Annotated in this window: 109 protein-coding genes, 1 tRNA gene and 1 pseudogene (1 of these 111 cut by a window edge); 73 read left to right on the top strand and 38 right to left on the bottom strand. The window is 61.6% G+C overall.

Annotated features, from left to right (window positions below; genetic code table 11):
* A protein-coding gene (locus AC3IR3_RS12420; protein ID WP_489192503.1) for a 2OG-Fe(II) oxygenase family protein crosses the window boundary here: on the bottom strand, nt 1–63 show its 5' end (the start). The gene continues 657 nt to the left of window position 1, outside the view; 63 of the gene's 720 nt are visible here — the first part of the coding sequence; it begins with the start codon at nt 61–63; its stop codon lies beyond the left edge, outside the window.
* 193 nt (nt 64–256) lie between these two features.
* Between AC3IR3_RS12420 and carA the strand changes: the two genes are divergently transcribed.
* The 5 genes from carA (at nt 257) to AC3IR3_RS12395 (ending at nt 7,927) form a co-directional block, all read left to right on the top strand.
* The gene (gene carA, locus AC3IR3_RS12415; RefSeq protein ID WP_489192501.1) at nt 257–1,399 is read left to right on the top strand and encodes a glutamine-hydrolyzing carbamoyl-phosphate synthase small subunit; all 1,143 of its coding nucleotides are present in this window, start codon (nt 257–259) and stop codon (nt 1,397–1,399) included.
* 69 nt (nt 1,400–1,468) lie between these two features.
* A complete protein-coding gene (gene carB, locus AC3IR3_RS12410) occupies nt 1,469–4,696 on the top strand; it encodes a carbamoyl-phosphate synthase large subunit (protein WP_489192499.1) in 3,228 nt (1,075 codons plus the stop codon).
* Entirely contained in the window at nt 4,693–5,169 is a 477-nt protein-coding gene (gene greA, locus AC3IR3_RS12405) for a transcription elongation factor GreA (RefSeq protein ID WP_132147577.1), read from the top strand. The genes carB and greA overlap by 4 nt, the downstream gene beginning before the upstream one ends.
* Before the next feature lie 389 nt (nt 5,170–5,558).
* Entirely contained in the window at nt 5,559–6,176 is a 618-nt protein-coding gene (locus AC3IR3_RS12400) for a 2OG-Fe(II) oxygenase (protein WP_489192498.1), read from the top strand.
* A 107-nt stretch (nt 6,177–6,283) separates the two neighbouring features.
* Complete coding sequence (locus AC3IR3_RS12395; protein ID WP_489192497.1) at nt 6,284–7,927, top strand: OFA family MFS transporter; 1,644 nt, start codon at nt 6,284–6,286, stop codon at nt 7,925–7,927.
* A 100-nt stretch (nt 7,928–8,027) separates the two neighbouring features.
* Here AC3IR3_RS12395 and ykgO read toward each other — a convergent pair whose 3' ends face one another.
* From ykgO to AC3IR3_RS12375, 4 genes are all read right to left on the bottom strand, one after another.
* Nucleotides 8,028–8,153 (bottom strand): type B 50S ribosomal protein L36, encoded by a 126-nt coding sequence (gene ykgO / locus AC3IR3_RS12390; RefSeq protein ID WP_029213509.1) that lies wholly within the window; start codon nt 8,151–8,153, stop codon nt 8,028–8,030.
* 57 nt (nt 8,154–8,210) lie between these two features.
* A complete protein-coding gene (locus tag AC3IR3_RS12385; RefSeq protein ID WP_489192495.1) occupies nt 8,211–9,125 on the bottom strand; it encodes a LysR family transcriptional regulator in 915 nt (304 codons plus the stop codon).
* A 429-nt stretch (nt 9,126–9,554) separates the two neighbouring features.
* Nucleotides 9,555–10,196: a 3-oxoacid CoA-transferase subunit B gene (locus tag AC3IR3_RS12380; RefSeq protein WP_489192493.1), complete on the bottom strand. Its 642-nt coding sequence runs from the start codon at nt 10,194–10,196 to the stop codon at nt 9,555–9,557.
* Nucleotides 10,197–10,215: 19 nt separating this feature from the next.
* Nucleotides 10,216–10,941: a CoA transferase subunit A gene (locus tag AC3IR3_RS12375; RefSeq protein WP_489196927.1), complete on the bottom strand. Its 726-nt coding sequence runs from the start codon at nt 10,939–10,941 to the stop codon at nt 10,216–10,218.
* Between the two features lie 202 nt (nt 10,942–11,143).
* Here AC3IR3_RS12375 and gndA point away from each other — a divergent pair, with 202 nt between their 5' ends.
* On the top strand, nt 11,144–12,562 hold the full coding sequence (gndA, locus tag AC3IR3_RS12370) for an NADP-dependent phosphogluconate dehydrogenase (RefSeq protein ID WP_489192491.1): 1,419 nt from the start codon (nt 11,144–11,146) through the stop codon (nt 12,560–12,562).
* 122 nt (nt 12,563–12,684) lie between these two features.
* Complete coding sequence (gspD, locus tag AC3IR3_RS12365) at nt 12,685–15,015, top strand: type II secretion system secretin GspD (protein WP_489192489.1); 2,331 nt, start codon at nt 12,685–12,687, stop codon at nt 15,013–15,015.
* Between the two features lie 229 nt (nt 15,016–15,244).
* Here the strand turns inward: gspD and aat are convergent, their stop codons facing one another.
* The 3 genes from aat to trxB are packed head-to-tail and all read right to left on the bottom strand — an operon-like array spanning nt 15,245 to nt 18,083.
* A complete protein-coding gene (gene aat / locus AC3IR3_RS12360) occupies nt 15,245–15,946 on the bottom strand; it encodes a leucyl/phenylalanyl-tRNA--protein transferase (RefSeq protein WP_489192487.1) in 702 nt (233 codons plus the stop codon).
* Nucleotides 15,943–17,076, bottom strand: coding sequence for a GNAT family N-acetyltransferase (locus AC3IR3_RS12355; protein WP_489192485.1), 1,134 nt, complete (start codon nt 17,074–17,076; stop codon nt 15,943–15,945). The genes aat and AC3IR3_RS12355 overlap by 4 nt, the downstream gene beginning before the upstream one ends.
* Nucleotides 17,077–17,123: 47 nt before the next feature.
* Nucleotides 17,124–18,083: a thioredoxin-disulfide reductase gene (gene trxB, locus AC3IR3_RS12350; protein ID WP_489192483.1), complete on the bottom strand. Its 960-nt coding sequence runs from the start codon at nt 18,081–18,083 to the stop codon at nt 17,124–17,126.
* Between the two features lie 206 nt (nt 18,084–18,289).
* Here trxB and ald point away from each other — a divergent pair, with 206 nt between their 5' ends.
* The 13 genes from ald to AC3IR3_RS12285 all read left to right on the top strand — a co-directional run bounded on the left by ald (nt 18,290) and on the right by AC3IR3_RS12285 (nt 32,276).
* Nucleotides 18,290–19,354 (top strand): alanine dehydrogenase, encoded by a 1,065-nt coding sequence (gene ald / locus AC3IR3_RS12345; protein ID WP_132144716.1) that lies wholly within the window; start codon nt 18,290–18,292, stop codon nt 19,352–19,354.
* Between the two features lie 32 nt (nt 19,355–19,386).
* Nucleotides 19,387–21,714: a DNA translocase FtsK gene (locus tag AC3IR3_RS12340; RefSeq protein ID WP_489192481.1), complete on the top strand. Its 2,328-nt coding sequence runs from the start codon at nt 19,387–19,389 to the stop codon at nt 21,712–21,714.
* Nucleotides 21,715–21,720: 6 nt separating this feature from the next.
* Nucleotides 21,721–22,149, top strand: a complete 429-nt coding sequence (locus AC3IR3_RS12335; RefSeq protein WP_132144720.1) for a hypothetical protein — start codon at nt 21,721–21,723, stop codon at nt 22,147–22,149.
* 29 nt (nt 22,150–22,178) lie between these two features.
* Nucleotides 22,179–22,829 (top strand): outer membrane lipoprotein periplasmic chaperone LolA, encoded by a 651-nt coding sequence (lolA, locus tag AC3IR3_RS12330; RefSeq protein ID WP_489192480.1) that lies wholly within the window; start codon nt 22,179–22,181, stop codon nt 22,827–22,829.
* A 76-nt stretch (nt 22,830–22,905) separates the two neighbouring features.
* Nucleotides 22,906–25,656: a DUF2339 domain-containing protein gene (locus AC3IR3_RS12325; RefSeq protein WP_489192479.1), complete on the top strand. Its 2,751-nt coding sequence runs from the start codon at nt 22,906–22,908 to the stop codon at nt 25,654–25,656.
* Entirely contained in the window at nt 25,646–27,010 is a 1,365-nt protein-coding gene (locus AC3IR3_RS12320; RefSeq protein WP_489192478.1) for a DUF3999 family protein, read from the top strand. The genes AC3IR3_RS12325 and AC3IR3_RS12320 overlap by 11 nt, the downstream gene beginning before the upstream one ends.
* 225 nt (nt 27,011–27,235) lie before the next feature.
* Nucleotides 27,236–28,573, top strand: coding sequence for a replication-associated recombination protein A (locus AC3IR3_RS12315; protein ID WP_489192477.1), 1,338 nt, complete (start codon nt 27,236–27,238; stop codon nt 28,571–28,573).
* Nucleotides 28,574–28,772: 199 nt separating this feature from the next.
* Complete coding sequence (locus AC3IR3_RS12310; RefSeq protein ID WP_489192476.1) at nt 28,773–29,345, top strand: hypothetical protein; 573 nt, start codon at nt 28,773–28,775, stop codon at nt 29,343–29,345.
* Between the two features lie 54 nt (nt 29,346–29,399).
* Entirely contained in the window at nt 29,400–29,816 is a 417-nt protein-coding gene (locus tag AC3IR3_RS12305) for an SRPBCC family protein (RefSeq protein WP_489192475.1), read from the top strand.
* Nucleotides 29,817–29,891: 75 nt separating this feature from the next.
* Complete coding sequence (gene serS, locus AC3IR3_RS12300) at nt 29,892–31,172, top strand: serine--tRNA ligase (protein ID WP_489192474.1); 1,281 nt, start codon at nt 29,892–29,894, stop codon at nt 31,170–31,172.
* Nucleotides 31,173–31,218: 46 nt separating this feature from the next.
* A tRNA-Ser gene (locus AC3IR3_RS12295) sits at nt 31,219–31,308 on the top strand.
* A 137-nt stretch (nt 31,309–31,445) separates the two neighbouring features.
* Nucleotides 31,446–31,790 (top strand): hypothetical protein, encoded by a 345-nt coding sequence (locus AC3IR3_RS12290; protein ID WP_489192473.1) that lies wholly within the window; start codon nt 31,446–31,448, stop codon nt 31,788–31,790.
* Nucleotides 31,791–31,910: 120 nt separating this feature from the next.
* Nucleotides 31,911–32,276, top strand: a complete 366-nt coding sequence (locus AC3IR3_RS12285; RefSeq protein WP_489192471.1) for a hypothetical protein — start codon at nt 31,911–31,913, stop codon at nt 32,274–32,276.
* A gap of 559 nt (nt 32,277–32,835) precedes the next feature.
* On the opposite strand, the gene AC3IR3_RS12280 is transcribed toward AC3IR3_RS12285, so the two are convergent.
* The gene (locus AC3IR3_RS12280) at nt 32,836–33,114 is read right to left on the bottom strand and encodes an integrase core domain-containing protein (RefSeq protein ID WP_489192469.1); all 279 of its coding nucleotides are present in this window, start codon (nt 33,112–33,114) and stop codon (nt 32,836–32,838) included.
* A gap of 113 nt (nt 33,115–33,227) precedes the next feature.
* Between AC3IR3_RS12280 and AC3IR3_RS12275 the strand changes: the two are divergent.
* From AC3IR3_RS12275 to AC3IR3_RS12260, 4 genes and pseudogenes are all read left to right on the top strand, one after another.
* A pseudogene (locus tag AC3IR3_RS12275) lies at nt 33,228–33,556 on the top strand (transposase); the annotation flags it as partial.
* 242 nt (nt 33,557–33,798) lie between these two features.
* Nucleotides 33,799–34,095: a helix-turn-helix domain-containing protein gene (locus AC3IR3_RS12270; protein WP_489192467.1), complete on the top strand. Its 297-nt coding sequence runs from the start codon at nt 33,799–33,801 to the stop codon at nt 34,093–34,095.
* A 585-nt stretch (nt 34,096–34,680) separates the two neighbouring features.
* A complete protein-coding gene (locus AC3IR3_RS12265; protein WP_489192465.1) occupies nt 34,681–35,118 on the top strand; it encodes a hypothetical protein in 438 nt (145 codons plus the stop codon).
* Between the two features lie 76 nt (nt 35,119–35,194).
* On the top strand, nt 35,195–35,866 hold the full coding sequence (locus AC3IR3_RS12260; RefSeq protein ID WP_489192464.1) for a S1 family peptidase: 672 nt from the start codon (nt 35,195–35,197) through the stop codon (nt 35,864–35,866).
* 62 nt (nt 35,867–35,928) lie between these two features.
* Here AC3IR3_RS12260 and AC3IR3_RS12255 read toward each other — a convergent pair whose 3' ends face one another.
* A complete protein-coding gene (locus AC3IR3_RS12255; RefSeq protein ID WP_489192463.1) occupies nt 35,929–36,555 on the bottom strand; it encodes a hypothetical protein in 627 nt (208 codons plus the stop codon).
* A gap of 25 nt (nt 36,556–36,580) precedes the next feature.
* Complete coding sequence (locus AC3IR3_RS12250) at nt 36,581–37,078, bottom strand: DUF4238 domain-containing protein (RefSeq protein WP_489192461.1); 498 nt, start codon at nt 37,076–37,078, stop codon at nt 36,581–36,583.
* Nucleotides 37,079–37,133: 55 nt separating this feature from the next.
* Here AC3IR3_RS12250 and AC3IR3_RS12245 point away from each other — a divergent pair, with 55 nt between their 5' ends.
* From AC3IR3_RS12245 to AC3IR3_RS12225, 5 genes are all read left to right on the top strand, one after another.
* Entirely contained in the window at nt 37,134–38,735 is a 1,602-nt protein-coding gene (locus AC3IR3_RS12245; RefSeq protein ID WP_489192460.1) for an RHS repeat-associated core domain-containing protein, read from the top strand.
* The gene (locus tag AC3IR3_RS12240) at nt 38,732–39,118 is read left to right on the top strand and encodes a hypothetical protein (RefSeq protein ID WP_489192458.1); all 387 of its coding nucleotides are present in this window, start codon (nt 38,732–38,734) and stop codon (nt 39,116–39,118) included. The genes AC3IR3_RS12245 and AC3IR3_RS12240 overlap by 4 nt, the downstream gene beginning before the upstream one ends.
* Nucleotides 39,119–39,231: 113 nt before the next feature.
* Nucleotides 39,232–39,495 carry a hypothetical protein gene (locus AC3IR3_RS12235; RefSeq protein ID WP_489192456.1) on the top strand — a complete coding sequence of 88 codons (264 nt, stop codon included), beginning with the start codon at nt 39,232–39,234 and terminating at the stop codon, nt 39,493–39,495.
* A 69-nt stretch (nt 39,496–39,564) separates the two neighbouring features.
* The gene (locus AC3IR3_RS12230) at nt 39,565–39,900 is read left to right on the top strand and encodes a hypothetical protein (protein ID WP_489192455.1); all 336 of its coding nucleotides are present in this window, start codon (nt 39,565–39,567) and stop codon (nt 39,898–39,900) included.
* Nucleotides 39,897–40,226 carry a hypothetical protein gene (locus AC3IR3_RS12225; RefSeq protein ID WP_489192453.1) on the top strand — a complete coding sequence of 110 codons (330 nt, stop codon included), beginning with the start codon at nt 39,897–39,899 and terminating at the stop codon, nt 40,224–40,226. The genes AC3IR3_RS12230 and AC3IR3_RS12225 overlap by 4 nt, the downstream gene beginning before the upstream one ends.
* A 105-nt stretch (nt 40,227–40,331) precedes the next feature.
* Here the strand turns inward: AC3IR3_RS12225 and AC3IR3_RS12220 are convergent, their stop codons facing one another.
* Entirely contained in the window at nt 40,332–40,661 is a 330-nt protein-coding gene (locus tag AC3IR3_RS12220; RefSeq protein ID WP_489192451.1) for a hypothetical protein, read from the bottom strand.
* A 203-nt stretch (nt 40,662–40,864) separates the two neighbouring features.
* Here AC3IR3_RS12220 and AC3IR3_RS12215 point away from each other — a divergent pair, with 203 nt between their 5' ends.
* From AC3IR3_RS12215 to AC3IR3_RS12200, 4 genes are all read left to right on the top strand, one after another.
* The gene (locus AC3IR3_RS12215) at nt 40,865–41,356 is read left to right on the top strand and encodes an ankyrin repeat domain-containing protein (RefSeq protein WP_489192449.1); all 492 of its coding nucleotides are present in this window, start codon (nt 40,865–40,867) and stop codon (nt 41,354–41,356) included.
* Nucleotides 41,357–41,363: 7 nt separating this feature from the next.
* Complete coding sequence (locus AC3IR3_RS12210) at nt 41,364–41,987, top strand: hypothetical protein (protein WP_489192448.1); 624 nt, start codon at nt 41,364–41,366, stop codon at nt 41,985–41,987.
* 341 nt (nt 41,988–42,328) lie between these two features.
* The gene (locus AC3IR3_RS12205) at nt 42,329–42,640 is read left to right on the top strand and encodes a hypothetical protein (RefSeq protein WP_489192446.1); all 312 of its coding nucleotides are present in this window, start codon (nt 42,329–42,331) and stop codon (nt 42,638–42,640) included.
* Between the two features lie 209 nt (nt 42,641–42,849).
* Nucleotides 42,850–44,157 carry an acetamidase/formamidase family protein gene (locus AC3IR3_RS12200; RefSeq protein WP_489192444.1) on the top strand — a complete coding sequence of 436 codons (1,308 nt, stop codon included), beginning with the start codon at nt 42,850–42,852 and terminating at the stop codon, nt 44,155–44,157.
* Nucleotides 44,158–44,320: 163 nt separating this feature from the next.
* On the opposite strand, the gene AC3IR3_RS12195 is transcribed toward AC3IR3_RS12200, so the two are convergent.
* On the bottom strand, nt 44,321–44,497 hold the full coding sequence (locus AC3IR3_RS12195) for a hypothetical protein (protein ID WP_489192442.1): 177 nt from the start codon (nt 44,495–44,497) through the stop codon (nt 44,321–44,323).
* A gap of 136 nt (nt 44,498–44,633) precedes the next feature.
* Nucleotides 44,634–44,954 (bottom strand): 2-hydroxyacyl-CoA dehydratase, encoded by a 321-nt coding sequence (locus tag AC3IR3_RS12190; RefSeq protein WP_489192441.1) that lies wholly within the window; start codon nt 44,952–44,954, stop codon nt 44,634–44,636.
* Nucleotides 44,955–45,260: 306 nt separating this feature from the next.
* On the opposite strand from AC3IR3_RS12190, the gene AC3IR3_RS12185 reads away from it, so the two are divergent.
* The 7 genes from AC3IR3_RS12185 to AC3IR3_RS12155 all read left to right on the top strand — a co-directional run bounded on the left by AC3IR3_RS12185 (nt 45,261) and on the right by AC3IR3_RS12155 (nt 57,529).
* On the top strand, nt 45,261–45,704 hold the full coding sequence (locus AC3IR3_RS12185) for a DUF2231 domain-containing protein (RefSeq protein WP_489192439.1): 444 nt from the start codon (nt 45,261–45,263) through the stop codon (nt 45,702–45,704).
* Nucleotides 45,697–47,016 (top strand): PQQ-dependent sugar dehydrogenase, encoded by a 1,320-nt coding sequence (locus tag AC3IR3_RS12180; RefSeq protein WP_489192437.1) that lies wholly within the window; start codon nt 45,697–45,699, stop codon nt 47,014–47,016. Before AC3IR3_RS12185 ends, AC3IR3_RS12180 begins: the two co-directional genes overlap by 8 nt.
* A 459-nt stretch (nt 47,017–47,475) precedes the next feature.
* Nucleotides 47,476–51,822: an RHS repeat-associated core domain-containing protein gene (locus AC3IR3_RS12175; RefSeq protein ID WP_489192435.1), complete on the top strand. Its 4,347-nt coding sequence runs from the start codon at nt 47,476–47,478 to the stop codon at nt 51,820–51,822.
* Nucleotides 51,823–52,367: 545 nt separating this feature from the next.
* A complete protein-coding gene (locus AC3IR3_RS12170; RefSeq protein ID WP_489192433.1) occupies nt 52,368–52,631 on the top strand; it encodes a hypothetical protein in 264 nt (87 codons plus the stop codon).
* A 990-nt stretch (nt 52,632–53,621) separates the two neighbouring features.
* On the top strand, nt 53,622–54,248 hold the full coding sequence (locus AC3IR3_RS12165; protein ID WP_489192431.1) for a hypothetical protein: 627 nt from the start codon (nt 53,622–53,624) through the stop codon (nt 54,246–54,248).
* A 1,073-nt stretch (nt 54,249–55,321) separates the two neighbouring features.
* Complete coding sequence (locus tag AC3IR3_RS12160) at nt 55,322–55,651, top strand: hypothetical protein (RefSeq protein ID WP_489192429.1); 330 nt, start codon at nt 55,322–55,324, stop codon at nt 55,649–55,651.
* A 231-nt stretch (nt 55,652–55,882) separates the two neighbouring features.
* Complete coding sequence (locus tag AC3IR3_RS12155) at nt 55,883–57,529, top strand: ankyrin repeat domain-containing protein (RefSeq protein ID WP_489192427.1); 1,647 nt, start codon at nt 55,883–55,885, stop codon at nt 57,527–57,529.
* A 121-nt stretch (nt 57,530–57,650) separates the two neighbouring features.
* Here AC3IR3_RS12155 and AC3IR3_RS12150 read toward each other — a convergent pair whose 3' ends face one another.
* Together AC3IR3_RS12150 and AC3IR3_RS12145 are read right to left on the bottom strand one after the other, a co-directional pair.
* On the bottom strand, nt 57,651–58,409 hold the full coding sequence (locus AC3IR3_RS12150) for an SDR family oxidoreductase (protein WP_489192425.1): 759 nt from the start codon (nt 58,407–58,409) through the stop codon (nt 57,651–57,653).
* Nucleotides 58,410–58,431: 22 nt separating this feature from the next.
* Entirely contained in the window at nt 58,432–58,833 is a 402-nt protein-coding gene (locus tag AC3IR3_RS12145; protein ID WP_489192424.1) for a nuclear transport factor 2 family protein, read from the bottom strand.
* Nucleotides 58,834–59,020: 187 nt separating this feature from the next.
* Between AC3IR3_RS12145 and AC3IR3_RS12140 the strand changes: the two genes are divergently transcribed.
* Nucleotides 59,021–59,617 (top strand): TetR/AcrR family transcriptional regulator, encoded by a 597-nt coding sequence (locus tag AC3IR3_RS12140; protein WP_489192423.1) that lies wholly within the window; start codon nt 59,021–59,023, stop codon nt 59,615–59,617.
* A gap of 95 nt (nt 59,618–59,712) precedes the next feature.
* Entirely contained in the window at nt 59,713–60,141 is a 429-nt protein-coding gene (locus tag AC3IR3_RS12135; protein ID WP_489192421.1) for a tautomerase family protein, read from the top strand.
* A gap of 46 nt (nt 60,142–60,187) precedes the next feature.
* Here the strand turns inward: AC3IR3_RS12135 and AC3IR3_RS12130 are convergent, their stop codons facing one another.
* Nucleotides 60,188–60,373: a 4-oxalocrotonate tautomerase gene (locus AC3IR3_RS12130; protein ID WP_489192419.1), complete on the bottom strand. Its 186-nt coding sequence runs from the start codon at nt 60,371–60,373 to the stop codon at nt 60,188–60,190.
* Nucleotides 60,374–60,489: 116 nt separating this feature from the next.
* Here AC3IR3_RS12130 and AC3IR3_RS12125 point away from each other — a divergent pair, with 116 nt between their 5' ends.
* From AC3IR3_RS12125 to AC3IR3_RS12105, 5 genes are all read left to right on the top strand, one after another.
* Complete coding sequence (locus tag AC3IR3_RS12125) at nt 60,490–61,398, top strand: LysR substrate-binding domain-containing protein (RefSeq protein WP_489192417.1); 909 nt, start codon at nt 60,490–60,492, stop codon at nt 61,396–61,398.
* Between the two features lie 624 nt (nt 61,399–62,022).
* A complete protein-coding gene (locus AC3IR3_RS12120) occupies nt 62,023–64,641 on the top strand; it encodes a TonB-dependent receptor (RefSeq protein WP_489196925.1) in 2,619 nt (872 codons plus the stop codon).
* Complete coding sequence (locus tag AC3IR3_RS12115; RefSeq protein ID WP_489192415.1) at nt 64,638–67,298, top strand: beta-mannosidase; 2,661 nt, start codon at nt 64,638–64,640, stop codon at nt 67,296–67,298. Before AC3IR3_RS12120 ends, AC3IR3_RS12115 begins: the two co-directional genes overlap by 4 nt.
* Complete coding sequence (locus tag AC3IR3_RS12110) at nt 67,295–68,746, top strand: glycoside hydrolase family 125 protein (RefSeq protein WP_489192413.1); 1,452 nt, start codon at nt 67,295–67,297, stop codon at nt 68,744–68,746. The genes AC3IR3_RS12115 and AC3IR3_RS12110 overlap by 4 nt, the downstream gene beginning before the upstream one ends.
* A 24-nt stretch (nt 68,747–68,770) precedes the next feature.
* Nucleotides 68,771–71,191: a GH92 family glycosyl hydrolase gene (locus AC3IR3_RS12105; RefSeq protein ID WP_489192411.1), complete on the top strand. Its 2,421-nt coding sequence runs from the start codon at nt 68,771–68,773 to the stop codon at nt 71,189–71,191.
* A 158-nt stretch (nt 71,192–71,349) separates the two neighbouring features.
* On the opposite strand, the gene AC3IR3_RS12100 is transcribed toward AC3IR3_RS12105, so the two are convergent.
* Complete coding sequence (locus AC3IR3_RS12100) at nt 71,350–71,943, bottom strand: hypothetical protein (RefSeq protein ID WP_489192410.1); 594 nt, start codon at nt 71,941–71,943, stop codon at nt 71,350–71,352.
* Nucleotides 71,940–72,911 (bottom strand): RHS repeat-associated core domain-containing protein, encoded by a 972-nt coding sequence (locus AC3IR3_RS12095; protein WP_489192409.1) that lies wholly within the window; start codon nt 72,909–72,911, stop codon nt 71,940–71,942. The genes AC3IR3_RS12100 and AC3IR3_RS12095 overlap by 4 nt, the downstream gene beginning before the upstream one ends.
* Before the next feature lie 454 nt (nt 72,912–73,365).
* Here AC3IR3_RS12095 and AC3IR3_RS12090 point away from each other — a divergent pair, with 454 nt between their 5' ends.
* Nucleotides 73,366–73,992, top strand: coding sequence for a hypothetical protein (locus tag AC3IR3_RS12090; RefSeq protein WP_489192407.1), 627 nt, complete (start codon nt 73,366–73,368; stop codon nt 73,990–73,992).
* Nucleotides 73,993–74,142: 150 nt separating this feature from the next.
* Here AC3IR3_RS12090 and AC3IR3_RS12085 read toward each other — a convergent pair whose 3' ends face one another.
* Nucleotides 74,143–74,274: a hypothetical protein gene (locus tag AC3IR3_RS12085; RefSeq protein WP_489192405.1), complete on the bottom strand. Its 132-nt coding sequence runs from the start codon at nt 74,272–74,274 to the stop codon at nt 74,143–74,145.
* A 405-nt stretch (nt 74,275–74,679) separates the two neighbouring features.
* Here AC3IR3_RS12085 and AC3IR3_RS12080 point away from each other — a divergent pair, with 405 nt between their 5' ends.
* The 8 genes from AC3IR3_RS12080 (at nt 74,680) to AC3IR3_RS12045 (ending at nt 80,614) form a co-directional block, all read left to right on the top strand.
* Nucleotides 74,680–76,287: an alpha/beta hydrolase gene (locus tag AC3IR3_RS12080; protein WP_489192403.1), complete on the top strand. Its 1,608-nt coding sequence runs from the start codon at nt 74,680–74,682 to the stop codon at nt 76,285–76,287.
* A 75-nt stretch (nt 76,288–76,362) separates the two neighbouring features.
* The gene (locus AC3IR3_RS12075; RefSeq protein ID WP_489192401.1) at nt 76,363–77,274 is read left to right on the top strand and encodes an SGNH/GDSL hydrolase family protein; all 912 of its coding nucleotides are present in this window, start codon (nt 76,363–76,365) and stop codon (nt 77,272–77,274) included.
* 160 nt (nt 77,275–77,434) lie between these two features.
* Entirely contained in the window at nt 77,435–78,340 is a 906-nt protein-coding gene (locus tag AC3IR3_RS12070; protein WP_489192399.1) for a M4 family metallopeptidase, read from the top strand.
* Between the two features lie 14 nt (nt 78,341–78,354).
* Nucleotides 78,355–78,654 (top strand): protealysin inhibitor emfourin, encoded by a 300-nt coding sequence (locus AC3IR3_RS12065; protein ID WP_489192397.1) that lies wholly within the window; start codon nt 78,355–78,357, stop codon nt 78,652–78,654.
* Between the two features lie 48 nt (nt 78,655–78,702).
* Nucleotides 78,703–78,930, top strand: coding sequence for a hypothetical protein (locus AC3IR3_RS12060; RefSeq protein WP_489192395.1), 228 nt, complete (start codon nt 78,703–78,705; stop codon nt 78,928–78,930).
* Nucleotides 78,931–79,054: 124 nt separating this feature from the next.
* On the top strand, nt 79,055–79,573 hold the full coding sequence (locus tag AC3IR3_RS12055; protein ID WP_489196923.1) for an RNA polymerase sigma factor: 519 nt from the start codon (nt 79,055–79,057) through the stop codon (nt 79,571–79,573).
* Between the two features lie 2 nt (nt 79,574–79,575).
* Nucleotides 79,576–80,232 (top strand): hypothetical protein, encoded by a 657-nt coding sequence (locus tag AC3IR3_RS12050; protein WP_489192394.1) that lies wholly within the window; start codon nt 79,576–79,578, stop codon nt 80,230–80,232.
* 58 nt (nt 80,233–80,290) lie between these two features.
* Entirely contained in the window at nt 80,291–80,614 is a 324-nt protein-coding gene (locus AC3IR3_RS12045) for a hypothetical protein (protein WP_489192392.1), read from the top strand.
* Nucleotides 80,615–80,619: 5 nt separating this feature from the next.
* Here the strand turns inward: AC3IR3_RS12045 and AC3IR3_RS12040 are convergent, their stop codons facing one another.
* On the bottom strand, nt 80,620–80,877 hold the full coding sequence (locus AC3IR3_RS12040) for a DUF3224 domain-containing protein (protein ID WP_489192390.1): 258 nt from the start codon (nt 80,875–80,877) through the stop codon (nt 80,620–80,622).
* 10 nt (nt 80,878–80,887) lie between these two features.
* On the opposite strand from AC3IR3_RS12040, the gene AC3IR3_RS12035 reads away from it, so the two are divergent.
* Complete coding sequence (locus tag AC3IR3_RS12035; RefSeq protein WP_489192388.1) at nt 80,888–81,844, top strand: quinone oxidoreductase family protein; 957 nt, start codon at nt 80,888–80,890, stop codon at nt 81,842–81,844.
* Between the two features lie 68 nt (nt 81,845–81,912).
* Here AC3IR3_RS12035 and AC3IR3_RS12030 read toward each other — a convergent pair whose 3' ends face one another.
* The 4 genes from AC3IR3_RS12030 to AC3IR3_RS12015 all read right to left on the bottom strand — a co-directional run bounded on the left by AC3IR3_RS12030 (nt 81,913) and on the right by AC3IR3_RS12015 (nt 85,449).
* Nucleotides 81,913–83,124: a pilin gene (locus tag AC3IR3_RS12030; RefSeq protein ID WP_489192386.1), complete on the bottom strand. Its 1,212-nt coding sequence runs from the start codon at nt 83,122–83,124 to the stop codon at nt 81,913–81,915.
* Nucleotides 83,125–83,197: 73 nt separating this feature from the next.
* Complete coding sequence (locus tag AC3IR3_RS12025) at nt 83,198–84,328, bottom strand: sterol desaturase family protein (protein WP_489196922.1); 1,131 nt, start codon at nt 84,326–84,328, stop codon at nt 83,198–83,200.
* A 229-nt stretch (nt 84,329–84,557) separates the two neighbouring features.
* Nucleotides 84,558–85,013 carry a GNAT family N-acetyltransferase gene (locus AC3IR3_RS12020; RefSeq protein WP_489192385.1) on the bottom strand — a complete coding sequence of 152 codons (456 nt, stop codon included), beginning with the start codon at nt 85,011–85,013 and terminating at the stop codon, nt 84,558–84,560.
* A 7-nt stretch (nt 85,014–85,020) separates the two neighbouring features.
* Nucleotides 85,021–85,449, bottom strand: a complete 429-nt coding sequence (locus AC3IR3_RS12015; protein ID WP_489192383.1) for a hypothetical protein — start codon at nt 85,447–85,449, stop codon at nt 85,021–85,023.
* Between the two features lie 158 nt (nt 85,450–85,607).
* On the opposite strand from AC3IR3_RS12015, the gene AC3IR3_RS12010 reads away from it, so the two are divergent.
* Nucleotides 85,608–85,850, top strand: a complete 243-nt coding sequence (locus tag AC3IR3_RS12010) for a hypothetical protein (RefSeq protein WP_489192382.1) — start codon at nt 85,608–85,610, stop codon at nt 85,848–85,850.
* Nucleotides 85,851–86,100: 250 nt separating this feature from the next.
* On the top strand, nt 86,101–86,490 hold the full coding sequence (locus AC3IR3_RS12005; RefSeq protein WP_489192380.1) for a VOC family protein: 390 nt from the start codon (nt 86,101–86,103) through the stop codon (nt 86,488–86,490).
* 56 nt (nt 86,491–86,546) lie between these two features.
* Here the strand turns inward: AC3IR3_RS12005 and AC3IR3_RS12000 are convergent, their stop codons facing one another.
* A complete protein-coding gene (locus AC3IR3_RS12000) occupies nt 86,547–87,461 on the bottom strand; it encodes an NAD(P)/FAD-dependent oxidoreductase (RefSeq protein ID WP_489192379.1) in 915 nt (304 codons plus the stop codon).
* On the bottom strand, nt 87,451–87,903 hold the full coding sequence (locus AC3IR3_RS11995; RefSeq protein ID WP_489192376.1) for an Rrf2 family transcriptional regulator: 453 nt from the start codon (nt 87,901–87,903) through the stop codon (nt 87,451–87,453). The genes AC3IR3_RS12000 and AC3IR3_RS11995 overlap by 11 nt, the downstream gene beginning before the upstream one ends.
* Nucleotides 87,904–88,027: 124 nt before the next feature.
* On the opposite strand from AC3IR3_RS11995, the gene AC3IR3_RS11990 reads away from it, so the two are divergent.
* On the top strand, nt 88,028–89,725 hold the full coding sequence (locus AC3IR3_RS11990; protein WP_489192375.1) for an Hsp70 family protein: 1,698 nt from the start codon (nt 88,028–88,030) through the stop codon (nt 89,723–89,725).
* Nucleotides 89,722–91,140: a hypothetical protein gene (locus AC3IR3_RS11985; RefSeq protein WP_489192373.1), complete on the top strand. Its 1,419-nt coding sequence runs from the start codon at nt 89,722–89,724 to the stop codon at nt 91,138–91,140. The genes AC3IR3_RS11990 and AC3IR3_RS11985 overlap by 4 nt, the downstream gene beginning before the upstream one ends.
* 3 nt (nt 91,141–91,143) lie before the next feature.
* Here AC3IR3_RS11985 and AC3IR3_RS11980 read toward each other — a convergent pair whose 3' ends face one another.
* The 7 genes from AC3IR3_RS11980 to AC3IR3_RS11950 all read right to left on the bottom strand — a co-directional run bounded on the left by AC3IR3_RS11980 (nt 91,144) and on the right by AC3IR3_RS11950 (nt 98,554).
* A complete protein-coding gene (locus tag AC3IR3_RS11980) occupies nt 91,144–92,484 on the bottom strand; it encodes a DUF1254 domain-containing protein (RefSeq protein ID WP_489192371.1) in 1,341 nt (446 codons plus the stop codon).
* An 11-nt stretch (nt 92,485–92,495) separates the two neighbouring features.
* Entirely contained in the window at nt 92,496–92,966 is a 471-nt protein-coding gene (locus AC3IR3_RS11975) for a hypothetical protein (RefSeq protein WP_489192370.1), read from the bottom strand.
* Between the two features lie 20 nt (nt 92,967–92,986).
* On the bottom strand, nt 92,987–93,808 hold the full coding sequence (locus AC3IR3_RS11970) for a transporter (RefSeq protein WP_489192369.1): 822 nt from the start codon (nt 93,806–93,808) through the stop codon (nt 92,987–92,989).
* A gap of 1 nt (nt 93,809) precedes the next feature.
* Nucleotides 93,810–94,391 carry a DUF4136 domain-containing protein gene (locus tag AC3IR3_RS11965; protein ID WP_489192367.1) on the bottom strand — a complete coding sequence of 194 codons (582 nt, stop codon included), beginning with the start codon at nt 94,389–94,391 and terminating at the stop codon, nt 93,810–93,812.
* Between the two features lie 173 nt (nt 94,392–94,564).
* Complete coding sequence (locus AC3IR3_RS11960) at nt 94,565–95,254, bottom strand: response regulator (RefSeq protein ID WP_489192366.1); 690 nt, start codon at nt 95,252–95,254, stop codon at nt 94,565–94,567.
* Nucleotides 95,255–95,262: 8 nt separating this feature from the next.
* Nucleotides 95,263–96,210 (bottom strand): SphA family protein, encoded by a 948-nt coding sequence (locus tag AC3IR3_RS11955; RefSeq protein WP_489192365.1) that lies wholly within the window; start codon nt 96,208–96,210, stop codon nt 95,263–95,265.
* Nucleotides 96,211–96,313: 103 nt separating this feature from the next.
* Entirely contained in the window at nt 96,314–98,554 is a 2,241-nt protein-coding gene (locus tag AC3IR3_RS11950) for a patatin-like phospholipase family protein (protein ID WP_489192364.1), read from the bottom strand.
* Nucleotides 98,555–98,937: 383 nt separating this feature from the next.
* Here AC3IR3_RS11950 and AC3IR3_RS11945 point away from each other — a divergent pair, with 383 nt between their 5' ends.
* The 6 genes from AC3IR3_RS11945 to AC3IR3_RS11920 all read left to right on the top strand — a co-directional run bounded on the left by AC3IR3_RS11945 (nt 98,938) and on the right by AC3IR3_RS11920 (nt 103,778).
* Entirely contained in the window at nt 98,938–100,389 is a 1,452-nt protein-coding gene (locus tag AC3IR3_RS11945) for a sensor histidine kinase (protein ID WP_489192362.1), read from the top strand.
* The gene (locus AC3IR3_RS11940) at nt 100,362–101,012 is read left to right on the top strand and encodes a response regulator (protein ID WP_489192360.1); all 651 of its coding nucleotides are present in this window, start codon (nt 100,362–100,364) and stop codon (nt 101,010–101,012) included. The genes AC3IR3_RS11945 and AC3IR3_RS11940 overlap by 28 nt, the downstream gene beginning before the upstream one ends.
* 114 nt (nt 101,013–101,126) lie before the next feature.
* Nucleotides 101,127–101,534 carry a response regulator gene (locus tag AC3IR3_RS11935; RefSeq protein WP_489192358.1) on the top strand — a complete coding sequence of 136 codons (408 nt, stop codon included), beginning with the start codon at nt 101,127–101,129 and terminating at the stop codon, nt 101,532–101,534.
* 119 nt (nt 101,535–101,653) lie between these two features.
* A complete protein-coding gene (locus AC3IR3_RS11930) occupies nt 101,654–102,055 on the top strand; it encodes a DUF1622 domain-containing protein (protein WP_489192357.1) in 402 nt (133 codons plus the stop codon).
* 14 nt (nt 102,056–102,069) lie between these two features.
* On the top strand, nt 102,070–103,059 hold the full coding sequence (locus AC3IR3_RS11925) for a formylglycine-generating enzyme family protein (protein ID WP_489192355.1): 990 nt from the start codon (nt 102,070–102,072) through the stop codon (nt 103,057–103,059).
* Entirely contained in the window at nt 103,056–103,778 is a 723-nt protein-coding gene (locus AC3IR3_RS11920) for a MarC family protein (protein WP_489192353.1), read from the top strand. Before AC3IR3_RS11925 ends, AC3IR3_RS11920 begins: the two co-directional genes overlap by 4 nt.
* A 42-nt stretch (nt 103,779–103,820) precedes the next feature.
* Here the strand turns inward: AC3IR3_RS11920 and AC3IR3_RS11915 are convergent, their stop codons facing one another.
* Entirely contained in the window at nt 103,821–104,396 is a 576-nt protein-coding gene (locus tag AC3IR3_RS11915; protein WP_489192352.1) for a hypothetical protein, read from the bottom strand.
* A gap of 285 nt (nt 104,397–104,681) precedes the next feature.
* On the opposite strand from AC3IR3_RS11915, the gene AC3IR3_RS11910 reads away from it, so the two are divergent.
* Both AC3IR3_RS11910 and AC3IR3_RS11905 read left to right on the top strand, forming a co-directional pair.
* On the top strand, nt 104,682–105,077 hold the full coding sequence (locus AC3IR3_RS11910; protein WP_489192350.1) for a hypothetical protein: 396 nt from the start codon (nt 104,682–104,684) through the stop codon (nt 105,075–105,077).
* Nucleotides 105,074–105,817 carry a hypothetical protein gene (locus AC3IR3_RS11905; protein ID WP_489192348.1) on the top strand — a complete coding sequence of 248 codons (744 nt, stop codon included), beginning with the start codon at nt 105,074–105,076 and terminating at the stop codon, nt 105,815–105,817. Before AC3IR3_RS11910 ends, AC3IR3_RS11905 begins: the two co-directional genes overlap by 4 nt.
* A 49-nt stretch (nt 105,818–105,866) precedes the next feature.
* Here the strand turns inward: AC3IR3_RS11905 and AC3IR3_RS11900 are convergent, their stop codons facing one another.
* Entirely contained in the window at nt 105,867–106,667 is an 801-nt protein-coding gene (locus AC3IR3_RS11900; protein ID WP_489192346.1) for a restriction endonuclease, read from the bottom strand.
* A gap of 153 nt (nt 106,668–106,820) precedes the next feature.
* Between AC3IR3_RS11900 and AC3IR3_RS11895 the strand changes: the two genes are divergently transcribed.
* Nucleotides 106,821–107,357, top strand: coding sequence for a hypothetical protein (locus tag AC3IR3_RS11895; RefSeq protein WP_489192344.1), 537 nt, complete (start codon nt 106,821–106,823; stop codon nt 107,355–107,357).
* A gap of 169 nt (nt 107,358–107,526) precedes the next feature.
* Here AC3IR3_RS11895 and AC3IR3_RS11890 read toward each other — a convergent pair whose 3' ends face one another.
* A complete protein-coding gene (locus tag AC3IR3_RS11890) occupies nt 107,527–108,582 on the bottom strand; it encodes an HDOD domain-containing protein (RefSeq protein WP_489192342.1) in 1,056 nt (351 codons plus the stop codon).
* 92 nt (nt 108,583–108,674) lie between these two features.
* Between AC3IR3_RS11890 and AC3IR3_RS11885 the strand changes: the two genes are divergently transcribed.
* A complete protein-coding gene (locus tag AC3IR3_RS11885; RefSeq protein WP_489196921.1) occupies nt 108,675–109,559 on the top strand; it encodes a pseudouridine synthase in 885 nt (294 codons plus the stop codon).
* 45 nt (nt 109,560–109,604) lie between these two features.
* Nucleotides 109,605–111,002, top strand: coding sequence for an MFS transporter (locus AC3IR3_RS11880; RefSeq protein WP_489192340.1), 1,398 nt, complete (start codon nt 109,605–109,607; stop codon nt 111,000–111,002).
* A 10-nt stretch (nt 111,003–111,012) separates the two neighbouring features.
* Here AC3IR3_RS11880 and AC3IR3_RS11875 read toward each other — a convergent pair whose 3' ends face one another.
* Nucleotides 111,013–111,654, bottom strand: coding sequence for a hypothetical protein (locus AC3IR3_RS11875; protein WP_489192339.1), 642 nt, complete (start codon nt 111,652–111,654; stop codon nt 111,013–111,015).
* A gap of 126 nt (nt 111,655–111,780) precedes the next feature.
* Here AC3IR3_RS11875 and AC3IR3_RS11870 point away from each other — a divergent pair, with 126 nt between their 5' ends.
* Nucleotides 111,781–113,349, top strand: a complete 1,569-nt coding sequence (locus AC3IR3_RS11870; RefSeq protein WP_489192337.1) for a protein adenylyltransferase SelO — start codon at nt 111,781–111,783, stop codon at nt 113,347–113,349.
* The last annotated feature ends 359 nt before the right edge of the window (nt 113,350–113,708 follow it).

The raw sequence follows: 113,708 nt of genomic DNA, 5'->3' as shown, positions 1-113,708 counted from the left end.
GTCCAGGCGGGCGGGATCGAGCAGCATGGGATCGGTATCTTCGGGATATGTCGTTGCGTTCATTGTATCCGTGTTACAGCGTATCGTCCGTGGCACCGCTCACTGTAATAATGGTTGCTGCAACGCAACGGTAACGGTGGACAGAAAGGCCCGCTACACCTATCATTCTGTCCCGCCCACGATCCTTATCCCCAAGGTCCACGAGCCGCTTAACGCTGGCTTGCGGACCTTGCTGCACCTGAAGGCGGCCTTTCTCATGCGTACTCCCGCTCTGCTTGCCCTCGAAGATGGCAGCGTGTTCCACGGCCACGCGGTCGGTGCCCGCGGTGAAACCGTCGGCGAAGTGGTTTTCAACACTTCCATGACCGGTTACCAGGAGATCCTCACGGACCCCTCCTACTCGCGCCAGATCGTTACCCTTACCTATCCGCACATCGGCAACACCGGGACGAACCCGGTCGACGTCGAGTCCGACCGCGTCCATGCGGCGGGCCTGATCGTGCGCGACGTGCCGCGCCTGGCCAGTAACTGGCGCAGCGTCGAGCCGCTACCCGCGTATCTCGAGCGTCAGGGCATCGTCGCCATTGCCGGTATCGACACCCGTCGTCTTACCCGCATCCTTCGCGAGAAGGGCGCGTTGGCCGGCTGCATCGTCGCCGGCGAGAGCATCGATGCCGAGGCCGCGCTGGCGAAGGCTCGCGCCTTCCCGGGCCTGAATGGCATGGACCTCGCGAAAGTCGTCAGCACCACGAAGACCTTCCAGTGGTCCGAAGGTGTGTACGACCTCGACAAGACGGCCTTCTACAACGCGCCCAAGCGCTTTCGCGTGGTGGCCTACGACTTCGGCGTGAAGCAGAACATCCTGCGCCTGCTCGCCAGCCGTGGCTGCGACATCACGGTCGTGCCCGCCCAGACGCCCGCGAAGGACGTCCTCGCCATGAATCCGGACGGCGTGTTCCTCGCCAACGGCCCGGGCGATCCGGCCGCATGCGACTACGCCATCGACGCCACGCGCGACATCCTGGAAACCAGGTTGCCGCTCTTCGGCATCTGCCTCGGTCACCAGATCATGGCGCTGGCGCTTGGCGCGACGACGCTGAAGATGAAATTCGGCCATCACGGCGCGAATCATCCGGTGAAGGATCACGATAGCGGCCGCGTGCTGATCAGCTCGCAGAACCATGGCTTCGCGGTCGACGCGTCGACCCTGCCGACGAATGTGCGCATCACGCACACCTCGTTGTTCGACGGTTCCCTGCAGGGCTTCGCGCTTACCGACCGGCCGGCCTTCTGCTTCCAGGGCCATCCGGAAGCGAGCCCGGGTCCGCAGGACCTCGATTACCTGTTCGACCAGTTCATTGCCTCGATGGAGCAGCACGGCAAGACGAAGGCGTCCTGACGCCGCCTTGCCGCCCGGGTGGCCTCACGGCCACCCGCTGACCCCAACGCCTGCGAAAGCGAGAAACCCATGCCAAAGCGCTCAGATCTAAAAACCATCCTCGTCATCGGCGCCGGTCCGATCGTCATCGGTCAGGCCTGCGAGTTCGATTACTCCGGCGCCCAGGCTTGCAAGGCGCTGCGCGAAGAGGGTTACCGCGTCGTCCTGGTCAATTCGAACCCGGCGACGATCATGACCGACCCGGACACCGCCGACGCGGTGTACATCGAGCCGATCAACTGGCAGACCGTCGAGCGCATCATCGCGAAGGAGCGCCCGGATGCGGTGCTCCCGACGATGGGCGGCCAGACCGGTCTCAACTGCGCACTCGATCTGGCCGACAACGGCGTGCTCGAGAAGTACAACGTCGAACTGATCGGCGCGTCGCGCGATGCCATCCGCATGGCCGAGGACCGCGACCTGTTCCGCAAGGCCATGGCCGAGATAGGCCTGGACTGTCCGAAGGCAGGCGTGGCGCGCTCGATGGAGCAGGCGCTCGAAATCCAGACGACCGTCGGCTATCCGACGATCATCCGTCCCAGCTTCACGCTCGGCGGCTCGGGCGGCGGCATCGCTTACAACAAGGAAGAATTCGTCGAGATCATCGGTCGCGGTCTCGAGCTCTCGCCCGTGCACGAAGTCCTCGTCGAGGAATCGGTGCTGGGCTGGAAGGAATTCGAGATGGAAGTGGTTCGCGACAGCGCGGACAACTGCATCATCGTGTGCTCGATCGAGAACTTCGATCCGATGGGCGTGCACACCGGCGACTCGATCACGGTCGCGCCGGCACAGACGCTTACGGACAAGGAATACCAGCGCCTGCGTAACGCATCCATCGCGGTGCTGCGCAAGATCGGCGTCGACACCGGCGGTTCCAACGTCCAGTTCGGTATCAATGCCGAAGACGGCCGCGTCGTGGTCATCGAGATGAATCCACGCGTGTCGCGCTCGTCGGCGCTGGCCTCGAAGGCCACGGGCTTTCCGATCGCCAAGGTGGCTGCGAAGCTCGCCGTCGGTTACACGCTGGACGAACTGAAGAATGACATTACGGGCGGTCTTACCCCTGCGTCGTTCGAGCCTTCCATCGACTACGTCGTCACCAAGATTCCGCGCTTCGCGTTCGAGAAGTTCCCGGCTGCCGATGCGCGCCTTACCACGCAGATGAAGTCGGTCGGCGAAGTGATGGCCATGGGCCGCACTTTCCACGAATCGCTGCAGAAGGCGCTTCGCGGTCTGGAAATCGGCAAGAACGGCCTCAACCCGACCGGCCTCGATATCGGTAGCGAAGAAGGATTCCAGACGCTCAAGCGCGAACTGCGCGAGCCGCGCCCGGACCGCGTATTCCATGTCGCCGATGCATTCCGTGCAGGCCTGAGCCTGCAGGAAGTCCACGACCTCACGCGCATCGACCCCTGGTTCCTTGCCGCGTTCGAAGACATCGTGATGACCGAGGGCGAAGTCCAGCGCCAGGGCATGGCATCGCTCGACGAGCCGCGCATGCGCGAACTCAAGCGCATGGGCTTCTCCGATGCGCGCCTTGCCGAACTGGCCAGCACCGACGAAGCCGCTGTCCGTCGTCTTCGTCACACGCTCGGCGTGCGTCCCGTCTATAAGCGCGTCGACTCGTGCGCCGCCGAGTTCGCCACCACCACCGCGTACATGTTTTCCACGTACGAGGAAGAGTGCGAAGCCAACCCGACCAACCGCGACAAGATCATCGTGCTTGGCGGCGGTCCGAACCGCATCGGCCAGGGTATCGAGTTCGACTACTGCTGCGTGCACGCGGCGCTCGCCCTGCGCGAGGACGGGTTCGAGACCATCATGGTCAACTGCAACCCGGAAACCGTGTCGACCGATTACGACACCTCCGATCGCCTGTACTTCGAGCCGCTGACGCTGGAAGACGTGCTCGAGATCGTCGACCTCGAGAAGCCGAAGGGCGTCATCGTGCAGTACGGCGGCCAGACGCCGCTGAAGCTTGCGCGTGCGCTCGAAGCCGCCGGCGTGCCGGTCATCGGCACCAGTGCCGACTCGATCGACCTGGCCGAAGATCGCGAACGCTTCCAGCAGCTGATCGAACGCGTGAAGCTGAAGCAGCCGCCGAACCGTACGGCGCGCAATGCCGACGAAGCGCTGACCCTGGCGCGCGAGATCGGTTACCCGCTGGTCGTGCGTCCGAGCTACGTGCTCGGTGGCCGCGCGATGGAAATCGTCTACGACGATGCCGACCTGTCGCGTTACATCCGCGAAGCCGTGCAGGTGTCGAACGATTCCCCGGTGCTGCTCGACCGCTTCCTCGACCATGCGGTCGAAGTCGACGTCGACATCGTCGCCGATGCGGAGGGCAACGTGCTTGTCGGCGGCATCATGGAACATATCGAAGAAGCCGGCGTGCACTCGGGCGATTCGTCCTGCTCGCTGCCGCCGTACTCGCTGTCGCAGGAAGTGCAGGACGAGATGCGCCGCCAGGTCACGTTGCTGGCCCGCGAGCTCAAGGTCATCGGCCTGATGAACACCCAGTTCGCCATTCAGGGCGACGATGTGTTCATCCTCGAAGTGAATCCGCGCGCTTCGCGTACGGTGCCGTTCGTGTGCAAGGCCACGGGTGTCTCGCTCGCCAAGGTCGCCGCGCGTGCCATGGCCGGTCGCACGCTTGCCGACCAGGGCGCGACGAAGGAAGTCATTCCGTCGTACTACTCGGTGAAGGAAGCGATCTTCCCGTTCCTGAAGTTCCAGAACGTCGATCCGATCCTCGGTCCCGAAATGCGCTCAACCGGCGAAGTGATGGGTGTCGGCCGCACGTTCGGTGCCGCGTTCGCTCGCGGTCACGAGGCAGCCGGTATCAAGGCGCCGCCGAAAGGCAAGGTCTTCCTGTCGGTGCGCGACGCGGACAAGGATCGCCTGCTGCCGATCGCCCAGGATGTCGCCAAGCGCGGTTACGCGCTGGTCGCGACCGAAGGCACGGCCGCGTTCCTGAAGCAGAACGGCGTTGCCTGCGAACGCATCAACAAAGTGCTGGAAGGCCGTCCGCACATCGTCGATCTGATCAAGAACGGCGATGTCGTCTATATCGTCAACACGACGGAAGGCAAGCAGGCGATTTCCGATTCGTTCTCCATCCGTCGCGAAGCGCTCCAGCAGCGCGTGACGTATTCCACGACCGTTGCCGGTGCGCGTGCCCTCGTGCATTCGCTGGACTTCCACGCCAATGGCGAAGTCAACAGCCTGCAGGAACTGCACAAGGAGCTTCACTCGTGAGCCGTCCTCCCATGACCAAGAAGGGTTCCGAGCGCCTGCGCACGGAGCTTGAATTCCTGAAGGGCCCGAAGCGTCAGGAGATCATCGCCGCTGTCGCGGAGGCGCGTGCGCACGGTGACCTGAAGGAAAACGCCGAGTACCACGCGGCTCGCGAGATGCACGGTTTCAACGAAGGACGCATCAGCGAACTGGAAGCCGGCCTGTCCAATTCCGAAGTGATCGACACCGAGCGTCTCGGTGCCGGCAAGCGTGTCGTATTCGGTGCGATCGTCGATCTCGAAGACGAAGACTCGGGCGACAAGGTCACCTACCAGATCGTTGGCGACCTCGAAGCCGACATCAAGCAGCGACTGATTGCCGTGTCGTCGCCGATCGCTCGCGCCCTCATCGGCAAGAACGAAGGCGACAGCTTCGAATTCACCGCGCCCAACGGCGTAAAGAATTACGAAATCACGGGTGTTCGTTACACCTGATCCGGTGTTTCGGCGATATTAAAGAGGCCGCGCAAGCGGCCTTTTTTTGTTCTTCACGTACTTCGGGGAGGGCTCGGCTTCGCCATCGCGGTAGTGCTGGGACGCCGCGGGGAGAGCCGTCGGCCACCCCCCTCGACGCTCCGGCTTCACCGTCGCTCGGGAAGGGAGAGCCGCTGTGCGGCTTGTGTCTGATGGCTGCGCCCCGCCGCGCTCGGTTGCGCAAGTCGCGTCGAGGGGGGGGCGACGGCTCTTCCGACTGTTGCGGTCACGTGGAGGAAAGCAGCGCGTCGACGCATGGATAACCGCATCGCTTACCCCCGATAGCGTATGGTGGGCGGCGCGCTGGCGTTGAAGAGTGTCTTCGACGAAGTGGCGGACGGACAATCACAATGCGGCTATCGGCACCATTCGACGATGCGGTTATCGATAGCCTCATCGACAGCCGCTGGTGCACGATCGAGGGATTCCTCGACCAGGCGACGACGCGATCGCTGGCGGCAAGCTGCAGGGGATTCGCCGATGCCGATGGGCTGCAGCTCGCCGGCGTCGCCAGGGAGTCGCGGCACGGACCGAGCCGGGGCGACCATACGCGATGGTTGCGGGATACCGGTCTTTCGACCGGAGAGCGTGCCTATCTACGGAGACTGAATGCGCTGAGGCGTTTTCTTTCGCGGGGCCTCATGGTCCGGATGGCCGATGTCGAAGCTCACTACGCCTTGTACAAGCCCGGGGCAGGGTATTCGCGTCACCTCGACTGTCCGGGCGACGACTTTTCCAGAATCGTCTCGACGGTTTTCTATCTCAACGAGAACTGGCTGGATGCCGATGGCGGCGCACTCCGGCTCTATTTCGACGGCGAGGCACCTCGCGACATCATGCCTGTCGCGGGCACGCTCGTCCTTTTCCTTTCGCGCTACATCGAGCACGAGGTCATGACCGCCACGGTGCCGCGCATGAGTATCGCCTCGTGGATGCGCCACGGGTCGACGCCGAAGCTTCGTAGTTAAGGGTGCGGCGGCTTGTAGCGCCCCTCATTCGACCATCGTCGGGTGGTATGTCTGGCAAACCCACTTAAGATGCGCTAACAACGGCATTCTCATGGGTGGGGGTAAGCATGTCGGTCGTCACTGAGGGCGCCAACGCGGCGCCGGGTTTGCTCGCGCGCGAACGCACTATTGCGGGTCCGAAGTTCAATCGCTGGCTGGTGCCGCCCGCGGCGCTGGCCATCCATCTGTCCATCGGTATGGCCTACGGGTTCTCCGTCTTCTGGTTGCCGATGACGAAGCTGGTGCCCGGAGCCGATGCGGCTGTCTGCGCCAGTCAGGGGTTCATCGACCAGCTGACCACGACGAGCTGCAACTGGACGGTACCGTCGGTCAATCATATCTTCGAAACCTTCATCGCCATGCTCGGACTAGCGGCTGCGATCTGGGGCGGCTGGCTCGAGCACGCCGGTCCGCGCAAGGCGGGTTTCATCGCCGCGTTGTGCTGGGGCGGCGGCCTGGTGCTGGGTGGTATCGGTGTCGCTATCCACCAGTTGTGGCTCGTGTATCTGGGTTGCGGCTTATTGGGCGGCGTAGGGCAGGGGCTGGGTTACATCACGCCGGTATCCTCGCTGATCAAATGGTTTCCCGACCGGCGTGGCCTTGCCACGGGTTTCGCGATCATGGGGTACGGCGGCGGTGCGATGATCGGCGCGCCCATTGCCGTGAAACTCATGGACGTCTTCAAGGTAAACGACGTGCCCGGCGTGGCCACCACGCTGATGTGCATGGGCGCGATTTACTTCGTCGCCATGTCGCTGGGCGCATTCGGATTCCGCGTTCCGCCCGTCGGCTGGAAACCCGCCGGCTGGGCGCCCGCACCGGCGGCCGCGAAGTCCAGTCTCATCTCCGCTCATCACGTGCATCTGAATCGTGCATGGAAAACGCCGCAGTTCTGGCTGTTGTGGGGCGTGTTGTGCATGAACGTCACGGCCGGCATTGGCGTGATCTCCATGGCCAGTCCGATGTTGCAGGACGTATTCGGCGGGCGGCTCGTTGGCGTCACCGACACATCCGCGCTCACCGTGGCGCAGAAAGCCGCGATCGCGGCGGCTGCGGCGGGTCTGGTCGGTCTCATCAGTCTTTTCAACAGCGCGGGTCGTCTGGCCTGGGCATCCGCGTCGGATTATCTGGGTCGCAAGACGACGTACTTCATTTTCTTCGCGCTGGGCGTCGTGCTCTATTGCCTGCTGCCGACTCTTGGGCATCTGGGTATGGCGGCGCTGTTCGTTGCCACCGTCTGCATCATTCTGTCGATGTATGGCGGCGGTTTCGCGACGGTCCCGGCGTATCTGGCGGATATCTTCGGTACGCAAATGGTCGGCGCCATCCATGGTCGCCTGTTGACGGCCTGGTCGGTGGCGGGTGTCGTGGGGCCGGTATTGATCGCAGGTGTGCGCGAGGCGCAACTGGGTGCGGGTGTGGCGAAGAATCTCGTCTACGACCGGACGCTTTATATCCTGGCCGGGCTGCTGCTGGTCGGCTTCATCTGCAATCTGCTGGTTCGCCCGGTCGATCCGAAGAACCACATGACGGACGACGAGCTGCGCCATGAGCGTTCGCTGCAACATGAAGCGCTGGCGACCGAGAGCAGTGTGGCGGATGCGGCGCGTGGATCATTCGGCGGCATCGGCGTACTCGCATGGCTGGCCGTAGGCATCCCGTTCCTGATTGGCGTGTGGATCGCACTGAGCAAGGCGGCGGCGTTGTTCTAGCCGCGGCATTGTTCTGTTCTCTGTGGGAGCAGAGGGCTGCAGTGACCATAAAAAAAGGCCGCATAAGCGGCCTTTTCTTTAAAACCCGTCGCAGCTGCAATTAGCGCTGACGAGCCTTGAAACGGGGATTGCTCTTGCAGATTACGAACACTTTGCCGCGACGGCGCACGACTTTGCAGTCACGGTGACGCGACTTCGCGGACTTCAAAGAGGAAAGCACCTTCACGGCCAGCTCCTAAAACTACGAACGAGGGAAAACCGGAATTCTAGCTTAGCCATCGACTTAGCACAAGCCTAACGACACGCGCGATTCCCGGACCGTGCGTAGAAAGCTTTCCAGCACGGGGGACGTATTGTCCGCGCGACTGGCCACTGCAAGCAAGAGGTTGGCGTCGGGATCGTCCACGGGAACGAAGGCGACGCCCGCCAGATGGACGACCCGCAGCGAGCCGGGCACCAGGGCGAGGCCGAGACCCGCCGCCACCAGAGGCAGCAACGCCGTGACCAACTGGGCTTCCTGGCGGATGTTCGGCCGGAAGCGGGCTTTGCTGGCCAGCAGCATCAGGCGGTCGTAGAGGGTGGCCGCCAGGATGCGTGGCTGTGCGATGAAGCGTTCGCCGGCCAGTTCCGACATGCGCAGCGAGGGACGATTGGCCAGGCGGTGCCCCGCGGGCATGGCGATGACCAGTGGCTCGCGATCGATGATTTCGACGTTCAGCTGCCGCGCATTGCCGACACCCGAGGGCTCGGCCCGCAGTAGTCCCACGTCGATCTGGCCGCTCAGCAGGGCGTCGTACTGGGCCCCGGTATACATCTCGCCCAGCTGGACACTAACGCCGGGGGCCGCTTGTGTGAAACGGAGCAAGGTTTCCGGCAACGCGGGATGGAATGATACGGAGACCGAATAGGCCAGTCGCAAGTGGCCGGTAAATCCGGCGGCGGCCTCGGTTACCAGGGTGCGTGCGGCGTCTGCCCGGGAAAGGATCGCCCTGGCCTCGATCAGGAAAAGCCGGCCCGGTTCGGTCAGTGCCACCCGGCGCTTCGTGCGGTCGAACAGGCGCACCCCCAGGTCGCTTTCCAGCGACTGGATCTGCTGCGAAAGCGGCGGCTGCGAGATGTGTAGCCGCTGGGCCGCCTGAGTAAAGCTCAGGGTGTCGGCCACTTCGACGAAATAACGCAGTTGCCGCAGATCGAACATAGTCGGAAACCGTATAAGTATCGGTCGAAATATATATTGGATCGGGACTTGGATCGAGGATAATATTCTCCTCGGCCTACCACCAACCCCTCCCCCTGGGTCGGTAGGTCCCTCGCCCCGCATCGACGCTAATCCGCAACATCCGGCTATCCTCCCCCCCGAAGCCGATGTTGACGCGTCCTCTGCGGGGCGACTTTCTTTTTGGCGCTCGAGCATCTCGCGCCTCCGATACGGTGGACCTTGATCGCTCTGTTGTAGGAGCCCGCTTGCGGGCGAAAGCCAACGGAGCGGCGATGCTGTGCGTGACATCCGTAGCCCACGGAACGGGCTCGCGGATGTGAGCATCCATCTTCCTTGCCCTGTTGGCTTTCGCCCGCAAGCGGACTCCTACAACAGAGCGGTAGGCGTCACCTAAAAGAAGGCCGCCGGTCAGGCCGCCAACGCTGTCCGGAACGAACACCCCGTCGCGTCCCGAACCTTAGCCTCATCGACGTCGGGCGCGAGCTCGATCAGCGTCAACCCACCGCCGTCCACATCGAACACGCACAGGTCGGTGATGATCCGGTTGACCACGGCCTTGCCGGTCAGCGGCAGGTTGCACTCGGTCAGGATTTTCGGCGAGCCGTCTTTCGCGTTGTGTTCCATCACGACCACCACGCGCTTCACGCCAGCGACCAGATCCATCGCGCCGCCCATGCCCTTGACCATCTTGCCGGGCACCATCCAGTTCGCGATGTCGCCTTCGCAGGTGACCTGCATGGCGCCGAGAATCGAAATGTCGATGTGGCCACCGCGAATCATCGCGAACGAATCGGCGCTGCTGAAGAACGAGGCACCCGGGCGGGCCGTGACGGTCTGCTTGCCGGCATTGATGAGGTCGGCATCCACTTCCTCTTCGGTGGGGAAGGGGCCGATGCCGAGCAGTCCGTTTTCGGACTGCAGCCAGACATCGACGCCGTCCGGCAGGTGATTGGCGACCAGCGTCGGCAAGCCGATGCCAAGGTTGACGTAATCGCCGTCGGAGAGTTCAAGGGCGGCGCGCTGCGCCATCTGTTCACGGGTCCAGGCCATCTCTTTGATTCCTTAGCGGTCAGGCGCGCACGGTGCGCTGTTCGATGCGCTTGCTCGGGTTCGGGTTGTGGACGATGCGGTCCACATAGATACCCGGCGTGTGCACCTGGTCGGGATCGAGGTCGCCGATGCCCACCATGATTTCCACTTCGGCGATGCAGACCTTGCCGGCCGTCGCCGCCATCGGATTGAAATTGCGGGCGGTCTTGCGGAACACGAGGTTGCCCGACGGATCGGCCTTCCACGCTTTGACCAGCGCCACGTCGGCGCGGATGGCATGTTCCATCACGTACATATGGCCGTCGAATTCGCGCGTTTCCTTGCCCCCGGCCACTTGCGTGCCGTAACCCGTGCGGGTGAAGAAAGCCGGAATGCCTGCGCCGCCGGCGCGCAGCTTTTCGGCCAGCGTGCCTTGCGGAGTGAATTCCACTTCCAGTTCGCCGGCCAGGTACTGCCGTTCGAACTCGCGGTTTTCGCCGACATAAGAAGACACCATCTTTCGGATCTGGCGCGTTTCCAGCAACAGGCCAAGGCCCGCACCGTCGATGCCCGCGTTATTGGACACCGCGGTCAGGTTGCGTACGCCCGAATCGCGCAGCGCCTCGATCAGCAGTTCGGGGATGCCGCACAAACCGAAGCCGCCGACGGCGATGGTCTGCCCATCGGCGACCAGTCCGGCCAGCGCTTCGTGCGCGGACGGGTAGCGCTTGTCGCGGGGTTGTTTCTTGACGTCGTTCGATGCCATCTGTTGGTCCTTGAGGTCCAGCGTCTGTTCGCCGCCCATGATAGCCGAGCCGCCCGGTACGACGGCGCTACCCTTTAGTCCAAGAGATCGCTGCCTGGCGGCGGGTTCGTTCAAGTCGCCTCGACATCGTCGTGGGCATACTGGCGGTTGCGCTCCCGTCCGCGGACCCCATGTCCCTTAAGATCAGTCGTCGGAGAAACCCATGGTGAGCAAGCAGCAGATCGGCGTTATCGGCATGGCCGTCATGGGCCGCAACCTGGCCTGGAACATCGAAAGCCGGGGCCATGCGGTATCGATCTTCAACCGCAGCCGCGAGAAGACCGAGGAAGTGATGGCCGAAAGCCCGGGCAAAAAGCTCGTGCCGACCTATACGCTGCAGGAGTTTGTCGATTCGCTGGAAAAGCCCCGGCGCATCCTGCTGATGGTGAAAGCCGGCGAAGCCACCGACGCCACCATCGAATCGCTCAAGCCCTTGCTGGACAAGGGCGACATCCTCATCGACGGCGGCAATACCTATTACAAAGACACTGTCCGTCGTGGCGAGGCGCTGGCGAAGAGCGGCCTGCACTTCATCGGCACGGGCGTATCCGGTGGTGAAGAGGGTGCGCTGAAAGGCCCGTCGATCATGCCCGGCGGGCCGCGCGATGCGTACGACCTTGTCGCGCCGATCCTTACCGAAATCGCGGCGAAGGCGCCGGATGGCGAGCCCTGCGTCGTCTACATCGGACCGGGCGGTGCGGGTCACTACGTAAAAATGGTGCACAACGGCATCGAATACGGCGACATGCAGCTGATTGCCGAAAGCTACGCGGTACTCAAGAACGTGCTGGGTCTGTCGAACGACGAACTGGCCGATGTCTACACGGAGTGGAATCAGGGCGAACTCGATAGTTATCTGATCGAGATTACATCGCGGATTTTCCGCAAGAAGGACGACCGGACCGGCAAGATGCTCGTCGACATGATCGTCGATCGCGCCGCGCAGAAAGGCACGGGCAAGTGGACCAGCCAGAGCGCGCTCGACCTGGGCGTGCCGTTGACCCTCATCACCGAATCGGTCTTCGCACGCGTACTTTCGTCGATGAAAGACGAGCGGGTCGCCGCCAGCAAGACGCTGCGGGGACCCGCAGCGACAACGTTCGCCGGCGACCGCAAGGCATTCATCGAATCCGTCCGCCGCGCGCTGTACATGAGCAAGATCATTTCCTATGCGCAAGGATTTGCGCAGCTGCGCGCCGCCTCCGACGAGAACGACTGGTCGCTCGACTACGGCGCGATCGCGAAGATCTTCCGTGCGGGCTGCATCATCCGCGCGCGCTTCCTGCAAAAGATCACCGATGCCTACGCGCACGACGGCAAGCTGAAGAACCTGCTGCTCGGTCCTTATTTTCGTGACATAGCTCACGAATATCAGGCAGCGCTGCGCGAGGTGGTCACGGCCGCGATCGGCGCCGGCGTGCCGGTTCCGGGGTTTTCGGCGGCCGTTGCCTACTACGACAGCTATCGCGCGGAACAGCTGCCGGCCAATCTGATTCAGGCCCAGCGCGACTTTTTCGGTGCGCACACCTTCGAGCGTATCGACGACAAGGGCAGCTTCCACGCGGAATGGGCGCAGGACTAACCCTACATTCGCACGCGATGGATGCGCGTTCCCACAAAGTCATACTCCTACAGTAGAGTTGGGAATCGGCGCGCCGCCTGGGAGGTGCGCGCGCCGCGACCAACGAGGGAGTACGTTGTTCCATGCTCAGAAGTTCTCTGATCGGCGCTTCGGCGCTTGCGGTCGTCCTAGCCGGATGCTCGACCCTGCCGCAACCACGTGACGATGGTTCCTTACAGCGCGAAGCGATTGCCGGGACGGAGAAGCCGGTGCCGCCGTCGCTGGCGGTGGGCCCGGTCAATGCGCCGCGTAACGGCGGGGCGGCGGTGGCGCCGGAGATCGTCACCGGCAGCGGCCAGTTCGTCCGCCCGCAGGGGCTGGCCAAGCCGAGGCCGGTGGTGGCCGGGGAGGGCAGCGTCACCTTCAACTTCGAGAACCAGCCGGTCGAGTCGGTGGTCAAGGCGATCCTGGGCGACCTGCTGCACGAGAACTATTCGATCACCCCGGGGGTGCAGGGCAACGTGTCCTTCTCCACCTCCCAGCCGGTGACCAGCGATCAGGCGTTGCCGATCCTGGAGACGCTGCTGTCGTGGACCGGCAACGCGCTGGTGCGCACGGGCGGGCGGTATGTGGTGATGCCGGCGAAGGACGCGGCGGCCGGCAACCTGGTGCCGAGCCTGGGCGCGGCCGCGCCGCAGGGCGGGCTGCAGGCGCGGCTGTTTCCGCTGCACTACATCTCGGCGGTGGAGATGCAGAAGCTGATCAAGCCGTTTGCGCGGGCCGACGCGGTGCTGCTGGCCGACCCGACCCGCAACGTGATGGTGATGGCGGGGACCCCGGCGGAGCTGGACAACTACCAGCGCACGGTGAGCACGTTCGACGTGGACTGGCTGCGCGGGATGTCGGTGGGGGTATTCAGCCTGCAGCGGGCGGACGTGAAGGAACTGATGCCGGCGCTGGACAAGCTGTTCGGCGACAAGGGCAACACGCCGATGGCCGGGATGCTGCGGTTCATTCCGATCGAGCGGACCAACGCGCTGGTGGTGATCAGCCCGCAGGCGGCGTACCTGGAGGAAGTGCGCGGCTGGATCGACCGGATCGACCGGGGCGGCGGCAACGAGCCGCAGCTGTTCGTGTACGACGTGCGCAACGTGCAGGCGGCGGACCTGGCCGATTACCTCAGCGACATTTACGGCAGCGGCTCGGGCGGGCGGTCGTCCGATCGCGGCGGCAAGGTCGGCCCGGGGCTGACCTCGGGCACGGTCGGCGGCGGGGATAGCGACAGCGACCTGGGCAACCGTGGCGGCAGCGGGATGGGCAGCACGGCGGGCGGCTTCGGCAACACGGGCAGTTCGCTGGGCGGCGGCGGGAGTACGACGGGCAGCCTGGGCGGGGGGAGCAGCGGGACCGGCTTCGGGAGCACGACCCAGGGCAGCAACAGTCTGGGCGGCGAGGACAGCAGCGGCAGTTCGCGCCGGCGCAGCGGCGGGGCGACCACCGAGGACGGGGTGCGGATCACCTCGGTCGATTCGAACAACCAGCTGATGGTCCGCGCGCGGCCCTCGCAGTGGGCCGAGATCGAGCAGGCGATCAAGCGGCTCGATGCGGTGCCGCTTCAGGTGCAGATCGAGACGCGGATTCTGGAAGTGACCCTGACCGGGGAGTTCACCTTCGGCGTGCAGTGGTATCTGGAAGGACTGGCCGGGGGGACCAACGGCTCGGTCGGCCAGCCGGGGAACAAGCGGCAGGGGGCGCTGGGCAACGGCGGCAACGTGTACAACCCGGCGAACAGTTTCTTCTACTCGTTCACCAACAACGACCTGTCGGTGGCGGTGCGGGCGATGGAGACCAGCGGCAACGCGAAGATCCTGTCGGCGCCCTCGCTGGTGGTGCTGAACAACCAGAAGGCGCACATCCAGGTGGGCGACCAGATCCCGGTCAACCAGACCTATATCAACACCACGGGCAGCACGAACAACCAGATCGGCCAGGTCCAGTACCTGGACACCGGGGTGATCCTGAACGTGCGCCCGCGCGTGAACCCGGGCGGGTTGGTCTACATGAACATCAGTCAGGTGGTCAGTGCGCCGGGGGTGAAGGACACCACGACCGGGAACTTCCCGATCCAGCAGCGCGAGGTGGCCACGCAGGTGGCGGTGCAGAGCGGGCAGACGGTGTTGCTGGGCGGGTTGATCAAGCAGGACGAGAACCAGAGCGACACGGGGATTCCGGGGTTGAACAAGTTGCCGATCGTGGGCCGGTTGTTCGGCACGACCACGCGCAGCCGCAACCGCACGGAGCTGATCGTGCTGATCACGCCGCGGGTGGTGAGCAACGGGGAGGAAGCCCGGCAGGTGACGGACGAGTACCAGCGCAAGTTCGAATCGCTGCGGCCGTTGTTGCCGGCGGCAAGCTCAGCGACCCCGCGTGCCGGGGGATCGACGCCGGTGCAGACGCTCCCGGCGCGGCCGTAAGCCGCGCTTGGTCGGCATCGCGCGCCGGCGCGCTCCCAGAGATCAACAGCGCGAACTTTGCTCGTTGTGGGAGCGCGCTTGCGCGCGAAAGCCAACGGAGCGGCGAAGGTGGGATATGCATCCGCAGCCCGTAGACCGGGCTCGCGGACGTGCGCATCCGTCTTCCTCGTCCTGTGGGCTTTCGCACCGCTATTGATCTTTTGCCTGGCACAAGCCCGCCAGCGGGCTCCTACAAAATAACGTCTCGCCAGGTACCGGGTTTTCCCGGCAGCGCGCTCAATCGTCGCGCTTGTGCGACGAACTTCGCTCGCGGAATCTCGATCGCTCCCATGCTCAGCAGATGATCGTTCGTCACCTGCGCATCGAGCAGCGGAAACTCCCATTCGCGTAGCAGATCGCAAAGCCCCACCAGCGCCGCCTTGGAACCGCCGGTGCGCGCACTGAACATCGACTCGCCGCAAAACAGCCGGCCGATAGCGACGCCATACAGCCCGCCGACCAGTGCATCGCCATCCCACACTTCAACGCTATGCGCATAACCACGCGTATGCAGCTCGCTGTAAGCGACGAACATGTCCTCGCCGATCCACGTACCCGGTTGTCCCGCACGTGGCGCGGCACACGCACGCATGACATCGGCGAACGCACGATCGGCGGTGACCGTCCAGCCATCGCGACGCAACTGTCGCCGAAGACTGCGACTCACATGCAATCCATCGGTACGGAACACGCAACGCGGATCGGGCGACCACCAGAGAATCGGCTCGTCTTCGTTGAACCAGGGAAAGATGCCCTGCGAATACGCCGCTACCAGCCGCTCGGGCGAAAGATCGCCGCCAAAGGCAAGCAAGCCATTCGGCTCGTCGAGCGAGTCCTCCGGATCGGGAAAGACGTCCGGTAGCGCGGGATGCAATCGCGGCAGGCGGATCATCGGTCGGCGTACGGCGAGTGCTGCATCAGTTCGTCGCGATAGGCGGCACGCGCCTCGGCTTCATGCGCCAGCGCATCGCCGACGGCGCGGCGAAAACCTTCGTGCGCGATGTAGTGCCGCGAGTGCGTCTGCGTCGGCAGGAAGCCGCGTGCGAGTTTGTGTTCGCCTTGTGCGCCGGGTTCGAATCGCGCAATACCTTCGCGAATGCAGTATTCGATGCCCTGGTAGTAACAAAGCTCGAAATGCAGGCCGGAAACCTCCACGCTGGCTCCCCAGTAGCGTCCGTACAACGCGTCGCCACCGCGCAGGAAAAGCGCCATCGCGACGATGCGATCCTCATGCCGGGCCAGTGCGATCTGCACGCCTTTACCCATGCTGCGACCCATGTACTGGAAAAAACGCAGCGTCAGCGCGGCATGGTTGCCCTTCATATCGAAGGTCGATTCGTACAACTGATGAATCTGTCGCCACGCGGCATCGTCGAGTTCGTCGCCACCGCGCATTTCGATCGTCAGCCCGGATGCATGCGCATGGCTGCGCTCCTGGCGAATGTTCTTGCGCTTCTTCGACGTCAGCGCGCCGAGGAAGTCGGCGAAGTCGACATAGCCGCGATTGTGCCAATGGAACTGCCAGTCCGAACGGGCTAGCCAGCGATCGTCGAAAGCATCGAGATCCGCCTCGGCGAGAAAGTTGGCGTGAATCGAGGACAGTCCCAGCCGGTCGGCTTCGTCGGTCATCGCGGCCGTGAGCTGATTGCGCAGCACTTCGGCGACGGGCGTGTCGGCGACGAGCAGGCGCGGGCCCGGAACGGGCGAGTAGGGCGATGCGACCAGCAGCTTCGGATAGTAGTCCCCGCCGGCACGTTCCCACGCGGACGCCCAGCTCCAGTCGAACACGAATTCGCCGTGCGAATTGCCCTTCAGATACATGGGCGCGGCAGCGGCGAGACGCGAGCCTTCGTAGATCGCCAGATGGTATGGCTTCCAGCCGTAGTCCTCGCGCAGGCAGCCCTTCGATTCCATGCCATGCAGGAAGGCGTGCGAGACAAAGGGGTTGCCGTCCGGCACGAGGCGGTTCCAGTCGTCGGCGACGATGGAGGAGAGACCGTCGAGGAAGCGTACGTCCGTCATGACGTGCCGGTTACCGGGCCCCGCGCGGTGGCGGGGCCCGGAACGGGTCAGATCAGGTTCTGCTGGTCGAGCCAGCGTTCGGCGTCCAGCGCGGCCATGCAGCCGAAGCCGGCCGAGGTCACGGCCTGGCGATAGACATGGTCGGCCACGTCGCCCGCGGCGAATACGCCGGGGACCGACGTGGACGTGGCCATGCCGTCGATGCCCGACTTGATCTTGATATAGCCGTCGCGCATGTCGAGCTGGCCTTCGAAAATGCCCGTGGCCGGCGTATGGCCGATGGCCACGAAGAAACCGGTGACCTCGAGGTCGCGCTTCGTGCCGGTATTCACGTCTTTCACGCGCACGCCGTTGACGCCGGAGTCGTCGCCAAGCACTTCGTCGACCGCATGGTTCCAGAGCAGTTCGATCTTGCCGGCGGCTTCCTTCTGGAAGAGCTTGTCCTGCATGATTTTTTCGGCGCGCAGCTTGTCGCGGCGATGCACGAGGTAAACCTTGCGGCAGATATTGGACAGGTACAGCGCCTCTTCGACGGCTGTATTGCCGCCGCCGACCACGACGACGTCCTGATCGCGGAAGAAGAAGCCGTCGCAGGTGGCGCAGGCGGAGACGCCGCGACCCTTGAACTTCTCTTCCGAAGCGATGCCCAGGTACTTGGCCGTGGCGCCGGTGGTGACGATCAGCGCGTCGGCCGTGTACTCGCCCGCATCGCCCTTCAGGGCAAACGGGCGCCTGGCCAGGTCGACGCTATGGATATGGTCGAAAACCATCTCGGTTTCGAAGCGCTCGGCGTGTTCGGCCATGCGGCGCATCAGTTCCGGACCCTGAACACCCTTTTCGTCGCCCGGCCAGTTGTCGACTTCCGTCGTGGTCATCAGCTGTCCGCCCTGGGCCAGGCCGGTGATCATCGTCGGCTTCAGGTTGGCGCGCGCCGCGTACACGGCAGCGGTATAACCGGCCGGACCGGAGCCGAGGATCAGCAAACGGCTGTGCTTGGGGGTGCTCATGTATAATCCTTCAGGTTTGCTGGCGGCGTGTTTCAGTCGTACCGCTCGCCTCTTGCGGCGTTAAGTTCAGGCCGTATCGAGGTGTGGTGAGAAAGTGTCGACCCGGAAGAATGGGGAAGACTGGCGTGCGATTCAAGACGTTCGCTCCATAAGGTGCCTCCATGACCACACATGGTGGCTAACTCTGTCTTTTCAGGATCGTCACGATGCGTATCGGTATCCCCTCCGAAACCAAAACCCTCGAAGGCCGCGTTGCCCTCGTTCCCGCCGCCGCCGCCGATCTCGTGCGCCGTGGCCATGAGGTGTTCATCCAGGCTGGCGCCGGCTCCAAGAGCGGCTTCAGCGACGCCGACTACTCCAACGTCGGCGTGAAGGTCGTCGCCGATGCCGCCGCGCTGTACGACGCCGGCGAACTCATCGTGAAGGTGAAGGAGCCCATCGAGGGCGACCTTAAGCTCCTGAAGAAGAACCACTTGCTGTTCTGCTATCTGCATCTGGCCGCCGAGCCGGCGCTGACCAAGTCGCTGCTCGACATCGGCCTGACCGGCGTCGCCTTCGAGTCCGTCGACGAGAACGGCGCCCTGCCGCTGCTGCTGCCGATGTCGGTCATCGCCGGCCGCATCGCCACCCAGATCGGCACCACGCTCCTGCACCAGCCGAACGGCGGTAAGGGCAAGCTGCTGGGCGGCATGGCCTCCACGCCGCGCGGCAAGGTCGTCGTGCTGGGTGCCGGCGCCGCCGGTGGCAACGCCGCCGCGCTGGCCGCCTCGGCCGGTGCCAACGTCGTCGTGTTCGACAAGCGTCCGGACCGCATGGCCGAAATGATGGCCCTGGGCCCCAACGTCACCGCGCTGTACGCCTATGAGTCGTCGGTCGCCGAAGAAGTCGCCACGGCCGACATCGTGGTCGGCGCCGTGCTGATCCCCAGCGCCAAGGCCCCGCGTGTCGTAACCGAAGACATGGTCAAGACCATGGAAAAGGGCAGCGTGCTGATCGATATCTCCATCGACCAGGGCGGTTGCTTCGAAACCTCGCGCCCGACCACCTGGAAGGCGCCGACGTACGACGTGCACGGCGTGACGCATTTCTGCGTCACCAATATGCCGGGCGCCGTGCCGCAGACCTCGTCGCAGGCCATTTCGGCCGCCATCCTGCCGTACGTGCAGCGTCTGGCCGCCGGCAAGGAATGGCGCGACTACGCACCGCTCGCGGCCGGTATCAACATCGAAGGCGGCCATATCGTGCACCCGGCCCTCAAGGGCATGGCATGATGCCCCGTCCGCAGAACGAGGCTGGCTGATACGTGGCGCGCAGCGCGAAGGTCGTAAAGAAAGAAAGCAAGGGTGCCGGTCTCAGCGACGAGCTGAAGCGGCGCCTGCGCGAAGCCGGGGCGCTGCTGCTGTTGCCGCTTGCCCTGTATCTCCTTGTCTGCCTGATCAGCTACAACGATCAGGACCCCAGTTGGGGTCACATGGGGCAAGCCGAGCGCGCCACCAACTTCGGTGGCGCGGTCGGCGCGAACATCGCCAACCTGCTGCGCTACATTTTCGGACTGGTCTCGTACTGCTTCCCGCTGCTCCTGCTCGCCCTTGGCGTGCAGGTGCTGCGGCATCGCGGCGAGCGCGACGTGGCTCCCTGGGAGCCGTCGCTGCGTCTCATCGGATTCGTCTTCTTCTTTATCACCGGCCCCGCGCTGGTGTATCTGAACCTGCATTTCCCCGTGCTGCCGGAAGGTCCCGGCGGCATCGTGGGCAAGTGGGTCGGTAGCGGCGTACTCAGGGCCTTCGGCGACACCGGCGCACCGCTGCTGCTGCTCGCCATCTTCCTCGTCGCCGTCACGCTGGCCACCGGTCTGTCGTGGTTCCGTCTGATGGATACGACCGGGCAGGGCGTCGTGCGTTTCGGCGGCTGGTTCGGCGGCAAGATGCGCAAGGCGCCGGATGTCATGGCCGCGCGCACCGCGCGTGCCGAACGCGAAGTCGTCAAGAAAGCCGAAGCCGTCAAACAGGCCAGACGCGAGCCCGTGCGTATCGAAACGCCCGCGCCCATGGTGGTCAAAAGCGAACGCGCCACGCGCGAAACCCAGATTCCGCTGTTCACCGGTCCGTCGGTGCAGGGCGAGATTCCGCCGCTGTCGCTGCTGGACGAAGCGCCGCCGCAGGGGCCGGGCTATTCCGAGGAAACCCTCGAAGTCCTGTCGCGTCAGGTGGAGCTGAAGCTCAAGGATTTCCGCATCGAAGCGAAGGTGGTCGGCGTCTATCCGGGCCCGGTCATCACCCGTTTCGAACTGGAACCGGCCGCCGGCGTGCGCGGCAGCCAGGTGTCCAGCCTCGACAAGGACATCGCGCGCGGTCTTTCCGTGGTCAGCGTGCGTGTGGTCGACGTCATTCCGGGCAAGAACGTCATTGGCCTGGAAATCCCGAATACCCGGAAGCAGATCGTCTATCTGTCCGAGATCCTGCGTTCGGAAAAATACGATCAGATGAAATCGCCGCTCGCGCTTGCGCTCGGCAAGGACATCGGCGGCAAGGCGGTCGTCACCGATCTGGCGAAGATGCCGCATCTGCTGGTGGCCGGTACCACGGGTTCGGGTAAATCCGTCGCGGTGAACGCGATGGTGCTCAGCCTGCTGTACAAGGCCAGTGCGAAAGACGTGCGGATGATCATGATCGATCCGAAGATGCTGGAGCTTTCGGTCTACGAAGGCATTCCGCATCTGCTCGCGCCGGTCGTCACCGATATGAAGGAAGCCGCCAACGCCCTGCGCTGGTGCGTGGCCGAAATGGAGCGCCGCTACAAGCTGATGGCTGCCGTGGGCGTGCGCAATCTCGGCGGCTTCAACAAGAAAGTGCGCGACGCCGAATCGTCGGGCCAGCCGCTGCTCGATCCGCTGTTCCGCGCCAATCCGGATATGCCGGGCGTGGCCGCCGAACCGCTGGAACCGCTGCCGCATATCGTCATCATCATCGACGAATTCGCCGACATGATGATGATCGTCGGCAAGAAGGTCGAAGAACTCATCGCCCGTCTCGCGCAGAAGGCGCGTGCGGCTGGCGTGCATCTGATCCTGGCCACGCAGCGTCCGTCGGTGGACGTGATCACGGGTCTGATCAAGGCGAACATCCCGACGCGTATCGCGTTCCAGGTGTCGTCCAAGATCGACTCGCGCACCATCCTCGACCAGTCCGGCGCCGAAGCGCTGCTGGGTCATGGCGACATGCTTTACCTGCCGCCGGGCACGGCCACGCCCGAGCGCGTCCATGGCGCGTTCGTCGACGATCACGAAGTGCATAACGTCGTCGAATGGCTGCGCGCTCAGGGTGCGCCGAATTACGTCGAAGGTGTGCTGGAGGAAGTCCAGTCCACCTCCGACGGCAAGTTCATCAACGACTCGGGCCTGCCGCAGGAAAGCGACGGCGATAGCGACAGCGACAACGCGCTCTACGACCGTGCCGTTCGCGTCGTCACCGAAACCCGTCGTGCATCGATCTCCGGCGTGCAGCGCCATCTGCGCATCGGCTACAACCGCGCCGCGCGACTGGTCGAGCAGATGGAGCAGGAAGGCATCGTGTCGGCACCCCAGCACAACGGCAACCGCGAAGTACTCGCGCCACCGCCTCCGAAGGACTGATGCATCATGCATGCGAATCAAGCGGGCGCGTTTCGTAAACGTCCCTGGACCCTGCTCGTTTCGGGCGACCTCGAGCCGTCGGCCGAGGTGCTCGACGAAGTCGCCACCATTTTCGAACTGAACCCGTCGATCCCGGGCGTGGAACTGCGAGGCGAGGGCAAGTGGTGCACGATTGTGCGCGACTATCCCAGCGGCCATACCAACGGTATCGACGACGCGCTGCAGGTGATCTTCGCCGAGCAGCCGGAAATCGCCGAGGTTCACCTGTACGGCAACGAAGCCCGGCCGGCCCACGTGGCCACGCACGATGCGCCGTTCTGGCACCGCGACGGCAAGGCCATTGCCGACATCAACGCCCAGATGCAGGCCGGCAAGATATCGCCGGCCGAGGCCATCGATATGCTTAAGGCTTTGTTCGAAAGCGACCGCGCATGATCGCGCCGACATCCCAGAGAACCCATTCCATGAAACGCCTGGCATTGTCGCTCGTCCTGTCCCTGTGCAGCCTTTCCGTCGTGGCGGCGGGCGCCGCGCGCGAGCGGCTGGATACCTTCGCCAAGGGGTTGCATTCGCTCTCGGGCCGGTTCAGCCAGACGATGTCGTCGGCCAATGGCGATCCGGGCAAGACCAGCTCGGGCACCATGGCGCTGGAAGCGCCACGGCAGTTCCGCTGGGATACAACGGCGCCGTACAAGCAGACCATCGTCGCCGACGGCAGCCGCGTATGGCTGTTCGATCCCGATCTGGAACAGGTCACGGTGCGCAAGCAGAGCACCGAGGAATCGCAGAGCCCGCTCACCGTCCTCACCGACATCAGCCAGCTCGACCGCGATTTCAAAGTCACCGAGCAGGGCGAGCGCGACGGTCTGACCTGGCTGCGTCTTACCTCGACAGGCAAGGACCCGCAGTTCGCTTTCGCCGACCTGGGTTTCGACGCCAACGGCCTCGCACGCATGATGTTCCGCGATCAGCTGGGCAATACGACCGACATTCGTTTTGCCGGATGGGTGCGCAATGGGGCGCTTCCCGCCAGTACCTTCAGCTTCACCCCGCCGGAAGGCGCGGACGTCATCGGCGATGCGCCGGTTCTGATGACTCAACCGATCAAGAACTGATTCCGCTTCCCCCTTTAACGGCGCCCGTGCAAGACTGCGCCGGGCGGCGGGGAGCCGTACAGGGAGTGTTTAACGCATGTATATCGTCTGGGCGATCGTGGGCGCCGTTATCGGCGGCCTCGTGGGGCAGGGTTACGAAGGGGCGGTTGCCGGTTTCGCGATAGGCCTGTTGTGGGCTCGCATCGGCGGTCTGCGCAACGACCTCGACGAAACCCGTCGACGGCTCGATCAGCTGAATGCCGCGACCCCCGTCGCCATAGTGCGTCCGCCCGTGGCGCCACCCGTGCGTGACGAAGGCGTGGCCGCCTGGCCGACGGCGGCTGCCGTTCCGCCTCCCGTGTCCGCCGTGCCGCCCCCCGCATCGATACCGCCGCCCGTGCCTCGCCCTGTTGCGCCTCCCGTGCCGGTGCCGGTGGCTGCGCGCGTCACGCCGCCGCCCGCGGTCGTCGCGCCCGCCGCGCCGGTACCGCCGGCCGGACCTTCCGGTGCCGACTGGCTGGCGGACCGTATCAAACGCTGGTTCACCGAAGGCAACGTGCCGGTCAAGATCGGCATGCTCGTCCTCTTCGCCGGTGTGGCGGCGTCGCTGAAATACGCCACCGATCAGGGCTTCCTGAGCGTGCCGATCCCCGTGCGCCTCGCGCTGATCGCCATCGCCGCCATCGCGGGTGTCGCCTTCGGCTGGAAGCACCGCGAATCGCGGCGCAGCTTCGCCCTGTCGTTGCAGGGTGGCGCCATCGGCGTGCTGGTGATGACCATCTTCGCCGCGTATCGTCTGTACGACCTGGTGCCGGCGATGGCCGCGTTCGGTCTGCTGGTCGTACTGGTGGCGGCTATCGGTGTGCTTGCGGTGTTGCAGGATGCACTCGCGCTGGCCGTGCTCGGTCTGATCGCCGGCTTCGCTACACCGATCCTCATCTCCACGGGCAGCGGCAACCATGTCGCGCTTTTCAGTTATTACGCCGTACTCAACGTCGCCATTCTCGGCATTGCGTGGAAGCGCGCGTGGCGTGTACTCAACGTGCTGGGCTTCATCGCGACGTTCGGTGTCGGTACCGTCTGGGGCGTACTCAGTTATCGATCGGAACTGTTCGCCAGTACCGAGCCGTTCCTGGTCCTGAACTTCCTGTTCTATCTGGTCATTCCATGGCTGCATGTGCTGCGTTCGCCACGTCGCGAGCGCGCCGTTCTGGATGGCTGCCTGATGTTCGGCAATCCGCTTGCCAGCCTGCTGCTGCAAGGCGCGCTGCTCGAGTGGCACGGCGAACCGCTGGCGTTGTCGGCGCTGGTCGTCGCCGTGATTTACATCGCTATCGCATGGGCCGTCCGCCGTCGCGACGATATGGTCGTGCTGCGCGAAACATGGGCCGTACTCGCCGTCGCATTCGCGACCATCGCCGTGCCCCTGGCGCTCAGCGCCAGCGTGACTTCCAGCGTGTTCGCGCTGGAAGGCGCGGGGCTGGTCTGGCTGGGCTTCCGTCAGGGCCGTCGACTGCCGCGCTTCAGCGGTGTGGGTTTGCAGATGTTCGCCGCGCTGAGCTGGCTGTGGTCGAGTCTGTTCGACAATCACTACGCGGCAACGCCGATACTCAACGCGGCGTTCATCGGCGTACTGCTGCTGGTCGCCGCCGCCGTCCTCAGCGTGTCGCAATTCGACCGCAAGGGAACGTCGGGCGGCGCACGATTCGCGTCCGTCGCACTCTTCTTCTGGGCCATGCTCTGGTGGCTTGGCGGCGTGTTCGCCGAGATGGTCCGGTTCACGCATTCCCCATTGCTTGCGATACCGCAGGTCTTCGTGCTTCTCGCGGTCACCGCGTGGCTGGTGGCCGAAGGCTCGCGTCATGTCGTGCAAACAGCGCTGCGAGGCGTGGTCACGTACATGGTTCCGTTGTTGCTCGCAGGCAGCGTGCTCGTCGTCCTCTGGACCTTTGGCGCACGCATCCAGCCCTTCGCCGGTTACTGGCTGGCCGCTGTCGTTATCGGCGCGCTGACGGGATGGCGCACGCTACGTGTGCTGGCCGTGCAGACGCTGGCTTCCGTGGCGGCGCATGTCATCTGGTGGTGGCGTTGGGTCGCCACGCTGGTCATCGGCATCGCACTGGCCATCGACACGTCGTACTGGCTGCTCGAAGGCTGGCAGTTGGTCGTGCCGCTCGTGCCGGTGCTGGCGTTGCTCGCGCTGTCGCTGGCATGGCCGCGACGCCTGGCGTTTCCATTGGCGCAGCTCGAAGCGTCGACGCGCAACGCGTTGGTATTTTCTTCCATGGTCGTTACCGGCTGCATCGGATTGCGCGCGCTGTTCGCCAGCGGCGATGCCAGTCCGCTGCCGTTTATTCCGGTGGTGAATCCGGTCGACCTCCTGTTGCTTGCCGTGCTGTTCCTGCTGGCCCGCTGGTTCGTGGATGCCGATACGCCGGCTGCCTTGCGTGCCGCCCGGCCGGTCGCGCTGGGTGCGGCCGTGTTCGCCATCGCCACCAGCTTCACGCTGCGTGCCGTGTCGCAACTGGGTGGCGTAACATGGGGCGGCGAGATTTTCTCTTCGCATCTGGCGCAGTTGTCGCTGACCGTCGTATGGAGCGTGATCGGCGTGGTCGCCTGGGTCTGGGGATCGAAGCGTGGCCTGCGTATGCTTTGGCTGGGCGGCGCCGCAACGATGGGCATCGTGCTCGCCAAACTATTGATCGTGGACCGCGCGCAGCTGGGCAACCTGTTCGGCATCGCCTCGTTCATCGCTTACGGTCTTCTTTGCACCGTCATCGGCTATTTCGCGCCGGCGCCGCCGCGCCAGAGCGCCAACCTTCCTCCGGAGTCGTCCCATGCGTCGTGACCTTCGTGTTTGCTGCATCGGCCTGCTGACCGCTGCCACGGGTGTCTATGCCGCCCCGGTGGGCGACTATGCCTACGGCTACCCGCTTACCATCGAGCCCGGTGCCTCCGCCTATATAGTCGATCTGCCTGCCGATGCGTATGCATGGGCGCGTCTGAATGCCGGTCTTGCCGACGTCGTCGTGGCGGATGCGGATGGCCGCGGCGTTCCGTTCGGACGTTATACGGCCGCGCCGCCTTCGCCGAAGCCGGTGGAATTTTCGGCACGCTTGCTGCCGGTGCCCGTGACCGCGGAAGGAGCCGAGGGTGCGCGCATCCAGCGCAACGCCAACGGCGATATCGTCATCGATCCGGGCAAGGCCGCCGCGTCCACGAAGCCCAGCGAATGGCTGATCGACGCGAAGCGTTCCATCACGCTCGATACCTTGCTGTTCGCACCGCAGAGTGTGGACGCCAGTATTTCGATGAACGTCGAAGGCAGCGACGATCTGCAGCACTGGGACCGGCTCGCGACCGACATGCCGGTCGTGACGTTGAAGCGCGGCGACGATACGGTCGACGAGCGTTCGCTGCGCATCGGCGGCAATCCCGCGCGCTATTTCCGCATTCGCATCACGCAGGGCGAAGCGCCCTGGACGGACGGCGATGCCGCCGCGTCGACGGTGAAGATCACGGGTGAAGTGCTCGATACCGCCGGTACCGAAGACGAGCGGCGCCAGTGGGCGGATGGCGTGATCACTACGCCGGCATCCGTGGCGAGCAAGACCGGCGGTTTCGATTATTTCTATCGCCTTCCAGCGGCGCTGCCCGTCGATTCGGTGCGCGTTGCGCTGGATAGCGACGACAGCGTTGCCCGTTTCGACGTGCATTCGATCGCCGAGGACGGACTCGCCGAGGCATTGGGAGAACTCTCCGTCACCAAGGGCGGCGCCGACGCCAGACCCGTCGTGACGTTCGAGTCGAAACGCCGGCTGACGATTCGTCTGCACAGTGCCGTGGCACTGCGTAAGCCGCCGAAGCTGGCCGCCGGTTGGGTGCCCGATCGTTTCGTTTTTCTGCCCGAAGGCAAGGCACCTTACCGTTTGCTGGTGGGCAGCTATATGGCCCGTCGCCCGGACTACCCGGTGACCGACGCCATCGCCAGCCTGCGCACGGCCAATGGGGACGACTGGAAGCCCGCCGTCGCGACGATCGGGTCGCGCCAGGACGCGGCGGGCCCGTCGGCGTTGGAAGCGCCGAAAGTCCCCTACGACTGGACCAAGCCGCTGCTATGGGTGGTATTGATAGGCGGTGCGGCCCTGGTGGCCGGCATGGCGGTGAGTCTGCTGCGCAAACCGCGCGATACAGCCCCCTGACATATGCCGTTGTAGGAGCCCGCTTGCGGGCGAAAGCCAACAGGGCGAGGAAGGCGGATGCTCACCTCCGCGAGCCCGATCTATGAGCTGCGGATGTCGCGCACATCTTCGCCGCTCCGTTGGCTTTCGCCCGCAAGCGGGCTCCTACAACGATTTAGGCCTGTTGAGACCACGTGCACGACGAAACGGCGATAATGGCCGTTCGTTACGCTACCCGTGCCCGCCATGTCGTCCCAGTTCCGCGAACCCGGCCTTTTTGCCGAACCCGAAGCGCTGAAGCCGCTGGCCGAGCGCATGCGTCCGCGTACCCTCGACGAGGTCGTGGGCCAGTCGCGTCTGCTGGACGAAGGCAAGCCGCTGCGTCGCGCGCTGGAAGCGGGCAAGGTGCATTCGATGATCCTGTGGGGTCCGCCGGGTTGCGGCAAAACCACGCTGGCGTTGCTGGTAGCGCGCTATGCGGATGCCGACTTCCGCGCCATCTCCGCCGTGATGTCCGGCCTGCCGGATGTACGCAAGGCGCTGGCCGAAGCCGAAGGCAACTTCGCGCAGGGTCGACGCACCGTGCTGTTCGTCGACGAGGTGCATCGTTTCAATAAAACGCAGCAGGATGCCTTCCTGCCGCATATCGAACGCGGCGTCATCATCTTCATCGGCGCCACTACCGAAAACCCTTCGTTCGAACTCAACTCCGCATTGCTGTCGCGTTGCCGCGTGCATGTGCTGGATGCGGTCGGCCGCGATGCCATCGTCAGCACGCTGCGCCGTGCGCTGGCCGATAAAGAGCACGGCCTTGGCGAACTGGCACTGGACGTCGACGATGCGTCGCTTGAGCTGATCGCTTCGGCCGCCGATGGCGACGTGCGCCGCGCGCTGACGCTGCTGGAAATCGCCTCCGAACTCGCCATCGACAATCGCATCGACGAGGTCACGCTCACGCAGGTACTGGCCGACCGCACGCGTCGCTTCGACAAAAGCGGCGAGCAGTTCTACGACCAGATTTCGGCGCTGCATAAATCCGTGCGCTCGTCCGATCCGGATGCCGCCGTGTACTGGCTGACGCGCATGCTCGACGGTGGCTGCGATCCGCTTTACCTCGCGCGGCGCATGACGCGCATGGCGGTGGAAGACGTCGGTCTGGCCGAACCCCGTGCGTGGCGCATGGCGCTGGATGCGTGGGACACCTACGAGCGCCTCGGCAGTCCCGAAGGCGAGCTGGGTCTTGCGCAGCTGGCGATCTGGCTGGCCATTGCGCCGAAGAGCAACGCGGCGTACATGGCGTACAACAAAGCCAAGGCTACGGTGCGTCAGATGGGCACGCTGGACGTGCCGATGCATTTGCGCAACGCGCCGACCAAGTTGATGAAAGGGCTGGGCTACGGCACGGGCTATCAGTACGACCACGATGTGGAAGGCGGCGTAGCGCTCGATCAGCAATGCCTGCCCGACGAGCTGGTCGACATGACGTTCTACGAGCCCGTCGAGCGCGGGCTGGAAGCGAAGCTGCGCGAGAAGCTGGAAGCGCTGCGTGCCGCGCGCAAGGCCGCCCGTTCGGACAAGGACTAAGCGTTTCGCTTCGCAGGAATCGCGCGCAGGCACGCTCCCACGGAAAATGCAGAGGTCGATATATCCATGGCGGGAGCGTCCCTGCGCGCGAAAGCCAACGAAGCGGCGAAGCGGCCCCCCACCTAGCCCAAACGACCCATACCTAACCCCCGAATCTCGGCGTACCCTGAGCCTGAAACCCAACCTGGAGGCCGGTCCCATGCGTATCCTCATCGCAGGTCTGATAGGCGGCGTCGTGATGTTCATCTGGGGCGCCTTCGCGCATATGGCCCTGCCCATCGGCGAACTGTCCATGCGGGCCCCCGCATCCGAAGGCCAGGTCATCGACGCCCTCAGAGCCGGTCTCCCGCAACAGGAAGGCATCTACGTCCTTCCGTGGTTCGACATGAAACGCCACGACGACGCCTCCGTGAAGGCTTACGCCGAGCGCTCCGCCGCCAACCCCTATGCCTTCATCGTCTACCAGCCGCAGGGCAGGGACTCGACCAACATGGTGCGCGAGCTGCCCACGCAGTGGATCTCCGACACGCTGGCCGCCATCCTGGTTGCCGTCGGCATGCTCTGGTGCACCCCGGTGCGCCGCCGCCGCGTCATGCTGGCGGTGGCCTTCGGCGTCTTCTCCTGGTTGAGCATCAGCGTCCCTTACTGGAACTGGTACCGCTTCCCGCTGGCCTTTACCTTCGGCTCGCTGCTGGAGCAGGGTTTTGGCTGGCTGCTGGCCGGTGCGGCCATGGCGTGGTGGCTGGGACGCGGCGACCGCTTGCCTTCGTAAGCCCGTTGCGCCAACGTCGGCACCCTTCATAGGCAGCGGGACACGCACAACACCATGGACATGCTCGAAGTCGAATACCAATTCAGAGCCACACCCGAACGCGTATTCGACGCGTGGCTCGACCCGAAAACGGCCGGCGAATGGCTCTTTGCAACGCCAAAAGGCGAAATGCTCGAAGTCAGCATCGACCCCGTCAAAGGCGGTAAATGGCGCATCGTCGAACGGCGCCGCGGCGAAGACATCCTGCACACCGGCGAATACACGCGCATCGAACGTCCCATCATCCTGGGCTTCACCTTCGCCGTACCGAAATACGACGAGCGCCCCGTCCATGTCAGCATCGAAATCGAGCCCGCCCCAGGAGGCTGCCTCCTGATGCTGGGCCACGACGTCCTGCCCGAGGACAAAGAGCGCAGCATCGAGGGCTGGCTCAAGATGCTGAAGGCGCTGGACCGCGAGTTACGCCACTGATCGCCCCGTTCGTTGCGGCAAAGGGCGTCCGACAGCGATAATCCGTGGCTACGCCTTACCCGATGGAACCGACCCATGCTGGATCCCGCTCTCCTGCGCGGCCGACTGGCCGAAACGGCTGAACGCCTTCGCGCCACCCGGAATTTCGAACTCGACGTCGCCACGATCGAGCGCCTTGAATCCGAGCGCAAGACGCTGTCGACCGAAACCCAGGAGCTGCAGAACCTGCGCAACACCCGGTCCAAGGCCATCGGCATGGCCAAGGGCAAGGGTGAAGACGTCGCCGCGCTGATGGCCGAAGTCGCCGGCATCGGCGACAAGCTCAAAGCCAACGAACACGCGCTGGCCGACGTGCAGGCGAAGCTCGCCGACATCTCGCTGGGCCTGCCCAACATCCCGCACGAGTCCGTACCCAAGGGCAAGGACGAAAACGACAACGTCGAAATCCTGCGCTGGGAACTCCCGCGCGCGTTCGACTTCCACGTCAAGGATCACGTCGAACTGGGCGAACGCCACGGCTGGCTCGACGCCGACGCCGGCGCCAAGCTCAGCGGCACGCGCTTCACCGTCATGCGCGGCCAGCTCGCGCACCTGCACCGCGCACTCGGTCAATTCATGATCGACCTGCACACACGCGAGCACGGCTATCTGGAATGCAACGTCCCGCTGATCGTCAACGCGGACAGCATGCAGGGCACCGGCCAGTTGCCGAAGTTCGAGGAAGACCTGTTCTCGACGCACGTCGGCGACGCAAAGCGTTACCTCATCCCCACCGCCGAAGTCGCACTCACCAACCTGGTGCGCGACAGCATCGTCGAAGCCGACGAACTACCCATGCGCCTCACCGCGCAGTCGATGTGCTTCCGTGCCGAAGCCGGCAGCTACGGCCGCGACACCCGCGGCATGATCCGCCAGCACCAGTTCGAAAAAGTCGAAATGGTCCAGATCGTCGCGCCGGAAAACAGCTACGCGCATCTGGAAGAAATGGTCGGCCATGCCGAAGCCGTGCTGAAAGCGTTGAAGCTGCCGTACCGCAAAGTGCAGCTATGCACCGGCGACATGGGCTTCGCCGCTTCCAAAACCTACGACCTGGAAGTCTGGCTGCCCAGCCAGAACACCTACCGCGAAATCTCGTCGTGCTCCAACTGCGAAGACTTCCAGGCCCGTCGCATGCAAGCCCGCTGGCGCAACCCCGCCACCGGCAAACCCGAACTGGTCCACACTCTAAACGGTTCGGGCCTGGCCATCGGCCGCACGCTGGTCGCGGTCATGGAGAACTACCAGCAAGCCGACGGCAGCATCGCCGTGCCTGAAGCCTTGCGTCAGTATATGGGTGGACTCGAAGTTATCGCCTGAGCGGGTACAATCGCCGGGCAGGGCGGCAGGGGCGCCCGGACAATTTGGAGAGATGGCCGAGTGGTTTAAGGCAGCAGTCTTGAAAACTGCCGTAGGTGTGAGCCTACCGTGGGTTCGAATCCCACTCTCTCCGCCATATACAAAAGAAGGGTCGCGACAAGGCATGTCGCGACCCTTTTCTTTGCAGCAAGACGAAGTGCGTAATCGCGAGCATCCATGTTGTTTTTGTCGCGTGGATGCAAACCGAGGGATTGGGGACAGGGGGAGGACGCCATGCATTGCTATATCCATCAGGACACGGCCGCCATCGGTTTGTGCAAAAGCTGCGCTCGCGGCGTATGTAACGCGTGCGCGCAGCCAGTAACCAACGGCATCGCCTGCTCGGATCACTGCCGACCGATCGCCGAAGAACTTAGCCAGGTACAGCTCGTCTCGATCCGTAATCGCGGATTGATGAACGCACAGCGAGGTATTCAGTTGCTGGCAGCGGCAAGCTTGCTTCTGGTGGGGGCCTGGGGCGCCTACGCCGAAGGTAGTCCGATGACCTGGGCGATTGCTGGGCTGGGCGCAGCCATGCTCGTGTGGCAGCTAATTCCAGGCAAACGCCGGAAGAGCTAACTGCTCTATGTATGAGTGCTCTCGAGCGCGATCCCTGTGTGCGCCCAGCGAACGATCGCGACAATATCCAAAACACCCATCGGAAACACCCTTGATGGGGCCAGAAAGGAACCGTCGACCATGCAACACGTACTACTCATCTCGATCTACTTGATAGTCATGGGCGGCCTCGTACAACTGGCAATGCTCTGCCTGCAATGGATCGCGTACAAACGAACGTTCCACCCCAGTCTGCTGATCGCCGGCGGAGCCAGCGCATTTGGTCTCATATACACCGCACTGATCGTTTACGTGATGTTCTCGTCAGCAGCCGTCGAGGTCCGCTCCAATATCCATCTGGTCTCGGTCGTAGTGATCACGGTGCAGGCTCTACTTGGCATATGGGGTGGCGCATGGATTCTCGCAGCATTTGCAAAAGCACACGGCAAGCCAGGGCAACGCGTCAGCGATCCAATAGAACGCCCACCTGTTGTAGGAGCGGGCTAGGCTGCGATCCCCGGGTGCGATCAGCGAACGATCGCGATGATCGTGCAATTGAGCGTGGTGTAAAGCCTTCCGCAATTTTGGATGCGGTAAAGAATCCCCTCAAAACGACCGAAACGGTGGTTGATAGTCTTGGCCGAAAAAGCTTCAAGAATATTGGGGAGAAAGCGACAGTCACTATTAACCCTGATACTGGAAAGATAGTTACGGTAAATCCAACATCCTCCAAGCTAGCAGAGAAGCTTCTTCAGGAAGCCAGGCAATGAAGATAAAAATAACTGAGCTACAGGTGCAATTGATTAGGGCTAGTTATGAAACGGTAGAGGCTTCGAATAACTTGCTAATCGAAGGGGTACCTCCGTTTTTAGAAGGTTCAGAAGAAGAGCTGGGAGATTTTCGGGAGCTCTGCTCGGATGTCCTTAATCGAATTGGATTCGATGAGAACTATGATCTGAACGAGGCGGGCGTCGCCTTGGAAGATCTGGTTGATCGACTATATATATAGTGAAGCCGGGAAGCCGGGCCGGAGCCTGAGGTGGCCCGGCTTTTTCGGACACGTTAATTAAGCAATCATAGCCTCATCATCCACAACCGTCGGCGTTCGATAGCCCAGTGTCTGGTGCAGCCGTTTGCGGCTGTAGAAGCCCTCGATGTAACTGACGATGGCCATCCTTGCCGCGTCGCGTGTGGCATAGACTTGGCCATGGACAAGTTCGTTCTTCAACGTCGAGAAGAAGCTTTCCGCGCACGCATTGTCGTAGCAGTCGCCGTGTCGACTCATGCTGGGAAGTAGGCCGTGACTGGCCATCAGGCGACGGTAATTGCCCGAGCTATACAGCATGCCGCGATCGGTGTGATGGATGCGGCCTGCAGCTGGCTGTCGATGCGACGTCCCCCCAGATTTGAGTAGCGCGCCGGTTTCGAGTTCAATCCCCCACGAGAAGGAGATTGGACGTGAAGAAGCGTTTTACCGACGAGCAGATCATCGGCTTCCTGCGCGAAGCCGAGGCTGGCGTGCCCGTCAAGGAGCTCTGCCGCAAGCATGGCTTCAGCGAGGCGTCGTACTACCTCTGGCGTAGCAAGTTTGGCGGCATGAGCGTGCCTGAGGCTAAACGGCTGAAGGATCTCGAGGCGGAGAACGGCCGCTTGAAGAAGCTGCTAGCCGAGCAGCTTCTGGAGAACGAAGTCATCAAGGATGCCCTGCGAAAAAAATGGTGAGCGCACCGGACCGCCGCGAGCTGGTGCGCTACCTGATCGGCCGGGAATTGAGTGAGCGCCGATCGCAGCCCGAGAAGCCCGTTTCTTGGGCAAACGACGGCGTGGCGAGGGTGGCCAAGACCAGCCCAGCCAGAAGAGTTACTAGCCAGAGCCCGGCTGGCGGTGCAGAGCGGACAAACATTCGGATTCCCCGTGACGTGGGTTAGTCCCCACGGCCGCAGAATATCTGTTTAACGAGTTAAAAGATGACTTTCCGATAACTGCAATACGGGTAATAACTTCTGGGCCACCTTCAGAGGCTGGCCCCATGAAACGCGCGTCACGACATAGCCCCGAGCACGCCGAACTCGCACTTTTGCTAAAGGACATGCGTCTGGAAGCGGGTTTGTCGCAGGCTGAGGTTGGCGAGCGTCTGGGCGACCGGCCCCAGTCCTACGTGTCGGCCGTCGAAGTCGGGCAACGTGGCATTGACCTGATACAGGTTATGGAACTCACTACGCTCTATGGCGTGCCGTTTGTGGAGTTCGCGCGGCGGTTCCAGGAGCGACTAAGCAGCCGGGAGACACAGCGGCGGCCTCCGCGGAGGAGGCGGAGCAACCCTTAAATGGCGAAGCACACGTAGTCTGCTCGCACGGACCTGTCCAGATGGCGTGGCCATCCACCACGCGCGAGATCAACCAGGGGGAAACATGGAGTTCTTACAGCAGCACTGGGCAGTTGTGGCCGCCAATCCGTGGTTGTTTGCAACGTGGGCGACGTTGGTCGCTTCGGGCACTTGGATAGTCATCCACTTTCTCTATCAGCACCGGCTCGAACTCTATAAGCATCGCACCGAAGAGGACGCGGTGGAGATCCAGCGTCTCCATGCGCGGATAGCCGAGATGAAGGAGCGGCTATCGAAGAGCGAAATCTCCTCAGCGCAGCCATCACCGGAAGAACCCGAAAGTTTTGACTACCCGGATGCCGGGGATCATGGCATGAGCATTTTGGGACATTCACTGACAGATCTCGTTGTTGGACAGACTTACTCCATGACGGCTGTCGTGCCGACGAGGGTGGTCAGCCAGGCTATCTTCCCGGTCAGCACGGGTCGGCGGGCGGCGATACTGTCATTACGCACAGATCGAGCGATGGTCAGATCAAGCGTGTGTTGCGCGCTCGGGGTGGCGCGGCCGGTGCATCTTGGTCCATGCCGGACGATTGGCTTCCGATATCCCAGAGCGACATCGACGATGGGTGCTTCCAGATATCGACGCTTTTTACGGCCAACAGCGTGGAGATGCGCGACGGGCTTGTCTTTGTTTTGGGAGGGGGATGGTCAAGGTTTTTTGTCCCAACATTTCCATTTGATACGGTCTGGCCGATCGTTTGCGTGGCAACTTGGGAAAATCTATCCGAGGGCCACATCCGTGGATTGCGATTGTGTTTGTCGAATCCCGACGGAATTGAGACTTCCGCACAGCCTCTTGATCTTCCGGCCATTGCGGTGAACGAAAAATCGCTCACGTGGGCAACCGGTCTCGGCGTGCACCTGGATCGGGCGGGGGACTGGCGCATTAGCCTGAGATCTGGTGACTTTGTCCTTTTGGAAATGAACATTGCGGTGTCTATTGTTGCGGCTTCGTAGTATCAGCCTCACAGGGTCGGAGTGTCCTGGCAGGCTCAGCGTTCGGTGCTGAATACCCACTCATTTTGGTCGATCCATGCATCCCATCCAGGCGAACATTCTCTACCGGGTCTTCTTCATTAAGGCAGCCCAATATGGGACAGCCTTCACCATTGATGTCGAAGGATCTGAATACCTCGTCACGGCCAAGCATCTGTTCGACCAGGCTGAGAGCACTGATGCAATCCTGCTGTTCCGAAACAACCAATGGACGCCGTATGCGGTGCATGCCTTCGCTTTCTGTAGAGGCGAGGCTGACATTGCTGTGCTGCGGCTACACGAGCGATTGACCCCGCCCGACTTGCCGGTGATGCCGACTGTCGACGGGCTGGTCCTGGGCCAGGACGTGTATATCTTGGGTTTTCCGCACAAAATGCACGAAGACGTCGGGCAGCAACTCGGTGGAAATCCATGTCCCCTAATTAAGCGAGGCACCGCCTCCAGTCTTGGCGGGGGCGATCCGCAAGTTTTGTTCGTAGACACCCTGTCGAATGAGGGCTTTTCAGGAGGACCGGTGACCTTCCTCGCACCGAATACACCCAAAGGCGTGCGAATCTCCGGGGTCATCTCGGGCTTCAGAACGCACCCGGAGCCCGTTATTGGAAGCGATGGCAAACCAACTGGTGCTTACGTCGAGTTGAACACGGGGCTGCTTCGGGCTTACGGGATCAAATACGCTCTCGATCTAATCAATCGAATGCGGCCATGATGTTCGGCAGTGGCCTGCTGATGGTCAGGCTAGCGCCGTATTCAACCTCACCGGAGTGGTGATTAATGCCTTTTCGTCCCCGCAGGATGTGTTTCAGTGGCGTCCGCGATCAAGTCTCTGTAGGCATACTCGATGAGGTCTTGAACCAGTTCCAGCAGGCCGCCCCAGGGTAAGCCATCGAAGGGATCGCCGTGCGCGAGATTGTTGCGGATCCTCACTAGGGTGGTTTGGTGCAACTCTGCCGTATCGGTGCCATGTATCGTCACCAACGGAATGGATCTACCTCCATAACGGCGTATGGATGGCAGGGCGCTGGCCTCCAGCCCATCAACCTCAATCATGTGCTTCAGCAGGGGGCCAAACGTAGGCTTCCTAGTTGATTTGCCCTTCACCGATTTTCCGTATCTATCCATCATGGCCAGTTCAAGGGCGATGATCGCCGCCAGTTCTCCGGCTTTGATTGAATCGAACTCCAGCCAGCCCAATGCGTAGAGTTTTTGGCCGCGTGCGAACTTCGCCAATACCGTAGAGGGAACGGCGGGATGGAGGTCGCAACTGCTAATGAGGCTCAACCACTCGAACGGTGAAGACAGTTCGCGGATCGCCGCGGGATTACCTGGGCCAGGCCATGGAATGGTTAGGGGATTGGATGATCGGGCCGGCCAATCGGTGGCGAATGGGAAATCCATGTGAACCTCATTTTTCTGGCAGCGTCTACGTCGCCTCAGCCCTATCTCGCAAGGCAAGTTCGACGATCTCTTTGTTGGGTCCAGCAATCCAGTCTGACGTGGAGCAGGTGATGAAGCGATTGACCTCACGCGGGCTCACTCGAAGGGGGTCGGTCTGGGACGTATGACGGCCAACCAGCGCAACGTGTTGGGAGAGTGGGGCGACGACCTGGGCAGCATGACGTCGCAGGGCCGCCGGTGGAGTGTCAGCAAGACCATCCACGATCCATGTAACGCCGCGGTCGCTAGTAATAAATGGCTCGCCTTCCGGGGCAGTCAGCCTGGTCCAAGACAGCCGCGGGAAATGCCGCGCTTGGAAATACCAGGCTTGCATATGGATCATTTCCAGTTGATCGCTGCTGGCAATGACCCACCGCCATCCGAGGCGGTGGTAGGCCTTGAAGTCATCCACACCTGAAACTGTCACTTGCTCTCCGGTCGAAGGGTTTTCCAGCAGTATGCCCCGCCCTTTGTCCTTGATCACCGGGTGTGCAGCGTCGGCCCCTGTCGGCCGGCTGACTCGCATTGTCGAAAACGCCGTGACGACGACTTACTGCTACGACCCGCATGGCAACGTTGTGCAGAAAAAACAGACTCAGGGCACGGCAACCGATACGCTTGGCTACAGCTACACGCTGGCCGACCGGGTGGCGACGGAGACCCGGCCAAGTGAGGCAGTCGTTCGCTACGGTCATGACGTGCTTGGGCAGATCAACGCGGTTTGGGTGACGCCCGCGGGAGGCAGTGAGCAGGCGGTGGCCAGCACCATCACCTGGCTGCCGTTCGGGCCGGTGTCCTCATACACCCTCGGCAACGGCCAGACGGTTACAAGGACCTACGACGCCAACTATGCGGTGACCGATATCGTCTCCCTGGCCCTCGAACTGCACTTCAGCCGCGATGCGACAGGAAACATCACCGGGGTCAGCGAGGCAGGGATCGGTTCTGCGAGCTATGGCTACGACCCGCTCTACCGGCTGACCTCGATCAATGATGCGGGCGGCAACGCCATCGAGGCCTACACTTACAACCAAACCGGTGACCGCCTGAACAAGGGTGGCCCGGGACTTGCCACGGGGGCCTATAGCTATCAGTCCGGCACGCATTGGCTCGTTGGCATAGGAGCCGGCTCGCGCTCCTTCGACGCTAACGGCAACACGACCGGGAGCGCTTTTGCCGGCAACGCATGGGGTTACGGATTCAACGGGCGCAACCGGATGACGGTGGTCCAAGAGAACGGCTTGACCGTGGGGGCCTACACATATAACGCCGGCGGGCAGCGGGTTTCCAAGTCGGTAGGCGGCGCCTCGACACGGTTCGTCTATGATGAATCGAGCCAGCTGCTTGCCGAGGCATCCGGCACGTCGACTCGGGACTATGTCGGCGTCTCCGGCGTTGCGATTGGCGTTCTCGATGGCGCAGGCTTGGCGTTTGTTACGGCGGATGCTCTTGGGGCGCCGCGCGCTGTCACATCGCCATCGGGGACAGTCGTCTGGAGTTGGCCGTATGCGCAGAACCCTTTTGGCGAGACGCAGCCGACCTCCTCGACGGGATTTGTCTTGAATCTCCGCTTTCCCGGGCAGTACTTCGATGCCGAGAGCGGGCTTAACTACAACGTCAACCGCGACTATGAACCGGCGACGGGACGGTACATCCAGAGCGACCCGATTGGGCTCGCTGGCGGCACTTCGACTTACCTGTACACCAGCGGACGTCCGCTGACCAACAGCGATCCGCTTGGCAGGGATGACTCCGCCAGCATGTACAACCCTGACTTCTGGAATCCTGGCTCGCCCTTGGCTGGTCACTCGTGCGACGACGGATATTGGAACCGTTATCGCGACCGATATATTGATTGGACTGCCGATCATGTCATTAATGTGGGGCCCTACGCGGCCGGTCTGGCCGGAGGCCTCTGGCCTAAATCTCTTGCTCCGGCGACAGGGGGGCGGCCTGCACTTCTCGGATCAACCAATCCGCTGACCAGCGTACCGCGTGGTTTTGGCGTACCCGGCGCGAATGCTCCAGCGGTAAGGGCCAGTGCAGCACTAATCGGCGTTGCTACCGTCGGAATAGGCTTCTACGATGCGACTGTCATTCTGGAAGGCTTCATCTACGCGATTCCTGAGAACTCACCATGACGTTGACGTGGACCATAGTTGTTATTTCCGTTGTCGCATTGGCCGCCTTGATCATGTATTTCAGGCGGCACTCGCGAACCAAACTATTTGGGACACGGGAAGATGCCAACCTTGAGCGTCTCTGTGCAACGTCGAATACGAACGCACCGCTCGCCCTGTTCGAAGAGGTTTTTCGCACGATTGCAGAGGAACTCGGTGTCCGTCCCGGTCAACTCAGACCTTCAGATAGCCTTGCTGAGATTTTCAAGGTCGACAGCTGGCAGTTGGGCGGCGCACAGGACGCGCTCGAAGACTTGATTCGCAAAAAGACGGCAAATCGTCCGCCATCGGTCGACACTATCCAGGACTTACTCACTTGGCTGGCGAACGAGCAATCAAAGTAACTCGTGGGGAGGCAGTAGCTTTTGATAAAGCAAGTGTCCATCTCGCGGATGACGAGCGGAACGGTTAGCAAGCGGAGCGGCGCTACCGATGTCACGTGCCAGGAAAGAAACTGATGAGTTACGCAACCGACGATGCCGAGATGCAAAGCGCCTGCGAAATCCTCTGCGCGTGCCGAGGCAAGATCGCATCGGACATTCGGCAAGAGGCGTTCCGCGCGCTGCCTGACGCGCGACGCCTCGCCGACCTGGAGCGGGCGATGTCTCAGCTGCGCGACGACATCGCCGCTATGCAGGCCGGCGATCGTGCAGTGACCACGCGTGTCCGCGTGATGTACGGCATGCTGGTCCGTACGTGGTACGCACCGACGCCGGCTTGACCGGCTGCATCATCGGCGCCGCTCGGGCACTCTGGGTCTGTGGCGATTGATCCGAGGACAGGTCGTACGATGTACTACGACCTTGGGCACTATGGTGGCGAATACGGTGACGTTCGCGGACCGTATGATGTCGGTACGATCCAGTTCGACAAGTACGGTGATCCTACCGATGCCTCGCTTAACGCCGTGCTAGGGACAGTATCGGAGAGATTCGGGCACGGATACACGCCGATCCCTGTTGTCTACAGCAAGGACGCCAACTGGCAAAAAATGGTGAATTTCGCAACGTACCGGCAAACCCATATGAGCGAACACCCATACTCGCTCAATCCATTCGGGAAGACCGAAATGAATTTTTGCCACAAGTTCGCTCGTGACGTACTTGATGCCGGACTGGCGAAATGAGCCGGAAATACGTCCTATGGTCGATCCGGATTATCGTCACTGCGCTAATCGCGGCGCTCCTTCTACGTGTGTTCGACAAGTCGATGGAAGTGGACTCTCTCAAGAGCGAAATCACTCTCCAGACTGATGCAATCAACTTCCTCTTGGCGGTAAACAAACAGTCGCTGCCAGCATGCGGATTGAAGAATGCCGCGCTGGAGAAAATTGTTGCGGAAGCGCGCTACCCAACACTGGTCTGGCGTGGAGATACAACAAGCACCGGACCATTCGAGCTGGGCAGGAATGGGAACTGCGTCATCTCTATCAAGGTGATGGGGGAAATCTAGGGTGCCCGGAAGGCTGGCGAACATCGCGAACTGGACAGTAAAGCACTTCTGCCCTTTGGGTGGACTGCATCAACTGCATGGCAACAAAGCGTCCGGAATTGGCAATCAGTTATGGATATTAATCCACTTCGGTTGGTTGGCTGCCGACCCTTTCCATCCCCATTCCCGGAACATGCCCATATAGTTAGAAAGATCGAAAGTCTCTCCACGATGGGGCTCATCCAGAACACTGAATCCGTATCCGGCACGGACAATTTCATCTGCATGAGGCTCGACTTGGTCGTAATTATCGACAATCAGCATGCCCTCAACACCGCCTAGATCACGGATACGCGCTGCAGGATTTATCCTCACCCCACTTGGTAGGTCGATGACGAGACCAGTGTCAATGTGTAGCTCCAGCTCTCGGCATGCCTCGAAGAGCCAATCGATCATTCTGGTCACTTCTACATGTCCTGTATTGGAATGTGATCCAACGGTTTCACATTACGATGTCCATCGAACCAGGACCAGCATACTCTGTGGCGTCCCCTTTGGCGGCTATCGCAATTTCCGCTGAAGCTACAAACCACCCCGTATCTCGACTGCTGGCGTACCTTTTGACTATCCTGCATCTTTAAACGAGCAAGGCATTGCCAATGGATACTGTGTCAATTAAGACGTTCCACAATGCGGTGCATCTGGGCGATATCGAAACGGTCAGAACGATGCTCGCCAAAGATGCAACGCTAGCCACGTCCGTCGACGAATACGAGTTTCAACCGATCCACCTCCTCGACATGTATTTCGAAGAGGAGATCTTGAATCTCCTCCTGGCGAACGGTGCCGATATCAATGCCAGAAACGACGACGGGATAACACTCCTCCATATCGTCACCGATCCGGATGCAGTTGCAGTGATCGTGAAGAGGGGAGCCGATGTTGAGGCACGGGATGTGGGTGGCCGCACACCTCTTATCGAACAGGCAGGCAATCAAGAGGATGGAATGGATGTTGTCGTTGCCCTTCTCGCGATGGGCGCCGATCCCAACGCCAGAGACAATGACGGCGAAACCGCGCTTTCGATCGCTCGGGACACCGACAATCAGGATTTGATCGAGGCACTCACGGTGGCTGGTGCCAAGGATTGAGCATCGCTTGCAGGTTCAACAAAAAGGTCGGAGCGCATTTTTTCTGCTTGTTGGTGTGGCTCTGACCATGGCGGTTACTACTGTGCAGTCGGCATCGGTTTCTGTACCTGATAGCGCGGTGCTTAAGCAATGGATCGATGCCGGTGCTTTGGGAGTAGAGCCCGTCGCCGGAAGTGGTGTGTCGGCTCGATGCAAGGCAAGCTTTACCGACTCGATCGACGACGCTCGTCAAGGCCTGTCGCGCATTGCAATCGACTACAAACAACCATTCATCGTGCTGTGGACGGCAGGTTACGGGGCTCAATCGAGTTCGGTTGTAGTCATCGGTACCGGCAAGGATGGAAAGCGGATGATCGCCTTCGATGATGAGTCATTGTCCAGGCAGTCGATTGTGTCGGCGAGTCAACACGCAAAGCTTGATGCCTTGGTGAAGGATGTAATGCACGGCAGCCTGTCGGTACCTGTGCAAGTAGCCGACGGATCATGTGGCCTTCTTGTCGACGGAGGAGTCGCCCGGATGCTTCCACCCGGAGCGGCGATATCTCGTGGCGTCGACAGTTCGGTTGCGGACCTTGACGTTGAGATCAACAAGCTTTTGTGGCCTCCCGGTTGGAAAGCACGCGAGAAATAGTCAGAGGGGTTCAAGCTGAGCGTGCGAACCGAAGAGCGTCGCTCACTCAGACTAATCTGAAAATTCGGTCTCTTTTATCCAAACGGGTTGACGCTACGCATCATCGCCGCGATCCTCATCGCGTCGCCGCACATCGGCGATCGGGTATCGAAGCCCGGGTTGGCGCGGAAAGGTGTCGTCTCAAGCGACTCCTTTCAGCGTTGCTTATGCTTGCGCCCCCAACGTTTACGGCGGGCGTGCCGGGCGGGCTTGTCCCGACCGTACCAATCACGGCTTCGAACCTGGCACGCCCGCCACCCGCATTCCCGCGGGTGGCGGACATCCATGGAAGAGGATGCCGCATGACCAAGAAGAATGACGCCGTAGACGCGTCCGATATCGCAGTCGCCACCTCTGGCGAAGACCTCACCATTCCCTGTCCCACATGCAAAGCCCACGCATCGTTGTCGTTGCGTGACGTCGATGCGTTGCTGTCCGACCGGCTGGCTGGGCTTCGTGGCGTGACTGACTTGCTGATCGATGTCCCGTCGATCGATATCGAGCCGGGCACGGTTGCGCAGGTGGCTTATACGTTGCGCCATCTCATCGATGAAATCACTGAGTTGTATCGGGCGATGAGTGGAGGTGTGCGTGGGCATGAGTTGGCTGGGTAGGCATATGTCGTGCGTTTGATTGCGCGAGCTGGCAACGCGGACGGGTAGGGCGCGCTATTGCCGTTTTCTTTGCATGTGGAAACCGGGACGGATGAGTGGACGCTCCGGTTTCCGCTTTGTTCTTTATCCGGGCTTCTGGGCCTTCAGCCACATGTGGCGGCAGCTTTCTCGCAGTTACGCTGAACACCCGCCTTGCACGAAGAGCTGCCATGTTTCCTCATATCGCCTTGCTCGCTCTATGCCTTCCGGTGGCTGCTTTCGCGAGCGAATCCAAAAGAGAGGCCTGGCTGGTCAAGACAGACCTCTGGGGCAACACGAGCTATCAAACGTTGATGCTCGACCATGACGGAAACACCCTCACCGGCGTTTTCGATGGCGACACGTTGCTCGGCACCCGTCATGGCGACACGTTGGTCTTTACCGTTACCGACTCGGACAAGGCGACCTACAACCTCAAGGCCAGAGTTAAAGGCAATGAAATGGTTGGCGTCGCGGACGACCCGGACACCAACCATCCCGGCAAGCGAGTCAGTCACACCTTTACCGGGCGCCGGTTGCCGGAGCGGCCCAGCGGATCTGCCACGATGTACGAGTACGCACCCAAGGATTACTCCAATGAGTTCTCCGCGAGCCGCTCACCTGTGTTGACCGTCTGGCCGGGCGATGGGATTCGCACCCGGACCGTCGATTCGGGCGGAGTGGACGAGAAGGGCGTGACGCGCGCGCTCTTTGGCAATCCTCAGGTTGGCCCGTTCTATGTGATGTCCGCCGAGCCGGGCGATACCCTGGCGGTTCACATCAAGCGCCTCCGGCTCAACCGGAACTACGCCGACAGCCTCGATAGTGTCGTGGGCCGCGCGCTCGGTCAGTCGCTGGCAGGTAAAGCACAAGACCTTGGCAAACCCATCCGCTGGAAGCTGGACCTGGAAAGAGGTTTGGCCTCGCCCCTGAATCCCACGTCGGCCCTGGCTAACTACAGCGTGCCGGTGCGACCCATGTTGGGTGGGATGGCGGTGGCGCCAGGGTTTGGGTCGGCGGCGATGTCCACAGGCGATACCGGCAGGTTTGGCGGCAACATGGATTTCAATCAGGTCATCGAGGGTAATACCGTCTATCTGCCGGTCTATCAGCCGGGTGCGTTGCTGTACTTCGGAGATGCTCATGCCCTTCAGGGCGATGGCGAAACTTCCCAATACGCTCTGGAAACATCGATGGACGTCGAGATCGTGGTGGACGTTATCCACGGCAAGGCCGTGCAAATGCCACGGGTGGAGTCACCGACGCAAATCATGGTGTTGGGGCAGGCCGGTTCCATCGATGATGCGACCCGGGCCGCTACCACTGGATTGGTGCAATGGCTGGCTCAGGATTACGGCCTGACTCTATCCGAGGCCGCCCAGGTTCTGGGTAGTTCGGTGCATTACTCGGTGGCGAATCTGGCGGGTCGAAGCGTGGGTGTGGCTGCAAGCCTGGACAAAGCCTTGTTGGCAACTCTTGCAAAGCCGGTGGATCAATAACGGGGTGCTGGCACGGATGCGGTTGAGCCCGCTTATTATCTCCGTGTCTTCAATAATGCCCGCGAACGTTATTAACCTCTATCCATAAAAAAGCCGCCTCTTGATAAAGAGACGGCTTCATATCATCTGCGAATAATTCTGAAGCTATGGCGCTTGACTCCGGTTAGCCGAAGTCGCCCCCAGTACGGGAACCGAAACCACTGACATCAGTGCTGCCCTGGTATTTGGGCTCGCGCTTCCCTACTGTTGCCTGATTCTGTAACGGCCCTTCGACCTGAATTCCGAAAGGATTAATGCCGTTCATCCCATCTTCGTGCAAAACAACGTTCAGCTGTTCCATGTGTGCACTCCATTCAGTGAAAATGCCGCGGTATGGCGGCATTTTCGAACCTATCATGGTTTTGCACCGGCTGACAGTCGATTTCGGCAGACAACGGATATTAGACAGCGGACATTATCGTCCGCTATTTGCACGACTATATGCCGGCTTTGGGTTTCCGTCCCCGTTTCTTCTGATGCGGGGTTTGGAGCAATGCTTGCAAATAACCAATGCCTTCCTCTTCGGGAAAGAATGACACCACGTCTGCGACGCTCCACTGGTATTTTTCACGTAGCGCCGAAAATTCCGCCTTTTCTTTTGCTAATCGCTGCGCTTCCAGCTCTTTCTTGCTTAGTTTTTTTGTTTCAATGGGCTTTGGTTCGACGCGCGTCGGTTCAACGCGCGTCGGTGCATTGCCGTCGAGAGCACGTAGCTCTTCCTGGAATTTGCGGAAAGAATAATCGGTCGATGACGTCATGCGTTGCTCAATATGCTTCGGAACATTTGCCGTGGCGGCCCGATAGATCGGTGGGCCCGTTGGGGGAGGAACCCGCCCCTGTGAAAGGGATGATACTAGCCTGACAGGCCGGTTCCATGGGGATTGAGCCCAATTATCGCCACCATGCCGGCTTCCACGGGAGCAGGTAAACCCAAGACACGCCCGCCATCCAGACATACCCTAGACACCGGGCAGGCTAGCCTCCGTCAGCCCCACGCTGGCAGCAGCACTGTTGAAAGCCTCAGGTCCGCGCTTATCCCGCCACTCCCATCGAGACAGCACCCCATGAGCTACCGCACCGCACCGCGTAGTTCCGTCCTGGCCAATGCCATCTACGGACTTCTCAATCCCATCCCATTCGGGTTCTTCGTCGCCGCGCTGATCTTCGACATCGTTTATGCCCGCAGCGCGGAAATCATGTGGGTGAAAGGCGCCGCCTGGCTGATCGCCATCGGCCTGCTGTTTGCGGTGATCCCGCGTCTGATCAACCTGGTGCAGGTCTGGATCACCTCCCGGCGAACCGCTACGGGGGCCGACAAGCTCGACTTCTGGCTGAATCTGTTTGCCATCGTCGCGGCGATCGTCAATGCGTTCGTGCACAGCCGCGATGCCTATTCGATCGTTCCTGCGGGCGTCTGGCTTTCGGCCTGCACGGTCGTCCTTCTGTCCATTGGCCATATTGTCGTTGCCGTGAAGCGCTCCGCACCGGGAGATTTTATCCATGAATAAGACTCTCTACCGCAGCGCGCTGGCGCTGGCATGCGTGGCCATCCTGGGTGCATGCAGCGAAAAAGCATCGTTTGAACCCGCCCAGCAGTCGGGCAACAACCCGACACTGCCCAAGGCTCAGAACTTCCTGGTGCCGCCCATGCAGGTGCCGGACAAGGCTGGCTGGAAGCAAGGTCAAACACCCAAAGTGGCGGATGGACTGAAGATCGAAGCGATCGCCAGCGGCCTGATGCATCCTCGCCAGCTTTACGTTCTTCCCAACGACGACATCCTGGTGGTGGAATCCAATGGCCCCGGCACGGAACCGGTGACGACGCCCAAGCAGTTGATTGCCGGCATGGTCAAGAACAAATCGGGCAAAGGTGGCAAGGGCGGCAACCGGATCACGCTGCTGCGCAGAACGAGCGGTGCCAGCGGCGGATGGGAAAAGCACGTGTTCATCGAGAACCTGCACTCGCCCTTCGGTGTGCAACTGATCGGCGATTCTCTGTACGTTGCCAATACCGACGGCATCGTGAAGTTTCCCTACACCGCAGGGGAAACGCAGATCACGGTGCCCGGCGTGGCGTTTGCGGACCTGCCGGGCACCATCAACCACCATTGGACGAAGGCACTGCTGGCGAGTCCGGACGGCAGCAAGTTGTATGTCGGTGTCGGGTCCAACAGCAACATCACCGAGAACGGACTGGCCGTGGAATATCGGCGTGCCGATGTGCTTGAGGTCGATGTCGCCACCGGCGCCAGCCGCATCTTCGCGTCGGGCCTGCGCAATCCGACAGGGATCCAGTGGGAGCCGCAGACCGGCAAGCTCTGGGCCATCGTCAACGAACGCGACGAGATCGGCGCGGACCTGGTGCCGGATTATCTGACCTCCGTACAGGAAGGCGGTTTCTACGGATGGCCTTACAGTTATTTCGGCGAGCACGTCGACAGTCGCGTTATGCCGCAGCGGCCGGACCTGGTCAAAAAAGCAATCAAGCCGGATTACGCCCTGGGATCGCATGTGGCCCCGCTGGGGCTTCTGTTCTCCGACAACAACGCGTTACCGGACAAGTATCACGGTGGTGCGTTCATCAGCGAACACGGCAGCTGGGACCGCTCGCCACTGAGCGGTTACCGCGTCACGTTTGTCGCTTTCAAGCAGGGCCAGCCGGTGGGTATTCCCGAGCCCGTCGTCACCGGTTTTTATTCGCCCGACGAGTCGCAGCTTTACGGCGCACCGGTCGGCCTGGCGCAGGATAAGGACGGATCGCTGTTGATCGCGGACGATGTCGGCGACACCGTCTGGCGGGTGACGTCGGGGGCGCGCTGAGTGTTTGAAATTGAAATCGGAATGGGGATGGTTAAATCCACTTATGAACTCTGTCCCGCGGAATACCCATTTCGTTTCGGTAGACGAGAGGTTTGAAGTGGATATGTTACCCAATGGGTAGATGCAGACATCGCTACTCGAAAGATTCGTAATTAATTACGAATCTTTCGAGTATCGTCTTTGTAGGTGAATTCCTACACGCGAATGGCACCACACCTACATTCGTTGTCGTGAAAGCGGTCGATACTTCCCGCCACAATTTCGCCAGGGTGGGTGGGGATCATGGTAGGGATATTCGGTCGGATTGTTCGACGTTGGGGAGCATTCGTATTTGCAGTGGTGCTGGCTCAGACCTTGTCGCTAGGTATGGCCAGCGAGGCGCAATCGCGGTCTTACTACGGGCCGCCCTACAACACGAATGGGGTGGCTGGTGGCAACTACGCCACGGTTGGAGCGGCCGTGACCGCGCTTTCCAACTACTACCTTAAAGGCTGTCCGACCTGCACCATCTATGTTGATTACACCGATGGCAATGCAAATCAAACGTCGGCCGTGGCAAACGTTACATTCCAGCCCAATACCTACGGTTACAGCGTATGGGCCACGGAGTACGCCAACGATCCTACAAAGGCCGCAGGTGGATGCAATCCTCTGAATGGCGGAAACGGTGGTGGCGGTGGTTCCGGTCCTGCGGGAGGGAGCGGTGAGGGTTCCGAGGATGTAGGCATGTGTCCAGGATCGAATTTTGTCGGGGACCCAATCAACGCCTACAACGGCAACAAGTATCAGCAGGATACCGACTATCGCTCCGAAAGCTCGTTGACCTTTCGTCGTTTCTACAACAGCAAGGCGCAGCTTCTTCCGGCCAATCTTGGTGCACGCTGGCGTCACTCGTTCGACCGGTCGCTAGAGATCTATCTTCCTACGCCCGGGACGAACGCGACGACAGCATCGATCGTGCTCGATCGACCCGACGGGAGCCGGGAGACCTTTCAGCGAGCCAGTGGTAAATGGGTTTCTCCGGCGGACAGTCCCGACACGCTGGTTGAAACCGACGACAGCACGGGGAAGGCGACGGGGTACATGGTTTTCATGGGTGGCCCGAAGCAGTTCGAGACCTACTCGACCTCGGGTGCGCTGCTGTCTATCACCGATCTCTCAGGTGCCGTCACCACCTTCGCTTACAGCACGTCAACCACGCCGCCTTCCCAGGCTCCGGTGTCGGGTCTTCTGGTATCGGTCGTTGATCCGCAAGGACGATCGCTGAATCTGACCTACGACAGTAGCGCGCGATTGGCGAAGCTCACGTTGCCTGATGGCGGCACGGTCAACTATGGCTATGGTGACAATAACAATCTGACTTCCGTCACCTATCCCGATAGCAAGATTCGTCAATATATCTACAACGAACAATCTTTAACCTCGAACACCAGCCTTCCGAATGCGATGACAGGTTTGGTCGACGAAAAGGGCATTCGCTTCGAGAGTACCGGCTACAACAGCGCGAATCAGGCAATTTCGTCGACCTTTGTCGGTGGCATTGACGGCTACTCCATCAATTACGGAAGCAACACGATAACGACTCCGCTTGGGCAGACTACGGCACTCTCGTTCACCAATGTCCTGGGCGCGATAAAAGTCGGCAGCAGTTCGAAGCCCTGCGGTGTGGCTTGCAATCAGCCTTACAAGTCGAGGACCTATGATGCAAACGGCTGGCCGGCCAGTTTCACCGACTTCAACGGCAATGTGACAAGCACGACATATAACACCGCCGGTCTCGAAACCCAGCGCATCGAGGCCAAAGGGACATCGGTGCAACGCACGATCAACACGACCTGGGACAGTGTTCTTCATAACCCGCTGACGCGCACCACGCTCGATGTAAGTGGCGCTGTAGTCGCTAAGAGTGCCTGGGTCTATAACGCGCGCGGTCAGACTCTGGCAACCTGCGACATCGATCCTGCGGTGTCTGCCGCGGCGAGTTATGTGTGCGCTCCGGCAGGAAGCGTGCCCACCGGCGTACGCCGTTCGGTGATGACCTATTGCGATGCGGTGGATAGCACCCAGTGCCCACTCGTCGGTCTGGCCTTGACCTTGGATGGGCCGCGCACCGACGCTGGTGATGTTACCCATTACAGTTACTACCTGACCTCGGACGAAACCGGTTGCGGAGTCGTAGGCGGCAGCTGCCACAAAGCCGGTGATCTGTACCAGGTCACCGATGCATTGGGGCATGTGAGCACGATTCTGGCCTACGACAAAAATGGCCGCGTGATTCGCCAGCGAGATGCCAACGGGGTTATCAAGGACCGTACATATCACGCCCGGGGGTGGTTACTGACGCAGAGCGTTCGGGTTAATGCTGATGGATCGGCGTCCCTGGGGGATGCAACAACTCAATGGACTTACGACGCGGTCGGCAATCTCACGCAGAAAGCGGATGCCGACGGTGTCGTGACGCGCTATACATACGACGATGCGCATCGCCTGATCGACGTCGCCGATGGCGCGGGCAATCATGTCCGTTACACCCTGGATGCCGCAGGTCACCGGATCAAGGAGCAGACCTTCGACGTCAGCGGCGCCATACGTCGCAGTCTGACTCGTACCTTCAATACTCTCGGTCAATTGAGCGATGTTACGGACGGGTTGAACCACACGGTCTATGCGGCATCTTATGTCGACAGCTATGACGCAAACGGCAACGTGGTACATGCGGCGGATGCGTTGGGTATCCAGAAGAAGCTCGCCTACGACGCGCTCAATCGCGTGGTGGGTACCACCGACAATGCTAATGGCACGGACACGGCAACGCAGAACACGCAAAGCGTTACCAGCTATGATGCTCTGGATCGCATTCAGGGTATTAGCGACCCCGATGGACTAAACACCCTTTACGACCACGACGGATTGAGTAATCTTACGGGCATCCACAGTCCCGATACCGGCGCCGCTACGCAAACCTACGATGCGGCAGGTAACCGACTTACCCGGACGGATGCCAAGGGCATTGTCGGTACGTTTGCCTACGACGCACTTAACCGAGTGACCTCGGCAAGTTACGTGGATACGACGTTGAACGTCACCTACACCTACGACGAAGCCAACGCGACGACCGGCTGCATCGGCTCGTCTCCGGTGGGGCGCCTGACCCGGATGATCGAGAATGCGGTGACCACGGTGTATTGCTACGACGCGCGCGGCAACGTTGTCGAAAAGCGACAGACCCAAGGTAGTCAGACGGACGTTATGAGCTATGGCTACACGCTCGCGGATCGTTTGAGACTGATCGTTCGACCCAGCTTGAGTGTGACCCAGTACGGGCGAGACATCCGTGGCCACATCAGTAATGTGTCATTGACGCCGTCGGGTGGGGTGGGGCAAACGGTGGTCAGCGGCATCGCGTATCTGCCGTTCGGGCCGGTCACCAGCTACACGCTGGGTAACGGACAAACGGTCACTCGGACCTACGACGCGAACTATGCGATTACCGATGTCGTCAGTCCCGCGGTGGATCTTCATTTTGCCCGGGATGCATCCGGCAACGTAACAGCCCTGATTCAGGCGAATGGCGGAGCGGCCGTTGAAACATATAGCTACGATCCGCTGTATAGATTGACATCCATCAACGACCCTGCCGGGACAGCGATCGAGGCTTACACTTACAACAAGACAGGTGATCGGTTGAGCAAGGCCGCAGCTGGTCTGGCGACCGGAATATATGGTTACAAAAGCGGTACACACTGGCTTACTACCATTGGGAGTGCTGCTCGTACTTACGATGCCAATGGGAATACCACGAGCAACGCGGTGGGAGGCGAGGCGTTCGGATTCGGTTATAACGGACGAGGCCGATTGACCATAGTGCAGCGCGGTGGCGTTACGGTGGGCACTTATGTCTATAACGCGTTGGGGCAGCGCGTTTCGAAGGTGGCCACGCTACCGCAGGCGGTCAATCAACGCTTTGCGTACGACCAGAATAGCCGGGTGATCGGTGAATACGGCACGAACAATCGTGATTACCTCTGGCTGGACGATCTGCCAGTGGCTGTGGTCGATAACGTTGTTGGTGCCGCGACACTGAGCTACATCCATGCGGATGGGTTAGGAACGCCCCGCGCGGCCACAGATGCTAACGGTGTTACCCAGTGGCAATTGCCTTATCAGGCCAATCCCTTCGGCGACCAGCCGCCGACATCTAGCTTTGGCTATGTGCTCAATCTTCGTTTTCCTGGCCAGTACTTCGATGCTGAGAGTGGGCTGAATTACAACGTCAATCGTGACTACGAGCCGGCGACGGGGCGCTATATCCAGAGCGACCCGATTGGGCTGAAAGCGGGAGTCAGCACATATGCCTACGTTCGGAATAGTCCTTTGAGATTTAAGGACTTGGTAGGCTTGGAAGTGGATGTATGTCGGGATCCTGCGTTCAATGGAAACCTCGGCCCAATTGATCACTACTGGATCAAAACAGACACGCAGGAAGCTGGCATGGGTACAGCAGCGGCAGGCGCCAATGCGGGGAATCAATATGACTCCCCGATTTCGAGAGTGCGGACCGTCGATCATACGGGCCGAAGCACCGGGCCGAACGCAGAATGCATGCCAGTGCCGGGAGCGGATGAGGGAATTGTCAATGGACTTATCGCTCCCGGTCAGGATTTGGGCTACTTCGTGCCGCCGGTCAATTACTGTCATTCATTCGTCCAAGATGTACTTCATCAAGCTCATGGCGAAGATCCTTTTGGTCCGCAAGGCCCAGGCCTGCCGGTTCCTAGTCCATATATGAGTGATCCATTCAAATGATGACTCGAACGCTGATCATGGTCGTTGCAACAATTCTTACCGCATCGTGTTCTGGCGGCAGGTCAGATCGCGAAGCATTGGATGAGGAGCCCGGCTTTGAATGCCGACCCGCAGTGAACGTTGTCTACGCCCCATGGGGGCCTAATGGATTATCGAAATCATGCCGAGGAGTCGAAGGGAAAACGAAGGGGAGCTTCTTCGCATCCGAGCGTGGCCGCGTGATATTCCGAGCACTTTATGCCGCGGATGGAAAGGTCGCATGGGAATGGCTCAATGATCACGGGGATGTGGTCAAACGTGATCATGGCGATTCACTACCAACAAGTAAAAATAACAATGCAGGACAGTGATCACGCGATTACACGTTCGCATAACAAGAAAAGACGGACGTGCATCGGCGCTGTGTCGGCTTACTGAAGAGTGACCAAGGAAATTCGTGGCGGAAGGATGGTCCACTAGCGTGGGTTCGCCGGGGCGTGACAACAAGTCGTGCCATGTAGCAAGCTGAATGGCGCTACCGATGACACGTGCTAGGAGGAAGCTTGATGAGCTATGCCACTGATGATGCTGAGAGATCGAGCGCGTGCGAAATCCTCCACGCATGCCGAGGCAAGATCGCCTCGGACCTCCGGGAAGAGGCGTCGCGCGGTCTTCCTGACGCGCAACGCCTCGCTGACCTGGAGCTGGTGATGTCCCAGTTGCGCGACGACATCGTCGCTGTCCGGGCCGGCGATCGCACGGTGACCACGCGAGTCCGCGTGATGTACGGCGCGCTGGTCCGTGCATGGTACGCGCCGCACCCCGCTTGACCGGATGCGTCATCGTCGCGTTACGTTTGCCGCATCCCTGCATCACGATGCACTACCTCCGCATCCTCGTTTCACCCATGCTGCACCATCCGTGCATCACTCCGTGGCCCGCTGGGCCACGTGATCGTGCCTGACCTTCCTGGCGTGTGCGGAGCGGTTTTTTAGGGGTGGTTTTGGCCGGCGTTGGCCCCTTAACCCTTAAGCCGATCCGCCATACACCATACGCACCTAGTCAGGTGCCGCAAGTCCATGGCGCCGCTGAGTAATTGCAGAAATGATGCACGTGGTGATGTTTACACGGCAACTACATGATGCCTCGCCGGGCCTTATCTGACGCCGTTAGGGTGTAAACCTTCGCACTACAGCGCGTGCGCGAACATGCGCAACCGTCTGCGACTTGATGCGTCGATGTGCGAACGGCAGTCCGGCCGCGTATCGACGCGTTGCCTCGCGCTCCGGCGCACAGGGGAAGACGGCAAGATGTGTAATGTTGGCCATGAAGCGGCCCCCATCACAGGCCTTACTCGCGCTGCGCACTCGACGGAACGCAGGCGATGTCCCTCTACCGTTAGCTGGAGCTTCAGCGGATGCGGCGATCGGAAGCAATCCGGTGGGATGGGTTGCTGGAGCAGCCATAGCGGGATATATGGGTGGTTCACTCATCAACGATGCGTACAACCAGGAATTCAGCGACGCGATTTGGAGTGCAACTCACAATGGAGCCCCTGATCTGCCCACTGGTTTGGTCGGCGACAATCCAGAATCCAGTACTGGAAAGCGCACAAACACTGACCTTCCAAGTGATGCATTTCCTGATACATGGAATGACTTGACCGGTGGCGAGTCGGTCGACGTTGGTGGCCAGCAAGTCTGCCCGAATGGAATTCGTGCACGGCGTGGGAAGCCAGGCGAGGGCCCTCGCATTGATATTCCGGGCAACGGGCAAAAGCCTCCTGAAACCATTCATTTTCCAGAGGGAACAGCATGGCCATGGTGACCAAACTGGCGTTTGTACCCGCGAAGGGGTCTCTGCACAAACTTATCGATAAGGAACCTCTGTCGCTCATGCGGGTCGGCGACAAATCCAACTCGTCGTGGCACCTTCAGACCTCCCGTGGCGAACGATTTATTGCGTCCGTCGACTATCAGGACGTTGCTTTTAAGTTCGAATGCTTCGGAATTTTCTTCCGGGAAGACAACGAGATGGCTAGTCCACCAAGACGTGACCCAGATGCGATCACGATGTACTCCATCGAGTTCTTGTTTCGCGCCGAATGGGAAGAGCTGAGCACATCCGTCGTGCCGTCTCGTCATCGCAGGATCGCAAAAAGAGTTGCTGGACCGCTAGAACGAATCAGTGCCGCTGCGTCGTCAGCTTGCGTATCACTTATAGGAATCACTTGGGCAAGTGAGCCTGACGCTGCGATAAGGCACGCCCTCATCGTTGATGTTGACGGCGATAACCCTACTGCGCTGACGTACTCTGAGGACCATGGGTCGATAGAATCCCTCATGGCACATTGCAACGTCGTTAATGCTATTTCCGTCGACGCTTGGGAAGGCCTCATAAGTACATGGACATCCGACGTCAGCGGCAACGCCGGATCGGCTCTATAGCAGCTCTCGTGCAGACAGCTAGGGACGCCCGGCAGGGCCACTGATGCTTGATCTTGGCATCACGCATCAGTGGATCAAAACCGATACCGAGGAGGCCGGAATGGGGCCGGCAGGTGGCGGAGTCCCGGGTCAGGGCGAGCCGCCGGATGCACCTTTTACCAACGTAGGCACCATCGACCATACAGGGCAGTCGAACCAGCCCGGTGCGTATTCGATTCCTTTGCCCGATGATATGGATGAGTCTTGCGTAAATGAAATGATTAGCCCTGGTCGAGACCTCGGTAAATTTATACCGGGAGTGAACGACTGCCATACGTTTGTACAACAAGTGATCTCCCACTGCAGGTTGCACAAGCCATTACGCCTAATGCCAACTCTCTGAGTCCAAAACGATGAAACTCACGGTCCTTGCCCTCTTCGTATCCATCAGCGCGTTGCTGTTCTTTGGAGCTTGGCTGATTCAGACGATCTGGCTGACTAGTTTTCAGCATGAAATGCCTGGGTCTTTCAATTCAATGATGCTGTTTCTATGCGTGGCCATAGCACTCTCGCTTGCGATCGCTATTCGATCAATATGGAAGTTATTTACGCGAAAAAAAATCATCTGAACGACTGCGAAATTGCGGAGTCGCGTCTTGTATTACCACATGATTCTGGAGAGTCAGAGGCACCGACGGACGCTAAGCGCGCGCTGCGCGTCCGCCCAGCGCCGGGCGATGGTTCGCCGTTGGCGCACCAGCCGGTGGCGTGCCATCCGTCGTGGCAAGTTCGCGGTGTCGTGCCATCCTCGCCGGGTTCGGCGGGGTAAAAAGAAAGTCAAAGCACGCACTCTGGACTGCCCAGGGGATCGTATGCGAAGCATGGACCGGACGGAAAACCCGTTCCAGTCGGTTCTGCGGCTGAAGACGAGTACAATTCTGACCGCTTTTCAAAGACGGATATGGATAACAGCAAAGTTGCCAATGGCCTCTTTCCTGGGTGGAAATCCTATCTTTCTACCCCAGGTGGAACGTATCAGCAGTACGACCCGGCAACGGGAACAACCAGTGCAATGAAAAGATAAGAGGCAGTCTATGGATGCGAACTTCCAAGTTTTTGCATTGCTGATATTGGTAGGGGCCGCTTCATTCCCCATCTGTGCAATGAGTGAGGATTATGAGTTGGACTATCAATCTTCTCAGGCCGTCTTCCGTGCTGTCGAAGCCTGCAAATCCGACGGGTGTGATCTCAATGCCTACCGCTTCTCTGTTAGGCGGGACACGCTGGGGACCGAAGTAACGTTAATCGGAAAGCAGTTATCCGCCGAGGAGCTCTTCGCGGGCGATGAAGAGCATGTTACCGAGCGACATTACCTCATCGACCTTACTGGACGGAAACTGATACGGAAGTGGTACGGTAGGTAAGCGTGGTTTCGATACCTCAGGGACGGAGGTGGTTAAACGCACTTGTTACCTCCATCCCGGTTTCCGTGTTGAGGGCTATACCCACCCGCTTTGTTCGGTTAGGATTTCTCCGCGGAGCAAGCCGCAACCGGGTCCGCGGGTAGGGTTGAACCCACTTGCCATTCAACGTACCTAAAACCTTTATGCAGCCGGTGTTGCGGACCGTCGGCGATCCATGCATTGAGGTTTCCAATGAGCTCACTTCCCGAGCAGTCCCATCTCGACCATCTTCGTAGGCAAGCCAAAGATCTGCTGCGCCTTTGCCGCGCGGGCGATACGGCGGCACTCGAGCGTTTCCGCACGTGGTTACCCGCCGCGCACGGCCGGAGCAACGCAGAGCTCGGCGCGATGCAGCTGCGTTTGCACGACGCGCAGTCGTGTATTGCACGCGAATACGGTTTCCCCAGCTGGCACGAGCTGAAACACTACGTCGAGTGGCAACGTGTTCGCATGAGCGATCGCGTCGCAAAAATACAGTACTGGTTACGGCTGGTTTATGCGGGCGATGTCACCGGCAGCACCTTCGGCGCACGGACGAAGTTGGCTGTACGTATTCTTGCGGAACAACCCGATCTGGTGCATGGCGATGCATATCTGGCATGCGCCGTCGGCGACGAGGCGTCGATCCGTGGCGCTATCGCCACGGATCCTTCGTGGGTGAATCGTGCTGGCGGCCCACTGAACATGCCGCCACTCGTGGCAGTGACTCACTCCGCTCTGGTGCGTGTCGACGGTTTCGGTGAGGGTCTCAGGCGCTGCGCGCGCGTGCTACTCGAGGCCGGGGCGAATCCGAACCAGTCCATCGGCAATCGGTGGCCGCCACATTCGCTGAGCGACCCTGGCGAAGAGCGACTCAGCGCGCTGTACGGGGCGGCAGGTCAGATGAGAGACACCGGGCTGACGCGGATTTTACTCGCTGCGGGTGCGGACCCGAACGACGGCGAATCGCTCTACCACTCGGTCGAGAACCCGGAGTGCACGCGTTTGCTTCTGGAGAACGGTGCTCACACAGCGGGCACCAATGCGCTCGGCAATGCGATTGCGCATGCAAGCGTTCATTCCTTACATCTGCTTCTACAGCATGGGGCGGACCCCAACGAGTTAACGGGGCAGGGCACTACGCCGCTGATTGGAGCCATTCGTGCTCGTTGTCCGGTCGCACTGGTGAAGGCCCTTCTTGATGCGGGAGCGGATGCGCATGCACGAACTCCGGACGGGCAGGGGACCTATACGTTCGCACTGTCTCTGGGTCTGACCGAAATCGCAGAGTTGCTCATGGACGCCGGTGTAGCGGAAGAGCTATCGGACGAAGATGCCTTCGTTGCCGCATGTGCCCGCTGCGACGAAGTAGAAGCCCGCAGCTGGCTTGCGCGCATTCCGGACATGTTCGACAGGCTCGGGCCCTTCCGACTCAGGCAGCTTCCGGAGCTTGCGATGAGCGAGTGCGACTCAGCCGTACGGCTTATGGTGAACCTCGGTTGGCCCGTGGCGACCAGGGGTGGCGACGAACCCTTCCGCGGCTCCGCTATTAACTGGGCTGTCTTTCGCGGCAACGTCTCAATGACGGAATGTCTGCTCGAACACGGCGCGAGCTGGACCGAAGCGCACGGCTACGGCAGTGATGTGGCGGGCACGCTGTCCTGGGCCTCATGCAACCAGCCCCCTGGCTACGGTGACTGGCTCGGTTGTGCCCGCGCGCTCGTTGCGCATGGCATGCCTCGGGCTGTGTGGCCGCCGGGCGCAGACCCGAATGAAGTGCCACGCTGGGTGGCGATCGACGGACGTCAGATGGAGTTTTCGGAAGAAGTCACGGCGTTTCTTCTCGAACCGTCGGCGTGAACGGGAAGTCTTGGTAGCGACGGAAACGGGGACGGAGGTGGTTATATGTCCACTTATTACTTCCGTCCCGGTTTCCCCCCTCCATGGTGCGGCTCAAACCTGCATGTCGCTAACCGCCGGTTTAGGCACCACCAAAGAGCGCGAGTGTCTGGTCGTTAAAGCTGTTGACGAAGTGGTGCTCGTCCGGCCCCACATTGGCGCGGAACGGCTTGGCCGCATCGACCACGATCTCGTCCGCATCCGTGCCAAGAATCGCTATCGTTTCGGCAATGAACTGATCCAGCGGCATGGCTTGCTCGGCTTCCTGACTGTTCATGAGCTCAGTGCGCACCCAGGGCGGTGCGATCTCAAGAACGCGAACTCCCGTACTACGGAGCATGAAGCGTTGCGACAGCACGTATGAATGAAGCGCCGCCTTGGTCGACGAATAGATGCCCGTGACGGCCATCGGTACAAAGGCAAGAACGGAACTTGTATACGCCACAACGGCGTTGTCCTTGCTTTTCAGATGATCGATCAACGCCGACGTCATGCGGATCGGTCCCAGCAGGTTCGTTGAAATGGTCGAGGTCAACAGCGCGTCGTCGATCTTTCCGGCAACGGTGTCGGGTTGCATGATGCCGGCGTTGTTGATGAGAACGTTTAGCTCGGGGTGATCGGCGATCAACTGTGTCGCCACACGAGCGATGCTGGCAGGATCGGCGATGTCGAGTTCGACGGCCTCCATGCCGGGATTGGCTGCGATCACGGCGTTGAGATGACTACGCCGCCGGCCGGCAATGATGACTTTGTTGTCCAGCTTGTGCAGCGCTTCGGCCAGTCCGCGACCGATACCGGAGCCACCGCCGGTAATAAAGATGGTGTTGCCACTGAGTTTCATGAGAGTTCTTCTTGAGTGGGGATCAGGCAGGGAAGTGGTTGCCGTACATGGGCAATCCGCTCTTGGATTCGGTTTGTGTTGCTTCGTCTTGCAATACGTCCCAGTGCTCGGCGAGCCGACCGTCTTCGAGGCGGACGACGTCCACGGCGATCCACGCCGCCGGACGGCCAATACCGGAGAAACGTCCGTGCACGATGACGTAATCCCCTTCGGCCATGGCCAGGTCATGCTCGTAACGCATCGTGCCGGGAACGCTGCGAATCAGATTGAACAAGCCTTCGCGGCCCGGTTCGATATGTGCGCTGTGCTGGATGTAGTTGTCGGACCAGAAGCGCTGGGCGGCATCGTAGTTACGCTGATTGAACAGCGTGTCGAATGCTTCGATGACAAGAGCTTTGTTCTGTTCGGGCGACGTCTTTGACATGGCGGTTTCCTCTTCGATGCTGATGACTCAAGTGACGGTGCGTTTAGCTGCCTGGCGCGGGGATGGCTAACAATGGTGATCACCATTGACATGAGATATAGTCGGCTGGCAGTAAATGATTGTCAATGGTGATCACCATTGTTATTTGGGGCGAATCGTGAAGAGTTCGTCGAAGAGGAGTGGATGCATGGGCGTTTCGAAGCAACAAGCCATTGAAAATAAAGGCGCTATCGTTGCCGCCGCGGAAAAGCTCTTCCGTGAGCGCGGGGTGGCCGCGGTAGGGTTGGCAGAGCTGACCAAGGCTGCGGGCTTTACCCAGGGCGGCTTTTACAACCACTTCAAATCGAAGGACGCGCTGGTTGCAGCCGTCATGGAGAAGGCGATGGAGGATGGCGCGGCTCAGCTCGTGGCCGGTATCCAGGCGTCAAAGGCGCAGGCGATCGACCCCATGAAGCAGTACATCGATTGGTACCTGTCCCCGGGCCACCTGACCAATATCGAGGAGGGTTGTCCGTTGACCGCGTTCGCCGGCGATGTGCGACGACTCGGCAAGGAAGCGCGGCAATCCTATGCGGGCGGACTGACGTGGAATTTCGATCTGCTGGCGAGTGTGATCGACGGCGAAAGTTTGCAAGAGAAGAAAAAAAAGGCGATCGCGCTTTTCAGTCAGATGGTCGGATCGTTGGTGCTTTCGCGCGCGGTCGTTGGGACTGATCCAGTCCTCGCCAACGAAATACTGGAGGACGCGCGTCAACAGTTGCTCCAGGCCATTTCGCCTGAATAAAGCCAGTCCAAAGTGATTTTCAGGACGGTCTTCCATGGCCGCTCGAACCGCCGCGAGGTGGTGAAAACATCACAATCTTTCGAGGAGTCACTTTCATGCCCATGATCGATATCTATGCCGCCAAAGGCACCTTTGCCGACCCTCACAAACTGGCGATCGATGCTGCCGCGGTCGTTAAGTCGGTCGAGCAAGTCCCCGACATTCCCATGTTTCGCAAAAACACGGCGGCTTTTGTCCACGAACTCCCCGTCGGAGCCATCGCCAATGTGGATGGCGACAGCAACTACGTTCGCGTACAGGTTCTGACCAACTTCGGCGCCCTCGACCGGGAGAAGCAGTTAGCCGTCGTGCGTCAGCTCACCGATCTGGTAGCGCTTGCCGCGGGAGACTCGACTCTGACAGAACGAACCTGGGTGCTCCTGACGGAAGCCTCGCAAGGTGGATGGGGCCTTTGGGGACATGCCCATACCAACGAAGAGATTATCGGCGAGGCCCGCGCGCAGATCGCCAAGCTCCGCGGTTGAGCTCCCGCCTTCCAGCAAACGGTTCAGATGAACTCCGCTAGCTGGCTCATCCATCCGAAATCAACTTGCCGCCCTTGGCCCAGGCATCGCGCGGCACTTCGGTGATCAACACATCGACACTTTCCGGTGGACATACCAGTGTCTCGACGGTAACCCGTGTTACCTCACGAACGAAAGCACGCTTCTGTTCCAGCGTACGGCCGGGGTGCATTTCCAGGTGCAGGGTGGGCATGACAGTTCTCCGATGGGCGCCCCCGGAAGGAGGCGATGCGCAAAGATTGCGCCCCTGCCGTGGTGTTGATAAACATGCCATGATTTGACCCGTTTAAAACCCATAGGTTTTTAATCGTGAACAAATTGGCCGGTATGGAGATGTTCGTACAGGTTGTGGAAAGCGGCAGCTTCAGTGCCGCGGCTGAGGCCAGCCAGGTCTCGGCGACCATGGTTGCCAAGCACATCCGTACCATCGAGCAGCGGCTGGGCGCACGCTTGCTTCATCGAACCACACGCAGGCAACAGCTCTCGGATGTAGGCCGGCTCTACTACGAGCGTTGCAAGCACGTGTTGGCGGAAGTGGATCTCGCGGAAGCCAGCGCATCGGAGTTACAGGCCAGTCCGCGCGGTGAGCTGAGGATGATTGCGCCCGTCAGTTTCGGTAGCCACTGCCTGGTGCCGGCGCTGACCGACTACATGGCCCACCATCCCGACGTAAGCGTGAAACTGACGCTGGACAATCGCGCGCTTAACCTGGTCGATGAAGGTTACGAGTTAGGCATCCGTATCGGCGACATCGACGAGCCGGGCGTCGTTGCGCGACCGTTACAGCCCTATCGCCGCGTGCTGGCCGCTTCGCCGACCTATCTCGCCCGGCACGGCGTACCCGAACACCCCGAACAGTTGAACGCGCGCGACTGCTTAGGTCTGTCGTACTGGCACCGGCACGATCACTGGCGTCTGCTGGGACCCGGCGGCGACATTTGCGATGTCGCTGTTCAAGGCCGATTTACCGCGAACCAGGGCGATGCGTTGCGCATGGCTGCCATACATGGCGCAGGCATTGTGTTGCTGCCAGAAGCACTGCTCGCCGACGATTTTTCCACCGGCCGTTTGCTACCCGTATTACCGGCCTGGGCACTTATGCCTTCTCCCATGTATCTGATTTACGCGCAGGATCGCCGTCCGACGGCAAAGCTACGTAGCGTTGTCGATTTCATGCTTGGTCGTTTTGGCGTTGCAACCGGGGGCGGAGATGGTTAGGCCGACCGAAGCGCGTGGGGGCTTTGCTTCTTCGTTTTGTTGGTTTGGTCGTCGGTTTTTTGGATGGAACGATACGTTCGGTCGGCTATTTTTGGTTGCGCCGCAGCATGGATGCGTCCCATCGGGACCGTTTTCCTCCAAAGCCGTGCCCGGTTTAAAAAACTGCTTTGGAAATAGTGATCTAGCAACATAGAGCAAGCGGTTGGCCGAGACATGGATCGATCCAAATCCTGAATGAGAAATTCCGCAATGCAGTATTTCACGCGTTCGAATAAATCAATTAAAAACAGCAAGTTAATTGATTGTTGCGGACTTTAGATCGAGTTAAAAAATCGGTTGACAACGTTGTCAGCTACCCCTAAAAATTCGCTCCGTAACACCGCTGCAACAGTGACGACGACGCGGCATCGAACGTACGGGCGGACCATCGCCACCGCGCATGGGCGCAGGGCAAGAACGAATCCACAAGGACGAACGCGAACAACGTGGGCGAATGCTCGCGCGGGCGCGTTCGGCCTAAAAATTACGCGGGTAGGGATGGGACGATGCCACGGGCAAGTCTGTCCGGGTCTCGCGCCATCTTCCAAGGAAATCGATGTGAACCACCGGATCAGCGCACTTTCGATGGCCATCCTGGCTGGGCTGTTCGCTACGGGCAGCGCCATGGCGCAGGACTCGGGCACGACGACCCCCACGCCGCCCGCCAAGACGGCGAAAAAGAACACCCCCGCCACGCCCGACGCCGCGAATCCGCAGGTGGCCTCGACCCTCGAAGGCGTGACCGTCACGGGTATCCGCGCGAGCTTGCAGAAGTCTCTCGATCTGAAGCGCAATGCCGACTCGATCGTCGATGCGATTTCGGCCGAGGACGTGGGCAAGTTCCCGGACACCAATGTCGCCGAATCGCTCTCGCACCTGCCGGGCATCAGCGTCGACCGTAACTTCGGCGAAGGCGACAAGGTCAGCATCCTGGGCACCGACCCGGCACTGAACCGTCTGCTGCTCAACGGCCAGACGCTTGCGTCGACCAACTGGACGTCCGACCCGAACAATCCGGACAGCCGCTCGTTCGATTACAGCCTGCTCACGTCCGAAATCATCGGCAACGCCCAGGTCTACAAGACCCCGCAGGCGAAGATCGACGAGGGCAGCATCGGCGGTACGGTGGTGGTCAACACGCGTCGTCCGCTGGACCTGAAGGCGAATACGCTGACCGGCAATGTCAGCTACGGTTATAACGACCGTGCGGACAAGGGCAAGCCGAATGCGTCGCTGTTCTATAGCTGGAAGAACGACGCCAATACCTTCGGCGTGCTCGGTTCCGTCATGCATTCGGATCGCGTCATCGATCGCCAGGGCACCGAGATTTTCGGTTACCAGCGCGTCAACGATCCCACCGATACGAACCCCAGCCACCAGTTCGCCCCGGGCGTCGTGGCGCCGAACGCGCAGGGCGTTTATCCGACCGCGATCAACACGGCGTGGTTCCAGCAGGAACGCAAGCGCGACGGCGTGTCCACCGGTCTGCAGTGGAAACCGAACGACGGTTTCGAACTGAACTTCACGGGCCTGTACGTGACCGAGAAGTTCAACAACTTCAACCAGAGCCGTTATGGCGACTGGTCGGGTAGCGCGGCCGATGCGAATGCGCTGGGCTTCACCAACGGCATCGCCACCAGTGGTTCGTACGGTCCGAATGCGCCGACGTATCTGGACGGCTACGAGCGCTTCTCGAAGGTCAATACCGGTACCGCGCAGTTGCGCGCCGACTGGTACGGCGATGGCTGGACCGCGTCGAGCCAGATCGGTTACACCGGTTCCACCGGTGGCTCGGACGGTATCTACAACGCGCAGTTCCGGGGTTACGGCGGCTACAACTGGAATCTGGCGGGCCAGCATCCGCAGATCAACTACAACAGCCCGGACAATCCGTCGCAGATGCTCGCGCACGGCGCCGGCTACAGCTACGCGCCCAGCTACGACCGCGAGCGTTACTTCCAGGCCGACTTCGCCCACGATGTCTCCTGGGGTCCGCTTAACCAGATCGAGGTCGGTATCAAGGCCACCAATCACTACAACGGTCAGGACGGTTACGCCGCGCAGATTCCGTCGCCGGATGGCAGTGGCGTCTCGCTCGCCGATCTTCAGGGCGGCATGACCCCGGACGGCTATCTCGGCGGTCTGAATGGCACCGGCAGCATGGCCAACTGGACGACGATCAGTCGTGGTGGCCTGAAAGACTACGTGCAAAGCCTGGTGACCAGCGTACCGCTGGACCCGAAGGCGACCTATTCCATTCAGGAGCAGAACCGCGCGTTCTACATCCAGGGCGACTTCGCCGGCGACAGCTATCGCGGCAACCTGGGCATGCGCTACTACCGCACACGCGACACCGTCGACGGTTACAACAGCATCGGCAGCAATCAGTACACGCCGGTGAACAAGCGCAGCAGCTATCACGACTGGTTGCCGTCGTTCAATATCGGCTATGACCTGCGCGACGATCTGGTGCTGCGCTTCGCCGCGGCGAAGGCCATCGCACGTCCGCGCTATCAGCAGATGACACCGTATGTCGCACTGGACGATCGCACGCTCACGGGCTCGGAAGGCAATACCGACCTGAAGCCGTACAAGTCGACCAACTACGACGCATCGCTGGAATGGTACTTCTCGGAGAACAGCGTATTGTCCGCCGAAGCCTTCTACCGTCGCATCTCCGGTTACATCCTCAACACCAACGTCGAGGAAACGCACTTCAACCTCACGACACTGCAGGACGCGGTCTACTCCATGGAGAAGCCGATCAACGCAGGCGTCGCCAAGGTGAAGGGCCTGTCGCTGACCTACCAGGGTAACTTCGGTTATGGTTTCGGCATGTTGGCGAACTACACGTACTCGCATGCGGATACCAGCAACAGCTTCCCGCTGCCGTACAACTCGAAGAACTCGTTCAACCTGAGCCCGTATTACGAGCAGGGTCCGTGGAACGCGCGCATCACCTATAGCTGGCGTTCGGCGTACTTCACGCAGATCGCGCAGCTGCAGTCGGCGCAGATCACGGGCATCTTCCGCGAGCTGGACGCGTCGGTCGGTTACCAGATCAACGACCACATCCGCGTTTCGCTGGATGCCACGAACCTGCTGGACGAGACCTATTTCGTTTACAACAACACCCCCAGTCAGCCGCTCAACGCGTACAAGAACGGCCGCACCTACACGCTGAACCTGGGCTTCAAGCTGTGATCGCACGCTGGCGTGCGCTGCTCGCGCTGTCGGCATGTTTCGTCGCAAGTTCCGCCAGTGCGCAGGCACTGACGGAACGACCGCTCCTGCAGGGGTGGCAGTTTCGCCTCGCGCCATCGTCGTCCGCTGCCGCCGCGCATCCCGCGGCGGCACGCTGGCAAGCGGCGCGGGTGCCCGGTAGCGCGCAGACAGATCTGCTCGCGGCCGGCACCATCGCCGATCCGTTCTATCGCGATAACGAGGCCAGCCTGCAATGGGTTGGCCTCGCCGATTGGGACTACCAGTTATCGTTCGACGTCGATGCGGCCAGCCTGAAACGCGGCCACGTCGAGCTGGTCTTCGACGGGCTGGACACGTTTGCCGATGTGTCGCTCAACGGCAAGCACCTGCTCTCGGCCGACAACATGTTCCGCCGCTGGCGCATTCCGGTGAAAGAGCAGCTGCATCCGGGCAGCAATACGCTGCTGGTGCACCTGCATTCGCCGATTGCGCGCCTGCAGCCATGGTTGCTGAAGCAGCCTTATGCGTTACCGGGCGAGTTCGACTCCGCCTTCGGCGACGAGCCCAAGGGCAAGCAGACATCCAATTACGTCCGCAAGGCCAACTATCAATACGGTTGGGACTGGGGTCCGCGTTACGTGACCCTGGGCATCTGGCAGCCGGTACGGCTGGAAAGCTGGGACAATCTGCGACTGGCGGACTTCCACGTCGCGCAGCCGAAGGTCGATGCCAACGTCGCGCAGTTGCAGGCGCAGCTCGATCTTCGCGCCGATCGTGCGCAAGCGGTCGACGTGCGGGTGGACTGGACCGCTCCGGACGGCACCAAGGGTAGCCAGACGCGGCATGCCGAACTGACGGCAGGCGAGAACCACGTCGTCGTCCCCGTGCGCATCGACCATCCGCAACGCTGGTGGCCGGCCGGCTACGGCGATCCGAATCTTTACCACGTGCGCGCAAGCGTGCAGGCAGGCGGCGACGCGCTGGTCATCGCCGAGCGCGACATCGGCCTGCGCAGTGTCGAACTGCGCCGCGACAAGGATCGCTGGGGCCGCGGTTTCGCCTTCGTGGTCAACGGCGTGCCGGTGTTCGCCAAAGGGGCCAACCTGATCCCGTTCGACAGTTTCCCCGAGCGCGTCACGCCGCAGCGGATGGAGTCGATCCTGCGTTCCGCACACGACGCCAATATGAACATGCTGCGCATGTGGGGCGGCGGTACATATCAGGACGATGCGTTCTATGCGCTAGCCGACCGCATGGGCCTGATGATCTGGCAGGACTTCATGTTCGGCGGTGCGATCACGCCCTATGACGATGCCTTCCGCGAGAACGTCCGCATCGAGGCGACCGAACAGGTGCTGCGTCTGCGCGACCATCCGAGCATCGTGCTGTGGTCGGGTAACAACGAAGTGCAGACCGGCTGGGAGTCCTGGCCCGACCGCGAAACCTTCCGTCAGTCCATCGATGCCGCCGAGGTCAAGCGCATCGAGGATGGCATGCGCGAGTTGTTCGGCCATACGCTGCGCAAGATCGCCAACGATCTTTCGCCCGACGTGCCGTACTGGGCCAGTTCGCCGAGTACCGACTTCGACGGTCCGGCCAACGTCGAGAACGATGGCGACTTCCACTACTGGAAAGTCTGGTCGGGCTCGGAGCCTATCGCTCACTATCTGGACACGACGCCGCGCTTCCAGTCCGAATACGGCCTGCAATCGTTCCCGTCCATCGCGACGCTGGAAACGGTAACGAAGCCCGAGGACATGTCCGCCGAATCCAAGGTAATGCGTGCGCACCAGAAGTTCGCCAACGGCGATGGCAACCAGCGGCTGCTGCTCTATATCCGCCAGGAATACGGTGAGCCGAAGGACTTCCCCTCGTTTGTTTATCTCAGTCAGGTAATGCAGGCCGAAGGCATCGAGCTGGCGGCGGAACACCTGCGTAGCGCACGGCCGCAAAGCATGGGTTCGCTGTACTGGCAGCTCAACGATGTGTGGCCCGGCCCATCGTGGTCCAGCGTCGACTATGACGGCCGCTGGAAGGCATTGCAGTATCGCGCGAGGCGTTTCTACGCGCCGGTGGATGTGGTGCCGATCCGTCGCGACGGGCGCACGGAAGTCTTCGCGGTTTCGGATCGCACCGTGCCGTTCAAGGCGCAGTTGCGTACCCGTGTGCTGGACATGCAGGGCAAGGTGCTGCACGAAGAGAGCCGCGCGCTTAACGCCACCGCGCTTGCCAGCACGTCGGCGGCGACGTTTACCGACGCGCAACTTCTGAAGGGCGCCGACCCGAAACATACGGTCGTCGTCTTCGAGCTGCTGGAAAACGGCGCGCCGGTGAGTCGTCACCTGTTGTACTTCGGCGCGGCGCGCACGCTGGCGCTTCCCCAGCCGGAACTCGACGCGCAAGTAAGCGACAACGGTCACGGCATCGTGGTCAGCGTGCATGCGAAACATCTGGCGCGCGGGGTATGGATCGACTTCGGCAAGCTGGATGGTCGCTTGTCCGACAACGCGTTCGACCTGCTTCCGGGCGAGCGTGTGGAACTGAAGGTCGAAGGCAACGCCGACCTCGACAGCCTGCGCCGCGCGCTGACCGTGCGTTCGCTTGTCGATGCCACGCAGCCGGCCGCTAAGGAAACCACAAGGAAAGATACGCCATGAACAGCAGTCGTCGTGACATCGTCAAGTGGCTGGCCATGGCGCCCGCGGCGGCAATGCTTGGAGGACTGACGATGGCGGCGCCTGTGGGACCGGCCGCCCGCGCGGGTGGCTTCGTCAGCCGCCGGCCACCGTTGGCCAAACGCAAGTTCACGAGTCCCGCCGTGGAGCAGCTGATCGCCCGCACGAAGGCGAAAATCGGCGATCCGGAACTCTCCTGGCTGTTCGAGAACTGCTTTCCGAATACGCTGGATACGACGGTAGAGGTCGGCACGCTCGACGGTCGCGCCGATACGTTCGTGATCACCGGCGACATCGATGCGATGTGGCTACGCGATTCCTCGGCACAGGTGTGGCCTTACGTGCAGCTGGCGGCGAAGGACGAGGCACTGCGGCGCATGTTCCGTGGCCTGATTCGCCGTCAGGCGCGTTGTATCGCCATCGACCCGTATGCGAATGCCTTCCTGCCCGATCCGCATGGCAAGTCGAAACTCGAATGGGCACAGAACGACGTGACCGATATGCGTCCCGGCGTGGCCGAGCGCAAATGGGAGATCGACTCGCTGTGCTATCCCGTGCGGCTTGCCCATGGATACTGGCAACGGACCGGCGATCGCGAGCCGTTCGACGACGACTGGCGCGCGGCGACGCGGCTGATCGTACGGACCTTTCGCGAGCAGCAGCGCAAGGATGGTCCCGGTCCGTATCATTTCCAGCGCCAGTCGCCGAATCCGACCGAGAGCCAGTTCCTGCACGGCTACGGCAACCCGACCCGCCCGGTTGGTTTGATCCACGCGATGTTCCGCCCCTCGGACGACGCAACGCTGTATCCGTTCAATATCCCGGGCAACCTGTTCGCCGTGGTCACGCTGCGTCGGCTGGCGCAGATGCACGGCACATTCTTTGGCGACATCTCCTTCGCGCACGAATGCCAGACGTTGGCCGATGAGATCGCCGCCGCCGCCGAACTGTACGGCGTGGTGAAAGACGGGCAGGGCGACTATTGGGCATACGAGGTCGACGGCTACGGCAATCAGTTGTTCATGGACGATGCGAACGTGCCGAGCCTGCTCGCACTGCCGTATCTGGAAAGCAGCGCCTACGACGCACGCTACAAGCGCACGCGCGACCGGGTCTGGAGCACGCAGAATCCATACTTCTTCAAGGGCTCCGCCGGTGAAGGTATCGGCGGCCCGCACGAAGGCCTGCGCATGATCTGGCCCATGTCGATCATGATGAAAGCTTTCACTACCGACGACGCGGCCGAACAGCGCCAGAGCCTGCACTGGCTGAAGACGACGCATGCCGACACCGGCTTCATGCACGAGGCGTTCGATCAGGACGACCCGAAGCAATTCACCCGCGCGTGGTTCGCGTGGGCCAATACGTTGTTTGGCGAACTCGTCGTACACCTCGCCGATAAACACCCCGATACCCTGCGGCGCGTCTGACGCGCCGCCTGTCTGGAGCGAAACATGGTTACCCGTCGACGTTTTCTGCAAGGGATGGCCGCCTTCACGGCGATCGGTCAGCTCGGCTCCCTCACCGCGCTGGCCGCCGGCGTGCAGCGCGGCCTGACCGCGCCCGCCCAGGGGTTGGACACGACGGCCGATGGCCTTGCCCGTTACGTGAACGTCTTCGTCGGCACCGGTGGCCACGGCCATACCTATCCGGGTGCGACGCGGCCCTTCGGCATGGTCCAGCTGAGCCCCGATACGTACAACGCGCAATGGGACGGTTCGTCGGGTTACCACCAGGGCGACGGCTCGATCATGGGCTTCTCGCATACGCATCTGTCCGGTACCGGCGCGAGCGACATGCTCGACGTGCTGGTGATGCCGTCGATGGGTCCGGTGCGTCTGCAACCGGGCGATCGCGATTTCGACGGCGTGAATTACGTGTCCCGTTTCGATGGCGCACGGCCTGGGGCTGGCGAGCAGCCGAAGGGCTTCAAGACGGGGATCAAGGGCTACCGTTCGCATTACACGGGCGAGCATGCGCAGCCGGGTTACTACCGCGCCCAGCTCACGGCGCACGACATCCTGGCCGAGCTGACGGCGACGCTGCGCGCGGGCATTCACCGTTACACCTTCGCGAAAGACGGCGACGCGCATTTGCTGATCGACATGACGCACGGCTTTCAGGACGACATGGAGACGCCGACCAAGGTCAGCGATGTCGAACTGAAGCTGGTCGGCAACGACACGCTGGTTGGTGGCCGTCGCGTTTACCAGTGGGCGAGCGGGCGTGTTATCTATTTCGCGCTGAAGGTCTCGCGGCCCATTGCCAGCGCGACGCTGTACGAGAACGACAATGCACTGGCGAAGGGCACGCGCTCGGCCAAGGGCGATCATCTCAAGGCCGCGTTGCATTTCGACAAAGCGTCGAGCGAGCCGTTGCTGGTCAAGGTGGGTATCTCCGGCGTCGACATCGAAGGTGCGATGCGCAATCTCGACGGCGAGATTCCCGGCTGGGATTTCGACGGTGTTCGCGCGGATGCCGAGGCCGACTGGGAGAGGGAACTCTCGCGCATCCAGATTGCCTCGTCGTCGGACAAGATCAAGCGCACGTTCTACAGTTCGCTCTACCACACGATGCTCGCACCGACCGTCTTCAGCGATATCGACGGCCGTTACCGTGGCATGGACAGGGCGGTACACACGTTGCCCGAAGGGCGGCATAACTACAGCACCTATTCGCTGTGGGATACCTACCGCGCGGAGCATCCGTTGTTCACGCTCTACCAGTCAGAGCGCGTGCCGGACCTTGTCGACGGCCTCGTCCGCCTGGCGGTGGAAAGCCCGAGCGGTGCGCCCGTGTGGCCGCTGCAGGGCGTCGAGACGGTCTGCATGATCGGTTACCACTCCGCCGTGGTCGTTGCCGAAGCGCAGGCGAAGGGTTTCACCGGTATCGACTATGCGAAGGCCTGGCCGGTATTCCGTCGCCGCGCCATGCAGGACGATTATTTCGGCCTGCCGTACTACCGCAAGCTCGGCTTCATCCCCAGCGACAAGGAAGGCGAGGCGGCGAGCAAAACACTCGAATACGCCTATGACGACTGGGCCGTGGCGCATATGGCCGACGCCCTCGGCCATGGCGACGATGCCGCGTTGCTGCGCAAACGTTCGCAGAACTACCGCAACGTATTCGATAACAAGACGAACTTCGTCCGCCCTCGCGCGGAAGACGGTACCTGGCTGGAACCGTTCGATCCCGTGGCCATCGGCCATTCGGACCGCTGGCGCGATTTCACCGAATCGAACGCGTGGCAGGCGACCTTCCTCAATCAGCACGACGTTTATAACTACATGACACTGTTCGGCGGCGAGCAGGCATTCGAGGAAAAGCTCGACGGACTGTTCAGCGCCGACCCGCGCCTGCCGAAAAATGCACCGCCCGACATCGCCGGCATGGTCGGCCAGTACGCTTTCGGCAACGAGCCGGGGCACCATATGCCTTATCTCTACGCGTACGCCGGCGCGCATCACAAGACGCAGGCCCGCGTGCGCATGCTGCTGGAAACGATGTATCTGCCCGAGCCCGATGGTCTGCCCGGCAACGAGGATTGCGGCCAGATGAGCGCGTGGTACGTGATGAGCGCAATGGGCCTCTACGCGGTCGACCCGGTCAGCACCAACTACGTATTCGGCAGCCCGCTGCTCGATCGCGCCGAGGTCCAGGTCGGTGGTGGCCGCACTCTGGTCATCGAAACTACGGAAAACGGCGAAGGCCGCCCGTACATCCAGTCGGTCACGTGGAACGGCAAACCGTGGACGAAGAGCTGGATTCCGCACAAGGAACTAACGGCAGGAGGCACGCTCTCCTTCATTATGGGCGACAAGCCCAACGAGGCCTTCGGCAAAGCTCCGTCGGACCGCCCGCCGTCGTTCGTGTGAGCGCGCTTGAGCGCACTCCTGTAGGGCGGGTCGCTATTGAGGAAAGGTATGTCTGTTGTAAAAGTCGAGCGGCCAATGCGCCACTGGCGGCGGCAATCATTCTTTTTACGGCCTGCTCATCGAGCAGTGCGTAACTGCGATAGCTCAGTACGCAGAGATCATGACGCTTCGCCGCTTTGTGGGTGCCATGCCAGTACTTCTGAAAAGGATAGCGAATCGTACTTACTTGTCAGTGCAGCAATAGCTTCGCAGTTTTCGACGGTGCGGATGCTATAGCTCTGACTTTCGTCGATTTCGACCAAGAGACACGGCTTGCCGTCATGCCTGATGAAGACAATGCCGTGGAGTGATGTCCCAACTGCAGATGCCGATCTTGGTACATCCGCTGCCAAGCCGCTCTCTTCTATGACCTGTTCAAAATTATCGGGCACTTCGTTCGAGCTGGCGGGGCGTACCCACTCTGATTTCAGTAGAAACCTGATAGACGAAAAATCGGGTATTTCGCCAGCCTGAATAAAGTCGTCGGCAGAAGGCGTGGCGTGTTGTGCGATTGAAAGGCAGTAGATCTCAAACTTGAACTCCACATCGACGTAATCCCAGGACAGGGACAGCCATTTGCCTTCCGTAGCTTGAATATAAACTTTGTTCCATGCCGGTTTGTTCTGGGAGCTGATGAACAATTTTCCAGGAGGAAGCTTCGCCAAAGTTTCGAGGTCTTGGCGCTGAGGAATGAATGTTTTCCAGTTTCTCATGGTATGGGCTTCAGATTGTCCGGGATGGGGGTGTCCTGGGGGAAGTGAATGACTTCGGGAGGCTTGGTTCCGACCGCCGGAACGTCGATTCTTGGACCACTAGTGCCACCAGTACGCACGGATACACCATTTGGTGCTGTACTTCGTCCCCGACTATCAGGTTGCCCTAGTGAGTCGCCAGTAAGATCTTTGACTGTATCGGCGAACTTGCCCGCGGGTAGCGAGGTGCCTACTGCTGCGCCACCATTCTTACCCGTAGCACGAGGCGCATCGCCAACTAGTCCAGTCGGGAGTGCCGGCGCGGCGTCGCCGGTGCCGCTGTGATCCGATTGGCTTGTGCTTGTTGGTCCTTGCTCTTGCCACTGTTGCGATGAATTATTCGCGACAGCGTTTTCGATTAGCCGCTGGAGATAGATTACGCTTACGGTTGAGTAATCCACCGCAGCCTCGAAGATCGTCTTGCTTTCGATGGTGCAGGAATTTTCGGAGCAGGTGACAGTCCTTCCATCGGGATCGATAAACTTGTAAGGATTACTTGCCCCATAAGTATAGCGATTGAAGGTTTGAGTCGCAGCGCTCTTTACTGGAGCCGGATCAACGCTGAGAAACCTCCCAACTTCGGGAGCGTAGTAGCGCTGCTGCATGTACACGAGTTCTGTATCGAAATCGTAGACATGGCCTGTATAGCTCGGTCCGTTATCTGCGTTCCCGTAAGCGACTTGGCCATAGGGCCGATAGTCGGCGTTAGCAGTGATATTGCCAGCGCCGTCGGTCTTCGCAAGGACTGTACCTTGCGGATCCGTGTAGTAGTAGGTGACCTTCTCTGATTGGGCGTTAGCCATACCCCAAAGAGAGAACAGCGCAATTGAAACTATAAGCCTATTAAGTATTCCCTTCATCAGTTGCTCCAAGTCGAACGGATATTCGTTGACGGCGGCTTCGCGATCCCTGAGCGCAACGATACGCACTATCCCTGCAAAGGCGTAGTAGTCAGCCCAGGCGGGTATGGGATATGCGCTCTGTACCGTCTCGAGAGGTATGCCTCAGTTCTTCCCAATGTTGATTAGTACTCAAGAACGGCAGTGCAGCATAGGGAGTCGCCATACTCTGCCCCCCACTGTTGGAAAACGGCGAAGACCGCCCGTACATCCAGTCGGTCACGTGGAACGGGCAGCCGTGGACGAAAAGCTGGATTCCGTACAAGGGGAGACGCGCTCTCCTTCATGATGGGCGACAAGCCCAACGAGGCCTTCGGCAAAGCCCTGTCGGACCGCCCGCCATCGTTCGTGTAAGAGCGCGCTCCTACAGGAAGGAGGCTTCGCGTCGTAACTCAGCGCAGTGGATTTTGGCCGGGAACCTGTTCACTATGATCGCCGCGGGATGAGGGTGACCTGCGGATCGATTGCGAGCGAGGGGGCTGGCATGGACACGGAACTACCGATCGACGAAGCGCTGTTCAAGGATTTCCGCGACACTTCCAGTGAAATCATTCTGGCAAGACTTGCTTCGGGAAAGCTGAATACCGATGCCGTCACGCTGGCGCGCGCGGAACTTAGCCGCCGGGGCATCCCTTTGCCGGACGAAGGCGACAGTCCAGGATTGTCGGCTCATGCCGAACTTACCCTCGAGCCTGCACCTGAGCTCGATGCAAGAAAACGAGCCGAAGCGATGGCCGATGCGGACTCTTCTATGGATGGCGAGACGGGTCAGGTGCCGCCGCCGCTTCCAGCTAGCCACGACACCCTCGGCACCGGCGTCGCGCGCAGTGGGTCCTGGCTGGTATGGCTGGGTGTGTTCGTCGTTTCTCTTATATTGCTCGCCAGCTTTGGGTTGGAGGCGCGTAACCCTGCCGACGGTGGGTTTCTGTTGGGCGCGATTTTTTTGCAGGCTCTCGCGATAACCGGCGTACTACGGGTATTCGTTTCGATACTTGGATCGTCGTCGACACTTAGCGTGCTTGTAAAAATAGGATTCGTGGCGGCGTTGCTTTTCGCGATCTTCGTGTTGACCGTCGTTTCGAGTATCGCTCGCCACGGGCTTGGGGGATAAAAGGCCGCTCAAGCCGAGGCCCCGTCTCGCCGCCGGATCGTAACGCTGACGCAGCTCATCCACGAGCGGTTCCGCTTCGGGTGTCAGCAACGCGAGCAATGTACGACTCATCCATATTCCCGTTGCGGACCCAGCCGGGCAACGACGATATTAACGACGCCAGCCGTACCCATGGTCCCAGTAGCCGTGATGGTAGTACCCGCCGCGTGGCGCGACGACCACGCAGCCGGAAAGCACGGCGGAAAGCATCAGGACACTGGCTGCGAGCATCAGCTTTTTCATAACGGGCACTCCCGGTCGAGGTAGGACCAAAAACGGCCCGTCTGGGGGTGTGTTGACCCAGGAAGACGGTGCCCGATGGCTACGATTCATAAAGCCGATAGCTTCCGTACAGGTCCGTTTTGCTTCGCCATGCCCTTGTAGGAGCCCGCTTGCGGGGAGCGAGGAAGACGGATACTCACCTCCGCGAGCCCGATCCATGGGCTGCGGATGTCACGCACATCTTCTCCGCTCCGTTGGTTTTCGCCCGCAAGCGGGCTCCTACAGGAGGGTGCCTTATGTTCCCTGGCAAAACCGTCGTAGAGTCCGCTACGGTACGTTACGTCTGGCGGAAGTCGTTCGTGGCCGGAAGTGCACGGGCAATACGGTGCCGTTGTGCGGCGCAAAACTTCAACGAAGGGGATATCCATGAAGCTACGTTCGCTCGTGCCCGCGCTGGCACTGGTCATGACATTCACGTGTGCGCCATGGTTGCGTGCCGACGAGGCGCCGATCGCGCACCGTATCGTTCGCGTCACCCTCGATGGCGCATCGGATCATGCGACTTCCGGTCGCCTTCTGGTGTTCGCCACGCTGGCCTCGACCGCCAAGGAAGGCGCTAAGGACGGTAACGTGACGGAAGTCGACATGAATCCGTTCATGCCTTCGTCGGTGTCCATCGCAGCACGCGAGATCACACGGATAACGCCGGGGGCGAGCGTTGACGTCGATGCGGATGGCGTGGCTTTTCCCGATGCGTTTTCAAAGCTTCCTGCGGGCGATTATCTGTTCCAGGCGGTGCTCGACGTCGATCGCAGCTACAACTACACGGGCCGTCAGGCCGGCGATCTCATCAGCGAAGTCGTGCCCGTGCACGTCGTTCCGGGTGGGGCCATTCCCCCGTTGAAACTGACGAAAGCGGTACCGGACAAGACCGGCCCGTGGGTGATGCCGCCATGGGTGACACAGGAGGTCCGCGATGCCGTGCCGGAAGCCCAGAAGCACGCCGCGGACGAGTCGCTGATCAGCCCGTCGCTCAGTGCGTTCTGGGGTCGGCCCGTGTCGATCCGCGCCCGCGTACTCACCCCGCCGGGCTACGACCCGAAGGCCGCGACACGCTATCCCGTCGTTTATTTCACCCATGGCTATACCGGTAACTTCAACCGGTTCGGCGTGAATATGGCGACGATCTGGGCGGCGATGGTCAAGAAGCAGATGCCGCCGATGATCTGGGTTTTCGTCGATCAGTCCGGTCCCACCGGCACGAACGAATTCGCCGATTCGGTGAACAACGGCCCCTGGGGCAAGGCGTTTACCGAAGAGCTGATTCCGACGCTGGAGAAACGTTATCGGATGGACGGCAAAGCAAGCGGGCGGTTCCTCACCGGTCACTCGTCGGGAGGCTGGGCGACGCTGTGGTTGCAGACGCGCTATCCCGCCGTGTTCGGAGGCACATGGTCGACATCGCCCGATCCGAGCGACTTTCACGATTTCACCGGCGTCGATCTGTACGCGCCGAATGCCAACATGTTCCGTCGCGCCGACGGTAGCGCCGTGCCGCTTATCCGCGATAAGGGCAAGGTCATCGCCACATTCGAAACATTCGCGAAGCTGGAACGCGTGATCGGCCCGTATGGCGGTCAGCTGGCTTCGTTCGAGTGGGTATTCTCGCCACGTGGTGCGGATGGCCGGCCCGAACCGATGTTCGACCGCGATACGGGCAACGTGAATCCCGCAGTGGTCGCTTACTGGCACGACAACTACGACATAGCGGCACGCTTGCAGAAGAACTGGCCGTCGTTGAAGAAGGATCTGGACGGCAAGATTCATCTTATCGTCGGCACGGCGGATACGTTCTATCTTGACGGTGCGGCGCACAAGTTCCAGGCGGTTCTGGACGGACTGCATGCGAAGAGCGACTTCCGCTATCTGGAAGGGAAGACGCATTTCGACCTGTATGTCGAAGGCGACGATCGCAACGCGTTGCAGAAGAAGATCGCGTGGGAGATGTATGGGGTGGCGCGTCCGAAGCAGTGAGCCGGGCGAAATCTTAACCACGAGACGTTGCCGTCGGGCTTATGATTTGCCCATCCGTTGAGTAAGGAGAGCCCGATGGCAACAAAACGAGTCCTCACGGCAGCCTTCGACGTCGGTGAGTCGATGGCGGATACGACCTTGGCGCGACGCAAGAAGCTCGCGGCCAGTCGCGCCAAGGTCATTGCAAGGCACCACGCGAGCGCGGGAGTAGAACGATCCGCGACGGTAGCCGCGGGCCGGAGCGTCGGCGTCATCGTCGCGGAAGGCGATTCGTGGTTCGACTATCCGTTGCATGACGTGTTGAGCGATCTGGAAGATTCGTACGGATACGATGTCGAGTCGGTGGCGCGTCGCGGCGATCGGGTCGAAGACATGGCGTATTCCGACGGTCAGCTGGACGATTTCACGCGGCGGATTCAGAAGGTGGTCGCACGCGGCGACGTGCCTGAGGCGATTCTGTTATCCGGTGGCGGCAACGATATTGCCGGCGACGAGTTCGCCATGCTCCTGAATCATGCTGCGTCGAGTATCAGAGGGCTGAACGAGTCGGTGGTCAGCGGTATTATCGATCAGCGCTTGTTCAACGCTTACGCCACCATTCTGGCGTCGGTGTCGAAGGTCTGCCGGGAACTTACGGGGCAGGTGATTCCGATTCTGGTCCACGGTTACGGTTATGCCGTCCCCGATGGGCGAGGATTTCTCGGTGGCTTCTGGCTGTTGCCGGGCCCGTGGCTCGAGCCGGGCTTTCGTCAGAAGGGTTACGCGAAAATGAGCGAGCGGCAGCCGCTCGTCAACGAGTTGATCGACCGGTTCAATACGATGTTGATCCAGCTCACGAAGGACGCGTCTTTCGGCCATGTGGAACACGTGGACCTGCGAAGTACGCTTAGCGATACCGATTACAAGGATATGTGGGCCAACGAACTCCATCCGACGAAGAAGGGATTCGCCGCCGTCACCGCGAAGTTCGTGGAGAAGTTGCCGTAGCGGCATGCCCTGGTGTGGATAGCTTGGAGGTCTTATGACGTGCCAGTGCTTCATTGTTCCTCGCGAGATTCTCGAACGTCTTTCGAAAGACAGAAGCCTGTCTGTCGGCGAACGGCGGACTTTCTCCAGTACGGCTGAGTTCGAGCCCCATTGGCGCAAAGTGCGTTCTCTACTTTGCACAGCGAATGCGCTGGCGGCCCGTTCGCTCTCGGCCAACGCGACCGTCGCCGCCACGCCATCGGTCACGGTCTTCGATTGTGCGAATGGAACCAGCCTGCCGGGCGCGCCGGTACTCAGCCCCGGCTCCTCCGCCGATGCAAGCGCGAAGCGCGCTTTCGTGCAGACCACGGCGGTGGCCGACTTCTACAAGAATGTTTTCGGGCGCAATTCGGTGGATGGTCTCGGGATGACCCTGCAGTCGTCCGTCCATTTTGGTGTGAAGTACGCGAATGCGTTCTGGAATGGCACGCAGATGGTCTATGGCGACGGCGACGGCAATATTTTTCTCGACTTTACGAAAAGCAACGATGTTATCTGTCACGAGCTGACTCACGGCGTGACGCAATTCAGTTCCCATTTGTCCTATACGGACGAAGCGGGCGGGTTGAACGAGAGCGTGTCGGATGTGTTCGGCTCGATGTTTCGTCAGTGGAGCGGCAAGCAAACCGTGGGACGTGCCGACTGGTTGATTGGCAGCGCGATCATGGGTCCCGGCGCCATAGCCAAAGGAATCACCTGCCTTCGCGATATGTCGGACCCCGGCGCCAAACACTGTCTCTCGCCGCAGCCCGCCCACTACTCGGCGTACAAGCCCGGCATGGACCCTCACTACAGCAGCGGTATACCGAACGTCGCCTTCTACAAGGCGGCCATGGCTATAGGTGGAAAGAGCTGGGAGAAAGCCGGTCGTATCTGGTACCAGGTATTAACCGCGTACGCGCCAAGTCCACGGATGAAGATGAAAGTCTTCGCCAACAGGACCCGGGAGCAGGCCAGGAAGCTTTTCCCGGCCGACGCGACGGTCTATAACGCGGTAGACAAGGCCTGGTTGGATGTCGGGCTCTAGCGGATGAAAATCTGATGACCGTGCTGAAAGTCGAACGCGTTGGAGGCCTGGCGGGCTTCGGGACACCTGGTTCGCGGATCGTGAGCCGGGGACAGATCGGGCTGAACGATCTGGCGGCGCACGATCGGAGAACGATCGAAGCGTTGTTCGATGCCTATAAGGAACCAAAGACGAAGGACGACGATTCGCCGGCTCGCGACACCTTCAGGTATCGCATTTCGCGCACGTTGGTCGGTAGGGAAGAAGTTATCGATGTACCCGAATGCGACGTTCCCGCTTCGTTAGTGCAGTGCGTCAAGGACGAACTGATCTGAGAATGCCTTCGTCGATGTGCCAAGCTATGGGGCGACGAAGGAGTCATTATGGAAACGCAATACATCGTTCAGGGGTTCGAAACGGGAAAGCGCGGCAAGGTCGTGGCGATGCCCGCCGTGGCTTACAAGACAGCCGAAGAGGCACGCCGCCGCGCCGAGCGCCTGGCCGAGACCTGCCTTGGCGTCATCGCCTTCGAGCAATCGGCGGACCCGGAAGCCGGGGAATGGGGCGACCCGGTCGTTCTGCTTTCGATAGGCGACGTGCCGGAGCTTTGAGTCCGATATCGCCCCACTAAAACCCATCAGGCCATCCGTGACGGAGTCCGGAATCACGTGTTTTGGCAGACGCTGTGATTTTTCCCGCGGCCGTGCGAATCATGGAGTGACAGTGGGAATCGCGATGGCCGACCGGAACCTCCAACAACGCTTTGAGAAGCAGCTGCGCGAACACCAGAAGATCGTGTTCAAGGTCGCTGGCATTTACGCGCACAACGCGGCGGATCGCGATGACCTGGCACAGGAGATCGGCACGCAGCTATGGCGTTCGTTTTCCAGCTACGACGAACGCCGCGCGAAGTTCAGTACATGGATGTACCGCATTGCGCTGAACGTCGGCATCTCGCATGTACGACGGGAGCAGGGAAACGCCGGGCGTTTCGAGTCGCTGGACGAACATCACCTCGACACTATCGACGGCGGTGAGCCGGTCGCCGAACACGACGAGCGGCTCACCGCGCTGTACGCCTTCATCGGCAAGCTCGATCCGCTCAATCGCGCGTTGATCCTGCTGTACCTGGAAGACCGCAGCTACACCGAGATCGCCGACATCCTCGGCATCAGCGAGACGAACGTGGCGACCAAGATCAGCCGCGTCAAACAGAATCTGCGCGGGCAGATGACCGCCGCAACGGGAGCGTGAGCATGGAACTCGATGACATGAAACTCGCCTGGCAGGCGCTTGACCGCCGGCTTGATCGACAGCACGCGCTGAACCTGCGGATCTTTCGCGGCGAACGCCTGGACAAGGTACAGCGCGGTCTGCGGCCGCTACGTTGGGGACTGGTTCTCCAGATCGTCTTCGGCGCCTGCATGATGTTGTTGTTCGCACCATTCTGGGTCACGCATCGCAACAGTTTTCACCTGATGCTGTGCGGCCTTCTGCTGCATGCCTATGGATTGATGTACGTGCTTTCCGCCGCACGCAACTTCTATCTGCTGGGCCGCATCGACTACGCCGCGCCGGTGATCGATATTCAGAGGCGTCTGGCGGACCTGCGCGCATGGCGGCTGAAGGAAGCACTGCTGATGGGCATCACCGGGTGCCTCATCTGGATTCCCTTCGTGCTGGTGCTGTTCAATGGACTGGGTGCCGATCTGTGGCTGAACGCGCCGTCGGTGGTGTGGTGGATGATCGCCAGCAGCACGGTCCCGCTCGTCGTGCTGTACGGTCTCGTGTGGTGGTCGCGCCGGCCGGGACACGAGCGCTTCAGGCGCGCGCTCGACAATAGTGGCGTCGGCAGCAGCATCAACAAGGTGCAGCGCATGCTCGACGATATCGCTCGCTTCGAGCAGGAGTAAATCCACAGCCATCACCTCATCCCATAGTGACCCATTACCCCACTTCATGGAGGCCTGAATGCGACTACTGTTGCTCGTATTGATTGCAACGATTGCCCAGTCGGCATCATCTATCGTGCATGCAACCGACATGCTTGTTTGCGAGCCCGTTCCCGCCACGTGGAAGCTTGGCGCCACCATGGACTTCAGGATGGGGGCTGATCCGATGTGGGGGCAAAGCATCGCCGAAGTCATTCGGCCAGGAGAGAAGGTCACCTTGTTCGTGGAATCTGGCAGGAACGGTCAGACATGGTGGAGTCACGAAGGCATTGCGCTTATCAGGGACGGCTGTTTACTCGCCTCGAAAATCGTCTCTTTCGCCGATGGGACAATTATGCGGTAGAGGTGTCATTTGAGCACTGGCAACGTATAACTGAAATCGTAAAAATGCTTTCCACCGGTGATGGTGATCAGCATCGATTCACTAAGACCCGTCAGACCGTCCGTGCCCGAATCCGGGACCACCACGACGGTCCACTCTTTCGGTGCCCCGTCCTCCATCAGCGAACGATGCACGAGGCTGAAACTTCCCTTCCCCGTTCGGTACAACTTAATGCGCAACCCTAGGGGCGACACGTGCCATAAGATGTAGCTATCGACTTCCACGGGCTCATCCATGCACGCGCTTATTTTCGACAGGTTCGGTACCGCCGACGTACTCAGATGGGATGCCGTGGCCGATCCGGTGCCCGGCCCGGGACAGGTTCTGGTCCGCATGGAGGCCGTCGGTCTCAACTTCGCCGACGTCTACCGACGTAACGGCACGTACCACCTCGCGGGGCCGGCTCCCTGGATATTGGGTTATGAAGGGGCTGGCGTTGTCGCGTCGAGCGGTGGGCCTTACCCCATCGGAACCCGGATAGGGTTTGCCGATATGCCGTTCGCCAACGCCGAACTCGTTGCCGTGGATGCCGACAAGCTCATTCCCCTTCCCGACGATATCTCGTGCGAGACGGCCGCCGCCGTGCTTCTTCAGGGGCTAACCGCGCAGTACCTGGTGACCGACAGTTTTCATCCGAAGCCGGGGCAGGTCGCGCTGGTTCACGCCGCGGCGGGTGGCGTCGGATTGCTGTTGGTTCAGATGCTGGTGGCCAAGGGCGTTCGTGTGATCGGCATCGCGTCGTCCGAGGCCAAGCGCGACGCGGCTCGCCATGCGGGCGCGGCGGTTGCGATCGGTTACGAGGGGCTCGTGGATCGCGTCGGGGAAGCGACCCATGGCGCAGGCGTCGACGTGACTTACGATTCGGTCGGCCGGACGCTGGGGGAAAGCCTCGCGGCGACCCGTACGGGCGGTACCGTCGTTTTCTACGGTATGGCGGCCGGCGATCCCGATCCGGTGGATCCGAGGCTTCTGATGGACCGTTCGCTCACGCTTACCGGTGGTGATCTGTGGAACGTGCTGACCGACGCACAGGTGCGCCGTTCGCGTGCGGACGAACTCTTTGCCCAGATCCGAAGCGGTGCGGTCGTGCCGACGATGGCCGCCAGGTTTCCACTCAGCGAAGGGGCGAAGGGGCACGTGTTCATCGAAAGCCGGTCCGCGATCGGCAAGGTGGTTATGTTCGTGCGCTGATTTGCATGATTGATTCCGGGCGCCGGGGCAGAGATTGCCTCCAGCGTCCGGATTCGCGGGTCGATTTCTCAGTTCGCCGCCCGACACTCCAGCGGGAACATCTTCGGTGCCACGTCGCCGCCGCACGACCAATGAATCACTCCGCCGCGTACATATGGCGATAGCTGAAGCACATGCCCGTGCAGCGGTGGCTTGACGAACTGGATCGACAGCACGCCGTTGGCGCCGATATCGATGCTCGCGATATTGGCATCGCCAACGAAAGGCGCAACGCCAAGATCGGCGGCCGACGCCGGCCATTGCTGATGTGCGACCACATAGTCATTGACCGCGTTGCGATAGGGGGCGCTTTCGCTCATAGCGACCGTGGTTGCGGCGCGACCGACGTATTCCTGATACGCGGGAATGGCGATGGCTGCGAGGATCGCCACATAAAAGACGACGATCAAGCCTCCGGCGATGCCCATGCCGGGTACGCGCGGAAGCACCAGGCTGACTATGTATGCGAATGGATTGCGCGCACCGAGTTTCGGCGTGCGCTGCTCGCCGAGTGCACGCAGCCATGCATGGCGCTTGTTCAACCACGGATAATCGCCGACCAGCTCGTGCAGCGACATCCAGAATCCCGGCGAGGCGGCCGCACTGTCGCTGTAGCTGGCCAGGTCGACCGAACGCCAGCGACGTTTGCCCGCAGCCAGGGCAACGAGCCCGTACTGGGCATCTTCCGGGTGGTCGCAGACGGCCAGGCCGTGACGGTCGCAGGTGTATTCGCGGGCGCGGGCATAGGCAGCGCCTAGCAGCGGCATGAACAGAGCGGGCGCGAGCACCTTGGACCAGGTCAGATGGTGTTGGCGCAGGTGTCCCAGTTCGTGTCCGATATAGAAATCGAGCGAGCCGGGACGCTCTTCCATGCTGTCGACGACGTCGGAAAGCAGGACGACGAAGTTGCGGCCGAGGAAGCGCGTGGCGAAGGCGTTGAGTACGCCATTGCCGTTCACCAGATAGGCTTCCGGCACCTCGGTCATGCTCAGTTTTTGCGTGCAGGCGACGAGCCGGTCGTACAGGTCGGGCATCTGCTGTGCCGTGATGCGAATGCCGTTGCCGCGCAGATGCGCGATCAGTGCGGAATGCGCTACGACGGAGAACAGTGCGAACAGAAGCAGGTAGAGCAACAGCATCCCGAAGGTGCCGGCCAGCAGTGCGATCCACACGATGACGGACACGACGAGCGCGATGGCGCGCAGCGTCGTCTCGTTACGATAGACGAGTTCTTTGACCACGAGTTTTCCCCTGATAGCGCTTTCCTGGCGCCAGCGGAGTTTAGGGCATGGCGCGCAGGCGCTGGAAGGGGGCTTATCCCGCAGGAACTTTCGCGGCGTCGGCGTCGGTCTCGTCGACACCGCTTTCGGTTCCGCTCGCGGCCTCATGGGCGTGGCCGCCCGGCTGCAGCACGTGATGCCCCAGCGCATGCATATCCAGCTGGTCGACGGGAATCGGCTTGTAGTTCGGGCCGAAGGCGACTTCGCCCAGTTTCCAGCCGGCGGGCGTGCGCACGGCGCCCCAGAAGCGCTTGAACGCGGACCAGTGCAGTCCGATCAGGCCGTATTCGTTGTCGATGTCGACCATGGGATCGCCGACGCCGGTCTGACGCGGCGGTTCGCCGTATAGCGAGGTGCGGAAGAGCACATCCCACACGGAGAAGACCTGGCCGAAGTTGCAGTTGTGCAGGTTCGGCCGGGTGGGATCGACAAGCATGTGATGCAGCCGATGGAATTTCGGGGCGACGAAAATGCGGTCGAACACGGGGCCGAATCCGATGCGCACGTTGGCATGCGAAAAGTTCTGCACCAGTTCGCCAAGCAGCATCAGCCATGCGAACTCGCTTGGTGCCACGCCGATAAGCAGGCCGACCACGGCAAGTACCATCGACTGCAGGAACCCATCCACCAGACTGCCGCGGTCGTTCGTCCAGCAGCTCATCTGGCGCTGGCTGTGGTGCATGCTGTGCAGCGCCCACCACCAGGGCAGCGCATGTTGCAGCCGGTGCATCCAGTAATAGACCAGGTCGTAGATGACGTAATAGACCAGGAACAGTACGAGCGGATGGTCGTTCAGCGCGGGCACCCAGCGGGTGATGCTCAGCAGCGAATCGTCACCGCCGCCGCTGTCGCCACCGCCGAAATAATTGTTGAACGGCGTGAGCACCAGGTAGGTGAACATCGGGAAGATGCCGAGCAGCATCAGCAAGGTGTACTGGTAGTCGACGCGGGTAAGGCGGCGATCGGTCCATTTCTCCGCGGGGATCAGCGTCTCCAGCGGACGGAAGACGAACGCGATGATGGATACCTGCAGGACCGAGATCAGCACGGCCTCGGAGATCTCGTTCGGGTCGCCGGCCAGGCCGTTCAGGTGCAGCAGCGTCAACAGCGGGATCACGCCATGGCTGCTTAGCCAGCCGATCATGTGGGACCACAACTCGAACATCTCAGGCACCGTTATCAGTTCGTATCGCGCCAGGGCGGGGGATCGGGCCATGGGGCAGGTCGTGGCGCGATGGGCGGCCAGAACCGGGGGATCAGGATACCGCTGGCATGGCAGGCGGGCCACTGGCGCGCCGATCGGAGGCAACGTTGAGCCCGGCGCCTTTCCTCTACCTTTCTCGCAATAAAATGCCGGTGCCGCGCCGTTCTGCAGGGGGGGGGGCGGCTGGTGGCTAGAGGGTTTTCGACATGAATACGCTATACGGATCTTCCACATAATCCGCGAACGGTCCGCAGGGTTCGAATCCGTAACTGGCGTACAGACGATGGGCCGGCAGGAAGGCTTCGGCGGAGCCGGTTTCCAGACTTAGGCATCGATAGTTGCGACGGAGGGCTTCGTCGAGAATATGTCGCATGAGAAACGCAGCGACGCCCTTGCGAAGATGTCCCGGTGTGGTACGCATCGACTTGATTTCCGCGTGGGTGGGGTCGAGCTCTTTGATGGCGCCGCAACCCATCAGCTCGTCGTCCCGCCATACCGACCAGAAGGTGATCCCGGATTTGCGCAGGGCATCGAGGTCCAGCGCGTGAATACTCTCCGGCGGCGAATGCAGTGACATGCTTTCCACGTGCGCGCTCAGGAGTACGGCAATAGCGTCGCCGGTCAGATCGTCGAGACGGATTTCCACGGAGCGCTCAGCGTCCTCGTCCCGAGAAATGCCCGGTCCCGCCGCCCACCGAAATGCTCACGCCGCCGGTCGGGTGATCGCAGTCGCCGAAACGCTGGCTGAGATTGACCGTGCCGGCCTGGTAGCTGCCACTGCCACCGCGGCTGGAACTGACCACGCCCGTACTGACGCTGCCGTGGACCTGGGGTTTGTTATAGGTGGCGTCGTCGCAGCGAGGTGTGCCGTCGGCGTACTCGTCGTCGGTCTGTATCCGGGTGCTGTGGTCGCCGTAGTAAGTGCCGGGGGCATCCTTTGCCGGCGCCGGGGCGGTACTGGCCGGCGGGGGGAAGTCGGTAGGCGGCAGCTTCAGGTTCAGCGGTTTGCCGGTGTTCTGCGCCCAGGCGCCGGTCGCGATCAGGCTGAGGGCAAGGGCGGCGAGGAAGTGCGAGGATTTCATGTTCGGCTCCGGGGACAGGTGCAACAACGCGCCGGGCGCGCCCAGGTGCACACACTTGGACGGTAACACGGGCCCGGGAGTTCCCGGGACGATGTCGGCGGGCTAAAGATTCGCGCCGTCCGGCCGATAGGGTGGCGAGAACACCGGGAGGGCATCTCATGCACCGCCAGCGGATTCGCCATACCAACCTCGACGCCCTTCTGGCCGACATGAGGGCTCAGGGTATCGAAGGCCTGGAGGAACAGGCGCTGCGCATCGGCGGCGTCGATGCCGCCGCACTGGCCCGTATGAAGGCGAAGCGCCCGATCGACTGCCTGGTGGCGCGGCGTATCGAATGGGCCTTGGGCAAACCGACGGGCTGGATGGACGTGGAACACGACCCGCTGGAAGTGCCGGGGTAGCTCGGTGGTCGGAAGAACGCGGCGGGGCTCAGCCCAAACCGGTTCGAGAGCCGACTGATATGCGCGACGGTCAGTTCGCGCTTCCCGGCCAGTATTTCCGACACGACGCCGGAGGACGAGCTCGTCACCGGGATTCCGTTGCCGCTGATGCCGTGACGTTTCGCCAGACATTAAGACAAATTCGGCGGCGTGCGTTTCATGGTCCGCGTATGCTTCGCGGAACGTCGCCACCCTACGGAAGGAATCGTCCATGCTCGATCATCTTGGCATCAACGCCACCGACCTCGACCGGAGTCGCACGTTCTATCTGCGGGCGCTGGCGCCGCTTGGCGTCGGCCTGGTCATGGAGGTCACGCCCGAACAGACGGGCTCCAGTGGGCACGTCGGTTTCGGCACCGGCCAGAAGCCGTGGTTCTGGATCGGCAACGCTCACGCACCGGGGGGTATCGGCGTGCATATCGCGTTTGCAGCGGCGTCCCGTGCGGATGTCGACGCGTTCTACCAGGCGGCCATGGCCGCTGGCGGAACGGACAACGGGCCGCCGGGTCCGCGTCCGCATTACCACGAGCACTACTACGGCGCGTTCGTGCTGGATCCGGACGGCCATAACGTCGAGGCCGTCTGTCATATGCCGGCCTGAACGAACGAAGGCCCGGATGGCGTCCGGGCCTTCGCCCGGATTACCGGCCACCGTCGTTATGCCGCCGAACGCACATCGTTCCGGAAGATCAGCGTCTGGTGGGCGCCGACACCGGCCATCGCGCCATCGCCAACGGCCATGGTCACCGAGCCCATGGCACGCGCCGCATCGCCACAGGCGAATACACCGGGCACGCAGGTTTCCCTGGTCGCATCGGCTTTGATGAAATCGCCGAGAGGGCCCGATTCGAATTCGCAGCCCAGCTGCTGCGCAAGACGGCCGGCGACTTCCGTGCGCGGAATGGCGAACAGGCCGGCGACGCGGACACGGCGTCCATCGGCCAGGTTCAGGTCGACGCCTTCCGGATGTTCGTCCAGCGAAAGCACGGCGGTTTCGTCGATCGCCGTCCCCCGTCGCGACAGTGCCGCGCGTTCCTCGTCGTCCGGTTCGAATGCGCCATTCGTATAAAACGTCGTGGGACCCCAGTCCGGAAGCATCATGGCGTGGTGCATCGAAAGGGCGCTGCTGGCGAGTACGCCGATGGGTCCCTCGCCCAGTTCGTAACCGTGGCAATACGGGCAATGAAACACGCGACGGCCCCATAACTCCCTGAGGCCGGGCACGTCGGGAAGATGATCGACGACACCGGTGGCGAGGATGATGCGGCGCGCCCGGATCGTGCTGCCCGATGCGAGCGTCACTTCGAAATCCGGCCCGACGGATCGGGCGTCCGTTACCCGGTCGTCGCGCCATGTCACGGTGGGATAAGCGAGCAGTTCCGCGCGACCTCGCGCCACGATGACGGCGGGTGGCTGGCCGTCCTGACCGAGGAATCCGTGCGAGGTGGCCGCGTAGCGGTTGCGTCGTTCGCCGCCGTCGATCACGACAACGTCGCGGCGCGCGCGACCCAGCTGCAGCCCCGCGGCAAGTCCGGCGTAGCTGCCCCCGACGATGACGACATCATGTGGCATGGTGGTTTTCCTTTTGGCACATCGCATAGCGTTGATGGAAGGTGGCGGAGAGTTCGGCGAGCGTGACTTCTTCCAGACGGCCGAGCAGGATCGCCCGCGCCGCATCGAAGGTGTCCTTCATGGCGTCGTTCACCGCGGCTTCGACGAGGCAATGCGGGTTCTCGGCGCGATGTCCGAGCGCGAAGATGGGAGGACTGCCAAGGGCCTCGTAAACGTCGCGAAGCGTGACCGAAGCAAGGTCGCGCGCGATCGTCCATCCGCCGCCGTGCCCCTTGCTGGAATGGACCAGTCCCTGCCTGCGCAAGCCAGCCATGGTGCGGCGGACAACGGCGGGATTGCTACGCATGGACTGGGCCAGGGTGTCGGAGGTGACCGGTCCGTCGTGCTCGGCCATGTGGAGAAGGACGTGCAGGACGTCGGAAAGTCGGGTGTCCTTTTTCATGTAACTTAGAATGATACGAATTGTCCGATGGGTCAAGACAGATACCCAAGGGCAACGCATCCGTACCTCTTCGGTCGGTTATTCTCATCGGCACTGGAAGGACCGGACAGAGGGCGGTCGGACAATGCTGGTAGGAATCGATCTGGGTACCACTCATTCGTTGGTAAGCGTCTGGACGGACGATGGTCCGCGGCTGATCCCCAACGCGTACGGCAAATTCCTCACGCCTTCGGTCGTGGGTATCGACGACGCCGGTATCGTGCTCGTGGGGGCGCAGGCGCAAGGACGTCTGGTGTCGCATCCGCAGTCCACCGTGGCGGCGTTCAAGCGCTATATGGGCACCGACCGCGTCACGCAGCTGGGCGATCATCGCTTTCGCAGCGAAGAGCTGTCGGCGCTGGTCCTGAAGTCGTTGCTGGCGGACGTTCGTGCCGAACTCGGCGTGGATGCGACCGAGGCCGTGATCAGCGTGCCCGCGTATTTCAGCGATGCCCAGCGCAAGGCCACGCGCAATGCCGGCGCGCTTGCCGGTATCCGGGTCGACCGGCTGGTCAACGAACCCACGGCGGCGGCACTGGCCTATGGGTTGGAACAGCGCGGCAACGAGTCGCGCTTTCTGGTGCTCGACCTGGGTGGCGGTACCTTCGACGTGTCGATCCTCGAGATATTCGACGGCGTGATGGAAGTGCATGCAACAGCTGGCGACAATTATCTGGGCGGCGAAGACTTCGTCGATGTGTTGATGCACGAGTTCTGCGCCAACCATGCACTGGATGCCGGTACGCTCGACGATGCCGATCGCGCACGTCTTCGCGACGGGATGGAACGAATCAAGCGCCGGTTGTCGCAGGGACCGGTGACCGACGCATCCGTCGAGTTGGCTCGCGCCACGTATGCTTTCAGCATCGACGAGCCGACGTTCGAGCAACGCGCGGGTTCGCTGATGGCGCGCATGCGCGCACCCATCGAGCGGGCATTGCGCGACGCGAAACTCTCCAGCGGCGATCTCGACGACATCCTGCTGGTCGGCGGTGCGTCGCGCATGCCGATGGTCAGTCGTCTCATCACGCGTATGTTCGGCCGTCTGCCGCTGCGGCACATTCATCCCGACGAGGCCATCGCCCGCGGCACGGCGGTCATGGCGGGTTTGCTGTCGCGTGCCGAGGCGCTCAGCGAAGTGGTGATGACCGATGTCTGCCCTTACACGCTGGGTATCGAGATCACGCGACGAGGGGAGGGTGGCCATCATCAGGGCGGCATGTTCGCGCCGGTCATCGAGCGCAATACCGTCGTACCCACCAGTCGCGTCGAAACATTTCATCCGGTTACCGACTATCAGGCGACGCTGAAACTGCGCGTATTCCAGGGCGAGGCACCGCGCGTGGTCAACAATGTGCTGCTCGGCGAGATCGAAGTGCCGTTGCCGCGCGCTCGCGCGCAGGACACGCCCGTCGACGTGCGTTTTACCTATGACGTCAGCGGCATCATCCAGGTGGAAGCGCTCGTGCAATCCACGCAGGAACGCCACCAGCTGGTGATCCTGCACAATCCCGGCGTTCTCGACGACGCGGAGGTCGCGCGGCGGCTGGTGCTGCTCTCGCACCTGAAGATCCATCCGCGCGAGGACCAGGTAAACGTGACGCTGATCGAGCGCGCCGAGCGACTCTACGAAGAGCGCACGGGCGAAGTACGCCGCATGCTGACCGAATGGTTGCAGGGTTTTCGCGGCGTGCTGGAAACGCAGGACCCGCTACGTATCCGTTCGGCGCAGAAGAGAATGGACGAGCTCCTGTCCAGCGTCGAAGCGGATTCGCCGGTGTGACCGGTTCGTGGTGGGACGTTCTCGGCATCGCGCCAACCGCAGACATGCGCGAGATTAAACGTGCCTACGGTACGCGGCTGAAGCAATGCCGTCCCGAGGACGATCCGCAGGGTTTCGCGCGTTTGCGCGAGGCCTACGAAGGCCTGATTGCGCGGTTCGGAACAGCGCATAGCGGGTCCACACGTGCCGTGCCCATTCGCGAACCCGCGGTTCCCACCCCGGAATACGCTTCCGGTGAAAGCGCAGAATCAATCGCATCGCCCGTGCACGCATCGCCGTACGATGTCGCGGGTTTGCTGATGGCAGAGGCGCGCAAGGACCATGTTTCGTGGGGATCCTTCGAAATATGGTTGAGCGCGCGCGACGATCTGCTACCGCTGGACTTCAAGGCGGCGGTGTCCCGCGTACTGGTTCGTCGCCTGACGGAGGAAGATATTCCGGCACGTCAGGCGGTCGAGATCTTTGCCGGTTTCTTCGACTGGGACGACTACGCCTCGCAGCGAAGATTCGAGACCGAAGGCATCGACCTGCATGGGTTGGAGACCCGGCTGGCGACGCGGAATCTGGGCGAGTGGCTGGAAAACGAGCGCACCGACGAAACCGTGCGACGCCTTGTCATGCTGCGCAGGCATACGAATGGCTGGCGCGCGCGATGGCTGGTGAAATCGAAGCGCTATCGCGACGATGGCATGGCGGCTCTGGCACGGGCTATCGGACACTACGGATATACCGCGGTCGGAAACGTGGTGGGTTCCCACACCCTCGCGTTCTGGGAGCGCGTTAGCGCAACCCGGCCGAACTGGTTGCAGGTGTGGATGCTGGCGCCGGTGATCTCCACGGCGATCGCTCTTGCGGCCCTGTTCGCAAGCGCGCGCGCGTTTGCGCCCCATCCACTGGACGGTGCACCGATCATTTTCATCATGGCGATACCGGCCATCTTGCTGCTTGCGTTCGCCGTGAACATCGGCGGCCGTCTGTGGCATCAGCAGGGAGCCGCATGGTTCGACCGGCAACGCATGGCGGTGGCAACCCGGCTGGGTGTGACGCCGCGTCATCGACCGATCCTGATCGCGATTACCCTGTTCGTGATCTCATGGGCCGGCTGGTACTGGCCAGACGGTTTCGTGTCGTGGCCGTACTACCTTCTGATTTGCATCCTGCTGGCACCTGCGGCAAGCGATCGCATACGGCTTCTGGGCTGCATGGTTCTGGGTATTCTCGCGCTTGGCGCTATGAACAGTTCGACACATAGCGCCAAACCGGCGGCGGCCATTGTGTTGGGCGTCCTGTGGACCGGCCGTTATCTGCATGGCTTTACGTGCCGATGGCGAGCGACCTCGAAGTTGAGCGAAACCGCGGTCATCCTCATTCTCGGGATCATCGTCGTTTTTGCGATGATCGCGATCGTCCGATAGTTATCACGCGACCCGTATCGGTTTGGGCGATACCCACTTTCCATTCAGGAGTTCGGGCCTGGGCAGGTAGTAACGAAGAGCCAGCATGAACGGACCTTTCGGTGCGGGTAGCCAGTTGCTCTTGCCTTCGGCGGGCGGCTCGTTCTGGATGCGCAACGTCAGTCCACCATCGGTATCGCGTTGAAGCGACGGAAGCATCGTCGAATTGATGAGATAACGATCGATGGGGTTCGCGACCAGCAACTGGTTCGGCATGTCGTACATTGTCAACGACCAGAAGGCATTTACCGGTGGCAGGCTGTCGGGTTCGAAGCGAAGCGTATAGCGCCCGCTGGCGCCATCCAGCGGATTGCCGTCCGCATCGTTTTCGTAGATCGGATACAGGGCCTCTTCGCGCGAATTCGCGCCGATACCGACCTGGCCACCGACCGCGCGCGCTACGTAGTCGCCGTCGAGAAACTCGCGTGTGCCGAACAGGCCGCTGATGTCGCTACCCACTTTGGCACGCCGTTCGACGATCGCCTTCTGTCCATCGGCGATGCCTGACAGCAGGGCATCGCGTGTGGCGGCGGGAAGGCTGTCGACATCGGGGAAGGCCGTGTCGCCGGTGACCCCGATGCGGGCGAAGCGCGCCCGTAGCGGCTCTTCGCCTTTGGGTGTCGGGCAGAAACGCAGGATGAAGTTGAGCACCGAAAAAAATCGCACCGAACGGCGCTGCTCGTCGGGCTTCAGGGGCGCGATCCAGTCGTCGTGCAATGGTGGCCTGGGCGCCGCGGTCCGGTCAATATAGTGCGACAGGGTCTGGACGTTATAACCCTGCTGGATATGTTCGACCTTTTCGAGATCGTCCGCGTTGAACAGTTGTGTCCGGCCAACGACGCTGATCAGCTGTGTTTCCGAATGAAGCACTTTGGCGATGCCGTCCGGCACGTCGCCTTTCCAGCCCGGGCTGGCGATGAGATAGTTGCCTCCGCCATTGCCCGTGCTACGCGTGCCGATATAAGCGAAGTTGTACGTGAACAGATCCATCAGTTGGAATACGAAATAACGCGACGGCTCGATCGGCGGTACGGTGATGATCACCGGCTCCGTGCGCAGATCCAGACCGAGGAACGTATATGGAGTATCGGAATTTGGAGTGACGAACGCCTTGTCCTCCGGAGTGAAAACACGCGCGATATTCAGGATGCTGTTGAAGGGCCCTTTGTATTCCGGGTTGCCCTTCAGGATGGAGAAGGCATACATCACCCGATAGAAGTCTTCCATCGGTGCGCCGTAGATATACGCGTCCCGCGCGATGTCGCGAATCTCGTCGGGGGACGCGGCGATCGATGCATTCGTCATGCCGGGAATCCTTATTTGACGGTATAGCCCTTGCCGGTGAGGCAGGACCCGTATGCCTGGTTGAACGTTGCCAGGGTCGAGGACTGCTGATTCGCCGATGCCGCATTGGAAGCGCGGCGATCCTGCCGCGCTCTCGCGCCGCCAGCCACCACGCCTGCCGCGGCGCCCACGCCCGCCCCATGGCCGGCGTTATCGTTGGCGACGCCTCCGATCACGGCACCCGCCGCGGCACCGCGTACCGCGCCACGTACGCGTTCGCCACCACCGACGGCGGCACCGGTCTGTTGAGCCGGTGCCTGGTCTGCCGTCTGCGCGCTGATACCCGTCTTGCTTTGCGCCCAGTTGCGGCAATAGGCCTCGTCGTTAGTCTGCGTCGTGCTGCTCTGGCCCTTGGCGGGGAAGGCGACGGGTTGTTGGGCGAGGGTGGCCGACGTCGCGCACAGCGCGGTGGCCAGAACAAGAATGTGCCGAATCATCTGCATGAGTGTTGTCTCCGGAACGGTTACTCGGGAAAAACCATCGTGACGACGAAGCGATAACCCCAGCCATGCGCGCCTGTATCGGTCGAGGAAATCCAGTAGCGCACGCCGCCACCGAAGCTCACCGGCAGCTTGCCGATCTTGGCGACCTTGGACACGTTGAAGTTGATCGGTACCGTGTATTCGTGGCTATGCCAGTCGTAACTGGATTCGAGGTTCACGCCATAGGTCCATGCCGTGGGCGTGTTGTAGGCAAGGAAAGGTTGCAGGAAGGTGGCGCTGAGTGGCGGCCGGTCCTTGTGACCGCCTACGCTCGCTACCGACCAGATATGGTTCATCAGGAAACCGACCGTCCAGCCGTGTTTCTGGCGAAGCACCAGCGCCGTGGGGCCGATGCCCCACTTCTTCGATCCCAGCAGATCGTTCGAGGCTGTCGGTATGAGGAACGCCGGTCCGATGCCCCAGATGGCGCCGTTGGACAACGGTTTTTTCGGCGAGAAGAACAGGCTTTGGGTGATATCGCCCGTACCCGACTGGCTGCCGCTTCCCGGGGCGATGTCCGCCTGGCTCACGACCGGAAGGATGGTGCGCGAAATCATGTTCCAGTCGCTGTTCAGCGCGATCGGAATGACGGGCTGGATGTTGAGTTGCAATTTGTGTCCGCGTTCGCCGGGACCGATGTTGCTGTCGTAGTTGAATTGCAACGGGACGCTGATCAGCGACGCGACAGGATTGGATAGCTTTTCGGCGATGCTCGCATCGTCGGGCTTTGCCTCCTGAGCGGCGGCGGTACCGGTCAGGAGGCAAAGAAGTACGAGGCTTCGCGATGATGTGTGATTTTGCATATCAGCGAATGATTCCGTCGGCTTTCAGCTTCGGGATCAGCGTCTGCGCGAGCTGGCTCGTCGCTTTGGGAATGTCGCTCGTTCCCAGGCCCTGCGTGGTGACGGTCCAGACCAGCTTTTCGCTGCGTGCGTCCCAGACGCTGGTTTCCAGCGTGACGACTTCGTACTGGGTGACCTCCGGCGCCGACGCCCATGCGCCGCCGTACCAGCCATAGAAGCCACCATAACCTGGGCCACTCGGTGAAACGTTGACGCGTTGTTCGATGCGCTGAACGCGCGTGGTCAGCACGGCCTGGCTGCCGGTGGATTTGACCAGATCGCCGAGCTTCACGGCGGCGCCTTCGCCCGCGGGGATCTGCGAGTAGCTGGCCGAAGCGGCAACGCCCGCAGTAGTGAGTTCGCGCGTGAATGTGTCTTCGAACAGGCGGCGCATGGTGTCGCTGCGCGCGATACCGACGACGAGAACTTTCGACGCGGGCGGCCCGGACCAGCTGGGATCTTTCCACTGATTGGTCACGCTGACCGACGAGCAGCCGGCGATGGCCACGACGGCGGTGAGGCAAAGCACAGGCAACGTTCTCATGGCTGCTCCTTCGATGACCGGGTGGAATGAAAAGATCCTGCTTGTCGGCGGGATGACCGGCCAGGGGAGGGCGATGACCGCAGGGACCGACAAGCAGGAAAACGATGTGACCAGTTGACCTTGGGCGGGCAATGGCGCGCCAGCGAAGAGCTACCGGCAACGTCTGCGTACTTCTACGGAGAAAGTTTTTTTCCGGACGATGCAGTGAACGGTGTAGACGGATCGCGGACCAGGCCCAGCCGGATCGCCTCGCGCACCAGCGCCACGCCGCTGTGTACATGCAGCAGGTCAAGCAGTGACTGGCGATGGCTTTCGACGGTACGTACCGAAATGCCCAGCTCGGCGGCGATGTCGCTTGCGCGGCGGCCTTCGGCCATGCGATCCAGGACTTCGCGCTGTCGCCGCGTCAGCTTCTGCACGGATACGGGGGCATTGATCAGCGCGGCCATCAGACCGGGACTCAGGTAGCGGCGTCCCGCCATCACTTCGCCGATGGCTTCGATGAGTTCGCCGCTGGACGATTGCTTCAGTACGTAACCCCAGGCGCCCGCCTGCATGGCCTCCTGGACGACCAGCGCCTCGTCGTGACTGGAGAGCACCACGAAGCGCGCCACCGATCGCCGCTCGCTCAGCGCATGCAACGGCGCGAGTCCTGGCATGTCGGGCATGCCGATCTCGGACACCACGATGTCGTAACGGCCGGTGGTGGCGCGATGCAGCATGTCGCGCCCGGTGTATACGACGGCGATATCGCGGATCAGCGGCGCGAGCAGCGCGGCCAGGCCTTCGGCTACGCAACGGTGATGATCCGCGATCAGAAGCCGGACGTGGTCGACCCCTTTCCGAGGAAAACCCTCCTGCATGGCGGGCGTCAGAATGCCAGGTTGACGTTGAGCACGAGCGGTTCGCCGCGCAGACGATCCTTTACGTCGAATTCTTTCAGCCAGCGCAGCGTGAAATCGATGCTGCTTTCCTTGCCGAACGATTTTTTGTAGTTGAGAGCGGGGCCCGCGCCCAACGAGTGACCCTTGAATCCATTGAGCCGGTCGGCGGTCGGGCCTTCGTCCTTGTCGATCTGTTGCAGCCATCCGAAAGCCAGGCCGTAGCCGAAGCCGCTGGGAGTGCGCTTCATGGCAAGCGCGTCGAGCCGGAATACCGATCCGTTCTGGTAGTCGGTATCGTTATTTTTCGAATAGAAGTCCACGCCGGCAAGAAAGCTCAGTTCGATGCTTCCCTTGTCGTACAGGTGCGTGTATCCGACCGCGGGCGTGTACGTCCATACGTTCAGGCCTTTGTTTGCGAGCCGCCCTTTCTGGTAGTCGGCGGTCGGCGCATAGATGTACAGACCGAACGACCAGTGTTCGACCTCACTCACGTGATAACTGGCGATGACCGGCGCGAAGTAGAGATCGAACAGGCCCGATGCGCTGTCGTTCGTACGCGAATTCAGCCGGCCGACGGAAAGGTCGGCGCTCACGCTCGGACGGATATAAGGCACGGTGAACATGCTCGCGTAGTTCCATCGACCTTTGCCGGTGTCCCAGATATAAGCGAACGTCGCGGCGTAGAGATCGACCTTGGCATGCAGGTTCAGCGCGGCCACGCCGCCGATGGGTACGGCGCGGTTTCCACCGATATTGCCGTCGTAGTTGACGTAACTGATCGAAACGTTAAGGCCGGGCGTTGGCGGAACGATGCCGACGTACGGCGTGATCTGCGCACCGGTGATAGAGCGACCCATCGCCCCCTCCACGGCGCCGGCGCTGCCGGACATGGCGACAGTCGTAAATGCGATCGCGCAGACAAGTCGGTTCTTCATGATGTTCGCACCTGGGTGGCCATACGATCAGATTGCGCAACGTCGAGCGGTTGGGTAAGCGAACTTTCACCGGATGCGATTGCGTAAATTTACGTGGTCGCTGTCAGGGCTTCGGTCGCAGCAGCGAGCCGAATGTGAGGTAGACGGCGGTGTGTCCGCCGGCCGCGTGCCCGAGCCCGAAGAACACCGGGCCCAGTGGCGATTCCACCCCGGCGAAAATACTTCCCGCATAGATCAGCGAATCCAGGCGCACATTGTTCTTGTTGTGCCATGTGTTACCAGCCTCCAGGCTCGCGCCTATGTAGATAGGCGTCGAGAAAATCGCATCCAGGCTGCCGGTGCGCCGGTACAGCACCGCCCGGCCCAGCGCGGCCTGGTTTCCGAAGAGCGATCGTTCCGTGTAGCCGGAAAGATTCAGGAATCCGCCGAGAAAGTTCTGGGTTTCGATGAAGTTCGTGTTGTCCAGTGTGCTTGCCATGCGTACGCCGAGCAGCAGGTGATAACGCCCCGTGCTCATGCCCCAGTCGGGAATCCAGTCGGCGACGAGGCGTGCGACGTCGCCGTTCACCTTGCCGCCCAGCGCCTGGCGATAGGCTTCATAGACGAAATTGATATGCGTGCCGCGGGTAGGAAATTGCGCGCTGTCGAGACTGTCCCAGTCGAGTCCGATCTGGCCCATCGCGAAGTCGGACGTGCCGCTGGGAAAGAGGGTAGGTGTGCCCACCCGCAGATCGCCCGTGTCCTTGCCACGCACGACGGATGCCGAGACACGCCAGTAAGATGCCGGCGACCAGCCGGCCTCCACGCCGAGATTGCGGCGCTTGATGCGATACTCGGCAAGCTGGTGGTCGCCGTTGTTGTCGAATATCGGAACGTCCTCGTTCCGGATCGCGGCGAAGGGCATGATGTACCCGGTCGCGCCCTGTCCGAAGGGTTGATAGAACTCCGAACGCAGCCCGCCGATGCGTCCGGCCCAGAGCGTGTTACGCCATTCGCCTCCCAGACTATTGAGGTTGGTGGCGGTGACTTCGGCGGAGATCAGGTATTCGCTGCGGCCATTGAAGTCGTCGTCCAGCTGGAAGCCGAACTTGCCGTAGATCGGCCCCCAGGGTTTGTCGGTCGGCGTGAGCAGCACGCCGCGGTCCTCACCACGCCGCACCAGATGGTAGTCGACCTGCTGATAGTTGCCGTGGCCGTAGATGCTGCCGATCGTCTTTTCCAGGTTGTCCGGGTTGAACGGCTTGCCGACTTCCGGTTCCAGCTGTTTCCGGGCAAACGTTCCGGTCTGGGTATGTTTCGTGTCCACGTCGATGAACGCGACGAGTTTCGGATCGAAGTCGCGCTGACGATGGGATGCCTCGAAAGCCTGCCATGCCGCTGGCGATGCGCTTAGTTCCCGCAGTCGGGGAAGGGCGGCTTCGGCCGCCGCACGTCCGATCGCGATGGCTTCGCGCGCCCGGTTGAATTCGCCGGCACCGAGCTTGCCGAGAGCGGGTCTGATAAGGATATCGTCCGGCGCCATGCTCTTGAGCTGACGATCGGTTTTCTCAGCCATCAGTGCGCTGACCATCTGGTTGAGCAGAGCGACCGGATTGGTCAGCGTTTCTTCTTCCGCCAGTGGCGACCCTACGTCGACAACGATCAGCCGCTGTGCACCCATGTCGCGCACGACGTCGATGGGCACGTTGTCCATGAGGCCGCCATCGACCAGCAGTTTGCCGTCCACGTTGGTCGGAGCGAACGCGCCGGGTACGGACATGCTGGAGCGTATCGCCAGGGGCAGGTCGCCGCTGGCGAAAACGACGGGTTTGCCGGCGACGATGTCGGTGGCCACGGCGCGGAAGGGAATCGATAGCTGGTTGAAGTCATGGACGTCCCATGCCGAAACCAGCAGGCGTCGCAGCAGCAACAGAAGCTTCTGTCCCTGCACGACGCCCGCGGGCGTCACGATGTGGCCGTTCTTGTAGCCGACTTCGAAATTGAGCAGGTAACGGTAATCGGCGTCCTTGCGGTGCATCGGTTCCTCGACCCGGTCCGGATCGTCGGAAAAGAGATCTTTCCAGTCGAGTTCGGTGACGACCCGGTGCATTTCTTCGGGCGTATAGCCGGCCGCATACATGCCGCCGACGATCGAGCCCATGCTGGTGCCCGCGACGCGGCAGATCGGAATGTGCTCGTGTTCCAGCACTTCCAGCACGCCAATATGGGCGGCGCCGCGCGCACCGCCTCCGCCGAGCACCAGTCCGATGCATGGCGATGGGTCCAGCGTGGTCGCGCGCGACAGCGGTGCGGCGATGAAAATGCAAAGGCCGGCGACGACGAGCAACAGATGGCGCATGCACATGCGATGTCTCTTCCGAAGGGGCCCCGGTGTGGTCACCAGTGTCTACTCCGGAAAAGACGTGCGGCAGCGAAGAAGAGGCCGGCGCAACTAGGTATATCTACCTATTGGAAAATGCGAACCAGTTACGTAGTTTGGCATGCTGATCGGGTTCATCCTCGCGTATAGTCGATGCGTTATCGAAACCCCCTAGGGGAGGGTTTCGGCTTTCACGTGCGGCAGGTGCGTCTATCGCGTAACCCTGGAAAGGGACGGGAGAATCACTCGTGCAAGCGGCGGCAATCGAAGGAAAGATTTCGTGGTTATGGGGAGCTGGCGCGTTCGCGGGTGGCGCCGTTGCGCAGCTTCTGTCGGTCGCTATGTGGAGTCATCGGGACGGGACGCACATGGCCTGGTTTCCCGGCGCCGTGCTTCTTGCCGCTCTTCTGACGGCGCCGCGCGTCGCATGGACATGGTGCGTCGTAGGCACGTTCGTCGGTATCGTGACTGTCGCTGTCGCGTTCGGCGTTCCCGCGTGGGAGGCGGCCCTCGTGGCTATTTCGCCGATGCTGCTGTGTCCCGTCGCGGCGCATGTACTGCTAGCTGTACCGGGCAAGGTACCCGCGACGGAAGACTTCCGTCGGCTGCTGGCCTTCACCGGTGTGGCGCTTATCGTATTGCCGCTGACGTCCGCCCTGGCGATTTTCTACCTGAGCCAGTTCACGTCGCTGCGTGGCGCCGTGCTTTCCGACTGGCCGAACATCGCGCTGGCACATGCGCTGGGTTACGCGCTCTACGTACCGGCATGGATCAGCCTGGTCTCGGCGGGAATCGGTCTGCGTCACGGCAACTGGCCGAGTGCGGTACACGTGGCCAGCATGATTGCAGCGGCGGGCGTTCTGGGATTGCTCTGGTATGCCTACGGCAACGAACCGAGTCTTCGTCCGCTACTTCTCGTAGCGCCTGCGCCGATCATCATCTGGGCGTGCGCCGTGGCTCGGACGGCAGGTGCATCCGTCGCCATTCTGGTGATCGCCCTTCTTGCGGCACAGCTTTCGGTGGATGGCAGGGGACCTTTCCTTGCCACGACGGCGCCTTTCACGACACTCAGTGTGCAGCTGTGGTCGTTGTCGATGGCCGCGGGAGCGCTTTCGCTCGGTGTGCTCATCGAGCAGCGTCAGGCCATTCGCGACAAGCTTGCCGAGACCAATCGCGAAGTACGCGAACTGGCCGGGCGGCTCATCGCTACGCAGGAGCAGGAGCGCGCGCGTCTGGCCCGCGACCTGCACGACGACATCAATCAGCGGTTGGCCGCTTCGTCGATCCAACTATCTGCGTTGCGTCGCAAAGTCGGTCCGGCCTGCCAGCCCGACGTGGCGCGCATCCAGTCTCAGCTGATGTCGCTGTCGGACGACGTGCGCCAGTTATCCCATGAACTTCATCCGAGTCTGCTCCGGCAGACCGGCCTGGCCGGCGCGCTGGATGCGCTGTGCAATTCACAACGTCATCACAATGGTCCTGCGATTCAACTGGAAGTTCATCAACAGGCCAACGACCTTCCGGGAGACGTTTCGCTCTGTTTTTACCGGGTGGTGCAGGAGGCGTTGGCCAACGCTGTCCGCCATGCCTTTGCACACCGCGTATACGTGGCCGTGACGGTCGATCCCGTAAAAGCGACGCTGTTTGTCTCCGACGATGGGGTGGGCTTCGTCCCGCATCGGCCGGAAGTAGGGAAAAGCAGGGGAATTGGTCTCATTAGCATGGATGAGAGAGCGAAGCTTCTGGGGGGAAGCTTCGAGTTGCGCACGTCACCTGGAAAGGGAGTGGATGTATGTATACGTATTCCGTTGCCGACGTAGGGCCGGGGACTGTCTCCCGTATCGTGTTTGCGGACGATCACCGTATGGTGGCGGAAGGCATCGAACGATTGCTCGACGACGAGTTCGATCTGGTGGCGCTGGCATGCGATGGCCGTTCCCTGCTGGAAGTCGTTCGCAACGAACGCCCCGATCTCGTGCTTTCGGACATCAATATGCCGCACGGCAATGGGCTCGATGTGCTGAAGGAGCTTCGCGCGGAAGGCAATACCACTCCTTTTGTTTTTCTGACCATGCATGCCGAACCCGCACTGGCCGCCGCCGCCATGCGCGCCGGTGCCAATGGGTATGTGCTGAAACTTTCGGCGGGCGAGGATCTGCTCAACGCCCTGCGCCAGGTGCTGGCCGGAGGCACCTATGTCACGCCGTCTCTGGGTGCCCGTTACCTGCGCGGACGGCTGCAGGAGTTGCACGACCTGACGGCCAAACAGCGCGAAGTGCTTCGTCTGGTGGGCAAGGGGCTGCGCTCTAAGCAGATTGCTTCGGAACTGGGCCTGTCGGTGCGTACCGTCGAGGCGCACAAGTACACGATGATGCAGATACTGGACGTGCATTCGACGCTGGAACTGGTGCGCCGCTCGGAGGATCTAGGTCTGTTGTTCTGACCCGTGGCGGGATCGAGCGTAGTTTTACGCAATGCTTCTGTGGGTTCTTTTCGCTTACGTAAGTTTTCCCGAAGGCGGAATCTGCACTTCGTGGCCACGCCGCGAAGGAATCCCATGACACGGGCGACGATCGTCCTCGCCGAAGATCACCCAAGGGTGGCCGAGGAAATCCGGCTGCTGCTGGACGATGCCTTCGAGGTGCTCTGTGTCGTAACACATGGGCAGGCATTGGTGACCGCCGCGAGCCGGTTGATGCCCGACATCGTCGTTACCGATATCAGCATGCCCGGGCTGGACGGTATCGATGCCGCCAGGATACTTATCGCACAACGACCGTCGCTTGGCGTTGTATTCATTACCGTGCATGACGATCCCGCACTTGCGCGCAAGGCGCTGTCGATTGGCCGTGGTTATGTGTTGAAGGCGTCGGCGGGAGAGGATCTGGTGGATGCGATCGATGCCGCGCTGCGCGGCGAAATATTCGTGTCGATGTCGCTGGCCGGGATGGTCGGGCATACCTGATATCCGATCGCATATCCGTAGTTTTACTATCGCGCCTCCCGTACTTCCTCGCTGTCGGGTTACGCCCGGCCGGGCGACGATGCCATGGCACGGCCGGACGGCCATAAAGGAACGTCACGATGGATGGCACCTTCAACGCGCATACGTTGATCGAATGGTCGGCACTCGGTATCGAGTTGCTTGCCATCGTGCTTATCGTCGTCGCGATCCTTTCCGCTACCGCTATTTACCTGCATGGGCTGTTGACCCGATCGTCGTACCGGGCAACCCACTACGACATTTACAAGCGCAGCGTCGGCAGGGCGTTGTTGCTATGCCTCGAAATACTGGTTGCCGCGGACATCGTGCGTACCGTCGCGCTGGACTCGACCATCCAGAGCGTGATGGCGCTCGGGTTGCTCGTGGTGGTGCGGACCTTCCTCAGCTGGTCGTTGATTCTGGAAGTGGAAGGACACTGGCCATGGAGTGCCGAACGATCGGCGGACGACGAACCTGCCAACCGTCCGCCACCGTCTTACTGAAAGAGGAAACGCGCATGGCTTGTGTGATGACCGCGCCGACGACGCGGAACGCCGCATCGCGAGACGGCATGATCCTTATCGAGGGCGGAACCTTCCGCATGGGATCGGAGAATTTCTATCCGGAGGAAAGGCCGGTTCATCGCGTGCGCGTCGATGCTTTCCTGATCGACCGCGCACCCGTCACGAATGCCGATTTCCGCCGTTTCGTCGAAGCCACCGGGTACCTTACGTACGCCGAAATTCCGCCCCGCGCGGAAGACTATCCGGGCGCGGATCCGGCGATGCTGCAACCGGGTTCCCTTGTATTCGTGAAGCCCGACGGTCCGGTGCCGCTGCGCATCGAGCATTGGTGGCGTTTTGTCCTTGGCGCCGACTGGCGTCATCCGTTCGGGCCGGACAGCGACCTTTCCGGGCTGGACGACCATCCCGTCGTCCACATCGCCGCGCGCGATGCCGAAGCGTATGCGGCGTGGGCGGGCAAGCGCCTTCCCACCGAGGCCGAGTGGGAATTCGCGGCGCGTGGAGGCCTCGATCAGAGCGATTACGCCTGGGGCGACAGGCTCGATCCGGACGGCCGCATGCTCGCGAACTACTGGCAGGGGATGTTCCCTTTCGAGAACCTGACAACCGATGGATTCGAACGCACTTCGCCGGTAGGTAGCTATCCGCCGAATCCATTTGGCCTGGTGGATATGATCGGGAACACGTGGGAATGGACGTCCGACTGGTATCGGGCCGCGCATACCCAGGAAGTCCAGAAAGCCTGCTGTGTGCCGGCCAATCCACGCGGCGGTCAAGAGGCAGAGAGTCACGACCCGCGGTCCGCCGGTCCGCCTATTCCCCGGCGTGTCCTGAAAGGCGGCTCGCATCTGTGCGCGCCCAGCTATTGCCGTCGTTATCGTCCCGCCGCGCGCTATCCGCATCCGGTGGATACCTCGACCAGTCACGTCGGTTTTCGCTGCGTCGGTTCGATCGACACAAGCATCCACGGAGATATGCCATGAGTTTCGCACTGATGCTGTTCCAGCCTGTCGCGACGGCCGTCCAGGGTGCGGCAGTACCCATCCTGTCGTTGTCGGACGCGTTCATGCTGCTTTTCATCACCGTGGGTCCGCCGCTGAAAACGCCCGCGGCTTACTACGCACGCGCACAGTTCTTCGACAGCAAGACCCGGCACAACCTGGCCTGGAAGACGTTCGCGCTGGCGACGGTGGCGGTGCTGATCGGCGGTTTTCTCGGTGCCGGCCTGCGCAGCAACTGGCATATCTCCATCCCCGCCATGCTGCTCGCCGGCGGGGTGATTTTTTTCCTCGTATCGCTGCAGACCGTGTTGGGGCAGTACACCAGCGAGGCGCCCGTCGCACCGCCACCGGCCGCGCCAGGCCATACGCCCGCGGTGCCCCGCGTGCCGGGCGCATTCGAAACCGCGGTGCCGATGATCGTCACGCCGTATGGACTCGCCGCCCTCATTATCCTGCTGGCTTCGAGCCACAGCACCGAACGAACGGTCGCCATCGTGTTGCTTCTGGTCGGCGTTATGGTCCTGCATCTGCTGGCGATGCTGTTCGCCGGTCCCATCGTGCGCAGCATCGGCCCGTTGCCGTTCAAGCTGTTCGGTACGATCATCGGTTCGCTGACCGTGGGACTGTCGATCCAGATGATGATGGCCGCGCTGATCCAGCTTGGCCTGCTCCCCGCGTCCATCGGGTTGCTCGGGCAGTGAGCTGTCGACGGGAGCGCGTCACGCGCTCCCGTCGTTACCCGCTCAGGATTTCGGCGTTACCGAAACCGCCAGGCCTTCGTCGTAGGTGGCCTTGATGAACTGACCGGGTTTCACTTTCTTCAGTCGCTCCTGCCACTTCGGATCCATGACGCCAAGCGTGTATTGATCGCCCTGCGGACTTTGGAGCGTGATGGTGTTCTCCTTGGTATCCACCGCAATAACCTTGGACGTGGTCACGACGCGCCGGGCGCCCGCCGCGCCGGGTTTCGAACCCTTTGCCGCGCGCTCTACCGATTCGCTGGCTGTGGCACCTACGCTTCCGCTGGTTTCCAGCTGCAGTAGCAGCGAGCGCGTGTACTCGACATTGACCTGGTCGCCGGCCTTTACCTTGTCCAGATTGCGGACTTCGGGACCGACTTCCACGGTTTCCTGCCGGCCGTCGGCACCACGTACGGTCACGTGACGGGTTTTCTGGTCGACGGACACGATCTCGCCCGTCAGATGGATCGTGTCCGAAGCCTGAACCTGTGCGTGTGCCATGGTGAAACCGCCAAACGCTATCGCGATGGCGAGGGCAGCGATACGCAGACGTTGTGCATTGAGTGGGGATGTGACCATGGTTCGTCTCGCCTTTGGGGTGGAGACACCAGTATTCGCGGACGCGTGAAGCGCCGAACAGCGAACAAGTACCTGCTTCGGTGCCGTAACTCTACGGTGTCGTACCTGTCGCAAGGGCAGGCGCGCGCATGCTATCGGCGACGTCCATCCAGCAGACCAGCAGGAATCCATCCGTTACCCGAGGGCGGAGTTTTACGGATTGATTACTCGAAACGGGCCGCTGACGGGCAGCTTGTTTACACCCCGTGCGTCTACATTGACCCCACTCCAAAGAGGCGTGCGTCGATGTCGATCATGGTGATAACGGAAACAGCGGGTAGCGATGCCGATGCGCTCGCGCTGGCTACACGGGCAAGAGCGGCGGGGCAGACGCTGGTCTGGCGCGTGTGCGACAGCGTCCGTGCCGTGACCGAATGCGTGCGTTCCTCTCGCGGGGAAGGCGCGGAGCTGGTGTTGCTGGACATGGATGTCCCGGAGGACGGCGATGCGGCCGGCGCGTCGCTGACCGATGCGCTCGGCGAGCTACCCGTGCCCTTTATCGAAATACACGACCGCGACGGCGAGGGGAGTCATCCCGCGATGGTGACCGTCGTGGTTCCCGGCGATCGGGAGGCGGGGGTGGACATGGCTTTGTCGATCGCGCTGCGTTATCTGGCTGGCCACGAGCGGATGGCGGCATGAGCATGGTGTCGCATGGTGTCGACATGCTGGTACTCGAGCGCCGCGGGGTGGTGACACTGGGTCAGCGCCGTGCGTTCGCACTCGTGCCTGCACCCGGAGTCGGTATGGTGGATCTCGCCCAGGGAGCGGCACTGGCCAGCATAGGCGATACGTCGCCGGAGGGTTGCCTGCTGGCGGGACTGGCACGTCCGGCAGCCGGAGGCGCCGTGCGCACGCTGGCGCATACGCCGCAACGGCATCTCAGTGGCGCCGATGTCGAAGGCCATCCTTACCGGAAGGGCGATCGTACTGCCGTGGAAAGTTGGCTCGATGCGTCGTGCAGCCATCTGCCGGCGTGGTTCGACGAACGTATCGACGAATACGCCGCCAGCGGCGACGAAAGCTGGATCGTCGTCGATGCGGACCGTCCGCTTGGGATTGTCCGCTGGCGCGACGAATTGCGGCCGGGGGTTCGCGGTTGTTGCGAAGCGTTGCGTCGCGAGGGTATCGCCACGGTTCTTATGTACGACGGCGATGTGACGATGGGGGCGTCGCTTGCCGTGCATGCCGGTATCGATCATGTACTCGCAACGGACGATCCGATGCTTCGTGGCGAGGGCGTGGCGGTTTGCGCGCGAACCCGCCCGGTGCTTGGCGGCGGCCTCTATCTTGGCGACGATCTCGCGAAGGCGACCGCGACGATCATGCGTTCGCGCCGCCCTTATGGACGCTGGCTTCCGCGTTTGCTGCGGCATTTGTAATGCCTTGAGCGCGTAGGAGCCCGCAAGCGGGCTCCTACGCGTGGGCGAGCTATGGCTTGCCTACTTCCCTTGTGTTCTGCTCCATCACCTTCATCGCATCTTCGCTCTTGTGCGGTGTTTCGCGATCGTCCGGATGACGAACGACGGACGGTGGTGCGGCGGGGACGACCGGAGGTGGCGCGACGGGCTGTTGTACCACGGGTGGAACGAGCGGTTGCGCGGGTTCGGGCGTGGCGACCGGTGGCGCGGCGGCCTCGACGGGACGCTTCGGCGGATTCATGACGCGCCACGCGAAGATGCCAAGCATCAGCACAATGACCGCGACGAGCAGGATCGGACCCAGCCGCGACGTTTCCGGCGCCGTGCGGCGTTTCGTCCCGCGGGCTTTCGCCCCTTTGCCGCTGGCACGCACCGGATCGGTTTCGGGAAGGACCGCGCCGAGATGTTCCGGAAGCTTGAGCATGACGCGGAGGATTTCGCCGTCCACGAGGCGCAAGCGCGGCTGACGCGATGCCGCCTTGCGCGCGTCGGGCGTGAATTGTCCGCGCGTGATAAGTACGGCGCTGTTGGCCGCTTCGTTGAGCATGGTGCCGAGCAGCAACTGGACGTCGCTTGCGGAGACTTCCTTGGCGTCCCAGTGACGGCACTGCGCGATCACGAACTCGGCGCCGCGACGAAGGCGGAGGTCGACGCTGCCTTCCAGGGTTTTCAGCGAACCTGCCGTGCCGAAGTGTTCGACGCGGTATCCCTGGTCGCGATAGTGCTCGGCGAGCAGGTGCTCGAAGTCGTGCCAGGAAAGGCGAGAGAGCGCATCCATGTCGCGCTTGTTCGCATGGTTCGGGCCGACCATCAACGGATTCCGTTCGTGTGTGGTCGCCATGATAGCGAAAATGTGCGCTACGTCACATAAAGGCCCTGGTGTAAGACACGCCTATCGCCCCGTTGCTATGCAGCATGGCAGCCGGTAGATTCGCGGGTTCGAACGGGGTTTGGGGGGAATGCAATGAAACGTCTTATGGCCATCGCGGCCGTTGCGGTGCTGTCCGGCTGCGGCGGAGCGAACGACCGGGTGCCTGTGCGCCTGGACAATGTGATCGCAGCGGGTCCGAGTTCGCCGTGGTTGACGGTCGAACCGGCCACGAACATCGTGCCGGTCAGCGGACTGGACCACAGCGTGAAGATCGAACCGACGCCGGAACTGACAGCCGGTGTGGAAGCCCAGCTGCGCAAGGCATTGCAGCCAAAGTATTACACCGACCTGATCGTCGGCTGCCGCGGCGTGCAGGCCAGCGTGTCGGTGGATAAGGACGCTACGCCGGCCACGGCCACGATGGACCTTCAGGCGACCTGCCGCGTGACGTCGCGCGGCGTGGTGGTGTTGAAGTCTTATAGGGTGCGCCAGGCGGTACCCGTGAAGACGACCGCCACCGATCTGGACTATCAGGCGACGATTCCGCGCCTGCTGGAGCTGACGTCCGAGGACGTGGCCAACCAGATCTGGGCCACCGCGACGACCGCCGATCCGTCGGCGCATAAGTAAGTGGTAAAGCGGGGATGGGGGATGGGTAGTGGGGGCGCAGATCCGACGATCGCCTGAGGGAGTGGGTATCGCCCGGCTGAGGCAACGTCCGCTTGACGCTTGTCGTTCCCTCAGGCGATCGCCGGAAACACGCCCCCACTACCCATCCCCCATCCCCCATCCCCGCTTTTCAGGCCTCGACCGGCGAGAACGCGGCCCTGAGGTCTTCCTGGCAGCGCAGCAGTTGTTCCTGGGGAATGCGCTGCTGAGACACCGCCAGCAAGGTGGTGTCGGCATCGACGACGCCTTGTTCGATCAGGACGTCCAGCATGGCCAGCCGACTCGACGCGAGCAGCGAACGTCCGAGTGGCGTCTGCGCGCCCGCGTCGGCTGGATCGGCTCGCTCGGCCAGCGCCTGCACCACCCGCGACGGAAAGACCCAGTGCCGCGCGGCATGCAGGGAAAGGCGCTCGATCTGTTGCGCCACGGCGGCGACGAAGGGGCGCGAGGCGGGCTGGCCGCCAAGGTCGGCATAGGTTTCCAGGGCCATGATCGCGGCCTGCGCGCCGGTGTGGCTGACCAGTCCCGCCAGATACGCTTCGAACGGATCGCACGTGCCCTTGCCGAGGTAGATGCATGCATGCGCGCAACGCTCGGCGTGCTGCCAGAGCAGTTCGCCGGTCAGATTGCCCGAACGCCTCGTTTCGAAATGCAGGATGGGGCGCATGACCAGTTGCATGACGACGCGACGCAGGCCGTCCTGGCCGATGAGCACGATCGCCTGGGGCAGGCTGGATACAGGGCGCGTGGTGCGGAAATACGCGGTGTTCGCCACGCGGATGATTTCACCCACGAGGACGGTGTCGCGCGCGATCTGCTCGGCCAGCCGTTTGCTGTCCGCGTCGTCGTTGCGCAGCGAGCGGAGTAACTGGGGTACCACGGACGGTAGGCGCGGCAGCTGCGCCACGTCGAAACGGTCGCCGCCGAAAGCTTCGCGCATGCGTCGCAATGCGGCCTGTTCGGCGCCCGATAGTATCGGTTCGCACGCTTCGTCGATGCCGAGAATGAGCCGGTAGAAGCGGTGCTCGATCTCCTCGGGCGCCATCGCATTGGCCGCGGGTTCGTCGATCTCGGGGATCGCTAGGTGGGTTTCGCGCAGGGCATAGCCTGCCTCGGGCGCGCGACGAGCATGCCGGCCGTCGGAAATCCGGCCGCCAAAAATCCGTTTGAAGAACTTGCCGATCACGCTGTCGTTTGTCCCCGGGGTTGCCCGTTCAACTGTGTCGCAAGTGTAAGCCATGCGCGTATGCGCGATGCGAAGCTAAAGTACGCAACATGATGCCTGCGTCCTCTCCCGATCTTTCCGCCGCCAGCCGTGTGTATCTTCCCGAAGGCGCATGGCATACGGTGCTCGACTTTCTGGTCGACCGTTTTCCTTCGGTGGGAAGGGATGCGTGGGTGGAGCGGATGCGGGAAGGGCGGGTTCTCGGTGCGGACGACCTGCCGATCGCCGTCGGAGATCCTTTCCGTGCAGGAGCGCTCGTACGCTATTTCCGCGATGTGGGCACCGAAGCGGTCATTCCTTTCGCGGAGCGGATCGTCCACGTCGACGATCATCTGGTCGTGGTCGATAAGCCTCACTTCCTGCCCGTGATGCCGGCCGGCCGGTTCGTGGAGGAAACGTTGTCGCGACGCGTGGTGCGCGCGTTGGGCAATCCGGACCTGGTCGCTTTGCATCGTCTGGATCGCGGTACGGCCGGTCTGGTGCTTTTTTCGGCCTGCCCATCCACGCGGGACGCGTATCAGCGCCTGTTCCGCGAACGGCGGATCGACAAAACCTACGAAGCACTGGCGGCCGCGTTGCCTGGTCTGACGTTCCCGCTGACGCGCGCCACGCGGATCGAACGCGGGGAACCGTTCTTCCGGATGCGTGAGGTCGACGGCGAACCGAACGCCTGGACGCGCATCGACACGATCGATCGCCACGGCGATCGCTGGCGCTATGCATTGCAGCCGGTGACCGGACGCAAGCATCAGCTGCGGGTGCACATGATGGGGCTCGGGGCCCCCCTGATTGGCGACGCACTTTACCCCGATCCCATGACCGAAGATCCCGCCGATTTTTCGAATCCCCTGCGCCTGCTGGCGCGCGAACTGCGCTTCGTCGACCCGCTGGACGGTCGCGAACGGGTGTTCCGGAGCGATCGCATCCTCGACGACTGAGGTAAACGGGCGCAGACTATGCGCCTCCCCGCCGCGTCTTTCCGGATGAGCCCCGCTCCAGGTTTCCGCACCATTGCCCTGATCATCGCCAGCGCGATGTTCATGGAGCAGCTCGACGGCACCATTCTGGCGACGGCATTGCCCAGCATGGCGACTTCGTTCGACGTCTCGCCGCTGCATATGAGCGTGGCGCTTACCTCGTACATGCTGAGTCTGGCGGTGTTCATTCCCGCCAGCGGCGCGGTCGCCGACCGTTATGGCGCACGCGATGTGTTTCGTACGGCCATCGTCCTGTTTACCCTCGGATCGATGTTGTGCGGTATCGCGCCCAATCTGCCGATGCTGGTCCTGGCGCGGCTGCTGCAAGGTATCGGCGGCGCGATGATGGTGCCCGTCGGGCGGCTGGTCCTGCTTCGTTCGGTACCCAAGCACGAGCTGGTTTCGGCGATGTCGTGGCTGCTGGTTCCGGCGCTGATCGGACCGGTGATCGGGCCGCCGCTGGGCGGTCTTATCGTTACCTGGCTTTCGTGGCGCTGGATCTTCTATATCAACCTGCCGATCGGCATCGTGGGTTTCATTCTCGCGACACGCTTCGTGCCGGATGTCCGCGCCGCGGAGCGAACGCCGTTCGACGGTATGGGCTTCGTGCTGTCCGGTATTTCGCTGTCGTGCCTGGTTTTCGGGTTGGAGCTGGCCAGTCGCGGAGCGACCAGTCCGCTGGGTTCGACCGGCCTGGTCGCCGGTGGGCTGGCCGTCGGAGCGCTGTATATCTGGCATGCCAGGCGGACCCGGTATCCGTTGCTGGACCTGTCGTTGATGCGCTTCCAGACCTTCCGGCTGTCGGTCGTCGGCGGATCGCTTACCCGCATCACCGCCGGGTCGGTTCCCTTCCTGTTGCCGTTGATGATGCAACTGGGCTTTGGCATGTCCGCCGCTCACAGCGGTATCGTGACCTTCGTCTCCGCGTTGGGCGCGATGGCGATGAAGGCGACGGCGGCTCCATTGCTGCGGCGGTTCGGCTTCCGTTCGGTGCTGGTATGGAACGGGGTGCTGTCGCTGGCGTTTATCGCCCTGTGCGCGGCCTTCCGGCCTGACTGGCCGTTGTGGATCATCTATGCCGTGCTGTTGATCGGCGGGTTCTTCCAGTCGCTGCAATTTACGGCGTACAACACCGTTGCCTATGCGGACGTACCCAGCGAGCGGTTCAGCAGCGCGACCAGCTTTTATACGACCTTCCAGCAACTTATGCTGTCGCTGGGTATCTGTGTCGCGGCCGCTTCGCTGCATGCCTCGGTCACGTTCAGTGGGCATACGCAGGCGCAGATCGGCGACTTCAGCGTCGCCTTCCTCGTGGTAACGATCGTCTCGCTGTTCGCCGCGCCGATCTGCGCGCTGCTTCCGCGTAACGCAGGCGCCGAAATGAGCGGCCACCGCTCACGCTAGCTACGCGCTCCTACAACGATTGCGAAGGGTAGGGCGTGGCCGGGGTCGGCCAGCTGCGGCGCAGGTCGGGCATGCCGGGGACGGTGGTCGGCAGCGGCAGCGGCAGCGGACCGGGCATCGTAGGTACCCCGTTGGTGGCGTCGCCCACGATGGCGATGATGCAGCCGCCACTGTCCAGCGAGCTACCGAACGACAGGCGGCCCCAGGGCATCTGCATGACCAGATAGCGATTGGGGAGCATGGCTGGGGCGGCCGGCAGGTTCGTTTCCGACGACGTGCCGTGGAAACTGGCGGCGGCGTCGGTCCGTCCGAAACACGGCTTCTGTTCGAGCTGGATGCTGGTGAACCGTACGATGGGGACGTCGCCGCCATCTTCGTTGCCGCGGGCCTCGAAAGCGGTGACGCGATAGCCATCCCGGGTGATGAAGGCGGCACTGCGCACGATCTGGGGCGGTGCGTCGTCCGTCGGCTGCAGGCCACCGGGAACCCGGCTGGAAAGCGTATCCATGGCGTTGGGCAAGGTGCCCATGGTGCCGTTGATAAGCTCCACCAGGGTTTTGTCGCTACGCGGCACGGTAGTCGCCGGAGCGGCAATGAGGCCGGGGCTCAGGAGGGCGGCCAGCAGGGCGGCCGTATGGCGTCGAGGTCGCATGAGGCCGTGATCGGGAAGGGCGCGGGCGCACAGTGTGCCTGAGCCGGGCGCGTTATGTGCGCCTTGCATTGCGCGCGGTCGCCCGGATATCGGTTGTTCGTTCCCCACCATACCCTCGACACCCCTATGCGATCACTGCGTTTCGACAATGCATTTGTCCGCGAGTTGCCGGCGGACGACGAATCGGGCGGCCGGCCGAGGCAGGTCGAGGGCGCCGCATATTCCTTCGTCTCTCCGACCCCGGTTGCCGCACCGCGGGTCATCGCGGTTTCGCGGGACGTGCTGGCGCTGCTGGACATGCCCGCCGACGCGGCGCGGGATCCCGAATTCGCCAGGGTGTTCGCGGGCAATGAGTTACTGCCGGGGATGCAGTCCTACGCGGCGAACTATGGCGGTCATCAGTTCGGGCACTGGGCCGGGCAACTTGGCGACGGCCGGGCCATCGGACTTGGCGAGGCTATCGGTCGGGACGGCGTGAGCTACGAGCTACAGCTGAAAGGCGCCGGGCGCACGCCTTATTCGCGTGGGGCCGATGGCCGGGCGGTATTGCGCTCGTCGATTCGCGAATTCCTCTGCAGCGAGGCGATGCACCATCTGGGCGTGCCGACCACGCGCGCGCTGAGCCTGGTAGCCACGGGCGACAGCGTCATGCGGGACATGTTCTACGACGGGCATCCGGAGGCCGAGCCGGGCGCGATCGTCTGTCGCGTGGCGCCGTCGTTCCTCCGGTTCGGATCGTACGAACTGCCCTCGTCCCGGAACGATGTCCCGCTGTTGCGCCGGCTGGTCGACCATACGATCCGCCATGGTTTTCCTCACTACGGGATCGCCGAAACCTATGACGAGCGCGTTCTCGGCGACTGGTTCGGCGAAGTGTGCGAGCGCACGGCGACGCTGATGGCGCACTGGATGCGCGTCGGTTTCGTCCATGGCGTGATGAATACCGACAACCTGTCGATCCTTGGTCTCACGATCGACTACGGTCCCTATGGCTGGATCGATAACTTCGATAGGGAATGGACACCGAACACGACCGACCGCCAGCATCGCCGCTACCGTTTCGGCCAGCAGCCACAGATCGCTTACTGGAACCTGCATCGGCTGGCTCAGGCGCTGTCGCCGTTGTTTTCGGGCGTCGAGGCGTTGCAGGAAGGGTTGGGTCGCTATGCCGCCAGGTTCGGGGCGGACGACTCCGCTTTTACGGCCGCCAAGCTCGGCCTTTCCGACTGGCGTGAAGGCGACGAAGCGCTGGCGCAGTCACTGCGCGAGGTGCTGACGGCGGGCGAGATGGATATGACGCTGTTTTTCCGGGCACTGGGACGGTTCGATCCGCTGGCGCCGGACCCGGAGGTTTTTGCTCACGTGTTCTACGACGCGGGAAAGCGGGAAGCGACCGAGGCGTCGTTCCGGGACTGGCTGGCGCGTTATTCGGTGCGTTTGCGTGAGGATGGCGCACCCGTCGAGCAGCGCGGGACGCTGATGAATGCGGCCAACCCGGTTTATGTGCTGCGCAATTACCTGGCTCAGCAGGCGATCGACCGTGCGACGGACGGAGACGGTGGCGGGGTGCTGGAGCTGCTCGAATTATTGCGGCACCCGTATGACGAACAGCCCGGGAAGGACGCGTTCGCGGCGCGCCGTCCGGACTGGGCGCGCGAAAAGGCCGGTTGTTCGATGTTGTCGTGTAGCTCGTAGCCGGGCCGGACTGGGATACCCGAAACCCTCGGTGCCAGCTAGCTCTCTGTAGTAAGGCTCTGTTGTGGGAAGGCTTTCTAGTGAGGCTGCTCTCCGTGGGAGCTTTCTGTGGGAGCGCGCTTGCGCGCGAAAGCCAACGGAGCGGCGATGCGGAGGGTGGCATCCGCAGCCCGTAGATCGGGCTCGCGGATGTGAGTATCCGGCTTCCTCGCTCCGTTGGCTTTCGCGCGCAAGCGCGCTCCCACAGAGAGTTGCCACGGAGAGTTGCCACGGAGAGCTGCCACAGAGAGCCAGCCCACGGAGAGCTGTTGCCGACACGCGACGGCCGGGGAGGGGCCATGCGCTAGAATCGCCGGTCG

The organism is Luteibacter sp. GL_149, assembly GCF_057834065.1.
Note: the sequence above shows the minus strand (reverse complement) of the source record. Positions and strands in the feature narration are given on the sequence as shown.

Excerpts from the sequence above, each read along its gene's own strand:
- carA (WP_489192501.1), top strand. The coding sequence starts at position 257 with ATGCGTACTCCCGCTCTGCTTGCCCTCGAAGATGGCAGCGTGTTCCAC.
- carB (WP_489192499.1), top strand. The coding sequence starts at position 1,469 with ATGCCAAAGCGCTCAGATCTAAAAACCATCCTCGTCATCGGCGCCGGT.
- AC3IR3_RS12400 (WP_489192498.1), top strand. The coding sequence starts at position 5,559 with ATGCGGCTATCGGCACCATTCGACGATGCGGTTATCGATAGCCTCATC.
- AC3IR3_RS12395 (WP_489192497.1), top strand. The coding sequence starts at position 6,284 with ATGTCGGTCGTCACTGAGGGCGCCAACGCGGCGCCGGGTTTGCTCGCG.
- AC3IR3_RS12385 (WP_489192495.1), bottom strand. The coding sequence starts at position 9,125 with ATGTTCGATCTGCGGCAACTGCGTTATTTCGTCGAAGTGGCCGACACC.
- AC3IR3_RS12380 (WP_489192493.1), bottom strand. The coding sequence starts at position 10,196 with ATGGCCTGGACCCGTGAACAGATGGCGCAGCGCGCCGCCCTTGAACTC.
- AC3IR3_RS12375 (WP_489196927.1), bottom strand. The coding sequence starts at position 10,941 with ATGGCATCGAACGACGTCAAGAAACAACCCCGCGACAAGCGCTACCCG.
- gndA (WP_489192491.1), top strand. The coding sequence starts at position 11,144 with ATGGTGAGCAAGCAGCAGATCGGCGTTATCGGCATGGCCGTCATGGGC.
- gspD (WP_489192489.1), top strand. The coding sequence starts at position 12,685 with ATGCTCAGAAGTTCTCTGATCGGCGCTTCGGCGCTTGCGGTCGTCCTA.
- aat (WP_489192487.1), bottom strand. The coding sequence starts at position 15,946 with ATGATCCGCCTGCCGCGATTGCATCCCGCGCTACCGGACGTCTTTCCC.
- AC3IR3_RS12355 (WP_489192485.1), bottom strand. The coding sequence starts at position 17,076 with ATGACGGACGTACGCTTCCTCGACGGTCTCTCCTCCATCGTCGCCGAC.
- trxB (WP_489192483.1), bottom strand. The coding sequence starts at position 18,083 with ATGAGCACCCCCAAGCACAGCCGTTTGCTGATCCTCGGCTCCGGTCCG.
- ald (WP_132144716.1), top strand. The coding sequence starts at position 18,290 with ATGCGTATCGGTATCCCCTCCGAAACCAAAACCCTCGAAGGCCGCGTT.
- AC3IR3_RS12335 (WP_132144720.1), top strand. The coding sequence starts at position 21,721 with ATGCATGCGAATCAAGCGGGCGCGTTTCGTAAACGTCCCTGGACCCTG.
- lolA (WP_489192480.1), top strand. The coding sequence starts at position 22,179 with ATGAAACGCCTGGCATTGTCGCTCGTCCTGTCCCTGTGCAGCCTTTCC.
- AC3IR3_RS12325 (WP_489192479.1), top strand. The coding sequence starts at position 22,906 with ATGTATATCGTCTGGGCGATCGTGGGCGCCGTTATCGGCGGCCTCGTG.
- AC3IR3_RS12320 (WP_489192478.1), top strand. The coding sequence starts at position 25,646 with ATGCGTCGTGACCTTCGTGTTTGCTGCATCGGCCTGCTGACCGCTGCC.
- AC3IR3_RS12315 (WP_489192477.1), top strand. The coding sequence starts at position 27,236 with ATGTCGTCCCAGTTCCGCGAACCCGGCCTTTTTGCCGAACCCGAAGCG.
- AC3IR3_RS12310 (WP_489192476.1), top strand. The coding sequence starts at position 28,773 with ATGCGTATCCTCATCGCAGGTCTGATAGGCGGCGTCGTGATGTTCATC.
- AC3IR3_RS12305 (WP_489192475.1), top strand. The coding sequence starts at position 29,400 with ATGGACATGCTCGAAGTCGAATACCAATTCAGAGCCACACCCGAACGC.
- serS (WP_489192474.1), top strand. The coding sequence starts at position 29,892 with ATGCTGGATCCCGCTCTCCTGCGCGGCCGACTGGCCGAAACGGCTGAA.
- AC3IR3_RS12290 (WP_489192473.1), top strand. The coding sequence starts at position 31,446 with ATGCATTGCTATATCCATCAGGACACGGCCGCCATCGGTTTGTGCAAA.
- AC3IR3_RS12285 (WP_489192471.1), top strand. The coding sequence starts at position 31,911 with ATGCAACACGTACTACTCATCTCGATCTACTTGATAGTCATGGGCGGC.
- AC3IR3_RS12280 (WP_489192469.1), bottom strand. The coding sequence starts at position 33,114 with ATGCTGTATAGCTCGGGCAATTACCGTCGCCTGATGGCCAGTCACGGC.
- AC3IR3_RS12270 (WP_489192467.1), top strand. The coding sequence starts at position 33,799 with ATGAAACGCGCGTCACGACATAGCCCCGAGCACGCCGAACTCGCACTT.
- AC3IR3_RS12265 (WP_489192465.1), top strand. The coding sequence starts at position 34,681 with ATGCCGGACGATTGGCTTCCGATATCCCAGAGCGACATCGACGATGGG.
- AC3IR3_RS12260 (WP_489192464.1), top strand. The coding sequence starts at position 35,195 with ATGCATCCCATCCAGGCGAACATTCTCTACCGGGTCTTCTTCATTAAG.
- AC3IR3_RS12255 (WP_489192463.1), bottom strand. The coding sequence starts at position 36,555 with ATGGATTTCCCATTCGCCACCGATTGGCCGGCCCGATCATCCAATCCC.
- AC3IR3_RS12240 (WP_489192458.1), top strand. The coding sequence starts at position 38,732 with ATGACGTTGACGTGGACCATAGTTGTTATTTCCGTTGTCGCATTGGCC.
- AC3IR3_RS12235 (WP_489192456.1), top strand. The coding sequence starts at position 39,232 with ATGAGTTACGCAACCGACGATGCCGAGATGCAAAGCGCCTGCGAAATC.
- AC3IR3_RS12230 (WP_489192455.1), top strand. The coding sequence starts at position 39,565 with ATGTACTACGACCTTGGGCACTATGGTGGCGAATACGGTGACGTTCGC.
- AC3IR3_RS12225 (WP_489192453.1), top strand. The coding sequence starts at position 39,897 with ATGAGCCGGAAATACGTCCTATGGTCGATCCGGATTATCGTCACTGCG.
- AC3IR3_RS12220 (WP_489192451.1), bottom strand. The coding sequence starts at position 40,661 with ATGATCGATTGGCTCTTCGAGGCATGCCGAGAGCTGGAGCTACACATT.
- AC3IR3_RS12215 (WP_489192449.1), top strand. The coding sequence starts at position 40,865 with ATGGATACTGTGTCAATTAAGACGTTCCACAATGCGGTGCATCTGGGC.
- AC3IR3_RS12205 (WP_489192446.1), top strand. The coding sequence starts at position 42,329 with ATGACCAAGAAGAATGACGCCGTAGACGCGTCCGATATCGCAGTCGCC.
- AC3IR3_RS12200 (WP_489192444.1), top strand. The coding sequence starts at position 42,850 with ATGTTTCCTCATATCGCCTTGCTCGCTCTATGCCTTCCGGTGGCTGCT.
- AC3IR3_RS12195 (WP_489192442.1), bottom strand. The coding sequence starts at position 44,497 with ATGGAACAGCTGAACGTTGTTTTGCACGAAGATGGGATGAACGGCATT.
- AC3IR3_RS12190 (WP_489192441.1), bottom strand. The coding sequence starts at position 44,954 with ATGACGTCATCGACCGATTATTCTTTCCGCAAATTCCAGGAAGAGCTA.
- AC3IR3_RS12185 (WP_489192439.1), top strand. The coding sequence starts at position 45,261 with ATGAGCTACCGCACCGCACCGCGTAGTTCCGTCCTGGCCAATGCCATC.
- AC3IR3_RS12180 (WP_489192437.1), top strand. The coding sequence starts at position 45,697 with ATGAATAAGACTCTCTACCGCAGCGCGCTGGCGCTGGCATGCGTGGCC.
- AC3IR3_RS12170 (WP_489192433.1), top strand. The coding sequence starts at position 52,368 with ATGAGCTATGCCACTGATGATGCTGAGAGATCGAGCGCGTGCGAAATC.
- AC3IR3_RS12165 (WP_489192431.1), top strand. The coding sequence starts at position 53,622 with ATGGTGACCAAACTGGCGTTTGTACCCGCGAAGGGGTCTCTGCACAAA.
- AC3IR3_RS12160 (WP_489192429.1), top strand. The coding sequence starts at position 55,322 with ATGGATGCGAACTTCCAAGTTTTTGCATTGCTGATATTGGTAGGGGCC.
- AC3IR3_RS12155 (WP_489192427.1), top strand. The coding sequence starts at position 55,883 with ATGAGCTCACTTCCCGAGCAGTCCCATCTCGACCATCTTCGTAGGCAA.
- AC3IR3_RS12150 (WP_489192425.1), bottom strand. The coding sequence starts at position 58,409 with ATGAAACTCAGTGGCAACACCATCTTTATTACCGGCGGTGGCTCCGGT.
- AC3IR3_RS12145 (WP_489192424.1), bottom strand. The coding sequence starts at position 58,833 with ATGTCAAAGACGTCGCCCGAACAGAACAAAGCTCTTGTCATCGAAGCA.
- AC3IR3_RS12140 (WP_489192423.1), top strand. The coding sequence starts at position 59,021 with ATGGGCGTTTCGAAGCAACAAGCCATTGAAAATAAAGGCGCTATCGTT.
- AC3IR3_RS12135 (WP_489192421.1), top strand. The coding sequence starts at position 59,713 with ATGCCCATGATCGATATCTATGCCGCCAAAGGCACCTTTGCCGACCCT.
- AC3IR3_RS12130 (WP_489192419.1), bottom strand. The coding sequence starts at position 60,373 with ATGCCCACCCTGCACCTGGAAATGCACCCCGGCCGTACGCTGGAACAG.
- AC3IR3_RS12120 (WP_489196925.1), top strand. The coding sequence starts at position 62,023 with ATGGCCATCCTGGCTGGGCTGTTCGCTACGGGCAGCGCCATGGCGCAG.
- AC3IR3_RS12110 (WP_489192413.1), top strand. The coding sequence starts at position 67,295 with ATGAACAGCAGTCGTCGTGACATCGTCAAGTGGCTGGCCATGGCGCCC.
- AC3IR3_RS12105 (WP_489192411.1), top strand. The coding sequence starts at position 68,771 with ATGGTTACCCGTCGACGTTTTCTGCAAGGGATGGCCGCCTTCACGGCG.
- AC3IR3_RS12100 (WP_489192410.1), bottom strand. The coding sequence starts at position 71,943 with ATGAGAAACTGGAAAACATTCATTCCTCAGCGCCAAGACCTCGAAACT.
- AC3IR3_RS12090 (WP_489192407.1), top strand. The coding sequence starts at position 73,366 with ATGGACACGGAACTACCGATCGACGAAGCGCTGTTCAAGGATTTCCGC.
- AC3IR3_RS12085 (WP_489192405.1), bottom strand. The coding sequence starts at position 74,274 with ATGAAAAAGCTGATGCTCGCAGCCAGTGTCCTGATGCTTTCCGCCGTG.
- AC3IR3_RS12080 (WP_489192403.1), top strand. The coding sequence starts at position 74,680 with ATGAAGCTACGTTCGCTCGTGCCCGCGCTGGCACTGGTCATGACATTC.
- AC3IR3_RS12075 (WP_489192401.1), top strand. The coding sequence starts at position 76,363 with ATGGCAACAAAACGAGTCCTCACGGCAGCCTTCGACGTCGGTGAGTCG.
- AC3IR3_RS12065 (WP_489192397.1), top strand. The coding sequence starts at position 78,355 with ATGACCGTGCTGAAAGTCGAACGCGTTGGAGGCCTGGCGGGCTTCGGG.
- AC3IR3_RS12060 (WP_489192395.1), top strand. The coding sequence starts at position 78,703 with ATGGAAACGCAATACATCGTTCAGGGGTTCGAAACGGGAAAGCGCGGC.
- AC3IR3_RS12055 (WP_489196923.1), top strand. The coding sequence starts at position 79,055 with ATGGCCGACCGGAACCTCCAACAACGCTTTGAGAAGCAGCTGCGCGAA.
- AC3IR3_RS12050 (WP_489192394.1), top strand. The coding sequence starts at position 79,576 with ATGGAACTCGATGACATGAAACTCGCCTGGCAGGCGCTTGACCGCCGG.
- AC3IR3_RS12045 (WP_489192392.1), top strand. The coding sequence starts at position 80,291 with ATGCGACTACTGTTGCTCGTATTGATTGCAACGATTGCCCAGTCGGCA.
- AC3IR3_RS12035 (WP_489192388.1), top strand. The coding sequence starts at position 80,888 with ATGCACGCGCTTATTTTCGACAGGTTCGGTACCGCCGACGTACTCAGA.
- AC3IR3_RS12025 (WP_489196922.1), bottom strand. The coding sequence starts at position 84,328 with ATGTTCGAGTTGTGGTCCCACATGATCGGCTGGCTAAGCAGCCATGGC.
- AC3IR3_RS12015 (WP_489192383.1), bottom strand. The coding sequence starts at position 85,449 with ATGAAATCCTCGCACTTCCTCGCCGCCCTTGCCCTCAGCCTGATCGCG.
- AC3IR3_RS12010 (WP_489192382.1), top strand. The coding sequence starts at position 85,608 with ATGCACCGCCAGCGGATTCGCCATACCAACCTCGACGCCCTTCTGGCC.
- AC3IR3_RS12005 (WP_489192380.1), top strand. The coding sequence starts at position 86,101 with ATGCTCGATCATCTTGGCATCAACGCCACCGACCTCGACCGGAGTCGC.
- AC3IR3_RS12000 (WP_489192379.1), bottom strand. The coding sequence starts at position 87,461 with ATGCCACATGATGTCGTCATCGTCGGGGGCAGCTACGCCGGACTTGCC.
- AC3IR3_RS11995 (WP_489192376.1), bottom strand. The coding sequence starts at position 87,903 with ATGAAAAAGGACACCCGACTTTCCGACGTCCTGCACGTCCTTCTCCAC.
- AC3IR3_RS11990 (WP_489192375.1), top strand. The coding sequence starts at position 88,028 with ATGCTGGTAGGAATCGATCTGGGTACCACTCATTCGTTGGTAAGCGTC.
- AC3IR3_RS11980 (WP_489192371.1), bottom strand. The coding sequence starts at position 92,484 with ATGACGAATGCATCGATCGCCGCGTCCCCCGACGAGATTCGCGACATC.
- AC3IR3_RS11975 (WP_489192370.1), bottom strand. The coding sequence starts at position 92,966 with ATGCAGATGATTCGGCACATTCTTGTTCTGGCCACCGCGCTGTGCGCG.
- AC3IR3_RS11970 (WP_489192369.1), bottom strand. The coding sequence starts at position 93,808 with ATGCAAAATCACACATCATCGCGAAGCCTCGTACTTCTTTGCCTCCTG.
- AC3IR3_RS11965 (WP_489192367.1), bottom strand. The coding sequence starts at position 94,391 with ATGAGAACGTTGCCTGTGCTTTGCCTCACCGCCGTCGTGGCCATCGCC.
- AC3IR3_RS11960 (WP_489192366.1), bottom strand. The coding sequence starts at position 95,254 with ATGCAGGAGGGTTTTCCTCGGAAAGGGGTCGACCACGTCCGGCTTCTG.
- AC3IR3_RS11955 (WP_489192365.1), bottom strand. The coding sequence starts at position 96,210 with ATGAAGAACCGACTTGTCTGCGCGATCGCATTTACGACTGTCGCCATG.
- AC3IR3_RS11950 (WP_489192364.1), bottom strand. The coding sequence starts at position 98,554 with ATGTGCATGCGCCATCTGTTGCTCGTCGTCGCCGGCCTTTGCATTTTC.
- AC3IR3_RS11945 (WP_489192362.1), top strand. The coding sequence starts at position 98,938 with ATGGCCTGGTTTCCCGGCGCCGTGCTTCTTGCCGCTCTTCTGACGGCG.
- AC3IR3_RS11940 (WP_489192360.1), top strand. The coding sequence starts at position 100,362 with ATGTATACGTATTCCGTTGCCGACGTAGGGCCGGGGACTGTCTCCCGT.
- AC3IR3_RS11935 (WP_489192358.1), top strand. The coding sequence starts at position 101,127 with ATGACACGGGCGACGATCGTCCTCGCCGAAGATCACCCAAGGGTGGCC.
- AC3IR3_RS11930 (WP_489192357.1), top strand. The coding sequence starts at position 101,654 with ATGGATGGCACCTTCAACGCGCATACGTTGATCGAATGGTCGGCACTC.
- AC3IR3_RS11925 (WP_489192355.1), top strand. The coding sequence starts at position 102,070 with ATGGCTTGTGTGATGACCGCGCCGACGACGCGGAACGCCGCATCGCGA.
- AC3IR3_RS11920 (WP_489192353.1), top strand. The coding sequence starts at position 103,056 with ATGAGTTTCGCACTGATGCTGTTCCAGCCTGTCGCGACGGCCGTCCAG.
- AC3IR3_RS11915 (WP_489192352.1), bottom strand. The coding sequence starts at position 104,396 with ATGGTCACATCCCCACTCAATGCACAACGTCTGCGTATCGCTGCCCTC.
- AC3IR3_RS11910 (WP_489192350.1), top strand. The coding sequence starts at position 104,682 with ATGTCGATCATGGTGATAACGGAAACAGCGGGTAGCGATGCCGATGCG.
- AC3IR3_RS11905 (WP_489192348.1), top strand. The coding sequence starts at position 105,074 with ATGAGCATGGTGTCGCATGGTGTCGACATGCTGGTACTCGAGCGCCGC.
- AC3IR3_RS11900 (WP_489192346.1), bottom strand. The coding sequence starts at position 106,667 with ATGGTCGGCCCGAACCATGCGAACAAGCGCGACATGGATGCGCTCTCT.
- AC3IR3_RS11895 (WP_489192344.1), top strand. The coding sequence starts at position 106,821 with ATGAAACGTCTTATGGCCATCGCGGCCGTTGCGGTGCTGTCCGGCTGC.
- AC3IR3_RS11885 (WP_489196921.1), top strand. The coding sequence starts at position 108,675 with ATGCCTGCGTCCTCTCCCGATCTTTCCGCCGCCAGCCGTGTGTATCTT.
- AC3IR3_RS11880 (WP_489192340.1), top strand. The coding sequence starts at position 109,605 with ATGAGCCCCGCTCCAGGTTTCCGCACCATTGCCCTGATCATCGCCAGC.
- AC3IR3_RS11875 (WP_489192339.1), bottom strand. The coding sequence starts at position 111,654 with ATGCGACCTCGACGCCATACGGCCGCCCTGCTGGCCGCCCTCCTGAGC.
- AC3IR3_RS11870 (WP_489192337.1), top strand. The coding sequence starts at position 111,781 with ATGCGATCACTGCGTTTCGACAATGCATTTGTCCGCGAGTTGCCGGCG.